A 115,343-nucleotide genomic window follows, 5' to 3' on the forward strand; every position below is an offset into this window, starting at 1 on the left:
AAGGCCAAGCCGCCGACCCTTTGGCGGTGCAGAGCGGCTACGCCGGCCTGGGCACCGCCATGCTGTCGAGTATCGCGGTGGGGATGGAGATTCATGTCGCCAACCTGACGATCCGCAACCCTGGCATCAATACGCTGAGGATGCGGGTGATGGGGGGAGTCGGTGGCGGCATCACCATTGCCTGCGGGGCGGTGGACGCCTATTTTCTGTGGCGACAGGCGGAGAAGCTGGATAGGGAGGGGGATGAGGATGCGGTTGCGGCGACAAAGATGGCGTCCATATTTACAGGAGCATCAGCCTTTTTCTTAGGAGGAGGTGCAATAGCAACAGCTTTTTTGGGGCTTATGGGACTTGGGTTAGTTGTAGTCATTGGTTTAGGTCTGGCCTTTGCTGTCGTTGCATTGATCAAAAGCTTCCAGGCCGCCGAAGCCACCGACACCGATCTGGAAAAATGGCTGGATCGCAGCCGCTTTGGCCTGCGGCTGCGCCCTGACAGCCGTACCTCCTTCCTGAACCTGCAAGAAGAAGTCACCGTCTTCCGTCAGGCCATATATGCGGTGGCCATACAATGCACTCCAACCACTACCGCAGCAACGCTGACGCTGGACTACATAATCACCGTGCCACTGTTCACCCGTCATTCGGCCATGCGGGTGGTGGTGTCCGGCAGCGACCTGCAAGGACTTCCACATGTACTGAAAAGCAGCCTGTTCCGCATCGATGGAACCGAGCAGATCGAAACACTCGACCAGCCAGCCGTGGCCCGTCATCAAGCCAGCGGCCAGATCAAGCAGGGCCAGCTGACCATTCAGGGCAATGTGATGGTGCGGCTACCGCCGGAAAGCGCCTTCCGTGACCCGCAGCGACCGGGCAGGATCTTGATCCGCGTGGGCAGCCAGGCACAGGATGTCAGCCACATCCCGTATTTCGAACGCATCAATGTGAGCATCACCTACCAGCCAGACAAGCAGAGCTGGCCCGAACTGACGATTGAAAGCCAAGCATGAGTCCAACCCAAGACAAAGCTGTCAACCCAGCCAACGCGATGGTGTTCCCCAAGAAACGAGCGAATCCACTCTCTTTATCCGGGAGACGGCAGATCACCCAGACTGCGGATGCCCAGCCGAAGCTCGATCAGGGGCTGATCCTGCGGATGGATTCGGAGGTGATGGTGATGGAGGTGAATGTGCAAGGGGGATTGAGTGCTAGTTTTATTCTTGTTTTTCTATTGCTTGTAGCCATTTTCAGCGCACCTTTTATTCTTCCAGAATGGATAAAACTTATTCTGAATAGCACAAGTATTTTCGATCAAGCTGCTTTAGGTGTTGCATTGGCAGCTCCAGGTTTCATTTTCTTTCTATTCTATAAAACCACCATTTCCCCCGCCCCGAGCCCGATCATTTTCAATCGTAAACAGGGCATGATCTACGGCTCGCACAATGGCCGTCCACAGTGGCTGGAATGGAAGAAAGTCCGCCCATACCTGTCAGAAGCGGCGGTCACTGGCGGTGCCTATGGCGGTACGCACCATAATGCGCAGCTGGTCTTGGTGGAGTGGGATGAGCAACTGGCGGAGCAGGAGATATTCAAGAAAGCCAATGGTCTGCTGGTGTCCAGCTCGATTGTCTACGGCTGGAAAACCTGCTACGAGTTATGGGAATTCATCCGCTGCTATATGGAAGGCCAAGCAGAAGCGCTGCCAGAGGTGGAAGTGAGCCCGACCGATGAGTCACGCCTGACCACCCTGATGCTGGACGATGGCCCGTTCTGGGAATTCACTGAACGACAAGGGCTGATACAGCAGCTGCGCGATCGGCAAGGCAAGCCACGGTTTGGTTTGGGCCTATCTTGCCTGCTTGTTTTCATGGCACCGGGGGTCATCTTCAACCTGCTGCGCAGCCTGTTGCGCCCACGGGTCAAGCTGCCCGCTGAATGGCTACCCCCCGCCGACCCAACCCAGCCCAGCCTTTTCAAAGTACGCCAGCCCGATGCGCAGGACAAGGTGCTACGGGCCAAGGCTGCCCGCTATATTGCATGCTGGCAGCTTGGCTGCGTCGGTCTGGGTATCGCGATCTGGATCAAGGTGATTCACCTGATTGCGTTTTGATGGCTGGTGCAAAACGATGGTTCATCGCTGGCTCAAAGGCAGCAGCAGTCCAACGCTCAGCGCCAGCCTGAAAATCGCAGCCCATACAGGATTCGCACTGCCTACCTCATTGGCTGGCTTTTTTGGTATTTCAAGCCTGAAAATACGAGTGCCGGTTTCTCATCGATAACACGGTTTTCAAATAAAGCATAATGTGTCGCAAACAACACTTTATGTTTAACAGCACATACATGTATAAGTTGGCACAACCATGGTAGGGCAAAAAAGCCTACGATTGGATAACAGGTCTTTAATATGGTGCTGTAGCAGGCATTCGCGTTAATCAGCAGGAAAAATCAGCATGCAACGATTTGAATTGGGGTTTGACCGGCAGGAAGACATTCCACCTCACGCTATCATATTCGCTTTTCATCAGAACAAAATCGTGCTGTCAGCCGACCAGCCGCTGGATGGGGTGCAGTGGGCGGCCAGCCAGTTGATGCATCAAGCGGGTAGTGTGCATTGGATTGGACGGGCTGATGATCGTCGGCCTTGTATTGCGCTACGTGTCGAGGCAGAAACCCTGCCTGAGCACCTGTGCACCATTGGGCTGCGTGCGGCATTGTTGAATTGGTCGCCAGCCATGATTGAAGCGGTCAGCCGTGCTGCGCAGCTATTGGAATGGGATCGCACCCATCGTTTTTGCGGTGTCTGTGGCGCGGCCACTCAGCCCAAAGGCAGCGAGCATGCCAAACAATGCCCTGGCTGTGGGCATGTGGCCTACCCACGGCTGTCCCCCGCCATCATGGTGCTGATCAGACGTGGGCGTGAGGTCCTGCTGGCGCGTTCGCCTGGCTTCACCCCAGGTGCCTATAGTGCGCTGGCCGGGTTTGTCGAGCCGGGGGAAAGCCTCGAAGCGGCGGTTCATCGTGAGGTGAAGGAGGAGGTCGGTGTCTCGGTCACCAATCTACGATATTTCGGTAGCCAGAGCTGGCCATTTCCCCACTCGATGATGATTGCCTTTGTGGCTGACTATGCTGGTGGCGAGTTGGCGCCTGATGGGGTGGAGATTGAAGATGCTGGATTCTACCCGCCGGAGTCTTTGCCAGGGCTGCCATACAAACTCAGCATTGCCCGCCACTTGATCGAGTCGGTGATAGGAGAGTGTTCGGCTTTACCCACATGATGGCCCTGTGCTCGACGAGCAGGTGATCAGACAGGCAAGCCATGGAGGTATGCCGCTGAAGGTCTGTTGGTGACCTGACGTGAGCGGGTGGGGTGTCCCGGCCTGCCCGACTTGGGCTGATGGCAGGCGCATTCCATGTTGGGGGCAGAATAGACCCGCTTTCGTGCGGTCAACAACCCTACCGCATGCTGCCGATTGCTTCAGCTTGCCTGCGGCTTGGTTTTTGACGAACTCATCCATACATAATGATATGACTTGTATTTTCTGCGAAATCGTAGCAAGTCATGCACCTTGTCATCGCATTTGGGACGGCGAAGCGCATTTTTTTGACGATTGATCCGAATACACCGTGCGCTACGGTGGCCATCTCCACATGTCATTTGTCGAGTTATGTCTTTGCGCAAAGTGATGAGGTGCTGAGTCAACTGACGCTGGCCGCCAAGCAGGCCGAGTTGTTGTCGGATAAAGCACTGGCAGGCGTAGCAAGGATTGGAATGGTGTTCGAGGGGGATGAGATCAACCACCTGCATAGTAAGCTGTTGCCGATGCACGGTGCCGATTCAACCTTCAACCAGATTGACCTGATCTATGAGTCCTTCATCACTCGCTACGAGGGGTATTTGTCCACCTATGATTGGGGCTGATCGGATGGTGGCGGATTGGCGGCATTGGCAGCTCATATCTGATCATGCGACCGGTACAGAGGGTGTGACACCTTTCCATCAGCCCCGTCTGTTATGAGACAACACCACGACGTAACGGCATGGCTGGTCATCCTGGTTGCGATAGCAGCAATCGCTGGGTGGGCCCAGGCGTAGGCAATCACCGATGTGGAGTTGATGGGCGATTGGCCCCTCTTCGAACGTCAGCCTCCCCTCCAGCACCCAGATCAGTCGGGCGCTGAAGGTGTAAGCCGATGCGGGGTAGGCTACGCTGGCGCCTGCGGGCAGCGTCACCTCAACCAGCTCTAGCGGGCCTTCATCCGCAGGCCACACTTGCTGCCGCAGATAGCCGGTTTCCGGGTCTTGCCAGACATCCTGCTCGCTTTGCCGCCTGACTTGGTTCAATCCGGCCTCTGCTCTGGCCAATAGCGTAGAGAGGGACAGCCCCAGACCGCCCGAAAGGCGCCCCAGCACAGTAGCTGTGGGGCTTGCCTCACCACGCTCGATCTTGCTGATGGTGGCTTTCGAAACACCTGCCCGCTCTGCCAGATCGCTGAGCGACCAGCCTCTTGCCTCTCGTTCACAGCGAATCCGTTGCGCAATGTGGGGCGCAATGTCGTCAATCATTATTGACAATCGTCTATAAAAATTTATGATACAGCGAGTATAAACGAAGGAATGCTCCATGCAAATCCGCCCCGCAATACCAGAAGATGTCGCGGCCATCCTGGCCATTCACAATGAGGTGGTGCGCAATACCACCGCGATCTACGAGGACGAGCCCTCCACCTTGATCGAGCGTCAAAGTTGGTTTCAGACCCGGACAGCACAAGGCTACCCGGTGATTGTCGCTGTGGAGGCGGGCGAGGTGCTGGGCTACGCAACTTTTGGCGAATGGCGGGCGCGGGTAGGTTATCGGTTTACAGTCGAGCATTCAGTACATGTGCGGGACGACCAACGGGGCAAAGGGGTGGGTGGGCAGTTGCTGTCCGCGCTGCTGCCACTGGCGCGCGCAATGGGTAAACATGTGATGATCGGTGCGGTCGATGCGGACAACACCGGCTCGATCCGCTTTCACGAGCGGCTGGGTTTCAAGGTGACCGGGCGTTGTGAGCAGGTAGGCTATAAATTTGGCCGCTGGCTGGATGTGGTGTGGGTGCAGATCACACTGGATACGCAATGAGCTGATCAGCCGCTTGTGGCCATGGTAGTTGATGGCAGGCCGCCCGGGTCACGGCCCGCAACGGCTCTAGTAGCCGGCCCGGATCAAGATGTCCGGGCCTGGAAAATCAAGGCAATTGGGCTATTGCTCAATTGATCTTGGGCAGTATGATATCTGTTATCTTCCAGCTCAGGCCACTTCGGCTCAGGATGAATTTGAGCTGATCTCCATTGTCCGACTGTTTTACCACTTCAAATTTATCAAGTGATTTGTATGACATGGATGCCTGAGAGAACAGACTCTTGCTTTCCTGCTTTGGCTGATTGCCCTGTTGATTCTCTGATGTGTCTGTACTGACTTTTTGTAAGAATTTCTGGCCAGAAATCAATTTTGAGATGCCAGCAGGGGAGACATAGCTCTCCACCAGTGTATCCACCATCGCACCAGCCAGTGCCATGCCCAGCTCCGAAAACAGATTGTCTTTCAGATTATTTTCTTGAAGTGTATTGGAAATATTCTGATTGATTTGGCTTTTGATACTCTGACGGACGCTCGGGAAGTCGATGTGTGATGAAAGGGCTTCCGCATCTTTCTTGTGGGCCGCATCGCTGATCTGATAGACCGCGATGTAAGGCGTTGCGATGGCATAAGCAACCAGCGATCCGGCGATACCCAAAGCAATAATTTTTTTCATTCTCGTGTCCGTTGTGTTGATTGTTATAAATAAAGCGATTATATCTGCCAACTGCAATGTGATGATACGTGCCTCAGATCATTCCATCGGACATGATTCATATGTCTTTTGGATTTTCTATATGAATACGGATACGTATCGGGCTGATGTTAGTAGGCGACTAATTAACGTAAAGTGAATGATGTGCGAGATACGTTCCAGCGATATGGAACACGCAAATTGAAAGCGCTGGGGGTTTTTGAATAAACGCCCGCTGCATATGAAATGCGGCTGGGTAAGACGTTGATATGTGGGTAACTGAATTCTGTGGTGTGGCCTACCTGCCATGTCCATCTGACGTGAAGAGGCATTTGGAGGTTTACAGAGGCCCTGCATAGAGCAAGGCCTCGTCCACCAATCTTTGCCTCAGACCAGGAACAGTCGGTAGGCGGGGTTGTCGGTTTCCTCGGCCCAGACATAACCGAGTTTGGCCAGGAATTGGTTGAATTCCTGTTCCTCAGCGGGGGGGACCTGAATGCCGACCAGTACCCTGCCATAGTCCGCGCCGTGGTGGCGGTAATGGAACAGGCTGATGTTCCAGTCATGGTTCATGCTGTCCAAAAAACGGGTCAATGCACCGGGCCGCTCTGGGAATTCAAAACTGATCAGCCGCTCGTGCTTGGCATCGGGCGCACGGCCTCCGATCAAGTTGCGGATGTGCACTTTAGCCAGCTCATTCTCCGTCAAGTCCAAAGCGGTCAGGCCATGCTCCCGTAGCTGTTGCACGATGGCCGTGGCCTCGCTGCGGTGGCTGACCTGCAAACCAACGAATACATGAGCCTGATCGGCGCTGGCGTAGCGGTAATTGAATTCAGTGACGAAGCGCCCACCAAGGAATTCGCACATGTGTCGGAAGCTACCAGGTCGCTCGGGCAGATTGACCGCCAGCATGACTTCACGCTGCTCTCCCACCTCTGCTCGTTCAGCCACATGCCGCAGGCTGTCGAAATTCATGTTGGCACCGGATGTGATGGCCACCAGGCGCTGGTTATGGGCATTTTCGCGGGCCACCCAGCGTTTGAGACCTGCCAGGGCCAACGCGCCAGAGGGCTCCAGAATGGAGCGGGTGTCCTCGAACACATCTTTGATGGCCGCACAGATTTCATCCGTATCAACACGGATGATTTCATCGAGATAGCGTTGGCAGAGTTGGAAGGTTTCCGCCCCGACCAGCTTGACCGCAACGCCATCGGCAAACAGACCGACCTGTGGCAAGGTGACCCGCTCGCCAGCTTGCAGTGATTGGTACATGGCATCGGAATCGAAGGGTTCGACGCCGATGACCCGGATATCGGGCCGCAACCGTTTGACATAGGCGCCGACGCCTGCCGCCAAGCCACCGCCGCCAATCGGGACAAAAATGGCGGCAATCGGTTTCGATTCCTGCCGTAAAATCTCCATGGCCACCGTGCCTTGGCCTGCGATCACATCTGGGTCATCAAATGGATGCACCATGGTGGCGCCTTCTTGCTCCACGATGGAAAGCGCGTGGCGATAGGCGTCATCATAGCTGTCACCGTGCAATACGGCGTTGCCGCCACGGGCAGTCACCGCATCGACTTTGATGCGGGGCGTTGTGGCGGGCATGACGATGGTGGCTTTTACTCCCAGCTTTTGCGCAGAAAAAGCGACCCCTTGCGCATGATTCCCTGCCGAGGCTGTGACGACGCCTCTTGCCAGTTCAGCTTCTGACAAGGAGGCCATTTTGTTGTAAGCCCCCCGCAATTTGAATGAGAACACTGGCTGAATGTCCTCACGCTTCAATAACACTGTGTTGCCAATGCGCTTGCTCAGGCTGGGCGCGGCATCCAAGGGGGTTTCAATGGCGGCGTCGTAGACGCGGGCGGTCAGAATGCGTTCAAGGTAATCTTGTTTCATGTCACTGATTTTGCGTGCTGTTGAGCAGACAAGCGTAACAGATGGTTGGCATGGCGACCAGCGAGGGCTGGGTGCAGATGCCTGGTGAAGATGTGGTGGGGGCGGCGGCACTGGGTCAACACAGAATTCCAGATGTGGGTTTTCGCATACCTGAAAATGCTGCTTGATGCCAGACTTGGCCTGCATAACCTTGTTACTTGCCACTGAATCGAACAGATGGGTTATTGTGTAATCGCCTTAGCAGAGGCTATGCTTGGAACTGGATCAACTGGGATGATGGGTATGACGCAAGACGAAATGAAGCGAGCGGTGGCGAAAGCTGCGGTTGAATATGTGTCTGATGATTGCATCGTTGGGGTGGGAACCGGATCGACGGCCAATTTCTTCATTGATGAATTGGCGCTGATCAAACATCGTATCGACGGCGCCGTTGCCAGCTCAGAAGCTAGCGCACAGCGCCTGAAATCGCATGGTATCCGGGTGCTGGATTTGAATGTCGTCGATGAACTGCCGGTCTATGTCGATGGTGCCGATGAAATCAATCGCCAACTACACATGATCAAAGGCGGTGGCGCAGCACTGACTCGTGAAAAGATTGTCGCTGCCGTAGCCAAACAGTTCATCTGTATTGCCGACCAAAGCAAGTTGGTGGATGTGCTGGGTCGGTTTCCTTTGCCGATCGAAGTCATTCCCATGGCGCGCAGCCATGTCGCCCGTGAAATCGTCAAGTTGGGCGGGCACCCTGCCTTGCGTGAGGGGGTGGTGACGGACAACGGCAATGTGATCATCGATGTCCATGGATTGCAGATTGCTCAACCCGTTGAGTTTGAGCGTACTTTGAACCAGATCGTTGGCGTAGTAACCAACGGCTTGTTTGCTGAGCGGCGGGCGGATGTGCTGCTGCTTGGCAAGCCTGATGGTGTGCAGACGATCACCTGAGCAACATAACTGTCACAATCGACTGCTATTGTCGTCCGATTGTGAAGCGCCGCAGGAGAAAGCAGCAATGCCGGAACATATCTCAAAACAATTTGATACCGAATTGGAATCGGTTCGCTCGCGCGTGCTGCAAATGGGTGGGCTGGTAGAGCAGCAGATCGTCACGGCCATGGAAGGCTTGGCAACGGGTGATATGGATCTGATCCACAAAGCGATTTCGGACGATCATCGTGTCAATGCCTATGACGTGGAAATCGACGATGCCTGCCAACATATCATTGCCCGCCGCCAGCCTGCGGCCAGTGATCTGCGCATGGTCATGACCATGATCAAGACCACCACTGATCTGGAACGGATCGGGGACGAGGCTGAGAAGATCGCCCGCATGAGCAAGATGATCTACGAATCGGATCGGGTCAACCTGCCGCGTTTTCATGAGGTGCGGCACATGGCGGATCTGGCGCTGGAGATGTTGCGCAAAGCGCTGGATGCATTTGCAAGGCTCGATCTGACCGCTGCGGCGCAGGTGGTGCGGGCCGATTTGCAGGTGGATGAGGAATATCGCGCCATCATCCGCCAGCTGATCACCTTCATGATGGAAGACCCGCGCACCATCTCGATCTCCCTGGAGATCCTCTCCATTGCCAAGGCGCTGGAACGCATTGGTGATCACGCCAAGAACATGAGCGAATATGTGGTATTCATGGTCAAAGGTAAAGATGTTCGCCACACTTCTGTCGAAGAAGTCGAGCGCGAAGCGTTACAATAATCAAATCATCATTTCATTAACCGCTCGCCTCGTGTGAGCGGTATCTTCCTATCGATGAATTTTCCGACTATTGCCGCTGTCGATTTGGGCTCCAACAGCTTTCGGCTGCAGGTGGCCCGGGTGGTTGATGATCAGATCTATCCACTTGATACCTTGAAAGACCCGGTGCGACTGGGCGCTGGCCTGACCGCCGATGACATGCTGGAAGAGGCAGCCATCGAGCGTGCCGTACAATGCCTACGTCGATTTGGTGAGCGTTTGCGGGGGTTGCCCAAAGAGGCGGTGCGCATTGTGGGCACCAACACGTTGCGGGTGGCGCAGAACTCAGGCGAATTCATGCCGCGATTCGAGCAGGCCTTGGGCGATTTCCCGATCGAGATCATTGCGGGCCGCGAAGAGGCACGCCTGATCTACCTTGGCGCCGCCCATAGCCTGCCGACCACCAAAGAGAAACGTCTGGTCATCGATATCGGTGGTGGCTCGACCGAATTCATCGTCGGCAGTCAGCTCAAGCCTCACAAGACCGAGAGTCTGTATATGGGCTGTGTCAGCTATACCCGACGTTTCTTTCCGGACGGCAAGATCACCAAGCAGGCGATGCGGGCTGCCGAGCTGGCGGCGCGTAACGAGATCGTCCGTATCGTTGGGGAATTCAACTCCAGCTTCTGGCAGCAGGCAGTGGGTACATCCGGCACCGCCCGATCATTGGCCGACATCATGGAGCTGAATGATCTCAGCACCAATGGCATGACCGCAGAAGGTATGGAGCGGGTACGGGAAATGCTGTTGCAGCAAGGCAATATTGCCGACTTGCGAATCAACGGCTTGCGGCCAGACCGGGCCCCGGTCATCGTCGGGGGCTTCTGCATCATGTATGCGGCATTCGCTGAGCTGGGTATCAAGCAGATGATCACCGCCAATGGTGCATTGCGCGAAGGTGTGTTGTGGGATCTGCTGGGCCGGCATCACCACAAGGACATGCGCGATGTGACGGTGGCGCAGTTCAAGCGTCGCTACCATGTCGATATTGGGCAGACCGAGCGGGTGATGAATCTGGCGGTGAAGCTCTACCTGCAGGTGGCGCGACAATTGGATGGTGATCATGAACAGGCGTTACAGCTGATCAGCTGGGCGGCCAAGTTGCACGAAATCGGCCTGTCTGTCTCACACACTGGGTATCACAAGCACTCTGCCTATATCCTCGAAAATGCCGACATGCCTGGATTTGCAAAGCCCGAACAGCTGGCCTTGTCACGCATGGCGCTGGCGCATCGTGGCAATCTGGGCAAGCAGCTCAAGGGCGCATCGTTGCTGGAGTGGTCACGCATCATTGCGATTCGGCTGGGGGCGTTGTTTTTCCGTAGCCGGATGGATGTGAAGCTGCCGGACATCCAATTGACACTGAACAGCAGCAAGGGCTTCACCTTGGCCATCGACACGAAATGGTTGGAGCATAGCCCCTTGACTGACATGGCATTGAAGCAGGAAGCAGAATTCTGGCAAGCCGTCGGGCTGGGGCTGGAGATTCGCCATGGCAAGACCACGTAAGCTCTATAAAGATCGCCTACGCAAGACCGGGCACGCCCCCGGGTCGCTGATGCACATTGGCGAGGTCAAGACCGATGCTCCGGCGATCACCTTGATCGAATACGATAACGAGCGCTTTCGCGAAACACATTTCAAGAATGTGCAGGAGGGCAAGGCCTACCAGCCTGATGGCGGCGTGTACTGGCTGAACGTGCATGGCCTGCATGAGCCGGACATCATGGGGGAGATCGGTCGTCGTTTTGATCTGCACCCACTGACCTTGGAAGACATTCTCAATACAGATCAGCGCCCCAAGCTGGAGGATTACGGCCATTATCTCTACATCGTGGCGCGGTTGTTTGATTGCGATGCCCAGGGCAATCTGATGTCTGATCAGATCAGCCTGGTGGTGGGCCGAAATTGGGTACTGACCTTTCAGGAACGCCCGACCGGCAAGCTCAATGATCTGCGGCAGCGCTTGAAGGCTGGCACCGGTCAGCTACGTAAGTTGGGCGCAGACTATCTGGCCTACTCCATCCTGGATGCGATCGTCGATTACTATTTTGTTGTCTTGGAGCGGGTGAACGATGCGACGGAGCATCTGGAAGACGAGTTGTGGCAAAAGCCCAGCACCAAGCTGTTGCCGCGTATCCACATGTTGAAGTCAGACACCCTGTTGCTGAAAAAGTCCTTGTGGCCATTGCGTGAACTATTCAGCACGTTGGCGCGGGGCGAGCATGACCTGTTCAGCCCGGAAACCCGCCTCTATCTTCGTGACGTGTATGACCACACCGTCCATGTGATCGAGTCAACCGAAGTGATTCGCGACTTGATCTCCGGCATGCAGGATATCTACTTGTCAGCCTTGTCCAATCGCCTGAATGTCGAAATGCGCTTCCTGACGGCAGTTACGACGATTTTCCTGCCATTGACACTGATCACCGGCATCTATGGCATGAATTTCAAATACATGCCCGAGTTGGAGTGGCACTGGGGTTATTTTGCGGTGCTGGGCGCCTTGGTGTTGATCGCCGGGGTGATGGGTTTCAGTTTCTGGCGTCGCCGCTGGTTGTGACGATCCATCGAGCCGACGCAGTAAGCGCCGGCTCGATGAATGGCTTGGCAATCAAGCCAGGGCGGGCCGCTGCATCTTGATCCATTCCTGCACGGATGGCCGTTGCCACTGCTGTTGGGCGTAATAGGCCAACACCTTGGGGATCGGATCGCCATTCAAGGCCAGTCGGTTCAGCATCAGGGCCAGGTCAACGTCTGCCAGGCTCCACTCACCGCAGAGATATTGCCGATCCTGCAGCCAGCCCTCGGCTGCGAATGCCAGTTTTTTGGCTGCCGCCATGGCCTTCTCGGAAAGCGGTGTCTGACTTGGCGCATAGAAGAGAGTGCTCGTCGGGCGCTCCTCGCGGATCGGCATCAGGTCACTGCGGAGCCAGGCTTGCACTTGTCGTGCCCGCGCCCGTTTTTGCGGATCGCGTGGGTAGAGCGCCACCCCTTCAAATGTTTCGTCCAGATATTCTGTGATTGCGGAGGATTCAGACAACGCAAAATTACCGTGCACCAGGGTTGGGACGCGCTGAGTCAACGAGGTATGGGCATAGTCGTCTGCACGGTTGTCGCCAGCGTGCAAATCCACTGTTTTCAGCTCGAAAGGCAGTTGCTTTTCCTTCAGCGCCACGAATACAGACATGGCGTAAGGGCTGGAGAAGTGTGCATCAACGTACAAGGTAAGGCCAAGGTCTGACATGTGTTTCTCCATGATCGCGTTGGGCGGGTAATGACGGAGATTAATCTTGGCAGCGGGGTGTGGCAATTCGTTGTCTGCATGGCAGGCATGCAGGAATGATTGGCTGGGCTGGGTGCCGATCCGCCGTGCCTGCGGTTTGGCGGCACCATGGGCTTAGAGTCAATAGTTGTCAGCGAGATGCTGGCGGCAACCGGCCCTGACCAGGGGCGCGCTGTTGCCAAGAGGGAGTCGCTGCGGCGCCCTGAACACTATGCAGGTACAGGGCGGCAGCGTGTCTGCATGCCGGGATCATTCAACGTGCTGCGCGTTTTCCCGCCCAGATATACAGGCCGATCCCGATCAGGATCATCGGCAGACTCAGCCATTGCCCCATGCTCAGTTGGCCTGCCAGCAAACCCAGGAAACTGTCTGGCTCGCGGGCGAATTCCGCAATGAACCGGAAACCGCCATAACCAACCAGAAAGACCGCTGACACTTGTGCCGTGGGGCGGGGTTTGGCCGAAAAAGCCCACAGAATCAGGAACAGGCAAAGGCCCTCCAGCGCAGCCTGATAAAGCTGGGAAGGGTGGCGTGGCAAACCACCGTATTGTTCGAGCCACACCTGCCATTGAGGATGGGTGGCGGCCATGGTGATGTCCTCCTGCGCGGCTTGTGGAAAGCGCATGGCCCAAGGGGCGTCCGGTGTTGTGACACGGCCCCACAATTCTCCATTGATGAAATTGCCGATACGCCCTGCCAACAGACCAGTCGGTACCAAGGGCGCCACAAAATCCGCGACCTGCCAGAAGGTCTTTTGCGACTTGCGGCCAAACAGCCATAGGGCAACTAATACGCCAAGAAACCCGCCGTGAAAGGACATGCCCCCTTCCCAGATCTTGAAGATGGCAATCGGGTTGGCCAAGTAATCGCCCAGTTTGTAGAACAACACATAGCCCAATCGGCCACCCAGTACGACACCCAATACGCCATAAAACAACAGATCATCCAGCTGCCGGTTGTCCCAGCCCAGATCCGGGCGACGCTTGATGCGATGACGGCCCAGGGCGATGAATAGCATGAAGCCGATCAGATACATCAAGCCATACCAGCGGATGGCGATCGGGCCCAGACTGATCGCCACGGCGTTAAATTGCGGATGGATCATCATGGCGGCGTACTCGTCTTGCAGATGGAAAGGCGCAAATTATACACAGCCAGCACGACACCCGCGCGACGGTGTACTGCAGTAAGGTGAGCGCAACTGAACCTGTTCGCTTCCCTGTCACCCCATCATAATCGACCAGTCTTGTCACCAAGTTGGTACGCCGCTCTGGCCATACCACGACCCTCAATCCTTCTGGACATTCATCACATGCATACCCGATCTCATTGGTTGACGATTGCCACAGCCGCACTGGTGACGGTGCTGGTGGGCTTCACCAGTTCCTACGCGATTGTGGTGCAGGCCGGACAGGCCATGGGCATGGATCGCGACCACATCATTTCGATGACCATCGTACTGTGCATCGGCATGGGTCTGACCACCTTGCTGCCCAGCCTGTGGCTGCGCATGCCGATCGTGACCGCCTGGTCCACCCCAGGCGCTGCCTTGTTGGCAGTGACGGTGCATCAAGGCGGCCTGCCCAGCGCAATCGGGGCGTTTGTCGTCTGCGGCGCATTGCTGACACTGGTTGGCATCACCGGCTGGTTCGAGCGTGGCATGCATCGTATCCCTACCGCACTGGCCAGTGCCCTGTTGGCCGGGGTGCTGGTGAAGTTTGCCTTGGAAACCTTTATGGGCTTGCAATCTGCATTGCCGATCGTTGGCAGCATGGTGGCCACCTATCTGATCGGCAAGCGATTGACACCGCGATTCGTGGTGCCGTGGGTGTTGGTGATCGGGGTTGGTGTGACGGCTGGGTGCGGCAGGTTGATCATGCCTGATGCCGTGACGGTGATGGGTCTGCCGGTATGGACTTCGCCGGACTTCGATCTCACCGCCATCATCAGCATTGCGCTGCCCTTGTTCGTGGTGACCATGGCTTCGCAAAATGTACCGGGCGTGGCTGTGCTCAAGGCATTTCAGTACCCAGCGCCGATTTCGAAGATCGTGACACTGACTGGCTTGGCAACGCTGGTGCTGGCGCCGTTTGGCGCATTTGGACTGAATCTGGCCGCCATCACGGCTGCGCTGTGCATGGGGGCCGAAGTCCACCCGGATGCCAATCGACGTTATCTGGCCGCAGTCGGCGCCGGATCGTTGTATCTGGTGCTGGCTTTATTGGCGCCGATGATCGTAGACGTGTTTAGGGCTTTTCCACGAGAGTTGATCATTTCCATCGCTGGCTTGGCTTTGCTACCGACCATCGGTCGTGGCCTCGCTGCCGCGCTGCACAACGAGCATGACCGTGAGCCAGCCCTGATGGCCTTTCTGGTGACGGCATCCGGGGTGACATTGCTGGGTATTGGTTCGGCCTTCTGGGGGGCGGTCATTGGTTCGTTGGCGCATTGGATCATGAAGCGTGGCAACAAACAGACAACATAAACAGATATGTGCCGTGTGCGATGTCGCATGCTGTGCCGGTATGGACTGACGGTGTATACTGCAGTCGCCCGTAAAGGTTGTCTGGTTTGGGTTCATCGGGGGTATGGCATGCCATACGGTCCGTGGTGACAGCACAAACCCAAGGTCAGCCCTGTGCGGGCCATGCAGCCGATGCTATCTGCCTGCATGAACATCGATGACGCTCGATACATTCAATGAGATCAAAAGGAGTATCACGTGAGTGGCTTCATGCGCGCACTGCACAAGGTTGGGTTGATTGAGCTGGATGATGTTCCGCCTCCTTCACAGGCTACCGAGGCTGAGCCCGCCACCAGCGTGCGTGATGAGCTGCCAGAGCCAGTACCAGAGGCACCTATCGCGACCTTCACTCTGGAGCCCGCCCCGCAAGCAACTGAGCCGGTGGCGCAAGGCGTGACCGAGCAGCGACCGCTGGAGGAGATATACAGCGAGTTCCGTATTCCCCCTTCACCTTTTGCTGCAGAAAAGCTGCTGAAAGTGCTGGATGGGTTGATGGCACTGGATGCCAATACCCGCAAAGCGGCTGTGCTGGCGCTGGACGCTGCAGACGACAGCTGGACCATCGAAGACTCTGTTGCAGATGCAGCCCTCAAGGTACAGGCGTTGGAGCAGGCCAAACAACAGATCATGGCTGCTGTCACCTTGGCCGAGCAAACGGCGCAGCAGACCATTGCGGCGCGTGAGCAGACGCTGCAAGAGAGCATCGCACGTATCCGCCAGCAGATGGCCGATCTGGAAGCCTTGATGGAGCGTGAGCTGGCCAGGGCTGCCACTGACAAGGCCGACTCTGAACATCAGGCGAAAGCGACACGCGAGGCAGCAGAACGCGAAACAACACGACTGCAGACCGAAATCGGCAGGCTGGAGGACATCCAGCGTATTTTCGGTACATCAGCCGCTTGAGCGCTCTATTCCGCAGCCCAGCTTGGTTGCGGCCCGATTTTTCAATTCTCTTCGGATAGCACACAATCACTATGGCAAGACTGACACCATTGGCCAAGGGCCTGATTACGGTAGCGGTGCTAGGCAGTGCGACAGCGGTCGCTTGGCATTTTGGCTTGAAAGACATCGTGCAGCGCGTTCAGCATGCGCAGCCCGCGAGTGGTACCGAGGCGGAGCAGGCGGGCGCCAAATCCACAGCGAACAAGGCGGCCCCAGCTGCGCCAGAGAAGGTATCTGGCGCCTTGGGTAGCGCGGGCAATCCGCTGAAAGTCAGCATCGTCAGCTTTCACGGCTATGCCCCCGCCCTGGTGGCCAATGGCAAATCGTTGATTACCCAGTCCGGCTCGATTTTTGACCAGCAAGGGGTACAGGTGAAGCTGGTCATTCAGGATGACATTCCCACCCTGTCCACCATTTTTGAATCCAAAGCCGCGCATTGCGCATGGCGGACTTCCGACTTCTGGGCTCAGGAGCAACCCAATCTGCGCAATGCGGGGTTGGATGCCCGGGCCGTTATGGTGGTGGATAACACACAGGGTGCGGATGCCATCATCACCCGCGATCCCGCCATCAAGAGTGTGGAGGATCTGGCAGGGCGCAATATCGCCATGTTGCAGTTCACCCCATCCCACGGCATGGTGATCGATGCTTTGGACAATTCCAGCCTCACCGCACGTAAAAAGGCGTCGGTGAAAATGGTCTTCATCAACGCCGAGGAGGGCACCGCAGGGGTGCGTGCAGCCCTGGAGGCCGGTAATGTCGATGCGGCGGCCCTGTGGGACCCGGATCTGTCGCTGGCGCTGAAGAAGATTCCCGGCGCCAAAGTGGTGTATTCCACCAAGACAGCTTCCAATTTGATCTATGACGTCATGGTGTGCGATCAGCGGGTGCTCCAGAACCCGGCCAATCAGGCGGCCATACAGGGCTTTGTCGGCGGCTGGATGGCAGGCATCGAGGCTGCCAAGGCCAAGCCGGATGATGCGGTGGATGCCCTGGTCAATACCGAGGAGTTTTTTGCGCTGCTGGCCAAGGATCAAGGTCGGCCATTCATCAAGCAACTGTTCAACAATCTGGTGTGGACCGGCCTGGAGGACAACGCACGGATACTGGGCTTGGCGGGGGGCACCAATCACTATGAGCGGGTCTACCGCCGATTCGATGCCATCTATCGTGCGGCTGGCGCATTGGCCAACCCGAAATCCCCGGTGATCGAGCCGCAGGACTCGGTGGATATGCGTTACATCAAGGCGCTGCTGGATAAGGACAGAGCTGCCCAGCAGGCCGCCGCCAAACCTGAGTACAGTTTCAGCGAGGCAGGCCGCGAGGCTGCCGCCAATAAAGCTGCCGCCGTCACCAAGCCGGTGCGGGTCGGTTTTGCCAGTGGGTCTGCGGAGCTGACCAAGCGCGCGCAGAAGACCATCGACGAAGAAATGGTGCCTTTCATCGAAAACAATGGATCGGCCTATTTTGAGATTTCCGGCAATACTGATGCGACAGGAGCCCGAGACACCAATCTGCGATTGTCGCAGGCCCGTGCACAGGCTGTGGTGAACTATCTGGTCAGCCAGTGGGAGTTTGATCGTGCCCGGTTCAAGATTGTCGGCAATGGATCAGACAAGCCATTGTGTGACGAACGTCAGGCCGCAGCGGAAGAGCTGACCGTGGAAGAATGCCGTGCCTTGAACCGCACCACCCGGACAGCGGTATTGACCCGTTGAGCGCGTAACCATGTCGGACTCGAAAAGCTTCTGGAACCCCTACGCACAGCTTGAGCCCAGCCAGCGTCGCTGGTTGGGAGTCGGGGCGGTGCTGGCTGTTCTGATCGTGTGGAGTGTGCTGGCGGGCTCTGGCCTGGTTGGTGCTAACAAGTTGCCCGCACCTTGGCAGGTTGCCAAGGCGTTGACCTATCTGATCTGGGATGGTGAGCGCCAGACCAGCCTGTTGCTCACGGCCACCCTGTGGTCAGTGGGGCGTGTCTTGGCTGCGGGGGGCCTGGTGTTGATGATCGGCATTCCCGTGGGGGTGTTGATGGGCGCCTCCCCTCGGGTCAATGCCTTGTTGTCGCCGCTGATCGATCCGTTCAGATCGGCGCCTGTGGTGGCATTGCTACCGATCATGGTGATGTGGTTCGGCATTGGCGAATGGATGAAGATCCTGTTCCTGTTTGTTGGGGCGGTGGTGTACCTGATCCCCATGGTGCGTGATGCGGTGCGCGCTGTGCCGCAAGCTTATTGGATCAGTGCCCGTGACCTGGGCGCCACCCCATGGGAGGCCGTGCGCCATTCGGTATTGCCGTTGTCGATGCCACGTATCGCAGACGCTGTGATCGTGTCGGTATCGGTGATGTGGACGTATATCACTGTCGCTGAGTACGTCAATGCGCAAGAAGGGCTCGGCCAGTTGATCCAAAATGCACGCCGCTTTTCAGCGATGGATCAGGTGTTTGCCGGCATCATCGTCATCATTGCCTTGGCCCTGGCTACCTACCAGGGCATGCAGTTTGCCAAGCGCCGCCTTTACCCATGGGAAACCCAGTTATGAGCACCGCCCCGGCCATCAGCGTCGAGCTGCGCAACATCGTGCAGCAATATCCGGCCCGTGACGGTAGCCGCCAGCCCATTACCGTCATCAACGATGTGTCGTTACGTTTCGATAAACCGGGCATCAATATGCTGCTCGGGCCCTCGGGGTGTGGGAAATCGACCTTGTTGCACATGATGGGTGGCGTGCGTCCCTTTGGTGTGGATACCCCTACCTCCGGCGATGTGCTGATTGATGGACAGCCTTGCAATGCAGCCCATGATGATGTTGTGATGGTGTTCCAGCGCTATGCCAACCGGCCTGACCTGTCTGTATGGGATAACGTCGCGCTACCGTTCCGTTTTGCCAGATGGTACAACAGCGTGCCGCAGAAGGAATGGGCAGCCCGAGTCGATGCCATGCTGGAGGCGGTGGGCCTGGCTGATCGCAGGCGGAATCTGCCTGGGCAATTGTCCGGAGGGCAGAACCAGCGCGTGGCATTGGCGCGGGCGCTAGTGCTGAGACCTCGAATCCTGTTGATGGACGAGCCATTTGGCGCGTTGGATGCCCAGACCCGTACTGAAATGCAACAGCTGTTGGCCAAGCTGCATCAGGATTCGCCTTGCCTGACCATTTTCGTGACCCATGACGTCACCGAGGCGCTGGTGCTGGGTGATCGCGTCATGGTGCTGTCAACCCAGCCTGCCAATATTGCCGATGACTTTGAAATCCATGCGCCACGGCCACGCGGTGAACAATGGCTGCGATCAGCCGAGGCCATCAAGATGGAAGAACGTGTATTGACCATGTTGCACAGCGGAAGCCGGCGTGGCGCGGTGGCTGTGTCGGTCTGACATGCAATGACCTTTGGATGGAACCTAGGTGATCCATGCAAATGGCTTGCGACAACGGCGCAAGCCCTGGTCGGGCCGAGGCAGGCCATGCAATCATGTCAACAGAACCTAGGAGCAGTAGTACCTTGAGCGAGCAAAATGGTTGGACATCCGGCCAAACAGAACAACCGTCATACCTCACAGAAATGCTGCAGAGTCAGACCAATTTCTATGCTTTTCTGGGGACAGTGGCAGCCAGTGCTGTGCTTGCCATACCATTCGGCCTGTCAGGGGCCATTTTGCCCGCCATCGCATTTATTGCCGGCGAGGTGATCGCGGCGACCTTCATCCCGGCTTCGCCCACATTCCGTGCCAAGGTGGATCGGACCTACCGCATCCGACAGCGCGATCAGCGCATGGCACAACTACGATCTGAAATACTGCGCCACTGCAATGACGGGCATCCCAACTGGCGGGTGCTGATAAAGATGCAAGAGCGTATTGGGGCGATTCTGACGGCGGTATCCCATCGTGAAACCCCCATCCCCACGCAGGATATGGCCAGGCTGGAAGATTCTCCGGTCGATTTCATGGGCCTGTGGTTGGCACGCCTGAGTATCGCCTCCCGCCAGGAAAGCGTGGACGAGAATGGCTTGACACGCAGCATCGAGCAGATCGACAGCCAGATAGCAGCGGGTGGCGGGGATCAGCACAGCTTGTTGAAAGCACGGGCTGATCTGGAAGAGCTTCGCCTGCGTCACCAGCGTCTGACCGGGCGCAAAGCGGCTGTGGAAGCTGCCTTGCTATCGTTGCCAGATGCGGTGGAGGAGATCTATCAGGCGGTGATTGCCGTGCCTGCCTTGAATGAGGGCGGCGGCAGGCTGCAAGAGGCCATCGACCGGCTGCGACTGGAAGAAGAATTGTGCATCGGTTACGAAGCTGAACTGCGTGATCCTGCGCGTGCGCTTGCCAGCAGGGCCGCAGTGAATGTCAGCCGGTGATCGGCAACAGAGCTGATCCGATGACCTGCCTGGATGGCACGATGGATACATACGGAGAATCACCCCCTGCGTCGGCGCATGCAGCGTTTGGCGGAGGATCAATGTATTTTCTTTGAGCGGGTCGAACACGGCCCCAGACCACAATATTTGAATCTGCCAGAAAAACAGGAGAGAACATGGCAAACGCAAACTTTTTTACCCGCCTGGGGAATCTGTGGAGTGGTTTTGTCTCGCTTTGGATTGCCGATATCGAGAAAGATCACCCCGAAATCGCCTATGAAAATGCCATCAATGGCATGGTCACCAAATACACTCGGCTGAAATCCGCAACAGCGGCCATCATCCGTCGTCGTGATGAAATCGATGGCCGGGTGAATGTCGAGCGCAAGGCGCTTGAGCAGGTCAGCCGCGAGCTGGAAACCGCATTGGCAACCAACCAGGACGATCTGGCGCTGGTGCTGTTGCAGAAGAAAAGCGCTATCGAGGCTGATTTGAACGGCTTGGTGGATGAGGCAGAGCAGGCCAAGACGGATGCAGATGACGCCAAGAATGCACTGCTGGCGGTACAGGGTGAAATCGGCAAGCTCAAGGGCGAGCGTGACCGGATGCTGGCCAAGATGCAGAGCGCCCAGGCTCGTATCCAGATCCAATCCCAACTGGAAGGACTAAGTGTCGAGGCCGACGTGCAAGCGCTGGATCGTGTTCGGGAACACATCAAAACCACCATTGCTGAAGCCAATCTGGGCAAGGAGCTGCGCGATACCGACTTGGATGTCCGCCTGGACAAACTGCGCCAGCAAACGGGCACCGTGACAGCACGCGCTCAGCTGGATGAGCTGAAGCGTGCCCGTGCACAAGCAGCTGCTGGCAAGCAGATGTAAGCCATGACCACACCACAGTCGCTACCCGCCCGATCACCATTGCCTGATTGGGCCGAAACGGTTCGCCGGAAATATGTGAGTGGCGAAGCGTCGATGTTTCTGCTGCACCACAATGTGTTTGACGAGCAGCTTTACGAGGGGCGCTATTACACGTTGGTTGACTTCCTGACAGATGTCTTGCTGAAGGAAAACAAACAAACCATCATCGTGTATGACCCTTCGGCAGGTGTCCGTTATGTCAAGAATGCAGCCAGGTCATCGACTGCGGCTGCAATACCAGCCGGGGCGTTGCCGGATGAAGTGCTGGCCGGGCTGGAGCCCGAATTGATGGCCCAGGATCGCACTGCGCTGATCATGCCCTATGCCAGCAGTGTCGCGCCGCCTGGCGATGAAAGCATGCAGACCCATGCGGATCGCCTGGCCGCCATTCGGCTTCACCGGTGGACGCTCAGTCCGCAACTGCATCGTAAAGACAATGTGGTGTTCCTGCTGACCGAATCACTGGCCGAGCTGAATGCGAAGATTGTTGCCAATCCACGTGTAGCGGCGGTTGAGATCCCATTGCCTGACCAGCCCCTACGCGAGATGGTGATCCGTCAATGTGACGCGGACATGCCAGCCGAGCAGGTAAGGCGTCTGGCCGAGCACACCGCCGGGCTGCGTGCCATGCAGATCGTACAGATCCTGGCGCCCAGGTCGGATGATCTGAGTGACGACCATCGTCGGGCATTGATTGTGTCGTTATTGCCGACATCTGCCGACATCGATGCGCGCGCCGATAAATTGACCAAGTTGACGCGGGGGATGGATGCCGACGAGATCCGCCACCTGTTGAACCCAGACGTTCAGCTGCAGCATCCTGCCAGTGATCCCTATGCAGATGTCCTCGATCTGGTCTATGCCCGCAAGCGGGAGATCATCGAGAAAGAGTGTGAGGGCTTGATCGAATTCGTCGATTCCCGTCACGATTTGTCAGCCGTGGGCGGGAATGCCGGGCTGAAAACGGAATTACAACAGATTGCCACGGCAATCCATAGCGGCGACAAGACCAGGGTGCCGATGGGGTTGCTGTTTGTCGGCCCGATGGGAACGGGGAAAACCTTTGTTGCCAACTGTTTTGTCAAAAGTGCGGGTTTGAGCGCGGTCACCCTCAAGAATTTCCGATCCAAATGGGTCGGCTCGTCGGAAGCCAATCTGGAAAAAGTGCTGCGCATGGTCAAAGCGCTGGGCCCGATCGTGCTGATCATCGACGAAGGGGATCGCAGCTTTGGTGGCGGCTCGGAAGACACTGATGGTGGAACGTCTTCCCGCATCATCGCCCGGCTCAAGGCGTTCATGAGTGATCCTGAAAACCGGGGCGTGGTGTTGTTCGTGATGATGACCAATCGGCCTGACAAACTGGACATCGACATCAAACGGGCAGGTCGGCTGGATCGTAAGATCCCATTCTTCTACCCGGACTCGGTCGAAGAAGTGTCGGCCATTCTGCAGGCGCTGTTCAGCCGACACCGGCTGACTGTGGGGTTTGACTGGTCGCAGGCTGAGCCGGTATTGAGCGGCCTGACAGGCTATGCCAATGCCGATCTCGAAGCAGTGGCCCTGCTTGCGCATGCACTGGCGGATGGGCAGGCCATTACCTTGGCCATGCTGGAAGCCGCCGCGCAGGACTACATGCCATCACGTGATAGCGCGATGCTCGAATACATGGAGCTGCAAGCGGTGTTTGAAGCGTCCCGCCGCAGTATGTTGCCAGCCCGTTATCGGGATCACACGCAAGAACAGATCCACCAGCGCCTAAGGGAGCTGAAGCATGAGTTGCGGCTGTGAGCTGATGTGCAAGCCGTCGATTCTGAAAGACTTATCAAAATGAGAGGAAGGTCATGATCTCCACCCAGAATATTGAACTGAACATCCACCATGTCCAGCTGTTGGTTCGCGCCCTGCATGAGTTGTCTTTGTCTGATGGCATGCACGACGCGGAGCGGGTCATGCTCAATGGTTTCTATCAAGCCTGTCAGGCTGATAGCCAGGCACTGACTACTTTCCAAGAGCTGGTATCGGTCAAATTGGATCTTTCCGCGCTGGCAGACCATTTCAATACGCCACCGTTGCAGCGCGCATTCCTCCATTCGTGCTTGTTGCTGGCCTACGCCGATGGCAAGTACTCCAATGTCGAGCGTGCGCGCATTGTCGAATACGCCAACGCCCTGGGTGTGACAGAAACCGAGCTGGCTGTGATCGAAGATCAGGTTGCAGATCACCTGTTGCAGCAGATCTCCCGTATCGAAAATGTGGCAGCGCTGGGCGAAGTGGCCGCTGGCATGCATCCCGACAGGGCATGACACTTTTGCCACTTTTATCGTGGCTGGTGTGCACTCGTAGCCTAGTTGTTTTTGTTACAATCATTCAATACACGTAAGACCACAGGATGCTTGCCCTTATCCGGGCAGGCATCGTGATTTCTGGCTACCCTGCCTTACCGTCGCATCACCCATGGCGACGCTTTAGGTTCCATTGACACGGTTCCATCGCCCGCACTGAACTGTGCCAACAGGATCTGATCATTGCTGTGCGCCGCACAGCAGGCCTGACTGTTTCCGATTCGATTGAGGTTGATATGCCTGTTTACCGCTCCCGTACTACCACGCATGGCCGCAACATGGCTGGTGCCCGCGCCTTGTGGCGTGCCACTGGCATGAAGGATGAAGATTTCCAGAAACCGATCATTGCCATTGCCAACTCATTCACCCAGTTTGTGCCGGGTCATGTGCACTTGCACAATCTTGGGCAGCTGGTGGCGCGCGAAATTGAGAAAGCCGGTGGGGTGGCGAAAGAGTTCAACACCATTGCGGTGGATGACGGTATTGCCATGGGGCATGGTGGGATGTTGTATTCCTTGCCCTCCCGCGATCTGATTGCAGATTCAGTCGAATACATGGTCAACGCCCACTGTGCTGATGCATTGGTGTGTATTTCCAACTGCGACAAGATCACCCCCGGCATGCTGATGGCGGCGCTACGGTTGAATATCCCAGTGGTGTTTGTCTCTGGCGGCCCGATGGAGGCTGGCAAGGTAAGCTGGCATGGTGAAACCCGTGCGCTGGACCTGGTCGATGCCATGGTGGAAGCCGCCGACAGTAAGGTGAGCGATGAAGAGGTTGCAGCCATCGAGCGCTCGGCCTGTCCAACCTGCGGCTCATGCTCAGGTATGTTCACCGCCAACTCTATGAATTGTTTGACTGAAGCGCTGGGCTTATCGTTGCCTGGCAACGGCTCGACGGTGGCTACGCACGGGGATCGTAAGGAGCTGTTCCTGAAAGCAGGCCGCCTGATCGTCGAGCTGGCCCGTCGCCATTACGAGCAAGACGATGCCTCGGTGCTGCCACGTTCGATCGCCAGTTTTGGCGCTTTTGAGAACGCCATAGCGTTGGATATCGCAATGGGCGGCTCGACCAATACTGTCCTGCACCTGCTCGCTGCAGCGGCGGAGGCGGGGGTGCCTTTCACCATGAAAGACATAGACCGTATGTCTCGCAGGGTGCCTTGTCTGGCCAAGGTGGCGCCCGCCACCCAGAAGTACCACATGGAGGACGTACACCGCGCCGGTGGTGTGATGGGCATTCTCGGCGAGCTGGATCGCGCCGGCCTGATCAACCGCGACGTGGGCACCGTACACAGCCCGACCATGGCAGCCGCACTCGATCAATACGACATCATGCGTCCAAGCTGCGATGATGAGGTCAAGCAGTTCTTCCGCGCAGCCCCTGGCGGTATCCCCACCACCATCGCCTTCAGCCAGAGCATGCGTTACCCGGCGTTGGATGCCGATCGCGCCAATGGCTGCATTCGGGACAAGGCCCATGCGTACTCGCAGGATGGTGGCTTGGCCGTGCTGTACGGCAACATTGCGGAGCGTGGCTGTATCGTCAAAACAGCAGGGGTCGATGAATCGATTCTTACCTTCAGTGGCCGTGCCCGTATCTTCGAGAGCCAGGATGCGGCAGTTGAGGCCATTCTGGCCGATCAGATCGTTGCGGGTGATGTGGTGCTGATCCGCTATGAAGGCCCCAAGGGTGGCCCCGGCATGCAAGAGATGCTGTACCCGACCAGCTATCTCAAATCAAAAGGCTTGGGCAAAGCGTGTGCATTGCTGACCGATGGCCGCTTCTCGGGTGGTACTTCGGGCTTGAGCATTGGCCATGTCAGCCCAGAGGCGGCAGAGGGCGGCTTGATTGGCTTGGTGGAAGAGGGGGATGTGATCGACATCGACATTCCCAATCGTGGGATCAGCCTGCGTGTGGCGGAGGAGACACTGGCCAGCCGCCGTGCCGCTATGGAAGCCCGTGGCAAGGATGCCTGGAAACCAGTCAACAGGCAGCGCCTGGTGTCGGCTGCGTTACGTGCCTATGCTGCCATGGCCACCTCGGCTGACACCGGTGCTGTGCGTGATGTCAGCCAGGTCGAACGCCAGCGCTGATGCGGTAGATGGGGCAGCGAGAGGGCTGCCCCTTTTTATCAGCAACATCTTTATGAGGCTTTTTTATCAGCCTGTTCTCTCAGAAACTTGGCAATGTCTGCGTCGTGCCCTTCTCGCACCTTGTCCAGTGCCTCGCCATCCATCTTCTTCAGCAACGCCCCTTCCTGATCGAGCACCACCAGCGCTGGAATGCCTTTGGCCTGGGGTTTGCCATAGATTTCAGCGATATCCAGATTCTTATCCCAGCGCCCGATATTGACTTTGACCACATGGTAGGACGCCGCCACGATCTTGGCGGTTTCGCCGTTGATCAACTCATGTGACAGACCACGGCAATCAGGGCACCAGTTGGCGCCAAACACCACCAGCACCTTTTTGCCATCGGCTCGGGCCGCTGCTTGTGCAGTGCGGAGATCAGCCTTGGCATCGGCTTGCTCGTCATAGGGGTAGGGCTTGGTCTTGTCGAGTGGAACCTGTAAAGTGCCGGCGGCGGCCAGGGTGGACGCGGCGATAAACAAGCTGGCGAGTAATTTTTTCATGGCAGTCGGCCTCGGGTGATTGGGGACGTACAGCTGAACAGGGCGGCGGCGGTATCCACACGTCTCATGAATGTGCGGGGTGCCGCGCACCAAATTACGTGAACCTGATGGGATTTGCAATGATGACTGCTCAAGCCAGTTTTCAACGTTTTTACGCAATCATCCGCCATGTGCCGCCAGGCAAAGTGGTGACTTACGGCCAAGTGGCTGAGCTGGCGGGTCTGCCACGGCGCTCCAGGCTGGTGGGGCACGCGCTGAAAATGATGCCTGAGCCATTGAACATTCCCTGGTGGCGGGTGGTGAACAGTCAAGGACGGATCAGCCCCCGTGGCCTGTCGGGCAGCGATGAATATCAGCGCCTTTTGCTGGAAGAGGAGGGGGTGGTGTTCAGCGATGTGGGGAAGATTGATCTGCGCTGTTTTCAATGGCAGCCAGATGCCGAGAGGGCCGTATTGTTGTGCGGTCTGGATGACATGCAAAATGAAAAGGAACGCTGAATGATGGATGCAACGACGCTTTGGTGGCTGTTGGCCGCAGCATTGATCCTGATTGGCCTGGCGGGCAATGTATTGCCCCTGTTGCCCGGCACGCCCATCATGTTGGTCGGGATGGGGATCGGCGCCTGGATTGGCCATTTCGAGCAGGTGGGCTGGGGGACGCTGACCTTTCTCGCTGTATTGATGGTGATATCGCAAGTCATCGATTTCATAGCAGGCAGCATGGGTGCGCAGAAGGCGGGGGCGAGCAAGCAAGCCGTCTGGGGAGCGACCATCGGTGCGGTGGTCGGTATTTTTGGCGGCTTGCCCGGCATTCTGTTGGGGCCGTTTGTCGGCGCACTGATCGGTGAATATTGGGTTCGTCAGGATATGATCCGGGCCGGCAAGGTTGGCCTGGCGGCTTGGCTGGGCGTGGTCTTGGGCATGGCGGCAAAGGTGGCGATTGCCTTCACTATGCTGGGGGTCTTTATACTGGCCTTGGTGTTTTGACCGGTGTAGCCAGCTTTGCCAGCTTGCGAACCCGCCATAGCAAGGCAGTGGCGGCGGCGGTGGCAAACAGATGTTTCAATGTATGCCCGCTGATCCAATGCAGGTGCGTAAAGAGGGTGTGGTCAGCCACTTCACAACCTTTTGCAATCAGATAGCACAACAATGCGCCCCACCAGCCAGCAGCGATGGGCACCCGCTTGGGGCTACGCCACAGCAGCAGTGGGATCATGACCATTGGCATTCCTTGCAGCCACAGATAAGGGCGCAAGTCACCCAGGCCTGCCCAGTCTGTGGCACGCCACCAGACTACGCTGAGTGCTGCCAGCAGCACCAGCCAAGGCAAGGCCATCTGTCCTTGTCGGCCATTGACCAATTCGGCCCAGGCAGCAGAGACGATCCCGGCGCAAGCAATGGCAATCGGTAGCCGATCCCAGACCAGCCGCGCATTGTCTGGCGCAATGTGGTACCAGCCCGAACCGAAGGCTGTCGCAATCATGGCGGTGAAGAAGACCATATAGCCAGCTGCCTGATGGCCTAACGTGTGGCGCTCCACCCAGACAATCGCCATTCCAAGTATGCCTATCAGTGCGAACCCGGCATTCGACCAGACATCCATGGCATGCGGGATGGTGCCCAGCGTGCGTTGGTCGGCGAATACATGATAGTGATCCGGTTGTGGGATCGGGCCGTACAGCAGCATGCCGCAAGCGATGAGCAACATGGCCAGTAATGGAAGCAGGTGGGAACGCTTATGCACTCTTATTCTCCGGAATCAAGTATTGGCGCCACTTTCAGCTATATCCCACTACGGCGTAAAGCTTGCCAGGACCCGGTGCTATCGAGTAGGCTCGGTCGTATCACAATCTGATACTTTGCCATGGCTCAATCCATTCATCTGATCGATACATTGAAACGGCAGCTGCGCATGCATGGACTGACCTATGCCGATGTGGCCTCGAAGATCGGGCTGTCTGAGTCGAGTGTGAAACGTCTGTTATCTCGCAAAGAGATGACATTGGCGCGACTGGAGCAGCTCTGCGGGCTATTGGGGTTGGAGGTGAGTGATCTGGCCAGGCTGGCGACCGAACAGGAGAGCACGGTTCGCCATCTGACGGATGCTCAGGAACGTGAGCTGGTGTCTGACAGCACATTGTTGCTGGTCGCTGTTTGTGTCATCAATCACTGGAGCGCTGCTCGTATCTTAGCCACCTACCGGCTGACGGAGGCGGAGTGTATCCAATATCTGCTGAAGCTGGATAAACTGGGTTTGATCGATCTGATGCCGGGCAATCGTGTCAGATTGCGCGTTGCACGGGACTTTTCCTGGCTGCCGGGCGGCCCAATCGAGCATTTCTTCCAACAGCGGGTGCGTGATGATTTTTTGAACACACGCTTTGATCAGCCCGGTGAGCAGTTACTGTTTGTGCATGGCATGCTGACACCCGATGCCAATGCCAGATTGCAACAGCGCATGCGGAAATTGGCGCAGGAGTTTGCCGAACTGCATCAGGAAAGCACCCACGTCCCTGAAACGAGCCGATTCGGTAGCAGCCTGCTGCTGGCGATACGTAGCTGGGAGCTGAGTGCATTTGAAGCATTGCGCCGAGAGCCAGATCTACGGCATTTCCCCGGCGCATGAAAAAACCGGCGTGGTCGCCGGTTTTTTTACAACTCGGTGCTGCAGGACAGCACCCAGAACGCCACTTGCTCAGTGCTGCAAGATTTTGGACAGGAACTGCTGGGCTCGCTCAGAACGCGGGCTGCCGAAGAACGCCTCTTTGTTGCAATCTTCAATGATCTGGCCACGATCCATAAAGATGACCCGGTGTGCAACGCGCTTGGCAAAGCCCATCTCGTGGGTTACGCACATCATGGTCATGCCTTCCTGAGCCAATTCGGTCATCACATCCAACACTTCGTTGATCATTTCTGGGTCCAGCGCTGAGGTGGGCTCATCAAACAACATGGCAATGGGGTCCATCGCCAGGGCGCGGGCAATGGCAACCCGCTGCTGCTGGCCGCCAGAGAGCTGGCCGGGGAACTTGTGGGCATGGGCTTTCAAGCCAACCCGATCCAAGAGCTTCAGGCCTTTATCACGTGCTTCATCTGGGCTGCGCTTCAGCACTTTCACCTGGGCGATGCTCAGGTTTTCTGTGATCGACAGATGCGGGAACAGCTCGAAGTGTTGGAAGACCATGCCAACGCGGGAGCGGAGCTTGGGCAGATTGGTCTTGGGATCACCAACGGCAATGTTGTCAACGATGATTTCACCCTTTTGAAACGGCTCCAGTGCGTTGACACATTTGATCAGCGTCGATTTGCCGGAGCCGGATGGCCCGCATACCACGACAACTTCGCCTTTTTTGACCTCAGTCGAGCAGTCGGTGAGTACCTGGAACTGGCCGTACCACTTGCTGACGTTCTTGATAGAAATCATTTACCCATCCTCTTTTGAAGCTGTTTGACCGCTTGCGACAGGGCGAAGCTGACAATGAAATACATGGCACCGGCAAAAATCAACATTTCGACGATCCGGCCATCGCGTTCGCCCACGGCATACGCGGTCTTCAAGAAATCCATCACGCCGATGATGTACACCAGCGAGGTGTCCTGAAACAAGACGATGGCCTGGGTCAGCAGCAGTGGCGTCATATTACGGAATGCCTGCGGCAGAATGATCAGGATCATGGCTTGGCTGTTGGTCATGCCCAGGGCTGTTGCAGCACCCATCTGGCCCTTGGGCACGCTTTGGATGCCTGCCCGGAAGATCTCTGCATAGTAGGCGGATTCAAACAGAGCAAAGGCTGTCATGGCGGACACCAAGCCGATGTTCTCAATGTCGCCACCAAACACGGAGCGCAGCAGTTGCGGCACGATCAGGTAAAACCATAGGATGACCATGACCAGCGGGATGGATCGGAAAACATTGGTGTAGGCAGCGGCGAACCAGGACAGCGCCTTGTTTGACGACAGCCGCATCACCGCCAGCAATGCGCCGAACGGGATAGCCACCGCCAATGCAATCAGCAGCACCTCGAAGGTGACCTTGGCGCCATCGATCAGCGCTGGAATGGCGCCAGGAATGGAGCTCCAATCAAAAGCGTAAGACATCATTTTCCTCCCATGTAGCCCGGTACACGGGTGCGGTTCTCCAGCCAGCGCATGGAGTACATGACGATCACATTGATCAGAAAGTAGCCTAGTGTGGCCGCAGTGAACGATTCATAGGCGTGGGCGGTGTATTCCAGCAGTTGCCGTGCTTGGCCGGTCAGCTCCAGCATGCCGATGACCGATACCACGGCGGAGTTCTTGAAAATGTTCATGAACTCTGAGGTCATGGGTGGAATCACAATGCGGAAGGCCATGGGCATCAGCACGTAGCGGTAGGTCTGCGGTAATGTGAACCCCATCGCCAGCCCGGCATTCTTCTGCCCTTTGGGTAGTGATTCGATACCGGATCGGACTTGTTCACAGACACGGGCAGCGGTGAACATGCCCAGCCCAATGAAACCGAACATGAATTGCGATGCAACCGGCGGCATGGCAAACAACTTCTGTTTGACCATCTCAGGCAGCAGCTCGGGCACAACATAGAACCAGATGAACAGCTGAACCAGCAGCGGTACATTCCGGAACAATTCGACATAGGCGGTGGCCAGGCCGGACAGCCAGCGGTTGGGTACAGTACGCAGCACCCCTAGCGTGGTGCCGATGATCAGGGCTACGACCCAGGCAGACAATGAGACGGACAGCGTCCATTTCATCCCGGTCAGCAACCAGCCCAGGTAGGTATCTGTACCATCGGGGGTGGTCTGGAAGAAGACCCCCCAGTTCCATTGGTAAGACATGCAACATCTCCAGTGCGGAACACGGCACATACAGACGCAACTTCCCCATTACCATTGCGATTCATGGTTGGGAAAACGCTATCAGCGTGATACGTGTTGTGTGGCGAACAGCTTTCGTGGATCAGGTGGCATATGGCGCCATCTGGCCATCATTCAGTACAGGCAGTACACCATTTCGTCATGATGGAGGCGAATCCATTGATGCGATCTGCAAATGCAGCCTATGTATCTGATATTAGGCAATGCAGTGTGAACTATTTACCCTTTTGAGGGCGGAGTGCGCGTGGGCAGCTCCATTTGGTGCAAGCCAACGGTGCCAACAGGGTTGGCACCAGCCAGCTCAGCTCACAGCAAGGATTACTCGAATGCCTTGTCGTTCGGGTTTTTGATCAATGCCTGCATGTCGTCGCTCAACGGGAAGTTGAGGTTCAGGCCTTTGGGTGGGACCGGGCTTTGGAACCAACGTTTGTAGATTTCGTTGATCTTGCCGCTCTTCATCATGCCAGCAATGGTGTCATCGACCAGCTTTTTGAACTGCGGGTCATCTTTACGCATCATGCAGCCATATGCTTCGAATGACTGCGGCTTGCCAGTCACAACCCAGTCTTTGGCATTTTTGGCCTTGGCCATTTCACCGTAAAGCAGAGCGTCATCCATCATGAAGGCAACCGCGCGACCACTTTCCAGCATCAGGAAGGATTCCCCGTGGTCTTTGGCGCTGATGATGCTCATGCCCATGTTCTTCTCAGCATTCATCTTACGGATGATACGCTCAGATGTGGTGCCCGCTGTGGTGACGACGTTCTTGCCAGCCAAGTCTGGGAAATCCTTGATGCCGGAGTCCTTCTTGGTCATCAGCCGGGTGCCGATCACGAAAATCGAATTGGAGAACGTCACCTGCTTCTGGCGCTCGGTGTTGTTGGTGGTCGAGCCACATTCCAGATCAACGGTGCCATTTTGAACCAATGGGATGCGGGTCTGCGACGTGACCGAATTCATTTTCACGATCATGCCTGGCATGTTCAGTTGCTTCTTGACCTCGCCTACCACGGCCATCGCAATTTCATGCGAGTAGCCGACTACTTTCTGCTTGTCATCCATATAGGAGAACGGAATGGAAGATTCACGGTGGCCGATGGTCATGGACCCGCTATCCTTGATCTTCTTCAGTGTGCCGGTCAGTTCTGCTGCATGTACCGCGCTTGATGCGGCGATGCTGCCTACCAACATGGCCAGAAAGGTCTTGCTGACGCGCATAGATGTCTCCTTAGAATAATGAAGCTCGGCCTGGGGCCAGGATGTTACGGTCTTTGTATCTGCAAATGCCGATATGGCTTCTTTTTTCCGGATCGTAAACGAGCAGGATTTGAGTACAATTGCTAATTTCCTGTATGGCGCAGTTGTGCTTATATGCCACGCCATGCCATGGTCAGCTCCATTAGTAAGCCTTTTATGCTAATGGGTTGCCTGGTTTGGATGACAGAAGATTCGTCATCCGGACGAAATCTGTCACCGACAGGTTTTCAGGGCGCAGGCCCGGGTCCATATCGAGCTGTTCAAAGTCTGATATATCCAACCATTCTTTCAAGTTGTTGCGTAGTGTCTTGCGGCGTTGCGAGAAGGCTTGCGAGACCACTTTCTCCAGCTGATCGATACATTCACACGCCAGCTCCGGCTTGGGGAGCGGGATCATGCGCACAATCGCTGAGTCCACCTTGGGTGGCGGGTTGAATGCCTGTGGTGGTACGTCGAGCACTTTTTCCATGTAGAACCGATATTGCAGCATGACTGACAGCCGTCCGTAATCAGTTGTGGAGGGCTCAGCCACCATCCGGTCAACGACCTCTTTCTGCAACATGAAGTGCATATCGAGAATGCGGTCATTGTATTCGGCCAGATGGAACAACAGCGGCGATGAAATATTGTAGGGCAGGTTGCCGACGATCCGTAACCGCTCACCCAATTCCCCGAAGTCAAACTTTAGCGCATCGATGCCGTGGATGGTCAACCGATCTGCCGGGTGTTGTTTTTGCAGGCGTGAGATGATGTCCCGATCAATCTCGACGCAATGCAGATGCTTGAGCTGCGCAAGTAAGGGCTGGGTCAGCGCGCCCAGGCCGGGCCCGATTTCAACCATCAGGTCGTCGTGGCGTGGGTTGATGGCGTAGATGATATCTCCGATGATGCCTTGGTCGATCAGGAAGTTCTGACCAAAGCGTTTACGGGGAATGTGTTGACTCATGATTGGGTACCACTGTGCGAATTGAACGGCAAATGGCAGGTCATGGTCTTTGTGCTGTGCTGCTGATGCGCAAGACCTGCCATGTCATGGATGCATTGTAGTTGTAAGTGTGCTGCTTGGCAGTGCAGACGGCTTACTGCGGGCTGGTGCTGGCTTGTCGGTGCTGCTTGGCCAGTGTCCATGCCCATGTGATGGCCGCCTTGAGACTGCCTGCGTCAGCACGGCCCGTACCGGCGAGATCCAGTGCGGTGCCATGGTCGACCGAGGTGCGGATGATTGGCAAGCCCAGTGTGATATTGATGCCTTCCCCAAAGGTGGCGTATTTCAGAACCGGTAAGCCTTGATCATGATACATCGCCAGCACCGCATCACCTTGTGCAAGCACGGGACGATTGAACAATGTGTCGGCAGGCAAAGGGCCGATCAGTTGCATGCCTTGTTCTCGAAGTGCCTGGAGTACCGGTATGATCACCTCCAGCTCTTCTCGCCCCATGTGCCCACCTTCACCAGCATGGGGGTTCAGCCCAGCAACCAGTATGCGAGGGCTGGGTAGGCCGAATTTCACTTGCAGATCGTGATGCAGGATGGTGAGGGTCTCGGTCAGACTGGCAGGGGTGATGGCTTGGGCAACATCTTTGAGGGGCAGGTGCGTGGTGGCCAGCGCTACACGCATGGCCTCACCGGCCAGCATCATGACAACGCGGGGCGTGTGTGTGCGATCGGCCAGCCACTCGGTATGGCCGCTGAATGGAATCCCAGCATCATTGATCACCCCTTTGTGAACAGGGCCCGTGACCATGGCGCTGTATAGCCCGCTTTCGCAGCCAGCCACGGCGGTTTCCAGCAGGGACAACACGTACCGAGCATTGTCGGTGTCCAATGTGCCTGCCACACATGGCGCGGTCAATGGCACATGGTGTAAGGCCATCTCGCCTTGCCCCAGCTGTGGCGGCGCTGTCTGGGGATCTTGGAAGCGTACCGATAAGCCGAGTTGTGCCGCCCGCTGCGCCATCATGGCGCGATCTGCCAAGACGACAACTGGCCACTGCTTGTCGGATTGGGCCAGCATCAGAGCCAGATCAGGGCCGATACCGGCGGGCTCGCCGGTACTCAAGACCATGGGCGGCATGGGCATCAGCGGTCTTCCAGCTTCATTTCGACATAGGCGCGGTCGCGCTGCTGGCGAACCCAATCGACGAAGTTCTCATCTGCTTTGCGTGAGCGGATCGCTTGGCGGATGGAGGTGCGCATGCGATCCGTGCTCACATCCTGGTTGCGACGCTCGATTACTTTGATCAAGTGCCAGCCAAAGGCGGTCCGCACGGGGGCACTGAGTTGGCCGGGTGCCAACTTGTCCATGGCCTCTTCGAACTCGGGAACCGTATCGCCAGGGCTTAGCCAGCCAAGATCACCACCCTTCGGTGCGCTGCCATCTTCCGACTGTTGACGGGCAATTTCTTCAAAACTGCTGCCTGATTTGAGCTTGGCTGCAATGTTGTCGATGATCTGCTTGGCTTCCTGCTCGGACACCGCCTCGTTGGTGCGGATCAGAATGTGGCGGGCATGAGTCTGCTGAATCACGACCTGCTCGTTTTTCGAGCGCTTGTCGATCAGCTTGACGATATGGAAGCCTTTGGCGCTTTTCAGCACCCCGGAAGTCTGTCCATTCTTCATCTTCTCGACCTGTTCGAGAAACAGCCCCGGTAAGCGGCCTGCAGGGCGCCAACCCAGTGAGCCGCCTTGCAGCGCATCTGGTGCGTCTGAATAGCTGGCCGCCACTTGGGCAAAGTTGGTGCCTTTCTGGATTTCGGCAGCAGCTTTGTCTGCCTTGTCTCGCAATTTGTTGATCTGCTCAGGTGAAGCGTTTTCCGGGATGGATAGCAGAATATGGGCCAGTTGGAACTCCACCCCTCCATCACCTTGTGCTTCCTGTTGTTTCATCTGACTGTCGATTTCCGCATCGGTCACGACCACACGGCTATCGACTTCCCGATCGCGCAGACGGCTGATGATGATTTCGTTGCGGATTTCCTCACGGAATTGCTTGAATTCGATGCCGTCTTTGGCCAGCGCTGCGCGGAACGAAGGTAGTGACATGTTGTTCTGTTGGGCGATGCGCTCGACAGTTTTGTCCAGTTGTGTGTCATCCACCCGAATGCCGGTGTCGAAAGCCAATTGCAACAAGACCTGTTCACTCACCATGCGCTCCAGCACCTGGGTTTCCAGCACATCATTTTTCGGGAGCGGGATCTTCTGCGAGTTCATCTGTCGAGTCACCGTCTTGACCCGTTCTTTCAGCTCGTTGTAGGTAATGGCCTGTTTGTTCACCACAGCCACGACACGGTCGACAGCGATGGGTGCGGCTTGGGCGGTGGCCGTGGAAATCAGCGCGGCAATCAGGCCGGCACGAATCAGATGCAAACTCATCGGAATGACTTTCATGATAAACAAAGCTTATTTGTAAGCGTCACTTTGCAAAGGTTGCGGTGAGGCGTTCAATTTGGAATAGCCTGGTATGGTGCGAGCCAGCAATTCCAGAGGGTTGGTGCCGATCCGGGCAACATCCGACAACTCTACCTGCAAGAAGATATTGCTGCTGGTCTGATTGCTGGTGGTTACGAAGCGCTGACCAACCAGGCGCAGCACCCAGCATCCAGCGTTGTATTCAACACCGGCTAGGCTCTCGATATTCTTACGGTCTTTCAAAGAATAAGCGACGCGGGTCACACCAGACCAGCGGCTGCTCATGGGCCATTGGGTGGAAAAATCGATCTGTCGCTGACCGACTATGCCAGGCAGCGCATCCCGGTTCATGCGATAGCCCAGATTCAGTGCTTTGCCGATAGCAGGCTGGTAGCGGATGTTGTAGTCGATCCGCTGGGTCTTGTGGATGCTGGAGTTGTACTGCCAGGTGGCATCGACATCCAGGCTGTTGGTGATCTGCCCGCCGCCGAAGGTGATGATGTCCGACGAGTTACGGGCGCGACCAGTCTCGATGGCCTGTGGGGTCAAGGTGACTTGTTGTGGTGAGCGGTAAAAACGCTGGCCGACCCCTAGGCGCATCCGTTCACGGCCAGAGCCGGCTTCAAGAAAACGCGTGGTGACCGCTGCGGTGACCTGATTGGCATCGTTGATGCGGTCTGCGCCGGAGAACTGGTTTTCGCTGAACATGGAAGCGTAGTTGAAGTCCCGCAAGGCGGTGTCGAAAAGCGGTAGCTGGCTTTGTTCGCGATAGGGTATGCGCACGTAGAACATACGTGGTTCCAGCGTCTGGATGTACTCGTTGCCCAGCCAGGAGCCTTCACGCTCTAGCACGATACCCGCATCGGTGCTGAAGATCGGCAGGGTACGGCGATGGTTGTAGGCTGGGCTGTCGGTAGGCGTAAATCGGTCAATGTTGTATTGAGTGTAATGCAACCCCAGCTTGGGTGTAATGTAGGCGTAAGTGGTATTCAGAGTGGTCGAAATCGATGGATTGATCACCAGTCGCTTACCTGACACCTGGGTAGGGTGGTCGAATTGGGTGTATTCGCCTTTGAAATTGTAATTGGTGCCGAATCCGTCGTATCCCTGCCGGTTCAGCTGCAACTGCGGGACTTGCGCATAAGGGGCGACCAGTCGGTTCTGCTTTTCATCGCGTAAGGTCTGATAGCGCTGAACCCGCGCTTGCGCAATCCATCCGGACTGTGAGTAGGTCAGCGAGCCTTCTCTTGGCAGAATCCCTTGTGATGTCGAGCTGACCTTGCTGCTCAGATCGACGAAGTAGTTATCGTCAGAGGCTTTCTGCAGGTTGATGTTGGCAGTCAGGTTGTCCAGTAGCTTGTGCTGGTGTTGGAAGGATACGAACGAGCGGCGCGTGCTGGTCAGCCGGTCGTTGTTCAACAGCTCTGATTTCAGGGTGCCGGTGAATGATGGCTGCAGATAGCGGAACTCGGTATTCAGTGCAACACCCCGGCGGGCGATGAAGCGCGGTGCAATTTCCGCGTCGTAATTGGGTGCGATGTTCCAATAGAACGGTAGGGTCAGCTCGAAACCACCTGTATTGGAAGAGCCTTGCATCGGCGGCAGAAAGCCGCTTTTCCGCTGTCCGTTCAGTGAGAAATCCATCCATGGCCAATAAAGGACCGGTACACCCAGGAATTGCAGCGTGGTATGGTGTGCCTCACCGACATTGCGATTGTAGTCCAAGTCCAGCTTGTCACTTCGAAACACCCAGTCTTCGTTGCCTGGTGCACAGGTGGTGAAGCTGCCGGTTTCGGCGCTGTATCGTTTCTCGCCTTCCATCAAAAGGCGTCTGGCTGTGCCGCGTGCACCCAGGCCAAGCTGATAGCGTGCGTTGTTGGCGTAGCCGGTGGCATTGTCCTGTCGTAACTGCATCTGGTCACCCCAGATGATGTCACCACGTTGCTCGGCTCGGACATTGCCTTCTGCTTCGATCTGCTCGGGGCTGGCGCGATAGCACATGCTGTCGGCACTGATCAATGCACCGCGTCGGCGGAGCTGGACATGTCCCCAGGCATTCAGTTGGGTTTGTGGGTTTCCTTCCACTTTGTCGGCGGACAGGTGCCAAACACCGGCGGGCTCATCGCGAGGTGGGTTCAAAACCAGATTGGAATCCAGTTTCAAGGGAGTGGCTATACCCTCGGCCTGAGTGGTGGAGGCAAGTAAAAGCAATGCAATCGGGGTCAGGCGGAACGGCCGCATAGTACGGTTACGCACGTGGACGATGTAAAATTGAACATTCTATCTTAAAAGCGCCTTGAGTCTTTAACATGCAACGAAAGCAGCAAATCGAATCGTGGTTGGCAACCTTGTTCCCCGGGCAGTCATTGAGCTTGGTTCCTGCGTCTGAGGATGCCAGCCAGCGCCGTTATTTCCGGATCGATCTGGATGACGGCACAACCCGCATCATCATGGATGCACCGCCTGCGGTCGAAGATTGTCGGCCTTTTATTCATGTCCGTGATGTGTTCGCCCAGGCGGGGGTGCATGTGCCGACCATCCATGCGCAGGATCTGGCGCAGGGATTCCTGTTGCTGGAGGATTTCGGTAGCACCATGTATCAGGAGGCCTTGAATCCAGACAGCATGCGAGGTCTGTATCTCGACGCCATCGACAGCCTGATCAAGATCCAGCTGGCCAGTCGCCCGGGTGTGTTGCCTGAGTACGATGAGGCTTTTCTGGCGCGTGAAATAGACATTTTCCAGGAATGGTATCTGCCGCATGAGGCGCGTTTTGTTTTGAGTGCGGAACAGCAGGGTTGGCTCGATACCACCAAGCAATTCGTGCTCAGCCAAGTGCTGGCCCAGCCCAAGGTATTCGTACACCGTGACTATCATTCACGTAATTTGATGGTGTGTGACCCCAACCCTGGTGTCATCGATTTTCAAGGGGCATTGTATGGCCCCTTGGCTTACGATCTGATGTCTCTGCTCAAAGATGCCTATATCGAATGGGAAGAAGAGCAGGTGCTGGATCTGGTGATCCGGTATTGGGAGCGGGCCCGTCGGGCCAAGCTGCCGGTGCCAGTTGATGTGACCGAGTTCTATAGGCAATTCGAGCTGGTGGGGGTGCAACGGCAATTGAAGGTTGTGGGGATCTTTGCGCGCCTGGCCCATCGCGATGGCAAAATGGGTTACCTGAATGACCTGCCGCGTGTCTGGGGGTATCTGCGTAAGAATGCTGAGCGTTATGTGGGGCTGAAACCCTTGCTGAAGCTGATGGATGCTATAGAAGGGCGCCAACAGCAGGTTGGTTACACCTTTTGAACGGAGGCGTGATGCATTATTCCGCCATGATATTGGCCGCGGGTAGAGGTGAGCGCATGCGCCCGCTGACTGATCATACCCCCAAGCCCTTGCTGCGTGCGGGCTCCAAAGCCTTGATCGAATGGCATGTCGAGCGCCTGGTGGCTGCGGGTGTGGATCGGCTGGTGATCAACCATGCCCATCTTGGCGGGCAGATTGTGCAGGCGCTGGGGAACGGCGCCCGCTTTGGCGCACAGATTGCCTATTCAGCAGAGGAAACGGCGCTTGAAACCGCAGGGGGGATCGCCAAAGCCATGCCTCTGCTGGGAGTACGGCCCTTCATCGTTGTCAGTGCTGATGTATTCTGCCAATACGATTTCACACGACTGATCCCTGTACTGCAAGCATTGGGCGCTGGGCAGCCTGGGCGTGCTCATCTGGTCATGGTGCCCAACGCCCCGCATCATCCACAAGGTGATTTTGGCCTGGCCGATGGCATGCTGAGCGAGGAGGCTGATGTGAAATTGACCTATTCCGGCATCGGGTGTTTTCATCCGGCATTTTTTGCAACGGTGCCGGCAGGCGCAACCATGAAGCTGGTGACTTTGCTGAAACCGGCCATCGCAGCAGGCCTGGTCAGTGGTGAATGCCATAATGGTCTGTGGCTGGATGTCGGAACGCCTGAGCGGCTGGCCCTGGCGGATCAGTATGCAGCCCAAATGGTTGATGGCATCGACGGAATCTACACTTCGTCGTTACGGACGTAATTGACGACATCGTCAACAAAGCGGAGCACGGTCGCCACTTGGCCCAACGATCTCTGCAACAGCTCGCTCTGCTCCTTATCCAGCGTGCTGATCTGGAGTAGGGTGGTGAGGTTGCGGCGTAGCTCCAGCATGGGTTTGCGGACTTGGTTGGCAATGTTGTGCAGAAATTGCCCACGCACCTCGCTGGACATCTCCGCGACCTGTTTGGCACGGGTCAGTGCCTGCTCCTTACGGCGCTCGCCTGCGACACTATGCGCGAACAACAGATGGATGATGGGGCTGTCACTGGCTTGGCGGTGCGCTAAGACCTGAAGCCTGACGGGAACCTCCTGGCCACTACTGGTGAGCAACGCCAATTCACCGCGCCAGACCTTGTCGGCATTGGCGGTTGGAATGGCGGTCTTCATAAGCAGAAAGTGCGACCAGGCTGGCATCAGTAACGTGTAATTCAGTGCAGCCAGCTCAGCCCGGCTGACGCCTAATACATCTTCCGCTTGTTGATTGATGAACAGCAATTGCCCGGTGACATCGGCGGCCAGCACCATCAGATCGACATGATCCAGCATGCCGCTGACGATCATCATCGCCAGTGCTTGCTGAAAGGGTGGGGTGGGTTGTGGTGAAGTGTCGTATGCAAGCACAGTATACTTTCATGCAACAGCTGCGGGTCACGGGGTGGCGAAACCATGTTTGATCATACCAACCCAAGCTGGGTTGTCACCCATCAACATAGCATTTTTCAACAGGTTCCATCTCTTTAATATATGCGAGTTCTCGGAATTGACCCAGGTTTGCGCGTCACGGGTTTTGGTGTCATCGACGTGATCGGGCAGGCTCGCCACTATGTTGCCAGCGGCTGCGTGCGCACGCCGAGCGACGCTACGCTGCCCATCCGTCTGAAATCGATCATCGATGGGCTTTTTGCCATCATCGATGAATACCGGCCCCAACAAGTGGTGGTCGAGCAGGTGTTTGTCAACGTCAATCCACAATCCACCTTGCTGCTTGGGCAGGCGCGGGGAGCGGCGATTTCCGCCGCAGTCATGCGCGATCTGCCGGTAGCAGAATACACTGCGCTGCAAGTCAAGCAGGCGGTGGTTGGCCATGGCAAGGCTGCTAAGGAGCAAGTGCAGGAAATGGTCAAGCGCTTGTTGAGCCTGGAAGGCTACCCACAGTCCGATGCGGCAGATGCCCTGGCCTGCGCGCTGTGCCATGCCAATCATCATGGCTCGCTGGTGCAAGGGCTGGCTGCGAAGGGGTTTCGGATCAAGCGGGGCCGACTGGCCTGAACGGTGGTGTCAACCATGACTGAAAGGGTCATGGCCTGCTTGCTGGTTTGAATTCAATCATTTCTTTGGGAACACAATATGATCGGTCGCCTGAGTGGCATTTTGGTCGAAAAACAACCTCCGCAGGTTGTGGTGGACGTGTCCGGGGTTGGGTATGAAGTAGATGTGCCGATGAGCACCTTCTACGTCTTGCCTCACCTCAACGAAAAGGTGACGCTCTATACCCACCCGGTGGTGCGGGAGGATGCCCACCTGCTCTATGGTTTTGCCACCAAAGGTGAGCGCGAAACCTTCCGGCAAGTGCTGAAGATATCAGGCATCGGCCCTAAGATTGCGCTCGCCATCCTATCTGGCATGAATGCCGATGAGCTGGCGATTGCAATTGCGGGTGAAGACATCGCTCGGCTCTCCAGGATTCCTGGCATCGGTAAAAAGACGGCTGAACGGTTGGTGTTGGAGCTGCGGGGCAAACTGAGCTTTGATGCAGCAGGAGGTACGATTCCCGCTGGAAGCTTGCCATTACCCTCAGCCGCCTCTGAACGGAGCGACATCATCAATGCCTTGCTGGCGTTGGGTTACAACGAACGTGAGGCTGCCGCAGCGATCAAGGGCCTGCCTGGTGACGTGGGGGTGTCGGACGGAATTCGCATGGCGCTGAAGAGCTTGGCCAAGGTGTGATCGCCAGCCTATGACCTGCGGACGATGAGGGCCTGATGGCCCTCGTTTCATTTCATTATCAGGCTGCGAATTGACGAGCCTGTCTATATTGCACGATATCCTCTACAGACAGGATCGGTAGCTGATGTTTAGTTGCATAGGCCCACAGCGCATCGCCACGCATCATGGTGCCATCCGGATTCATCAACTCACATAACACCGCTGCCGGTGACAACCCCGCCAGCATTGCCAGATCAACAGAGCCCTCGGTGTGACCTCGCCTGGTCAATACGCCGCCAGGAGCCGCCTGCAGGGGGAACATGTGTCCAGGGCTGATTAGATCATCGGGTTTTGCATCAGGTGCAATCGCGGCTCGAACAGTGGTCACCCGATCCGCCGCAGAAACGCCGGTCGTGGTGTTGTACCGAGCCTCGATCGAAACTGTGAAAGCCGTGCCATAGCGGCTTTGATTGCGGCTGGCCATGGGTGGCAGGTTTAGGTGTCTGATCCGTTCCTCGGTCAGGCACAGGCAAACAATGCCGCTGCAATCGCGAATCAGCTGAGCCATGCTGGCCTCGGTGATGCGGTCGGCAGCAATGATCAGATCAGCTTCGTTTTCACGATCCAGATCGTCCGTCAACACCACCGGCACACCTGCCTTGATGGCTGCCAATGCCGCGTTGACACGCTGTTCGAAGTGGGTAGGGAGAAAATTCATGATGAAACGTTCCTTGCGAAAATGAGCAATTCACGTTTCAGGGCGCAAATAACCATGCCAACCGGTGGCAGGACGTGGTCAAGCGTTTGGTGAGCATGAGCTTGCCTGACCCCACAGATGATGTCCGTGGCGGCTGCCGCGCTTGAAGCTGCGCCTGGCTCGATCAACAAACGAAACCCAACGCCCTGTCAGCAGGCTGACAGAGTTTCTGCATCTTCTTTCATCCGGACTATACCGTCGGCCCCGGCATTTCACCGGATCTGCTGACCCCGACCCGCAGGCCGGGCGCTCGCGGGCTCGGTTTTGCAACCATACCGCCGGTGGGGAATTGCACCCCGCCCTGAAGACGCACCTAGTTTGAAACCGGCAAACAACCGGCTGGCGGACTATATCCATATTGACGGGCCATTTCAACCTTGTTGGCAACATGGCTGTATTTATCTACATCCGGGTTACAATACTGTCATTGCAAGCATGTCATCCGTACACACCATGATCCAGACTGACAACCTCAAAGCCGCACCTGCAGAAGACAGGATTGTGACCTCACAAAAACTGTCTGCCCAGGAAGAGGCGCTGGAGCGCGCACTACGCCCCAAACTGCTGGATGAATATGTCGGGCAGGAAAAGGCAAGGGGCCAGTTGTCGATTTTCATCGAGGCTGCCAAGAAGCGTGGCGAGGCGCTGGATCACGTGCTGCTGTTCGGGCCCCCGGGCCTGGGCAAAACCACGCTGGCTCATATCGTGGCGCGGGAGCTGGGTGTCAATCTGCGCCAGACCTCTGGGCCCGTGCTGGAGCGGGCGGGCGACCTGGCTGCACTGTTGACCAACCTGGAGCCGCACGATGTATTGTTCATCGATGAGATCCACCGCCTAAGCCCAGTAGTGGAAGAAATACTGTATCCGGCGCTGGAAGACTTTCAGCTAGACATCATGATCGGTGAAGGCCCCGCTGCCCGCTCAGTGAAACTGGATCTGCCGCCCTTCACCCTGGTTGGTGCAACCACCCGCGCAGGCATGCTGACCAATCCGTTACGAGACCGGTTCGGTATTGTCGCCCGCTTGGAGTTCTATACTCCCGAGGAATTGACGAAGATCGTGCGGCGCTCCGCCAGCCTCTTGAATGTGCAGATGTCAGAAGAAGGTGCCTTTGAAATTGCCCGTCGTTCACGCGGCACACCCCGCATTGCGAACCGCTTGTTACGGCGTGTGCGTGATTATGCCGAGGTGAAAGCCGATGGCCATGTCACGCGCGAAGTGGCGGATGCAGCGCTCTCCATGCTGGATGTGGATCATGCAGGCCTGGATCTCATGGATCGCAAATTGCTGTCAGCGATTTTGCATAAATTCGGCGGTGGGCCGGTCGGGCTGGACAACGTGGGGGCTGCGATCGGGGAGAGCACCGACACGATCGAAGATGTACTGGAGCCCTATCTGATCCAGCAGGGGCTGTTACAACGCACCCCGCGTGGTCGCATGGCAACTATGTCAACCTATCAACATTTCGGGCTGCAGCCGCCGCAACTGCAGCCGGTCAATGGCGATCTGTGGGGCGGCAACTGAGATGATGCACCATGGCCGAACCGTTGATCGACACAACTGATGATGCGGTTGACCAAACCGCACCAGACCTCAATGAGCCCGTGGTAGAGGAATCGGCCCCACCTGAGCCGCTGGATCCGGTGCTGGTCTGGCACCTGATCAAGCTGATTGCGGCACTGATCCTGCTGCCGATTCTGTTGTTCAAAGTGCTGTGACCGCCTGATCGGGCCTCCCATCCGGGCCTTGTCAGGCTATTTTCCAGCTTGGTTTGCAGTACTTCTTCTGTAAAACTTCGTTGAATTCGCGAACTTTCCACGTAATACGTTATCATTATCTGCTTTCGTATCATTGTCTGTTGAAAGGAAACTGTGGAAACCAGTCACGATCTCTCGATGCTTGGCTTGATTGCAAACGCCAGTATTGTTGTGCAGTTGGTGATGCTGGGCTTGGCCTTGGCGTCGATGGCATCGTGGGCGATGATTTTCAGCAAATGGTTTGCTGTTCGCCATGCCTCGACCCGTACCGTGGATTTTGAACAGCGCTTCTGGAGCGGTGCGGATCTGAACCGCCTGTACAATGATGTCCAGGGTAAGAGCCTGGCGCTGGAACGTATTTTTGAGGCAGGTTTTACCGAATTCATGAAACAGCGCAAAACGCCCGGCGCTGAGCTGGCCGATGTCATGGACAGCACACGGCGAGCCATGAAGGCCGCTTCGCAACGTGAGCTGGATCAACTGGATGGCCATTTGTCATTCCTGGCGACTGTTGGCTCGGTCAGCCCCTATGTAGGGCTGTTTGGCACAGTGTGGGGCATCATGAATTCGTTCCGCGCTTTGGGCAGCGTCGGGCAGGCGACACTCGCCCACGTTGCGCCCGGCATCGCCGAGGCGCTGATCGCCACGGCAATCGGCTTGTTCGCCGCCATTCCGGCTGTGATTGCTTATAACCGTTTCGCAGCGGACATCGACCGACTTGCCGTGCGCTTCGAGAGCTTCATCGAAGAATTCTCCAACATCCTGCAACGGCAAGGAGCACATCGATGAGCCGACGTCGTCGCCGCGCGATGGCGCAGATGAACGTTGTGCCATACATCGACGTCATGTTGGTGCTGCTGGTCATTTTCATGGTGGCCGCGCCGATGATGCAGTCCGGAACCGTTGATCTGCCAAGCATAGGCAAAGCCGAGACACCGCCCGCCGCACCGCTTGAGGTTCAAATCGATGCCAAGGGTGAATTGACATTGCGGGACACAGAAAGCAAACGTAATTCGCAACACCTTTCACTGGAAGACTTGGTCATTCAAGTAAAGGAGGCGGTTGCGGAAAAAGCAGGTCGTCCAGTTGTGATCTCCGCAGACAAGAATGTGAAGTACGACGCAGTGATGCAAGTGATGGATCGTCTGCAGCGAGAGCAAATCAGCCGGGTAGGGCTGTTGGTGCGACCGGAGCACAAATGACGCGGTCTGAGCATGAAGACAAGCCCGGACTTTCGCTGGTGCTGTCCATCGGTGTCCATGTTATTTTCTTTGGTCTATTGCTATTTGGCCTGCAATGGCAAAACGAACGTAAAGAACCGGTAGCGGTTGAGCTGTGGTCGGCCATGCCCAAGCCATCGCCCCAGCGGCAGGAGGTCGTGCCTCCTCCCAAGGTACAGAAAAGAAACGAGCCTGAGCCCGAGCCGGATGTGCCTGATCAGGTGGCCAAACCTGACATTGCATTGAAAACGCCCAGGAAGGCGCCGGAGAAAAAGCCGGAGCCAGAAAAAGTGGAAAAGAAGCCAGAGCCGAAGGTCGTACCCAAACCCGAGCCGAAACCACAGGAGAAAAAGCCGGAGCCCAAGCCTGCGCCACCTGATGACAAGATGAAGCAAGAGCTGAAAAAGCTGCAGGATGCGCTGGCCAAGGAAACTGCGCAAAACGAGCTGGCCCAGAAAAACGCGGCCAATGCTGCTAATGCGGCCAAGCAAAAAGCTGTTGGTGATTATGTCTCGCAAGTCCAGGCACGCATCAAGCGCTTCGTGTCGGTGCCGCCTGATATGCAGGGCAATCCAGAAGCGGTGTTTGAGATCACCTTGCTGCCTTCGATGGAGGTACTCAATGTCGTCAAGCGTAAATCCAGTGGCAACACGGCATATGATGACTCGATCGAGCGGGCTATCCTGAAATCCAGCCCACTGCCGCCCTTGCCTGAAGGCATGCGGTTTCAGGACTTTCGTGTGTTACGCCTGGTTTTCAGGCCAAATGATTGATTTGAAAAAGTAGTAGGTTCATAACATGATGAGCAAACGAATACTGGCCACGATGGCATTGTGCTGCGGATTGTTGCTGCAACACGTCCAGGCGGCCCTGACAATTGAAATCATCGGCGGTGGCGCCAAGCAGATCCCAGTGGCCATTGTTCCCTTGGTGAAAGAAGAAGCGCTGAAGGAGTCGGTCACCGCGATCGTGCAGGCTGATTTGGCGAGAAGCGGGATGTTCAAGTTGGTGAGCACGGCAGGGTTGAATCCCCTTCCTGCTGAGCCAAACCAGTTGAACTATGCAGACTGGCAGAATAAAGGGGCTGAAGCAATCGCCATTGGTTCGGTTGCGGACAACGGTGATGGCAGCGTCACCATCCGTGTCCGTTTGATGGATGTCCTGCGCAAGCAGCAGTTGGCAGGTGTCAGCCATGTGGCACGACCTAACCAGCTGCGCCTGGCCGCACATAAAATTGCGGACGTCATCTATGAAAAGCTGACCGGTGACAAAGGCGTCTTCGCCACACGTATCGCGTATATCCTGAAGCAAGGCAAGCACTATGAGCTGCAGGTGGCTGATGCTGACGGTTACAACGCCCAGACTGTGCTGTCCTCGTCCGAGCCGATCATTTCACCAGCCTGGTCGGCAGATGGCACCAAACTGGCCTATGTATCTTTCGAGCAGAAAAAGCCTATTGTCTATTCGCATGTGCTGGCCACAGGGCAGCGGCGGGTGGTTTCCGGGGCCAAAGGCAGCAACAGCGCCCCTGCTTGGTCACCTGATGGCAACAAATTGGCCGTCGTATTGACCAAGGATGGCTTATCGCAGATCTACAGCGTCAATGCCGATGGATCTGGTTTGTTGAGGCTGACAAACAGCTCCGGCATCGATACTGAGCCTGACTACTCGCCAGATGGCTCGCGCATTGCCTTCACGTCAGACCGTGGCGGCAGCCCGCAAATCTACACCATGTCGGCAACAGGCGGGGATGTCAAACGCGTGACCTACGATTGCACCTACTGTGTGTCGCCACGTTACAGCCCTGACGGCAAGAGCCTGACTTTCGTCAAGCGAGATGGCGGTGGCTTCCAGGTCGTGGTGATGGATCTGGCTAGTGGGGTGACCACAACCATATCCGATACCGATGCTGATGAATCGCCATCTTTCGCACCAAACGGTAAAATCATCCTATATGCGACTGAAGTTGGGCGTCGCGGTGTACTGGCCGCCGCCTCTAGCGATGGCCGGGTGAAGCAGCGCCTGCGCGTGCAATCTGGTGATATCCGTGAGCCAGCTTGGAGTCCTGTGTTTCAGTAAGATGGCCAAGACAACTTGATCATCTTGGCCCAATGGGTTGCTTGAGGCTGGCTATGCCGGCCTCGTCATATCATGGTAGGAACAAACCGGATACGTGTTTGGCACCAAGATAAGGTAACATAATCAGTTAAGTGCGCATTGTTCAGCCTGTCCCGCCGACGGGTTTGCGTACCCATTATTTTTAGGAGAAAACATGAAAAAAGTCCTGCTCAGCGCCTTGGTTGTCAGCCTCCTGGCTGCTTGCGCCAGCACCCCTGCACCCGAAGCCCCCAAAGCACCGGTCGAGAACAAGACTCAGCCTCAGGTTGAAGCACCCAAGGCCGATACAGCGCCTGCACCTACCGATGGCTTGAGCACTTCCAACCTGCCACCACATCAAGACCCGAACAACAAACTGTCCGAGCGTAGCATTTATTTCGACTATGACAAGTACGTTGTTCGTGATGATCACAAAGCACTGGTTGAAGCACACTCCAAGTACCTGACCGAAAAGCGTGATCTGAAGGTCAAGATCGAAGGCAATGCTGACGAGCGTGGTAGCCGCGAGTACAACCTGGCGCTCGGCCAAAAGCGTGCTGAAGCAGTCAAGAAGATGATGTCCACCCTGGGCGTATCTGACAGCCAGATCGAAACCATCAGCTATGGCGAAGAAAAGCCCAAGGCAACTGGCCACGACGAAGAAGCTTACGCAATCAACCGTCGTGCAGACATCGTTTACGCTGACGACAAGTAATCGATGATGCCGCGTCTGATGAAACGCCTGCTCCCGCTGGCTATACTGGCCCTTTCGGCCAGCAGCCAGGCGGGGCTGTTCGACGATACAGAAGCCCGTAAGATGATTACGGATCTTCGTACCCAGATCGAGCAGCTCCGCCAGGATAACCACGCCCTTAGAGAGCGCTTAAACCAGCTTGAGACACGTGTTGACAATCTGAAAGTGTCCAATTTGGTCTCTCAATTGGATGCACAGGTAGACAACCTGAACAAGCTGAACGGGCAGCTTGAGGTGTTGCAATACAACATCGAGCAAACCCAAAAGCGGCAGAAAGACTTCTATGTCGATCTGGATAGCCGTTTGCGTGCGTTGGAGCCGGGTGGAGGGGATGTCAGTGGATCGACGTCATCGGACAAGCCGTTGGCTGCAGTGGCCAAGGCTGAAGGCGATCAGGCGGCCTATGACGCGGCATTCAATCTATACAAGATGGGCAACTACCAAGGTGCCGTCTCAGGTTTTCGGGATTACCTGAAAGCCTATGCCGACAGTAAACTTGCACCCAATGCGCAATACTGGATCGGCATGTCGCAATCTGCCCTGCGGGACTACAAGGGGGCGATTGCCACGCAACAGAAGCTGATAGTGACTTGGCCAGATGCCAATAAAGTGCCGGATGCCATGTTCAACATTGCAGCAAATCATATTGAATTGGGCGACAAGAAAGCAGCCAAGAAAATGCTGGATGATCTGGTCGCCAAATACCCCGTTTCTACAGCCGCTGACAAAGCCAAGCGGTTGCTCGCCAATAGTCGATAATGTAATCAGCCAGCGCACGGATGCGCTGGCCCTCCAAGACGATGTCCACCAAGCAATCACTCCGTATCACAGAAATCTTTTTTTCCTTGCAAGGAGAAACGAGCCGGGTTGGCTTGCCAACAGTCTTTGTCCGCCTGACCGGTTGCCCGCTACGGTGTGGCTATTGTGATAGTGAATATGCATTCCACGGTGGTGAATCCTGGACAATTGATCGCATCCTGGAAGAAATCCGCCAGCATGGCACACCCTACGTCTGCGTGACCGGTGGCGAGCCGCTGGCGCAGAAAGGGTGCCTGACGTTGCTGACCAGGCTGTGCGATGAAGGATTTGCTGTCTCATTGGAGACCAGTGGTGCCTTACCGATTGACCATGTGGACCCACGCGTCTCCCGGATTGTCGATATCAAGACGCCAGGATCGGGCGAGGTGATGAAAAACCATTGGCAAAATCTGAATGTGCTGACCAGAGCCGACGAATTGAAGTTCGTCATCTGCCACGAAGCCGATTACCAATGGGCCAGACAATTGATCATGGATTACTCGATCCATCATCGTTGCCCGGTGCTGATGTCCCCTGTCCATGGCGGCGTCGAGCCTGACGAGCTGGCAAATTGGATACTGCGGGATAAATTACCTGTGCGATATCAACTGCAGCTGCATAAAGTGTTATGGGGTAATACACCCGGTAAATGACAGGTCGCGGAGGATACAGTCACGACAGGTGTCTGCCGTGGCAGTGAAGGAATGAAAATGAGTAAAAAAGCAGTGATATTGCTCTCTGGCGGGCTGGACTCCGCCACCGTACTGGCGATTGCCAGACAACAAGGCTATGAATGCCACTGCCTGAGCTTTCAATACGGACAGCGGCACTCCGCTGAATTGGCTGCAGCAAAACGTGTCGCGCAGGCACTCGGAGCCACAGCGCATCGCTTGGCAACGATTGATCTGGCGGCTTTCGGCGGCTCGGCATTGACCGACAAATCAATCGACGTGCCGATTGAAGGCGTGCAAGAGGGCGTGATTCCTGTCACCTACGTACCTGCACGCAATACCATCATGCTGTCTTACGCATTGGCCTGGGCTGAGGTATTGAAGGCACAGGACATTTTCGTGGGCGTCAACGCAGTGGATTACTCAGGCTACCCTGATTGTCGTCCAGAATACATCGAGGCATTTGAAAAGATGGCCAACCTGGCCACCAAAGTGGCAGTCGAGGGGCAGCCGTTCAAGATACACACCCCCCTGATCGACCTCACCAAAGCCCAAATCATTCAGGCGGGCGTGGCAAGGGGTGTTGACTATAGCCTCACTGTTTCATGCTATCTGGCAGATGACGAAGGCCAAGCATGTGGCCAGTGTGACTCTTGTAGATTACGCAAGGAAGGCTTTGAATTGGCAGGGGTAATTGATAACACTCGTTATCGCTGAATTGAAAAAATCCGGCCAATCTGTTGACAATTTTCATACGATTGATAAAATGCCGGCCTTCTTGGGTTGTTAGCTCAGTTGGTAGAGCAGCGGACTCTTAATCCGTAGGTCGTAGGTTCGATCCCTACACAACCCACCAAGTTTCCTATCGTGGCAGCTCGCCGCGTGCGGGTTGTTAGCTCAGTCGGTAGAGCAGCGGACTTTTAATCCGTTGGTCGCGCGTTCGAGTCGCGCACAACCCACCAAATTTCAGAAATTGCAATCGCACAGTTTCTGTACCCGTATAACGAAACAATCGGGTTGTTAGCTCAGTCGGTAGAGCAGCGGACTTTTAATCCGTTGGTCGCGCGTTCGAGTCGCGCACAACCCACCAAAATACAAGGCCAGCGTAAGCTGGCCTTTTGTTTTTCCGATCTTGAGTCCTATGCAAATAAATGACCATGCTAAAATGACCTTAAGTGGCTGTCCGGTATGGTGTCAGACTGGGCCATCGGCTACCATCATGGGTATGGTTATTTCGGATATTGAGATCAAGATTTCATAATGTCCTGTTCGCCTGTCGAACTTGCGCAAAAAAACCAGGTTCTGATTCTGACTTGGCAGCGCTATCGCAAAGCACCTAGCTTTGAGAATTTCGTTGAATTCGCCGTTTCATTGAATGCATTTACCGATTATCTGATCGATAAATCCATCACTGGATTGCTCCATGCCAGCAAGGAGCTGGAGCAGATTGCCTTGTCACTGTTCGGTGATGACAGTCAACACCCCGTTTCCGATATGTCCATGCAGGATCTGCACGATCGTGTGCATACGCTCTCCAAGCTGGTAGAGGGCTATGTTCACGCCGCAGATCGCTTGGCTGATCGGTGTACGGACAAAGGCAAGGTGGGCAGTCGAACGACCCGCATTGTCTATTTCGTTGGCCATTCTCCACAGCGTTGGCAGGATTTGTTGGGGCAGCTGTCATACTTCGGTGTCAAGGTCATAGAGTTGGGCTGGGGTGATAACCTGCCGTTGGATGCGTCCCCCAATCCGCTGATCATCATGGATACCGATGGTGTCAGTGTCGAAGGCTGGGCAGCGCGTATCAAGGCATTGCGGGAGTATCACAAGCTTGCGCAAATCATTGGCTTGTCGATTCCCTCGGATTTCCGTTTGTTGCAGCTGGCTTTAAAGAGTGGCGCTGATTGGTGCTTCCCGCTGGGCGCATCTTTACAGGGCGTGGTGGCCCAGATTCTGGAGATGAACGACCCGACTGACCAGGAGCCTTTCAGGGTGCTGGTGGTGGAGGATTCGCTGACCGCAGCCCGAGCGATTCAACGCGCGCTGGAAGAGCACCAGATCGTTACTCAATCCATTCAAGATCCATTGCAAGTGCTGAATGCCTTGAGGCAATTTTTGCCGGATCTGATCTTGATGGATATGTATATGCCAAATTGCACGGGTGTGGAGGCGGCACGTGTCATCCGGCAGCACAATGAATTTTTGTCGATCCCGATTGTCTATCTGTCTGGTGAAACGGATGTCGCTTTACAAGTTGATGCATTGCGACTGGGTGGTGATCACTTCTTGACCAAACCATTCAATCAGGTTTTTCTGAATGCAATTGTCAAGAGCAAGATTGAACGTTATCGGACATTGCGTCGTTCCATGTTCCATGACAGCCTGACAGGGCTGTTGAATCATACCAGTACCAAGACCTCGCTGGATGCGGCCTTGAATCAAGCTCAGAGGGAAAACGGGCGGCTGGCGGTTGCTATGTTGGATATTGATCACTTCAAGAAGGTCAATGATACCTATGGTCACCCTGTTGGTGACCAGATCATCCGGAGCTTGGCGTGGCTTTTGAAACAGCGGCTGCGAAAGAGTGACATCATCGGTCGCTATGGTGGGGAAGAGTTTGCTATCGGCCTGGTGGGTGCTGATGCGGAGCAAGCCCGTCAGGTGCTGGATCGCATTCGTGGTGATTTTGCATTGATTGAGCACCCATATCGGGATGCGCGTTTCAACATTACATTCAGTGCCGGCATCGCTGCCTTTCCTGGGGGCGATACCGTGGCTGATTTGATCAATGCTGCAGACGAAGCCCTGTATACATCAAAGCGGGCGGGTCGCAACCGTATTACCATTGCGGCTGCTATTCAAGGACATGCTTAACCAGAAATGAATGTGATAGTAATACTCAATTGGTCTTGCTAGACCGATATGCTAGACTCGACTGCCAATTTGCCTTTCAAAAAAATCAGCCATGATTCAACAGCGTACGCTCAAACAGCCTGTCAAAGCGAGTGGTGTTGGGCTTCACTCCGGCGACCGCGTGACATTGCATATGCGGCCTGCACCCATCGATAGTGGATTGATCTTTCGTCGCGTCGATTTGCCCGATGCACCTGAATTCCACGTCGCGCCCGATCTGGTCAATGATACCCGATTGTCCTCTACGCTGGTGAAAGAGGGGGTTCGGGTTGCGACCATTGAGCATCTCATGTCTGCTTTTGCTGGGTTGGGTTTGGATAATTTGTACATTGATATCAATGCACAAGAAACGCCAATCATGGATGGCAGTGCGGCAACCTTTGTGTATTTGCTGCAGCAGGCTGGCATTGTTGAACAGAATGCACCCAAGAAATTTGTGCGGGTGTTGAAGACTGTCGAGGTTCGAGAGGGTGACAAGTGGGTCAGACTGGAACCCCATGATGGTTATAAGGTGTCGCTGACCATTGAGTTCCGCCACCCGGCCATCAGTAAATCCAGTCAATCAGTGACAATCGATTTCGCCAATACCAGTTTTGTCACGGAAATCAGCCGAGCCCGTACATTTGGCTTCATGCATGAGGTCGAGATGATGCGTGAAATGGGCTTGGGGCGTGGCGGCAGCTTTGACAACGCAATCGTGCTTGATGAATATCGAGTGCTGAATGGCGACGGCCTGCGTTACGAGGACGAATTTGTGCGCCATAAGGTGTTGGATGCAATTGGGGACTTGTATATTTTAGGTCACCCGCTGATCGGTGCCTTTTCCGGCTTCAAGTCTGGTCACATGATGAACAACAAACTGCTGAGAGCGCTGTTGGCGGATGCATCAGCCTGGGAATGGGTGACATTTGAAAAGCCCGAACAGGTGCCCAATTCCTTCCATCGTCTGCAACCGGCATTTGTATCGATTTAGGCAGGCCGCAAGTAAGCCTTGAGCCGGGTGCTGATCGAAGCCGGTGAATGCTGAAGCGGCAAACAGATCAATCTGTATTTCAAATCATCTGATATCGGGGGGGGGGCGGTGGGCTGGATCAGGCTACTGGTTGTATTGACTGCCGCCATCACGATCGGTTTGGTGCTGCTTGGCATGCTTACCAAGCAACCACGCTATTTTCAGCTGGCCAAACGAACGCTTAAAGTGGCTGGCATCACCTTGTTGTTATTGGCTGCTTACTTTCTGATCCTCAAACGGCTTTGAGCCGACGGGGATCAAGAGGCGGATCGCTGTTTGAGTTGGCGCTGTAACAGCGCATCCAGCTTGTCTCTCACCTCCGGGGCTTTGACGGCGTCCGCCAACTCCGCCAGGCTGGCCAGCGCAGCATCACTCATCTGGGCGTGTTTGGGTTGCATCGGCTTTTCTTCCACTACGCTGACTTTGATGCGGATATCCGTCGCCCCAAACCCTGCCCCTGCCAACTTTTTCAACAGACTGGGGACTTGTTGTCGCACCCGTGTTGCAATGGCAGCATTCTCCGCGAAAATCACCAACACACTGCCATCCCAACGAACGACCTGCAGACCATTGCCTTGGGCGGGCAGGAGCGAAGCAACTCTCCGGTGAATGGCCAACATGCGCTCTGCTTGCTTGAAAACAGACATATCGCTATTCGGGAGCCAATCTTTGATTTTTGGCATAACACTTGAATTTTACAGGGCTACCCACATCTTAGCCGGGGTAGCCTTGTGCCGCCAAGTGTCAATGTTGGTCTGACAAAGCCGTTGACCAGCTTGCGGGTGCGCGGCAATCCTGAGCTATGGTAAGATGCCAAGGTTTTGCATCTTCATGCAAAATGCATTTGGGATATGGATTGTGTTTGCCCAGGAATGCTCGGCAAGGGGAAGGTTATACCTCCCCTTGACTTTTATGAACGATAAGATCAATTGGCTGTTGTTATAAAGCCAGACAAGAAACGCCCATGATTGCCAACGTCCTGAAGAAAATTTTCGGTAGCCGGAATGATCGGCTGATCAAGCAATATCGTCAGACGGTCGTGCGAATCAATGCTCTGGAAGAGGGCATCGCCAAGCTGACCGATGCCGAATTGCAGGCCAAGACCACAGAGTTCAAGGCCAGACATCAAAAGGGCGAATCGCTGGATGATCTGTTGCCAGAAGCCTTTGCTGTTTGCCGAGAGGCATCCAAGCGTGTGTTGAAGATGCGCCATTTTGATGTGCAAATGATTGGCGGCATGGTTCTGCACTATGGAAAAATCTCTGAGATGCGTACTGGTGAAGGCAAGACCTTGGTCGCAACCTTGCCGGCATACCTCAATGCCATCTCTGGAAAAGGCGTGCATGTCATTACCGTCAATGACTATCTGGCCCGCCGCGATGCGGAATGGATGGGGAAATTGTATGGCTTTCTGGGCTTATCGGTCGGTATCAACCTCAGCCAGATGGATCATGATACCAAGCATGCAGCGTATGCTTCGGATATCACCTATGGCACGAACAATGAGTTCGGTTTCGATTACCTGCGCGACAACATGGTTTACTCGCCTACCGAGCGTGTGCAGCGTGGCTTGAATTTTGCGATCGTCGATGAAGTGGACTCCATTTTGATCGATGAAGCGCGTACCCCGCTGATCATTTCCGGCCAAGCGGATGACAACGTTGATCTCTACCAGCGTATGAATCTGATCGCTCCCAAGCTGATTCGGCAGGAATCAGAAGAAGGAGAGGGCGATTACTGGGTGGATGAAAAGGCTCATCAGGTGACCTTGTCAGAGGCTGGCCATGAGCATGCAGAGCAACTGCTGGCAGAAGCGGGCATGATCGCGGAGGGCGATAGCCTCTATTCCGCTGGCAACATCACATTGATGCATCACCTCTATGCGTCTTTGCGTGCTCATAGTCTGTTCCATCGCGACCAGCACTATGTTGTGCAAAATGGTGAAATCATCATCGTGGATGAATTCACAGGTCGCTTGATGCCTGGGCGTCGCTGGTCTGATGGCTTACATCAGGCGGTAGAGGCCAAGGAAGGCGTCACCATCAACAAAGAAAACCAGACGCTTGCCTCCATTACCTTCCAGAATTACTTCCGGATGTATGGCAAGCTCGCAGGGATGACCGGTACGGCAGATACAGAAGCGTATGAATTCCAGCAGATCTATGGCTTGGAAACCGTTGTCATCCCCACCCATCGTGCGATTGCGCGTAAGGACGTACTGGATCAGGTTTACCGTAGTGTCAATGAGAAATTCAAGGCAATCATTCTCGATATCAAGGATTGCCAAAGTCGTGGGCAGCCTGTTCTGGTGGGTACGACGTCGATCGAGGCGTCTGAGCTTCTGTCCAAGATGTTGAATGGTGAGGGCCTCAAGCATCAGGTGCTCAATGCCAAACAGCACGAAAAAGAAGCGCAGATCGTGGCTGAAGCTGGCCGACCAGGTATGATCACCATTGCGACCAATATGGCGGGTCGGGGTACCGATATCGTATTGGGTGGCAATCTCGAAAAGCAGATTGCATTTGTTGAGGCGGATACGACACTGAGCGAAGCTGATCAAGCTACCAAAGTCCAGCAGTTGCAGAATGAATGGCAGACATTGCACGATCAGGTTCTGGCTGCGGGTGGTCTGCACATCATTGGTACAGAGCGTCACGAATCACGCCGTATCGATAATCAGCTACGTGGCCGTTCAGGCCGCCAAGGCGACCCTGGTTCCAGCCGTTTCTATCTGTCGCTGGAAGATCCATTGCTGAGGATTTTTGCGGGCGACCGGGTGGCCATGATCATGGATCGCCTGAAGATGCCAGAGGGTGAGGCGATTGAGCATCCCTGGGTGACGCGCGCCATCGAAAATGCGCAACGCAAGGTTGAAGGCCGTAACTTCGATATCCGTAAGCAGTTGTTGGAATACGATGATGTGGCCAATGACCAGCGGAAAGTCATCTATCAACAGCGTAATGAGCTGTTGGAGGCGGACGATATCACTGAAACCATCTCCGCCATGCGTGAGGGCGTGATTCAAGCGACTTTTGACAACTATGTTCCGCCTCAAAGCATTGAAGAGCAGTGGGATATAACCGGTCTTGAAAAGGCCCTAGCCGGTGAGTTGCTATTGGAAGTACCTGTTCAAGAGTGGTTGAAGGCGGACCAGAGTCTGGACCCGATGGGCATCCTGCAGCGGATCGTCGATGTTGCCCATAAACAGTATGCAGACAAGGTTGAATTGGTCGGGGCAGGCTCCATGCATCAATTCGAGCGTGCGATGATGCTGCAGAACCTGGATCATGCTTGGCGAGAGCACTTGGCGGCATTGGATCATCTGCGACAGGGTATTCACCTGCGTGGTTATGCGCAGAAGAACCCAAAGCAGGAATACAAACGTGAGGCATTTGATCTGTTTGCGGCCATGCTTGACCGTGTGAAGCGTGATGTCACCACGATTCTGATGACCGTACAGATCCGAGGCCAGGAAGATGTGGAGGCTGCGGAAGAATCGTTGCACGAGCCTGACAATATGCAAATGCGGCATGCTGATTTCGGCTCTGCCTACGCAGGTGGCGCAGAGGGGCAGGATGTCACTGCAGGTGCGAGTGGCGGGCCTAACGAGTACGCGCTGGTTGGTCGGAACGACCCATGTCCTTGTGGCTCTGGTAAGAAGTACAAGCAGTGCCACGGTAAGTTGGCGTAATTGAATGCATGGATGAAAAACCCGCAGATTCTGCGGGTTTTTTATTGTCTGCCAGATGCCTGGAAACATGTTGACGAAACCTGATCATGACTTCAAGAGCGCCTCGTGCTGCAGGCCGAACATGAAACCGCCCCAATGCCGCCCCTTGTGATGGATGGGTACAGACACCAAGGCAAATATGTCGCCAATATCACGCACATAAGCTTGAAACAGGAGGTCGCCTTCGTCTTGTCCACATTTGTATAACATGGGGTTGCCATTGTGGAAGCGCTTGTCGCGGCTGTAGGCGGTATTGTGGGCTACATCGCTTGTCTGGGGTTGGCAGTATTTGCTGACATGCGTGGGCGGATACGTATCTTCCTTGGTTACCATGACAGCTAGGTCGCAACCTGGAATGGATGCAGCCGTCTGGTCGAAAAATGGCCTGAAGACCTTTTCGAATGCCATGTCATAGCTAGTGTGGTACTGCTGTGGGTTGGTGCCGGCAATAGCTTTGAATTGCCTGTCAAATAAGTTCTGCCCATCCCTCGACAGCTGATCCAGCATCGCCTCGCACTGCGTCCGGCAGGCATTCAATTGCAAGATGATCCGATCGAATGCGTCGTTACCCAGCTGAAAACAGCCAAGCTCCCGCATGACATGTTCGGCTGCATTGATCAGGTCCTTCGAGGTGGTAAAGCAATTCTGCATTTGTACGGACATGCTGACAGTCAGCTCATTCATCGCGCCAACGTTGTGATGCACATCGTGATTGTTGGCGGATAGTGCGTCGATCGCGCCACGGATGGAGTCAATTTCTGTATTGACACGATGACTGCCATTTGCAAATTCAACCAGCTGTGAAGTTGCCGCGCGTAGCACCTCGCTGGCTCGACCGATATTTTCTGCAATGGTCGTGGCGGATGTCGAGGTTTCTTGCGACTGGATGTGGATGCGCTGGGCCTTGTCGGTGATATTTTCTGCCAGGCTGCGGGTGCGCTCCGCCAGTTTCCGGACCTCGTCGGCGACAACCGCGAACCCTCGGCCTGCCTCGCCAGCCCGCGCGGCCTCGATTGCAGCATTGAGCGCCAGCAGATTGGTCTGGTCTGATATCTCGCGTATTTCACCCACGCTGCTGATGATTGTCTCTGTATCCTCCAGCAGTTTGCCGATGCTGGACGTGAAGCCTTGCATCACATTGGCGGCTTGCAGGGCGTTTTCATTGGCAATGGCCATGTCACCACGGGTGGATTCAGCGCCCGTGGCGAGATCTTGTGTGAAGCCTGCAATCACGGTAATGGAGTGCTTGACGTTATCTACTTCCTGACTTGAGCGTTCTGTCGACGAAAAGATATCCTGAGCTAACGTGCGCTGTTCCTGTGCTTTGTTATTGGCATCTTTGATCTGCTGCCCGATCTGTGCGGCTTCGATCGATAGCTTGATATTGTTGCGCCGGACGCCCATTAGCGTGTGTGCCAAGCCTTGTCGAAAGCTGTTCAAGGCATGTGCGATCATGTTCAGCTCTCCGCCTGGTGGCAGAATGACCTGTGTGAGGTCTTTTGACTTGCGATGGCCTATGTCCTGAATGGACTCAGCAAGCCTGTCAAGCGGCTTGCATACTGCTACGTTCAACCAGAGTGCGCCGCCCACCATGGTCAGCAGACCAAGCAATGAAATGAATACCGCAGTGTTGGTGGCGTCATGGTTGAGCAGCGCAATCACTGCCCCAGACAGAGGGATCAGCTGCATGAGCAATGCGCCGAATACGTACTTCCGCATTATGTTCCTCGCTTTTTGAATAAGCTTTTGATTGTTAATTGATGCTTGATCATGGCCCAAGCATGCCAGTGTGTCGCATTGTTGTGGATCAGTTTGTCTACGCCGTCGGATCTTATTGTCATCGCTTGCGCCAAAGCAGTGCCAACAGGGCCCAGGGCTGAGTAGCATGGGTCACTGGGCAAATCACCATGTAGCTCAGGCAGCGCATTTTCAGGCGCTACCTGGCCGATTGCGCAAATTACTGAATCGTTGCGGTGATGCTGGCTGCTGGTGCAGCCTGGCGCACCCGAGCTGCTGGGGGGAGTAGCTCTGGATGTTGGTCGCAGAACTGGTGGCCAGCCTGATGACCGATTTCGTACAGGTAGCTCAGATTGGAGCTGGACCAATCCATGATTTCAGGCCAATAAGTGGTTGGGATATTACCCATCAAATCGACCTTCAACAATCGCCGCTTTTGGCTGCCATCGCTGTCCACGTTGTGGAGCAGCTCAAACAGCCGGATGTCATCCTTGGCAATTTCCACCAGCGGTGTGATGATTGACTGAACCCACGCATCATATAAATTGCGAGGTGTGCGAATCAGCTTGTCTGCCCCCAAAATATCGAATATCACCAAGGTATCTACATCGCGCTCGCAGCCGGGCCTTCTGTCATCGTCAGAGACCAGCGCCTTGAAATTCAAGGTATCGATTGCAGCCCCCTCGATGTAGTCACAGCCGTTCAAATGATAGGGGGGGTAGATCAGAGGGAAGGAAAATGCGCATCGCAAATGGGCTGGCGTGATCTCCTTTTTACCCCAGATTGTCATTTCTGACTGCGTGACATTGTAGGCATTGATATAGAACTCCGGTTTGATCTTCGCAATGGCATCGAAGTCGATCACTTGCTCGGCAAAGGGAAGGTGAGCACACATTCCAAGGCTTTGGCCGCTGAGGTCGGACGGCGACAGCGTCGCCAATATCAACCGCAACCAGTCACCAACGAACCCTGAAATACCCTCCCCGGACCAGCTTTGGACAATGGGTCGGGTGAACGGATTGTGCGCCAACATATTCCGATACCAATCCGCAGCGATGCCTGGTTTCATGAATACTTTGTAATTCACCGGGAACAGCTCATAAATCGGGTCAGATACCCCAACGGTAGACCAGGCCTTAAGCGCCTGAATTGCATCACCATCCTTGGGGGCTTGATACAGGAGCCCCATCAATGCGCCAGCCCCCGATGTTGAAATCACGTCAAATTCGAGCTTGCGCTCAATGAAGGCGACCAATGCACCAGCCATCAGACTGGAGTTTGGAGCGCCGCCTCCAATTAGGAGAGCGGTACGAGAACTGCGATGTGTTGAGAGTTTCCCTGCCATGATCACTCCTCGGACAATGAATACCCGCCAGGCCGCGCGAGGACAGGTTAAAGACACGCCTCAATGATTTGCCCGTGATCCGGGCAAGCGCCAGCTGGTCAGGTGCACGATATTGATTTTGAGCAAAGGAGTGGAGTGCTGACACCGCTGATACAGGCCACGCCACTGCTCAAGTCAGTGAACTGCAATTGGCATTGTAGACAGTGATTTTAAAATCTGTGGTGCATTGCACCATGCGTATATCACGAGACACATGCATGAAGGCATGGAGCGGGTGAACGGAATCGAACCGTCGTATGCAGCTTGGGAAGCTGCCGTTCTACCATTGAACTACACCCGCTCAGGAAGAGGCGCCATTCTAGTCGCGTTATCCTTCACTGGCAACCCGCTTTTGCTCAAAAAAGTGGTTGTCCATCAGATTGGACGCGGGTTGATATTCGCTGACCAAGGTTTGCAGTGTCTGCCGAACTTCATTTTCATTTGGCCGCCTCGACTGTGTCACCCAGTCGATAGCCAGTTTCAGCCAAGTTTGCTCGGCGGGTCGAGCCTTGGCGATACGCAATTTCGGGTGATGAGTCGGCAAGGTATGCTCGTCATCTGCAAGCAGTTCTTCGTAGAGCTTTTCACCGGGTCGTAAGCCAGTGAATTCAATGGAGATTTGGGATTCGTTGAACCCAGAAAGGCGAATCATCTCTCTCGCCAAGTCCACAATTTTGATCGGCTTTCCCATGTCCAGGACAAAGATCTGGCCTTGTTTACCCATCAGACCTGCTTGCAGTACCAGTCTTGCCGCCTCTGGAATGGACATGAAGTAGCGGGTGATGTCGGGGTGGGTCACTGTAATCGGCCCACCATGCTCGATTTGCTCACGGAACTTGGGGACAACACTACCATTGCTACCCAGCACATTTCCAAAGCGGACGATGACAAATTCCGTATCATGGTGTCCCTGCAGGCTCTGGCAGATCATTTCCGCCATGCGCTTGGTGGCACCCATGACGTTGGTCGGATTGACGGCCTTATCAGTTGAAATCAGCACAAATTTTTTGACTTCATATTCCAGGCTGGCCATGGCAAGGCAGTATGTGCCAAAGACATTATTTCTGACGGCCTCCCAGGCGTTGCAGCTTTCCATGAGCGGGACGTGTTTGTAAGCAGCTGCGTGAAAGACCAATGCCGGGCTGAAGCGTAACATCACATCATCCAGACGGGCTTTATCTCTGACATCTCCAACCAAGTAGTCGATCAATTGTTCTGGGTGTTTTTGTTCAAACTCTTGTTCGATCGTGTATAGGGCAAATTCGCTTTGCTCGAACAACACCAAGCGACGTGGTTTGAATCTGAGAATCTGCCGTGCCAGCTCCGAACCAATTGAACCACCCGCACCACTGACCAGTACAACCTGATCGGTAATCAGGTGTTTGAGCCCGGCGATATCCAGGTTGACGGGGCTTCTGCCAAGTAATTCATCGATTTCCACTTCTTTGACGGCTGAAATGGATACATTGCCTGATAGCAGATCATCCAGCGATGGCACGGTCAGGACTTTTACCGAAGCAGCTTCACACGCTCTAACCATGCGCTCTCGTTCTGCTGGTTCGGCTGAGGGTGCAGCAATGACGCATGTTGTCACCCCCATGCGCCTTGACCAGGTACTCAATTCTTGAGTGGCGCCCAGAACCTTGACACCATGAATCTCACGTTTGTGTTTGGCTGGATTATCATCCAGCAGCCCGACGACACGCCATTTCGGATGCCGGGAGAGATCCCATAGCAGTTTGGAGGCCGCTGCCCCCGCCCCAATGACGAGGATGGGTTCGCGATCGGCAACATATTCGATTCTATCTTTCCATGAGCGGTAGAGGGCTCGACTGCCACCCATGATGCAGATCAGCAACAGGGGATTCAAAATCGCCACGGACCTTGGGATATGGCTGATCTGCAACATATAGATCAACAAAAAAGTCGCCATGGTCCCAACGGAAACAGCAGCCACGATATTTTTCAGGTCTGGCAGACTTGCATATCGCCAGATGCCACGATAGAGGCCGAACTTCCAGAAGAAGATCGTGTAAAGGCTGACAGCTAATGCCATGGAGTACCAGACGGCTTGTGAGAAGGGCATTGGTAGGTTCAGATTGAAGCGCAACCAGAACGATAGATACCATGCCAAGCAGGCGGCAAAAACATCATGGCCGAATGCCAGTAAGGGTAGTAGCCCATATTGGGCGAAATAACTGAATGTGATTTTTTTCATATTTTTTGCCAATGGGCTAGCACACTTGCCCCGGGTGCTTGCGCAGGAACAGGACAATTCCTGCCATTGCATCGATGAAGTTCAAAATGTGTATGGCGCAGATTTTAATATTGCAAAGTAGTAATATTGTTGTGTTCTGGTTTGCCTGTGCTGACCACCGCTGCGGTCATGACAAGTGCTGCAGTAGCTCCACCAGCGTGCCGTGCAGCCCACTGTGTTTCTTTCTCAATGATCCATCACGTATTTTGATAAATCTGCCAAGTGGTATGGGCTGCGGATTTCATTGGTGAATTGGTGGAATGCACTTGATAATGCTAGCCGAAATCTTGGTAAAGCGCTATTTTAACGTTCCCTGATGCAGGTCGCTATAAATTCGTTGATGTTGATATGTAAGCTGGTTTTGGTAGAATTGCGTAAAATGCGCTCGTCATTATTCCGGTTTGCTGATACATGACAGGCCTATTGTAGGTGTGCCTTGCCGACATCATGGATTTTGACATATCGAACAAACCTCGTTCTGCGATGCCACGAATTCATTGAGCTATTTGTCGGCAGTAAATGATCCCCCTTTCTGAAATCAATCGGTCACGATCGATATGCTACGCATTTTCAATCACTATGTTCCATTAGCCACATTGTTGCTGCTATTCATCGAGCTGCTGGCAATTGGGTTGTCGATATATGCTGTGAATTATATGCCTTGGCAGCAGCTGGGGATTGCTGGTATGCACCAGCTCACTCAGCCGGTCTTGCCCAAGGCCGCGTTTGTGTCCCTGCTCATGGTGGCTGTCATGGCAGCCTGCGGCCTGTATCAATCGGCCTTTGTAGGCGGGATGCGTGAAATCGCGGTTCGGTTGTTCGTCGCATTTGGCCTCCCCAGTATTGCCATGGCGGTTTTGATCTATTGGCTGGAGTCGATGCGCTTCGGTGCGCGGGAAATGTTCTGGTCAATTTTGGTGTCATTTTTATCAATCTCATTGACCAGGCTTGTATTTTTCAAGTGGACGAACATCGGTATCTTCAAGCCACGCGTGTTGGTGTTGGGGACGGGGAGCCGCGCTGTCAAGGTGGATGAGGCTGCCCGCCAGCGCTTTGGTGGCAACAATCTCGATATCGTGGGCTACATGCCGCCTACGTCAGCTACACCGCACGCGGTTGCGGCTTCTCGCATTCTGCCGCAAGAGGAGAACCTGCTGGAGGCGGTCGAAAAGCATGGCATCAACGAAATCGTCATTGCGATTCGGGATCGTCGTGGCGGCAATCTGCCCATACATGAGCTGCTGGAATGCCGCATGCGCGGTGTCAAAGTTCTTGAGTTATCTACCTTTTTTGAGCGTGAGTGTGGGCAGGTCAAGCTGGACTCACTGAACCCAAGCTGGATGGTCTTCAACGATGGCTTCAATCAAAGCAACAGTCGTGATGTGGTGAAGCGGATGTTCGACTTGGTGGCCAGCTTCATTCTGCTGCTGGTGGCCTCTCCGTTCATGTTGATCACCGCGTTGGCAATCAAGTTGGAGGATGGCGGGCCCATTCTCTATAGCCAGGAGCGGGTAGGGCAGAATGAGCAGGTATTCACCATTTTCAAATTCCGCAGCATGCGCACCGATTCTGAAAAGGATGGAAAGCCCCGCTGGGCGCAGACCAATGATGATCGCATCACTCGGATAGGCCGGTTGATCCGACTATTGCGGATTGACGAACTGCCGCAGATCATCAACGTATTGAAAGGTGATATGAGCTTTGTAGGCCCGCGTCCGGAGCGTCCTTTCTTTGTGAATAAACTGGAGGCGGAAATTCCTTATTACGCCATGCGGCATTGTATGAAGCCAGGCATTACTGGCTGGGCACAAGTGCGGTATGCATATGGCGCAACAGTCGAGGATTCAAAAGAAAAGCTGCAATATGATCTTTACTATGTAAAAAACCACTCTCTCTTTCTGGACATTCTGATCCTGATCGAAACCGTGCAGGTCGTGTTGTGGGGCAAAGGGGCGCGGTGATCGCGCATGGCCATGGAATTGACTGTTGGCATGATCAGTTATGGTTTGGCTGCTGCAGCATATGCTGGGTTGGCGGTCAGGCTTTATGGGCGGGTTGCGGGGGATGCGCGGAATCTGGCGCTGGTTGCGGCCTGCCTGGGGAGTTTGGCTTGGGCAGTGATATGTGCGACCTCGCTACCATACCTGCCGCGCTGGCCTCTGGAAGCGGTAAGAAATCTGCTGTGGTTCGTGTTTGTGCTCAGTGTATTGCGAGGGAGTCTGGATGAGCGTACCCAGCAATTGGCCAAACGGCTGAATTGGGCGGTCATTGCGGTTTTCGGGGGGGTGATCGCAGCACAGCTAGTTGTGTCGCTGTATCGCCCTGCGCATACATGGCCATTGATCGGCTTGGTTGCGGGCCCGGCTGGTTATGTGATTCAGGTGCTGATCGGTTTGGTCTTGCTGGAGCAGTTATTCCGAAACACCCATGCAGAGCAACGTTGGGGGGTCAAGTTTCTCTGTCTTGGTTTGGCTGGTATTTATGTCACTGATTTCTATATGTATTCAGAGGCATTGCTGTTTCGAGGGTTGGATCGGAGCACCTATGAAGTGCGCGGCTTCGTTGCGGCATCGATGGCGCTGTTGATCGGTATTTCCTGGTCGCGCAATCCAGAGTGGGAACTGACAGTTTCCTTGTCTCGGCGCATGTTGCTGCAATCTGCCACATTGCTGGCCGCAGGGTCATACTTGTTGCTGATGGCAGCTGCAGGGTATTACATCCGCTTCTTTGGTGGTGATTGGGGTGGGGTGCTGCAGGCATTCTTTCTGTTTGCCGCAGTGGTCTCATTATTGGCGGCCCTGTTTTCAGGAACCATCCGTGCCTATGTCAAGGTATTTGTCAGCAAGCATTTCTTCACTTATCGATATGACTATCGGGAGGAATGGCTGCGGTTTACTCGGGCCTTGTCAGAAGGTGAGCCTGGGGTGCATTTGCGCGAACGATCGATCCGGGCGATTGCGGAGTTGGTTGAAAGCCCAGGCGGGAATCTGTGGCTGCGTGACGAGCACGATCAATTTGTACCTTCCGCGCGCTGGAATATGGTCGAGATCTTGGCCAATGAGCCTGCCAGTTCATCATTGTGCCGTTTTCTGGAAGAGCGCCAGTGGGTGGTCGATGTCCAGGAATACAAGCGCTCGCCAGCGCACTATGTGGAGCTGTCAGCCCTCCCAGATTGGCTTGAGGCATTGAATCAGCCACGATTGATCATCCCGTTGATTCTGCATGAACGGATGATCGGATTTGTTGTTCTGGCTGAATTCCGGAGCCAATTGTCCCTGAATTGGGAGGTCAATGACTTGTTGAAAACCGCTGCTCGCCAAGCCGCCGGTTTTCTCGCCCAGCTGGAGGCCGCCCAGGCTTTGCTGGTTTCCAGACAGTTTGAGTCATTCAACCGGATGTCGGCTTTCGTGGTGCATGACCTCAAAAATGTGGTGGCTCAGCTATCACTGATGCTGAAGAATGCCGCAAGACATAAACACAATCCGGCATTCCAAGATGACATGCTGGAAACGGTTGGGCATGCCATCGACAAGATGAATCGCCTATTGATGCAATTGCGTAAAGGTGCGCAATCCATTGATAAACCGGAGCTGACGGAGCTGTCGGACATCATTTTGAAGGTGGTGGCTGATAAATCGGAGGCGGCACCACAACCTGCGGTGTTGATCTGCAAAAAGGGTTTGGTGGTTCACGCTGACAATGAGCGTCTGCAGCGTGTGGTGGGCCACTTGGTACAGAATGCGGTCGAGGCAACACCGCCTACCGGAGAGGTCAGTGTCTGCCTGGATCAACTGGGCAATCATGCGCGTATCGAAGTCAGCGACACCGGTAAAGGCATGAGCTCGCAATTCATCCGCGAGCGGCTTTTCAGGCCATTTGAGACAACCAAGAGCATGGGAATGGGAATCGGCACTTATGAGAGCCGGGAATATATTCGTCAGCTTGGGGGCAATATCGATGTCCGCAGTGAAGAAGGCAAGGGCACTACATTTGTGGTGACTTTGCCACTGGCCCAAGCTGCCATCTAGGTTCTGGCGGCATGATTTCATGGCTCGCATCGGTCTGATTTTGGGCCTGATCCTAACAGCGTGAGAGAGAGAATTGGAAAGTTCAGCTACACAAAGTAAAGGCACCTTACTGGTTGTTGAGGATGATCCTGGCCTGCAAAAGCAGATGAAATGGAGCTTTGATGGCTTTGAGGTGGTGGTCGCCGGCGATCGTGAAACCGCGCTGTCGATGATCCGCCGCTATGAACCGCCGGTTGTGACATTGGATCTCGGTCTCCCTCCCGATGCTGACGGAGCATCGGAAGGTCACGCAACGCTAGAACAGATCCTGGCAATGGCCCCGGATACCAAAGTGATTGTCGTGACCGGCAATCAGGACCGTGAGAATGCGGTGCGTGCGATTGGCAATGGCGCTTACGACTTCTATCTGAAGCCATTTGATCCTGAGATGCTGCAATTGATTGTGGATCGCGCTTTCCGGCTCCATGCCTTGCAGCAGGAAAATCGGCGCCTGCAGATGCGACAAGGTGAATCGCCCATGGCAGGGTTGATCACCCGTGATCCTGCCATGCAAAAAATCTGCCGCAACATTGAGAAAGTCGCACCCAGCAGCGCCACCGTGATGTTGCTGGGTGAATCAGGAACCGGTAAAGAAGTGTTGGCAAGAGGGGTGCACCAGCTCTCGCCGCGTGCAGAGAAAAAATTTGTGGCGATCAATTGCGCGGCGATTCCGGAAAATCTGCTGGAATCCGAGCTGTTCGGCTATGAAAAGGGGGCATTCACTGGTGCCGTGAAGCAGACCAAGGGCAAGATTGAATATGCTGATGGTGGCACCTTGTTTCTGGATGAGATCGGTGACTTGCCCATGCCCCTGCAGGCCAAGTTGTTACGTTTTCTGCAAGAGCGCGTCATCGAGCGTGTTGGCGGCAGGGAGGAGATCCCCGTGGATGTACGGATTGTCTGTGCAACCCACCAGAACCTGCGGAACCTGATTGCTGAGGGACGTTTCCGTGAAGACCTGTTCTACCGCCTCTCGGAAATCGTCATCAATATTCCCCCTTTGCGGGTGCGAGATGGGGATGCGGTATTGCTGGCCCAGGCTTTCATGAACAAATTCCGTCAGCAGGAAGGTCGTGGCAGCCTGTCCTTTTCTCAAGAGGCCTTGGCGGCGATCGAAAAGCATCAATGGCCCGGTAATGTGCGGGAGATGGAAAACTGTATCAAGCGGGCTGTGGTGATGGCCGATGGAGCGCAAATCGTATTGGATGATCTGGGGTTGCCGTTGACCGAGGCCGAGCTGGAGCCACTGAATCTGCGTCAGGTTCGTGAGGAAGCGGAGCGCAAGGCGATCGTCAAAGTCCTCTCACGTGTAGATGGCAATATTGCTCGCGCAGCAGATGTATTGGGGGTCAGCCGACCGACACTGTATGACCTGCTCAATCGTTATGGCTTGAAATAAAGGCAGGAAACCGATTGCAAGCCTGTGCGGGGTGATGTGGGGTATCACGACGCGACAAAATTGGAATAAGATGCCCCCACTTATGTGATTGTCCGATCCAAATTGATTGGCAGGAGACGATTGCAAATTCGCCTGCCTCGAAAATAATAACCATCGGCATTGACCGATCTAATCCGATTGAGGAGTTCATGCGTTCCCGTCGTTGTTTATCTCATGTTTTTCCCGCCCAGCCCTTGGAGCCACAGCCCCATCATGCCAAGGGGCTGACGCGCATTGCCACCATGTTGTCGTTGGCAGTGGCCTTGAGCATGACAGCTTGTAGCAAGCAGGAACCGCCCGAGGCGCTGATGAAACAGGCTCAGCAGCTGGAGTCCAAGGGGGATCGTAAAGCGGCGATCATCCAGCTGAAGAATCTATTGCAACAAAAGCCAGACGATGGAGAGGCCCGGCTGATGCTAGGGCGCCTGTATATCGAGACGAATGAAGCGGATCTGGCTGATATCGAATTACGTAAAGCGGCAACATTGTTGGGCGATAAAAGCACGGTTGCATTGATGATCGCCAAATCGCTACAGGCGAAAGGTGAGCACAAAAGGTCGCTGGATGAGTTGACCAATGAGAAAGTCCCCAATGCGGATTCGAACCCAGAGGTCTTGACCCTGCGTGCAACGGCGTTGGTCGCCTTGAACCGGTTGGATGAAGCCAGAAGCAGCTTTGAGGCAGCCTTGAAAACCAAGGCCGACCACGTGCCGGCCACGATGGGTTTGGTTCGGATGGCCCTGGTGGCGGGTAATAAAGATGAGGCCAACAAGCTGATCGATGAAATCCTACGCAAAGTGCCGAAGGATGCCGATGCGCTGCTGACCAAGGGCGACATGGTTCGGGTGGAGGGTGATAAGGTCGCAGCAGCAGACTATTATCGCCGGGCTCTGGCTGCGGACCCAGGCAAGGCACCTGGCTATCTCACACTGGCCTCCATGGCGATTGATGATGGTAAATTTGATGAAGCGCGTACCCTGCTGAAAGATGTCAGCAAAGTAGCTCCGGGCACGTTGATGGCCAGGTATCTGGAGTCATTGCTGGCCTTCCGTGAGAAGAAATTCGACGATGCCGAACGCGCCATCCAGGAAGTGCTGAAAATTGCGCCTAAACATTTGCAAAGCAACCTGTTGGCCGGGGCGATCGGGTTTGTCAAAGGTAACTATGCCCAGGCAGAGAACGCGTTGAAACTGGTCATTGAACATGACAAGGGTAACAGCTACGCTCGCCGTCTGCTGGGTGCGACATTGCTCAAACAAAAGCAGCCCGAGCGTGCCATTGTATTACTGGAGGAAGGTATCCACATCAAGGCGGATGATTCCGCCATGTTGAATCTGCTGGGTGAGGCGTATCTGCAGGCTGGCAATAACGGCAAAGCGACAGATATGTTCGCCAAAGCCTCCCAGGCTGCACCGGCTGACGCCAACACCAAGGCGCGTCTGGCATTGAGTCGCATTGCAGCGGGTGACGCGCAACGTGGCCTGTCGGACCTGGAAGCTGCATTTTCACCTGATCAGGGTTCGTTCCAGGCGGAGGTCATGTTGGTGATGACCGCACTGAATACACGTGACTTCGCCAAGGCGGCGAAGGGCGTCGAGTCATTGGAGAAGAAGCAACCCGACAACCCATTGACCTATAACCTGAAAGCTGCGCTGGCTTTGGCAAAGGAAGACCATAAGACAGCCAGAACCCATCTTGAAAAAGCCATGCAACTCGCACCGGACTATCTGCCAGCGGCGATCAACCTGGCGCGGCTTGACCTGATCAACAATCAATATGACCAAGGCAAGAAAAGGTTGGAAGGGATTGTTGCTAAATCTCCCAAGAACGCGGAAGCCATGATGGCTTTGGCCGATTATGTCGCCTCGCAACCCAACAGCAATGCTGAGGTGATGGAATGGTTGGAAAAGGCCAGGAAGGCAGATCCCACCCTGCTTCGCCCAATCTTGTCATTGACACAGAATGCGGTCAGGCAAGGTGATATGAAAAAGGCCCTGGCGTATGCGCAGGATGGCGTGGCGTCACAACCGGACAGTGCGGAAGCACTGGACAATCTCGGGCTGACACAGCTCACGGCTGGCGACAAAAACCAGGCATTGGCGACGTTCAACAAACTGGTACAGCTGCGGCCTAAATTACCTTCGACACATTTCCGATTGGCAAGCGCCCAGGCAGCCAATGGCGAGCTGAAAGTGGCCATTACCACTTTGCGTAATGCGTTGGTGCTGAAGCCGGACTTCACGGATGCAAAGGTTGCATTGGTTGAGCTGTATCTGCGGGACAATCAGCCCGATGAAGCGCTGAAGGTTGCTTCAGACACCGATAAGCAAGACCCGAAATCACCTATCGGCGTTGCACTGCAAGGTGATGCCTATCTGGCGCAGAAACGCTACCCCGATGCCATCTCTGCCTACCAGAAGGCGATGGATCGTGGGCCGACCACGACAGTGGCGGTCAAATTGCACAGTGCGCAGCGTCTGGCCGGGAATACCCAACAAGCAGATGCTACGTTGAAGAAATGGCTGGCCGCCCATCCAAAGGAACTGAATGGTTACCTGTATTTGGCTGAAATACAGCTGAATGCTGCCAACCACAAAGAAGCTGCATCTCTCTATGAGTCGGTGCTCAAACAAGCGCCGCAGAACCTATTGGCAATGAACAACCTAGCCTATCTGTATCAAAAGCTGGGTGACAAAAGGGCTGAAGAGGTTGCCCGTGCTGCATTGAAGATTGCGCCGGACAATCCAATGATTCTGGACACGCTGGCAATGATCCAGCTGGAGAAGAATGATGCAGCAGGCGCGATCGATAACTTGAAGAAAGCGCTGGATAAAGCCAAGGACAACCCCGAAATCCGTCTCCACTATGCCCAGGCGCTTGCGAAGAGTGGTAAGGCGGCTGAAGCCAGGCAGGTGGTGGATCAGCTGCTGAAAGACAAAAAAGTATCGGCCAATCTCAACCAGGAGATCATCGACCTGCAGCGCAGCCTGAAATAAGGCTCGGTTCTGTTGGCGGCATTGCATGGCCCGCACTGGCCTGCACCTTGGCTTGCATAGATCACCATGCCACGCGCTTTGTACGGTGGCATCGTCCTGTGCAGGCCACCTTGGGACGCATCGTGTTGGGCAATCTGCCTGACTGCTTGCCGGATAAGGTGTGGCATTGTGGTATTGGGTCTTGCCGTAAGACTTGAAACAGTGCGAGGCATGTGATGCCCTCAACAGCAACTGGACCAGACCACTGCCCGTGGCTTGGCGCTCGATGAGGTCGGGAGGTTGAGGGGCAAGGGGGCCATCTGGATTGGCTCTATTGAACCGTTTTTTGCAATTCAATCATCAAGGTCTGTTATGCAACCCTTCAATATCCCCTTATCCAGTCTGCGAGTGATGGCAATCGCGGTGTCGATGGCATTGGCTGGTCTGATGTCTGGCTGTGAAAGGGAAAAGCCTCCCGCCGCCAGCATGGAGCGAGCCCAGGCTTTCAAGGAGAAAGGTGATCGCGGCAGCGCCATCATCCAGTTGAAAGACATGCTGCAAACCAATCCCAACAACGGCGAGGCGCGCTTATTGCTTGCGAAGCTGTTCATGGAGACAGGCGAGCCTGGTCTGGCGGATATCGAGTTGGAAAAAGCTGCCAGTCAGAATGTCGATAAGGTGCAGCTGGCCTTGCTGAAAGCCCAGAGCCAAATAAACAATGGCAAGTGGGACAAAGTACTGGAGACGTTGACCAAAGGTGACCCCAAGCTGGCAAGCCTGCCCGAGAGCCTGACCTATCAAGGGGCGGCCTATCTGGGGCTGAAAAAGCCAGATTTGGCAGAGCAGCATTTCCAGGCCGCGTTGAAGCAAAAAGCGGATCATATTCCCGCCATTTTGGGCTTGGTGCGTATTGCTATCGAGCAGAAAAATCAGCAGCTGGCATTCGCCCGCATTGATGATGCATTGAAGAAAGCACCCAAGGATGCAGCCGCCCTTGAGCTGAAAGCCGATATGCTCCGGTTCATCGGCAAGCCCAAGGAGGCTTGGGATTTCTATATCAAAGCCAATGAGATCGATCCGGGCCGGGTTGCGCCCTATTTGAATCTGGTGGTGCTCGCGCTGGATGAAAAGAAATTCGACGAAGCGCGCAAGTATCTGGGCCGTTTCCAGAAGGCGGCGCCGGCTGCCTATGTCGGCAAGTATCTCAGCGCGTTCATCGCATACAAGGAAGGCAAGCTGGATCAGGCATACACCGAAGTCACCGAGACCTTGAAGGTTGCCCCGAACCACACACCCGCCATCGTACTGGCTGGCAGCATCGCCTTTGACAAAGGCAATTTCTCACAAGCTGAAAAGTTTTTCACCACGGCATTGGATACCGTCCCTGAGAACATGCAGCTTCGCATGCAGCTTGCCAAGACTTGGCTCCGACAAGGGCAGAGCGACAAAGTGATCGCTGCATTTCTGCCGATCATCAAGGAACATGCGGGCAATGCGGAAATGGCTGCATTGATGGGGCAGGCCTATGTGCTCAACAAGGACTATAGCAACGCCATCCTGGCCTTTACGCATGCGGCAAAACTCACGCCAGATAGCCCCGAAGCCATCACCCGTTTGGGAGTGGCCAAAATCTATGGTGGAGATCTGGCTGGGGGGCTGACAGATCTGCAGGCAGCGGCCAAGGCTGGAAAGGGTGACGGCGAGGCCGCCACGGTGCTTGCCATGACATTCCTGAACCGGAAAGAGTACGACAAAGCTTCGCAGGCATTGGATTTGGTGGAACAACTGCAGAAGCCCAACCCGGTGACCTATAACATTCGCGGCTCCATCGCTTTGGCCAGGCAAGATACAGCGGGTGCGCGCAAGGCATTCGAGTCAGCGTTGAAATTACAACCTGACTTTCTGCAAGCAGCATTCAATCTTGCACGTATGGATCTGCTCGATAAACGCTTTGTCGATGGGCGTAAATACCTTGATACCATCGTCCAGAAGCAACCCTCGAATGCTGCGGCATTGCAGGCGCTGGCGGAGTTCCTGATGCTGGAGCCAGGCCATCAGGATGAAGCCGTCTCGTGGATGGAGAAAGCGAACAAGGTCAACCCTTCGGCTGTAGGCCCGGTGATGTTCCTGACCAATGTGGCATTGGAGGAGCGCAATGTCAAAAAGGCATTGGGTATCGCCAATGGGGGCGTCGCAGCAGCAGGCGACAGCCCAGAGATGCTGGACAACCTGGCCAAGGCCCAGATCATGGCAGGGGAGAAAAATCAGGCCAAGGCGGCGTATGTCAAGATGGTGCAGTTACAACCCAGCTCTGCTACCGCACACTTCAAGCTGGCCGGCATCCAAGGCATTTTGGGTGACGTGTCCGGTGCCATCGAGAGCACAAAAATGGCCATTGCGCTGAACCCACGGATTCTGGAGCCCTATATCGCATTGGCGGAACTGCATCTGCGTAACAAACAACCCAAGGAAACGCTCAATATCGCAGAGCGCTTGAAGCGTGGTGAATCCACCCGATCACTGGGCATCACCCTGGATGGCGATGTGGCGATGTATAACAAGCAATATAGCGAAGCCATAACTGCCTATCAAAAGGCCTTCAGCCTGACAAGCAGCAGCCAGACCTTGGTGAAGTTGCATGCTGCCAAGCGCTTGGCTGGGGATAAAACGGCTGATAGTCTGATCGAAAAGTGGCTGCATGATCACCCCAAGGACATGAACATCCGTTTTTATCAGGCCGAGGTGTTGATGCGGGACAAAAACTATACCGAGGCGGCCCAGCGTTATGAAACCATTCTCAAGATGTCTGCCAACAATCCGTTGGCCACAGCCAACCTTGCTGTTGCCTATCATGAGATGAAAGATCCTCGTGCCAAGGACCTGACCACCCAAGCAGTCAAACTCGCACCAACCGATCCGTTGGTGATGGGCACAGTGGCAAGCATTCAGGTGGAGTCCGGCTTGGTCAAGGAGGCCATCAAGACCTATCAACAAGCCTTGGCATTGGATCGGAGCAAATTAAATTTGCGTTTCGGGTTGGCCCAGGCTTTGGCAAAGGATGGTCAGAAAGAGCCCGCACGTAAGGAATTGCGTGAAATATTGGCCACAGAAGGACAATTCGCTGAACGTGATGATGCGGTTGCCTTGCTGAAAGAGCTTGGCAAGTAATGTATCTGTCAAACCAAGTGAGGCTATTCAGTGCGTAAAATCACGGTATTGCAGATTTTGTGTTTTGTCAGCATGTTGACCATTGCCGTGGTGGCAGGGATTGCCACTGCGTATGGTCTGGCTTGGTGGGCAGGGTTGACCGATTTCAAGGGGGTGGCGGTTGTGGTGGGGGCGGTGGTATTCACTTACCTGTTCGCCATCATTGAACACCGCCTGTTTCTGTGGGTGCGGCCCTTGCCGGTAGGTGAGATTGGTGTAGGGAGCCCAGAAGAGGCTACCTACCATATCTATTTGCTGTTCTATCTGGTGCTGTTTTATTCGCTGACCCGAAGTGCAGTCGTACCGGTGCCCATCATGCGGTTGATCTATCAATTGTTAGGTGCCAGGTTGGGCGACAACAGTTACAGCTCTGGTGTGATTTTTGACCCGTGTTTTGTGACCGTTGGCAGCAATTGCATCCTGGGGCAGGGTAGCCTGATCATCCCGCATGCCATTGAGGGCATCAGCCTGTCGCATCAGCCTGTTCGTATGGGCGACAATGTCACGATCGGTGCCAATGCCGTCATTTTGCAAGGCTGTGTGATCGAAGACGGTGCCACGGTAGGGATCGGTGCTGTGGTGGCCAAAAACAGCCATATCAAAAAGGGTGAGATCTGGCTGGGCATCCCAGCCAAGCCCTATCAACCTAAATCGAATCCGAGCACGCCCGCCTGATTGCCAAGTTTGAGGTCGCGCCAAGTAGGGTGTGACCTCATCACCGGCGGCCCGAGGGATCAAGTTCCTTGCTGTACTTGCCTGATGACGCGCTATTGATGTGGGCTTGTCGGCAAACCGGGTGTCAGCTTTGAGTGATAGTTATAAGCAATCATCGAAAAACAAATAATAAATTTCATATATTACATGAGAATGACTATCATTTGATCATTCAATCACCACCGTAACCGGGAGCGATCATGATCAAGACCATCACATTTGCCATCTGCCATTTCACGGTCGCGTTTTCAGTGGCCTATCTGCTGACCGGCAATATTGGCGTCAGTAGCCTGTTGGCCTTGGTGGAGCCCATGGTCAATACCGTGGCCTATTATTTCCACGAAAAGGTGTGGGACAAGGTCAAGCGCAAGTCGGCAGATCAGCCAACGAGTCATGCGGGTCATGCCTGGTTGCATTGAGCGGCTGATTCGCCCGAACAGGTGAGCTGCCAATGAGGTGGTGCCGGTGCTGGAGATGACTTGCACAATGCTGCTGCGGTAGTGTGCTACACCGGTATGCAACGCGGGAGCCGGACCAACACAGGGTACGCACGGTCAGCAGAGCTGGTAAGCCCAGCAGTTGCGGGTATCACCACCACCGTGGATCGCTAGAGGGGCCTGCTCGCAAATACGAAAAACTCCCGGTTTCCATCTCCCCCTGTGATTGGGCTGTCGAAGTAGGCCAGGATGGTCAGCCCAAGCTGTTGGCAATGTTGGATGATCTTCTCTCTGACCCCGTCATACAGACTGGCATTCTTGACGATGCCGCCTTTTCCGAGGCCCTCTTTGCCGACTTCGAATTGGGGCTTGACCAGTGCCAATACATATCCTCCCTCAGCCAGACAACGCGTTGCGGCGGGCAGCACCAGCGTCAGTGAGATGAATGAAACATCGACGACAATCAGATCAACAGGGCGCTGCTGGGTGTGCGCCAGGACTGCATCTGAGGAAAGATGGCGTGCGTTGATGTTTTCCAGCAGGACAACCCGCTGATCGGCAGCCAGCCGGGGCGCCAATTGGCTATGTCCGACATCGACACCGATCACCCGACTGGCACCGGCTTGCAGCAGGCAATCTGTAAAGCCACCGGTGGAAATGCCAACATCCAATACGACCATGTTGGTGACATCCAGGCCAGCTGCCGTCAGTGCGCCTTGCATTTTCAGGCCACCGCGCGAGACGTAGCGATCAGCCTCGTCAGGGATGATTTCGATGTCGCAGTCGATGAATACTTTTTGGCTGGGTTTGCTGATGGTGCGCCGTTGGTCATGTTCGATGAGAACGACGCGTTGCTGGTCGATCAGATTTTGTGCAGCAGTGCGGGAGGCGGCGATCTGGCGTTCTACCAGAAGTAAGTCGGCGCGGATCAGGTTGCTCATGGTGGTCTTGCGGTCGGGCGGTGGATTCAGGTAAACAACTCAGCTGCCATTATCGCAAAAAAAACCGGCACAGCGTGCCGGTACCCAATGAGGGAGAGCATCGAACAAGGAGACGGATTACGAATTCGGGTGGTGATCGTCCTGTGAGCGGTGTTTGCCTTTATTGGCCCAAACTTGTTTGAGCAGATTGCTGACTTGTTCCTTCTGCGCCGCCGTCAAGCTGGCATAGACATTCAGCCATGCCTTACGGACGCCGTCATGGGCGGTGTCCATGTTGTTGCGCATGGTTTCACCTGCTGCATCCAATTTGGCCAGGTCGATGATGGTTTCCTTGGATTGGGCATCCATCAGTGCACGCATTTTCTGATGCTGCGCTTTCATTTGCTCGCGCAGCTCGCCGCTGGCTTTTTCTGCCGTCTGCCAGAGCGCTTGCTGTTCGGCGCTGAGGTTCAACTTATCCTTGGCTTTGCCCAGCATATGCCACACCATGCCTGCATGGGGGCCGCCATCACGCGGGGCACCTTGATGTGGGCCACCTGGGCTGGCGAAGGCGCTACCGGTCATCGCAGTAATGAGGGAAGTGATCAGTAGACTACGTTTGAGCATGGATGACATGGCTGGCTCCTGTGTTTGGGCTGTCGATGGCGTGACTGTACGCCCGAGTTGCAACGCATTCATGTCGTGAAGGGTTGATTTGTAACAATTTATGCAGAATGCTGGGGCGTGAACGGTGAAATTTACAAATTCACCGATCTGACTGTTACCGCGCTCCGCTGGTTGTTTCTGCTCGATGCTGTTGGCGCGATCTCATAGCAGCATACGGGGCCGGGTATTGATGCATATTGTCATGGCAGAATCTTGCTGCAGCAGGCGATCCGCTGCGGAAAGCAAAATGCGGTCATCAGCACATGCTGGATGAGACATGTCCCCCGCTCTTGTGCCAAGCACGGCAGTGCCTCCTGTCTGCCTCGTGGGGGCGTAGTCATCGAATCTCTTGGGGTGGGCCATGGAGTAAAGCTGTTGTACAAGGTGATCTCACTGATAGGATGGGTGCTCGCTCTGCGAGCAAGACAAGATGGACTTCATGTTGGAACAGACCACACACCTTCAAACCTTTCTGGCTGAACAATCACGGCTGCGACGCTTGGCCTACCGCATGCTTGGAGACATCACGTCGGCGGATGATGCAGTGCAGGATGCCTATCTTCGTTGGCACGGCATGGCGTTGTCCGAGATCGTCAATCCACAAGCCTGGCTGGTGACAACGGTTTCTCGGCTGTGTCTTGACCACCTGCGGGCGAGGCAGCCGGACCGACTCGACTACTATGGCGAGTGGCTGCCAACACCGGTCGATGGTGATGTGGCGCTTGGCGCAGACCCGGCGTATGGCCTGGAGCGGGCGTCCGATATCTCCCTGGCGCTGCTGGTGCTGCTGGAGCAGTTGTCAGCCGAGGAGCGGGTGGCCTTCATCATGCAGGAGGTGTTTGATCACGACTATCGGATGATCGCGCAAGTCATGGACAGATCGGAGGCAGCCTGCCGACAACTGGTGCGGCGTGCCAGGCAGCGCTTGGTTGCCCGGCAGCAGCGCTTCCAGGCAGATCCCGGCCAGCGGCGGGCTGTATTGGCGGGCTTCGTAGCGGCCCTGGCTCAGGGTGATCTGAAAGCGTTGTTGGCAACCTTATCACCGGAAGTCGAGCTTCGGTCAGATGGCGGTGGGGTGGTCAAGGCGGCCAGCAAGCCGGTATTCGGGAGTAGAGCTGTCTCACGCCTGCTATTGGGTATTCGACGGGTGATCCCACCGACGATACGGTTTTCACCGGCATGGATCAATGAAGAGCCTGCCCTGGTCGGACGTTGCGCCGATCATGTCTCACACGTCTTGAGCTTTGCCATTGATGAACGCGGCATCGGCGGGATATACCTGATCAACAATCCAGCCAAACTGGTGGGGGTGCGCTGATCATGGCGCTGTTGACAGAGCCGATAGGCCCACCGGGCCAAGGTCAGGCCACCACCTCAGGTGTCATACAGGGCCGCCTCAGCGGAGGGTGGTGGATTGCCCCATGCGGGCCGTGAATCCGTGCCAAACCCTGTTGGCACGGATTGTCTGTGGTTGATCAGACCGGGTCGGCAGCGGTAGTGCGCAACATCTGGTATAACTCATCCTTCAAACTGAGCCGTTGTCGTTTCAAGCCATCCAGCGTGGCGTCTGACACTGGCACGTCTTCACTTTCCAGGCGGCAGATCTCCTTATCAATGTCCTGATACTCGACAAACCGACGCGCAAAGTGGGCATCCTGCGCCTTCAGCTGATGGATTTCTGCTTTGAATTCGGGAAATTCCTTGGCCAGATCATGGTGTTCAATATGCATGGTGCCTCCAGTGTTATGGGCTTAACAGAGCGTCATCCTTGAGATCATCCTATGTGCCCTGTGGCCGATTGACGTTGATATGCATCAAACACTCTGCCATGGCGCATCCCGGTTGCTATAGTGAAACGGTAGCATGCTTGGTGCTGGTTGCAACGCACCAGGCGTGGCGTGCTGGCCAGCTTTTTATCAACATCTGTTTTGCACCGGCTTGGTCTCTGTTGACTGGCTCCTGCGCCCGTTATACGGTGCTCATGACACGCGGCTTTAACCTCAAAACAGACTGGGCGTGGGCGGGAAGCCATGCCAACAGAACTTGATCGTGCAAAATACATCCTGATCTGGGAGGATCAATGCAGAAAATCGATATGGATCGACATCAAGAGTTGGAGCTGCTGGCTCGTTTTTCGCTGGCATCGCGGTTGCAAGGCATCAAGCTGGGGGCAGAGGCACAGGATAGCTTGGTCAGCGCGGCGCAACGATTGCACCAGAAAGGCCTGATCAGCGAACCCGATGGCGGTTATCTGACAGAGGAAGGGTTCCAGCTTGCTGAATCGTTGCAACGCGTGCTCGCTGTACTGGATACCGCTGCTGTCGGCGCGGTGGCAAGTCATGAGCTGATTGAATAAATGCATCCTGAACTGTCGATGGGCCATGAGGCTGCATCGACAGCGCCTGGGTGGCCGTGTGGTGTGCTTTGGGTGATCAGCTTGGCTGGTATGGGGTGCCCTGCCCGTCATCCTGTGCTTAACTGGTTATATTAGGTAAGGTTGATGGCTGTGTATCATTTGGATCTGAGGGAGAGTCAATGCTGTCACTGATTGGGTTCCAAAGTAAGCGGCGGCGACAATGGAAGGGAATCGGCGCGCTGAGCCTGCTACTGGTGGGGAGCGCCTGTGCGGAAGATCTGCTGGAGCAACCGCTGGAGCAACTGCTGGATACCGAGGTGATCAGTGCGACCCGTTTCGCGCGCCAGATCACCGATGCGGCATCGGCGGTTTCCGTGCTGAATGCCGAGGACATTCGCAATCATGGCTGGCGCACTTTGTCAGAGGTGCTCGATCACATGCGGGGCATGCAGATCAGCCATGGCCTTTTCTACCCGATTGTCGGGGCACGGGGCATCGGTGGGGCGGGGGAGTTCGCAGGCAGGGTATTGATGTTGGTCAATGGCATCCCGGTCAATGACAACATATTCGAACAGGTATTCCTCGGCCATGATGCCGTGCTGGACGTCGCATTGATCGATCGCATTGAATATGCACCGGGTGGGGGCTCTGCGCTATATGGGCACAATGCGTTTCTGGGTGTTGTCAATATTGTCACCAAAGCTGGGCGTGATATCGATGGCGGAGAGGGGGAGGTGCTCGCTGGACAGCATCTGGAAAGGCAAGTACGGTTGAGCCTGGGTGATCGTTCCAAGGATGGTGGGGAATGGCTGGCATCCATCACGGCCCATCAAAATGATGGTATGCCTGTGCGGGAAGTAGGGGCATTGCGGGAAAACTGGCGGGCGGATGCCTACCAGTTCGCTTTTCTCGGCAAATGGAAAGGGTTGAATTGGCAGTGGCTCAGCGCCAGGCGATCTGTGCAGGATAATTCGGAATTTACATCAGGGAATTTTGCAGATGCCAATCATGTGTTGGCATTGGGCTATGATGCCGAGCCGACACCCGACTCCCGTCTTTCTACCAGGCTGTATGGCGGCGCCTATCGATATCGCTTCGCGTTGCGAGACAACTATCTCCACTATGGTGGTAGTTGGTGGACCATCGATACGCAGTTTGCCTACACAGGCTTCAAGGGGCACCGCTTGACAGTTGGCGCACGGTATCGGCTGGACCCTCAAATTGAGTTTAAAACTTATGATGGCAGCGAGACTGATAATACCTTGGCAGCGCATGGCAGCACCAAGCGTGCCTCGTTCGGCGTATCAGTCGAAGATGAAATCACCTTGTTTGATGGCTGGACAACGACACTGGGTTTGCGTGCAGAGCGACGGGTTGGACAAAATCCGGGGTTGATCGTGATACCAGGGTATTATCCAGAGGAATTGGTGAAGTCCCTTCGGCAGCCAACGCCTATGCGTACCCTGTTCAATCCGCGTGTGGCAGTGGTTGGCAACCCACTTCCAGGGTGGACGGTCAAGCTGTCCCGTGGGGTCAGTCTGCGTCTGCCATCGCCGTACTTGGAGGGTGACCGGAACATCGATCCATCTCACCCCGAGCGTTTGCGCTCAGACGAAGGCAATGTGGAATACAAGCGCGGCACTATGCGCTGGCTTGGCTCGGCCTATCATTTCCGCCTGCTCGACCCGTTGAGTAGCGGCGGTACAGGTGCCTCACAGGTGGATGGGAGAGGTTTCGAGCTGGAAGGGGAATACCAGTGGCGCGGCATTCGAATGCGGGCGAGCAAGACTTGGCAACATACACAGGTGAACACCGATGAGGGATTGCTGAATTCTCCTCATTCAGTTGTGAAGGCCATGCTCTCCGTCCCATTGAATGGCGAACATCTGCGGGCGAGCGTGGCGATCCGGCGCACCAGCCCTTATAGGGGGTGGATAAGCAATCGCGAAATAAATACGATCCCGGCTCGTACCACCATTGATTTGACCTTTCTGGCGAAGAAGCTGATTGGGCCGCTCGACTTGACGGTGGCTTGGCGGGATGTGACCGACCGGCGGTACGAAGCGGCGCATCCCTTCAATTTATCGGACGAGGAATCAAAGGGTACTCGCCATCTGTGGGTGGCTATTTCCGGAGCATGGCGATGAAGCGCATGTTGTGGCTATTGCTGGTCGGTTGCTTGGCTACCTCGTTACGGGCGGGAACGGATGAGCATTCTCTCAAGGTGGCCTATCTGTATAATTTCATCCAATTCACGCAGTGGCCAACCATGCCGGCTGATCAAGCCTTCCAGCTGTGCGTGCTTGGCAGTACACCGCTGGATACGGCATTGGATGGCCTGGAAGGCAAGCAGGTACTCAATGGTATGCGTATCAAGGTGCGCCACATTCTGCCGAAGGATGTTGATACCTGCCATGCCCTGTATGTGGATGACAGCCAGCGCAAATTGGCAGAACAGGTATTGACCCGATTATCCAATGCACCCGTGTTGACAGTGACGGATGCAGATGGACTGGCAGATCGGGGAGCAATGATCGAGATACGCAAGCGCGATCTGAAATTGGGCTTCGAAGTCAACCTGGCACAGGCCAAACGCGCTAAACTCAACTTCAGTTCTCGTATGCTTAAACTGGCTCTGTTTGTGTCGGAGTAAAATTGAAGGAACCACCAACGCTGCACCCACCTATCCGTAAGCAGATCATTTCGATTGGTTTGTGGTTGACTGGTTGCACTTTGCTGGCTTTGGCGGCGCTCATGACCGTCTTGCAGCTTTACGAGCTGCGGCAGCGTGTGGTGGCAGAGCTGACGACCCAAGCCAGGATTGTCAGCGCCAACAGCACGGCAGCCATTCTCTTCAGCAATCCGCAAGAAGCCAGCGAAATACTTGGTTCACTCAAGGAAGCCCCGCAGATCGTGCAGGCCAAGATCATCCTGCCGGATGGAACCGAATTGGCCAAGTACCGACGTGCTTCATCCGATACGCCCTGTTATGAGTTGACCCAGGCCAAGGGCGAACGGATGGACTTCAACTTGTGTGGGATTGCCATCTTCCAACCCATTACCTTGCATGGCGAACGGGTCGGCATGCTGGGGATGGAGCAAGAGCTGTCTGATGTCTACCAGAAGCTGGCCATCCAGCTGGGCATTGGCATGGTGCTGGCGGGGCTGGCTTTCGGAGGTGCGGTCAGGATCTGGCGCGCACTATCGACTCGGTTGGCTCAACCCTTGGTTGATCTGGTGCAGGTGACACAACAAGTCAAAGAGACGCAGAATTTCAGCCTGCGGGCCTATGGCAGCGGTAGTGCAGAGGCCCATGCTCTGGCGGACAGTTTCAATGCCATGATGGATCAGCTGGAGCTGCGCGACAGCATGTTGCACCGGGAGCTTGGCCAGCGCAGGCAGGCCGAGCGGCGACTGAATGACCTGGCTTATATCGACAGTGTCACCGGTTTGCACAACCGTCACTTCTTCATGGAGCGCATTGTCTCGGTCGTGGCCGAAGCAGATCGCACCAAACAAAGTTGTGCCTTGCTGTTCATCGACCTGGATGGCTTCAAGCAGATCAATGACACATTGGGTCATGACTGTGGGGACGAATTACTGAGACAGGTCGGGCAGCGGCTGATCCAAGCCCTGCGAAGCGATGACATCATCTGTCGCATGGGGGGGGATGAATTCACCATCATCATCGATGGTGTGCGGAACCCGTCCCAGGCCGAGATGATCGGCACCAAAGTGCTGACTGCGATTGGGGAGCCATACAACTTACATGGCCGGACTGGCCATGTATCAGGCAGTATCGGCGTATGCCTGTATCCTGATCTGGCTGACGATGTGGCGAGCCTGCTGCGCTACGCTGACAGCGCCATGTACGAGGCCAAGAACAGCGGCAAGAACGCCCTGCGGATGTATTCGCCCAAGCAGGATGCCCACCTTGGGCGTCGCGAGCAACTGTCCAGAGATCTGCATCTGGCACTGGAGCCGTTGCCACAGTTCTGGTTGGCGTATCAACCCAAAGTCTATTTATCCAACGGGAACATCGTTGGCTTTGAGGCGCTGTTACGCTGGCGTCACCCCGTGCTGGGTGAGATCAGCCCTGGGGAATTCATCGAGCTGGCGGAATCCAGCCACGTCATTTTACAGATCGGGCAATGGGTGCTGCGCGAAGCGGCCCGCCAGTTGCTGATCTGGCGGGAGCAGTGGCCCCACCTGCAGATGAGCGTGAATATCTCCGCACGGCAGTTGGCGGAGGATCACAGCATCAACCAACTGTGTGAGATTCTGGCTGAAACAGGCCTGCCACCAGGGGTGATTGAGCTTGAATTGACCGAAACGCTGATGGTGGATCGATCAATCGCCATCCTCGACCGTCTGAATCGCTTGCGGGTTGCCGGGTTCAGCCTGTCCATCGACGACTTTGGCACAGGCTATTCCTCACTGGCCTATCTGGACAGCTTCCCGATCACCGGCCTGAAAATCGACCGCGCATTTGTCACGGCCTTGGCCGCACACACCCATGGCATGGCGATTGCCAGCGCCATCATGGCAATCGGGAATGCATTGGATCTGCAAGTGGTGGCCGAAGGCGTGGAAACCCAGGTACAGGCCGATGCATTGGCCGCACTGGGCTGTCTGTATGCGCAAGGATATCTGTATGGAAAACCGTTGCCTGTCGAAGCGGCAACCCTTCGCCTGCAGGAAGTGGAAGTGGGCCAATGATGCCAGGGCGCAGTCAGTGAGCGCGGCTCAAGGGATGTGGGATGGCCATGCTGAATTCAGTTGGAAATCCTCTGTTTATGCATAACTCGATTCTTCTCAATTTTGGAGGCCATATGGGCATCACCCTTTACGCCGGCTCCGGCTCCCCATTTGTCTGGCGTGTCTGGTTGGCGTTGGAATACAAACAATTGCCCTATGCGCTGAAAATGCTGAGCTTTTCCGAGGGCGATACCAAAAAGCCCGAATTCAAGGCGCTGAACCCGCGCGGCAAAGTCCCCACACTGACCGATGGCGAATTTGTGCTGTGGGAATCCACCGCCATCCTCAATTACCTCGATGACGCCTACGGCGGGCCAAAGCTGTTTCCTGGCGATGCCAAGCAGCGGGCCCGCATCCGCAGGCTGCAGGCGGAGGTGGACAATTACTTTGGTTATGCGGTGGATGCCGTCTGGGACGAGTTGATTTGGAAGGAATCTGGCGCGGATCAGGCAAAGGTCGATGAGGGGCTGGGACAGATGAAAGCCGAGCTGGCTTACTTTGAAACGCAGATGTCGAGGGAGTTTCTCGCTGGCGAGTTGAGCGCTGCGGATTTCACGCTGTATTCGATACTGGCCTACGTACTGCGTGTGGAATCAAAACGCCTGCCGCAGCTGGGTATGGCTGCCACCCTGGGCCCGAAGCTGAAAGCCTGGATGGCGCGGATCGAAGCGCTGCCTTTCTTTGATAAAACCTACCCGCCGCATTGGCGTGAAAGCTGAGCATCAGTCGTGACCGCGCTGCACATGCAGGGCGGCATCCAGCATCAACTCTCGGTGGGCTCCACCAGGGCCCACCTCCCATCTGCATGATTGGCGCCGCCAAAGCGTAGTCGGTGCCGCACTTCCAGGCTGTTTTCCCAAGCAGATATGCCATCTTGCGCCCTGATCAAAGGGCATGGTCAGCGCCACTTTGCTTACATGCAAGTTGCTTGTGGGCAGGGGATGCGAAGTATTCCTGTTTGCTAAATATTTTGAGAATTATTATCATCTTTGTTTCGGAAGACTATTGTGCCTTTTCAAGATGAGCCCGCCCATACCCGGCGGAGCGGATTGGGGCACGCTGACAATCAAAAGAGGAAAACCCATGCTGCGACCCCGTCACGCTTTCCCGATGCTGGCTCTCATCGCCACCTTGGCTGCCTCCCCGGCAATGGCAGCAGTTGATACGGCAGCTGTCGTGAACAACTATGCCGATATCGTCCATGCCAATTATGAAGATGCATTGATCAAGGCAAAGGCCTTGCAAACGGCGGTGGAAGGACTGATTGCCCAGCCTTCGAAAGAGAGCCTGGAAGTCGCACGGCAAGCATGGCTGGCTGCTCGTGAGCCCTATGGGCAGACTGAGGCTTTCCGCTTCTATGGCGGCCCGATCGATGACGCAAAAGACGTGGAAGGCCGCCTGAACTCCTGGCCGTTGGATGAAGCCTATATCGATGCTGTCAAAGGCAAGCCCAACAGTGGTTTGATCAACAATGCCAAAGCGCCATTGAACATCGAGCGCTTGATCAAATTGAATGCCAAAGGTGGCGAGGCCAATGTCTCCACCGGCTATCATGCAATCGAGTTTCTGCTCTGGGGACAGGATTTCAACCCCAAGGGAGCGGGTGATCGCAGCTATACTGACTTCGTCGATGGGCAAGGGAAAAATGCAGATCGTCGCCGCCAATATCTGAAATTGGTGACCGACCAAGTGGTTGCCGATCTGGACTACCTGGCTGGTCAATGGAAAGCAGATGCTGACAATTACCGTAGTGCGTTTCTGAAAGACAAGCCAGAAGCCAATCTGCGCAAGATGCTGACTGGTATGGCGATTCTGTCCAGTGCTGAACTGGCCGGCGAGCGCATGCAGGTTGCGCTGGATAATCAAGACCAGGAAGACGAGCACAGCTGCTTTTCGGACAATACCCATCGCGACATCGTCAACAACGCATTGGGTATTCGCAATGTGTTGATGGGTGAATACAAGCGCGTGGATGGCTCTGTGGTCAAAGGCCCATCCATCAAGGATCTGGTGGCCGAGAAAAACAATGCACTGGCCGATAAACTGGCTTTGGATTTCAATGCCAGCGTACAAGCCGCAGAATCGATCCAGGCCCCGTTTGATCAGGAGATCATTGGCAAGAAGGACGCACCAGGCCGCAAGCGGGTATCAGCGACCATTGGCGCACTGAAAAAGCAGACTCAGACATTGGTTGAGGCTGCGCGTGCCTTGGGCATCAAAAAGCTGTCGGTTGATTTGCCTAAATAACAGAGGCAGGGGTGTGCTGAATCATTGCCATCCATGGTGATGAGCAGATAGCCCCGACAAGCCGACATTTCAACACGAGAAACGCCACCTGCCAGTTTGCGGGTGGTGTTTGCATTTTGGAGACAGGCGGCACACGTCTGCTGAGGAGCAAGGTCAAGGCTATGATGTTTCGAATGAATCGAGTGTTCTGGGCGGTGATTTCCGCCACCGCCGTGTTGGGGTTGGTGACGGGGGCCACCCAAATCGACTGGACAAAACCCGAGCCAGATGAGGAGCTGTCGGGTGGGGCAACCACGGTGCATGAAACCAACCGGCGTGCCTTTTCCTTACCTGCAGCCAATATGAATCTGGATCGTCGCGCCGATTTTGCAGTCGGCCATGCTTTTTTCAATATGCCCTGGGTGGAGGCGCCCTCCAGCACGCAAGCCAGAGATGGTCTAGGCCCGCATTTCATCGGCAGATCGTGTACCGCCTGCCACAGTAGCGATGGTCGTGCAGCACCGCCCGAGGCCGGTGAGCAACCGATGGGGCTGTTGTTCCGGTTGTCGATCCCCGGCAAGGGGCCGCATGGCGAGCCTAAACCTGAGCCGACCTATGGTGGGCAATTCAACAACCAAGCCATTGATGGGGTAAAGCCGGAGGGGTTGATCGAGATCAGCTACCAACCTGTACCGGACAAGTTCCCAGATGGTGAGGCATACACCTTGCTCAAGCCGACCTACCAGTTCACTGAGTTGGGTTATGGCCCGATGCATTCCAAGACGCAATTCAGCCCTCGGATTGCCCAGCAGGTGATCGGATTGGGGCTGCTGGAGGCGATTCCTGAAAAAGACATCCTGTCGCGGGCTGACCCGGCTGATCGGGACAACGATGGTGTGTCTGGCCGCGCCAATTATGTATGGAATGCCATCACCCAACGTAAATCCCTTGGGCGCTTCGGCTGGAAGGCCAATACTCCGTCCGTGGCCCACCAGACGGCTGGGGCAGCCAATGGCGATATCGGTATCACTTCACGCCACTTTCCGGCAGAGGAGTGCATGCCGTCACAAAAAGACTGTCACCAGGCCCCACGGGGTGGCAAGCCGGAAATCAATGATAAGAATATGGCTTCGCTAGTGTTCTACACCCAAACGCTGGCGGTGCCCGCCCGGCGCGATGTCGATTCCCCGCAGGTATTGCGCGGCAAGCAATTGTTCCATCAAGCACAATGCGCAGCCTGCCATGTACCACAGCACACCACTGGGTTGGTGAAAGGCTTGCCGGAGCTGTCCAAGCAGACCATCCGCCCCTTTACGGATTTATTGCTGCACGATATGGGTGAGGGGCTGGCCGATAATCGCCCGGATTTCGAGGCGGATGGTCGGGAGTGGCGAACCCCGCCGTTATGGGGCATTGGGCTGTTCCAATCGGTCAATGGCCACACACGCTATCTGCACGATGGCCGGGCGCGTAATGTGAGCGAAGCCATTTTGTGGCATGGCGGCGAGGCCACCAAGGCACAACAGGCGTATTTGAACATGCCCAAGATCGACCGCGAGGCACTGGTGGCCTTCCTCAATTCGCTATAAAAGAGTCATCAACATGCAGCACTTCGCCCCTCACCTTGCTCAAGCCCGTGCGCTCTGCGTGGCGATATGTCTGGCCATGGCGACCGCCCAGGCGGCAGATAGCGAGGCCTCGCCACCAGAGGCCATGCCGAAGTCCGCATGGCTGGCTGAGCTGGCAGACAGGACACTGCCAAGTATGCAGCAGGCCTTGACGGATCAGGCAGGCCAGCTGCTGGCTACCACACAACAGACTTGCTCTGCGCCCAATCAGGCTTCGCTGGGTAAGCTGCGAAAGGCTTGGTTGCAAACGGCGCGTGCCTGGGCTGCGATGGAGGTGTTCCAGATCGGTCCTGTCATCGAGCGGCGCACCGCCCGCCAGATCAACGGTTGGCCAGTACGAATGAAGCTGCTCCAGCCGTTGCTGGAGGGGGGCGAGCTGGGCCCGAACCGTATCGACCGCACCGGGAGTGCTGGCAAAGGGCTCCCTGCCATGGAGTATCTGCTGCACCCGGATAGACAAACCGATGCGGCTGTTATCAGGTCGTTGAAAGGGCGGCATTGCCAAGTGCTGATGGCGCTTGCGGATGGTGTCCTGCGCGAAGCAAAGGGCATTCAGCAGGATTGGCGTGGGCCAGATGGCGGGTTTGCCCGGCAGCTGCGTCAAGCCGGGCAATTGCAGGAGGGCGCCTTTGCCAGTGATACCCAGGCGTTGGGCGATGTCGTCAATCTGCTGATCGCAGGCATTGACTATGTGCGACTACGTAAGCTGGAAAAGCCGCTTGAGAAAAGCAGCGACGAGGTGGCGCTGGATCGGCTCGAAGCGTGGCGAAGTGATGCTTCGCTGGCCTTGATGGAGGCTAATCTGGCTGGATTCGAGCAAGTCTTCTTCGGCGGGCGGGCGGGCCGCGTCGGCCTGGATGACTACTTGCTGGGGATCGAAAAACCGGTGCTGGTCAGGCGCGTGCGCGAGCAGCTCGACACGGCCCGAGCTGCGCTCCGATCGATCGGCATGCCTATGAGCCAAGCCCTGACCGCAGTGCCCGAGCGCGTCAAGGCAGCCCAACAGGCGGTCCGGCAGCTGCAACGATTGCTGGAAAACGACTTGGCTGAAGCCTTGCAAGTGGATTTGAGTTTCAACGCCAATGATGGAGACTGAACCTGTCGCACCGCTCCTCAACCGGCGCGGCTTTCTGCGCTATGCCTTGGCTTTGCTGAGCGGCCCTGCGTGGGCGCAGACGGGTGATCAGGCTGGGCCTCGGTTGTTGGCGCCTGTCAGTTGCAAGGGAAAACACTATCTGGCAGTGTCGGATGACCCGACCGCTGCACCTAGGCTGATTCCAACACCGATGCGGGGGCACGCGTTGTTGCTGGATGCGCGCCACCCTGATGAAGTCCTGATGATTGCCCGCCGGCCCGGCACCCTGGCGGTGCGGGTCAGCCTGCAGGCTGGAAGCGTCATCCAGACCTGGGATGCTGGCGAGGATCGACATTTCTTCGGCCATGCTTGTCTGTCGGCAGATGGTCGATACATTTTCGTGGCAGAGAACAACATCGAGACTGGGCAAGGCGTGATCAGTGTCCGCGATGGCCGCAGCTTTGCCGTGTTGCAGGAGTACCCTTCTCATGGCATCGGCCCGCATGAATTGCTGCTGCTGCCTGATGGCCACACCCTGGCTGTAGCCAATGGCGGTGTCTCGACGCTCCCTGAAACGGGTCGTGTCAAACTCAACCGTGGTCGATTTGACTCGAATCTTGCCTATGTGGACAGTCGAAATGGCCGCTTGATCGATAGGCAGCCTGTCATGATGCCCCAATTGAGCCTGAGGCACCTGGCTTTGGCCGCAGATGGCACTGTGGCCGCCGCTTTGCAATACGAAGGTGATCGCCAACAAGCAGGAGTGCCGTTGGTGGCGATTCATCGGCCCGGCAAATCTATGATGCTTGCCCATGCCCCGCAAGCAGCATGGGATGCCATGCACCACTATGCCGCATCGATTGCTTATGATGCACATGACCGGCTGTTCGTGATCAGCTGCCCGCTTGGCAATCAATTGGCGTATTGGAGTGTGAATGGCGACTTTGTCGGCATGATGGAGATACCCAAAGTGTCTGGCATTGCGTTCACGAAAAAAGGCGGCTATGCCAGCAATGAGCACGGTGCCCTGCTGGCGCTGGATCTGTCACAGCCTGCGGCGCAGGCGGTACAGCAGCAGGTAGGGTGGATGTGGGACAACCATTTGTACCCGGGGACAGCTGACCCCGGTGCATGACCGTTGCTGGATGAGGTGCGCACAGATCCGCCATTGCCACTCCCCAGCGGTACATCCGGCGTGCAGTCTTTTGCTGCCATATGGCGCAGACATGAGCCCGAGCAGCCTTGAGCAATACGTGGGGGCAATGTGTGGGGGGATAGGGAAGCCCGGCCCGGGTATAATCTCCACAGGCCCGCAGTGGATGAGGTGATCGCAGCATCCTGCCGGGCAAGGAATCTGCATGAATCAAGCACAAATCATCCAAGAAACCCGCGAGTGGCTGGAAAAGGCCGTCATTGGCCTGAATCTGTGTCCTTTTGCCAAATCGGTCTATGTCAAGAATCAGGTGCGCATTGTCGTCAGCCAGGCCAGGCATCTGGATGCATTTTTAGAGGAATTGGACCGGGAGCTCCTGCTGTTGGCTGAGGCAGACCCCGCTGAGATCGATACGACCTTATTGATCCACCCGACGTTATGGCCGGATTTCGAGACATTCAACGACTGCCTCGACTTGGCAGATCAGGCACTGGCCGATCATGCATTGGAAGGCATCCTGCAGATTGCGAGTTTCCACCCGCATTTCCAGTTTGCGGATACCGAGCCTGACGATATCACCAACTACACCAATCGCTCGCCCTATCCGACGTTGCATTTGCTGCGGGAAGAGAGTATCGCGCGTGCGGTTGAGGCCTTTCCCGATGCCGCCATGATCTACGAGCGGAATATGGAAACCCTGACTAAGCTGGGCTTGGCCGGCTGGCTGGCATTGGGTCTGAGTGACCCGGCGAAGAAATAGTAAAGCCGGGCATGACCCGGCCATCTATTGCACGATAGATCTGGTTTAGCTGTTGGTGGCCTTACGGCAGGTGTTCGATTTCGATGGGCATCTGCACCCATGGGGGCATCCGCTCTTCATAAATAGATACCGATGGTGCCGGAAAAGCGGGGTCGGCAAATGCGCCGACAGGAATGCCGATTATGCCTTCATGCCCGGCCATGGTGTAGAAGACGGTCGCACCACATTCCGGGCAAAACCGGAATGTGATGTGTGTGCCTTCGTTGCCAATACGTACCCACTCTTGAAAACGGCCATCGATTTCCACCGCACTCCGTTCGAAGCGTGCCTGCACGCCAAACACGCTCCCTGTCCGACGCTGGCAGGTCAGACAGTGGCAGACCGTAACACGTATTGGTTCACCTTGAACATGGGCTTGCAGCTGACCACAGCTGCAAGTGGCGTGCCGGTAGGTCATCTTTGCACCTTCCCGTGATCAGGCTGACTCGGCGGCGGCCAGCAATACGCACAGCGCCACACCCTCCGCAGCCTGGCTGATTTCCTCCAGATCGGGGAAGCTTGGGGCAATACGGATATTGCGGTCTTCAGGGTCCTTGTTATAAGGGAAGGTAGCACCGGCAGGGGTCAGTACGATGCCGGCCTCCTTGGCAAGTTGCACAACACGCTTGGCGAGGCCAGCCGGTACATCCAGGCTGATGAAATAACCACCTTGCGGCAGAGTCCAATGGGCAATCCCCCATTCGCCTAGTTCTCGTTGGAAAATCTCAATGACCTTATCGAATTTGGGTTTCAGAATCGCCGCATGTCTGTCCATCAACGCTGCCAGCCCAGCTTCATCTTTCAGGAAACGGACATGGCGCAACTGGTTGATCTTATCCGAGCCAATGGTGCGTTGATTCATGCGGGCTAACAGCCATTTGACGTTGGCGGGCGAGCTGCCGAATACGGCCAGACCTGCACCCGCCAACGTGATCTTGGAGGTTGAGGAAAACACATACGCCCGATTGGGGTGACCATGCTGCGCGCAACGCTCGATGATATTGGCGATCTCGGCAGCTTTGCCATCCAGGTGGTGAACCGCATAGGCATTGTCCCAAAACAGACGGAAGTCAGGTGCTGCTGTCTTCATGGCCGCCAGGCGCTCAATCACTTGGTCGGAATAGACAGTGCCGGTCGGGTTGCTGTACTTGGGCACGCACCACATACCTTTGATGGTCGGATCGCTGGCAACCAGCTTTTCCACCACATCCATGTCCGGGCCATCTTCCTTCAATGGCACATTGATCATTTTGATGCCGAATTCTTCACAAATCGCAAAGTGGCGGTCATAACCCGGCACGGGGCACAAAAAGGTTGTCTGGCTGGCAACCCAAGGCCCCTGGCTGTCACATGTGCCTTTGAGCAGACCAAAGGCAACACAGTCATGCATCAACGCCAAACTTGAGTTGTCACCAATAATGATCTGATCCGCCGGGACACCGAGTACGCCGGTAAACAATTGGCGCGCCTCCGCCAGCCCTTGCAAACCACCGTAATTACGACAATCCGTACCATCTTTTGCTGTGAAATCCGCCCCGCCCGGCAGGCTCATCAACTCGGCAGGCAGATCCAGCTGGTCAGAGGCCGGCTTGCCACGAGCCATATTCAACGTGAGTCCTGCTGCTTTCAACGCGGCATAACGAGTCTGTAATTGATCACGCATGGCATGGAGTTCCGACAGGCGAGGGGTGGGCGTAGCGGCCATTTGTATTACCTTTCTAGGATGGAGCAAGGGATTGGGCTGTCATATCGAATGACAGAGCCATCTCAACAAAATCGTCAGGGTGTAATGATAAGCAGGCGAAGCATGGTTCTCAAGCAACAGAAACCCTGTGATCTGCGCCATGCTGTTGGCTTGCTTGTTGAGCTTTGCAAATGCGCCCATTGATCTGGTCTGGAATGATTCCAAAACCAGATGATCTGGATCGGGTCTCGGAGCCATCCAGCACCAAACTTCACCTGATGGGATTGGTGGCAATCCCCCGCCACCTGATTGCAGGACGGGATCGTCATGCAACAGTCTGGACTTGGCTGACATCAATCAGGGCAACGCAGTGTGGTGACGGCGCGTCTAACGTATCGAATGCCTGCGCCGTAAACAAAAAAGAAACCCCACATCGTGGGGTTTCTTTTCGTAGGCTATATGCTGCCGATATCGGTCAGCACGAAACCTTACTTGGTCTTACGGCGACGAGCACCTAAACCCAACGCACCCAGGCCCAGTCCAAGCAACGCAAGCGAAGCAGGTTCAGGAACTGCTGCCACGTTGAATGTATTGTTGCCATCGGCCAAGGTGTGGAAGTCACATACCTTGTTAGGGTCAGTAGTGCCGCAGAATGCACCATTCATCGTGCCATTCCCACCATATACCGGTGTCTGGCCAACAACAGAGTCAGATGGGTTGATCGAGTTGAACGGGGAGCGCAGATTGGAGTTGAACTCCATCCCGATCTTCAGCGACTTGATATCTGACAGGAAGAAGCTGGGGTCAGTGAAATCCACTTTTACTGACAGTTCCGAGCTACCAGTTGTTTGGTGGGAATTCACACCGCCGTCATCATCGCCATCATCCAGCTTTTGATCCAGACCTTGTGCCGGGAAATCCGAAGGCCTACGGATGGTGTTGTTGGTTATGTTGGCTGTTTGACTAACAACAGTACCTTCCAGAATCTTGGTGCCATCGCCGTAGTTCAGGCCAGTTTTGTCATTGGCATTTTTGTCGCCAAAGAAAATACGGAGCCAGCTGGGCTTGGTTTTATCAAGATCAAACACCGCCGTCGCGCTACCTACACCTGCACCACTCTGCCAGAAAGATGCCTGGATGGTGAATTCTTTGCCTGGAGGGGCAAAGAATGTATTGCCGCCAAACTTCAGTACAGCCAGGGAAGCCTGGTATACCAGTTGGCTTGATGTGCCATCAGGCAAGGGTGCAAAGTTACCAACCGAACCGATTGACAGGGCATTGCCAGGCAACCAGTCGAATGTGTCGATCAGCTGAGGAGCAAAAGCACCGCCAGCTCCGTCCATGTCAAACATAATGGCATTGGCTGCAAACGCACCGCTGGAGAGCGTCATGCCAGCAACAATACCCAGTGCCAGTTTCTTGAGTTTCATCATCAACTCCTTGGAGTAGTTTAAGTGTTCTTCAGAGGAATTAGCATTCTCTTGCCATTGTATTAAGCAAGCAGTATGCCAATGCCTTTTGTTGTGCGTAAGTTATTGAAAATGAATAAATTAAAAAATATGCGTAGCTGTGTGTGATAGCGGTTGTAAAAAATGCCGACAAACGGATATATAAAATCTATTGGAATGCTCCACCTCTTTGCTTTGATTTATTTGTCATTTCTCGGTGGTGGGTAAGTGCTGACGCGGATGAGGTGGAAGGATAGGCGTGAGCTTGCCGCAGAGGGTGTAAAGCTGCGTGACAAGTGGCATCGGATGCAGGGCTGAAGTGCGCTTTATAGTGATTCGATCAGGTCGATCAGAGCTTGGGCTGGATTGGATTGGGCAATGTGCTGTTGCAATGCGGTTGCTTTTGCCGCGAAGCTGGGGCTTTGCAGGATATGCTGCGCAGTGGCGGCGATTTCACGGGTGGTGTGTTTACCACTGCGGATCAATGTCCCGACCCCGGCGGCTTGTACCAGAGACATGTTGAGGTATTGATCCAGATTGATCGGCAGGCCAATGATGGGCCGCCCGGCAGCCAGGGCTTGGTAGCATGTTGGGCTGCCACCATTACAGATGACCAGGGATGCTAGTTTGACGGCTTGATCACCCGGCAGGAAGTCAGCGACAAACTCGTTGCTGGCCAAATGTTTTAGCTCAACGCGCCCAGCCGTTGCCGCGATGACGGTGACCGGCATGCCATCCAATGTATCGAGCACCTCTGGCAACAGTCTGCCATGGCCTGAGCTGCCCAGATTGACATAGACGATGGGTTTGTCGATGGGGATGTCATCCCACCAACGCGGTGTCGGTACGTTTGGTGCCCATTGCACGGGGCCGATGAAGCGGTGATGGTTGGGGAGATTGTGGGTGGATACCAGCTGTGGCAGATCGGAGTACAGGGTGTAGTCGGCCAGGGTATAGGCCATGCGGAGATCCCGTTGGGATTGAGGCAGGCCAAAGTGTGCCAGCATGCGGTTGATTGGCTTGGCATGTTGGGCAAAGGCAATGGGGCGAAAGCAGTCAAAACAGATTTGAGCCAGCGGCACGCCCAGCATGCGAGTCAGCGGTATGTCGGGTACCAAGTAGCGGATATTGGCGTAGGGGCTCCAGTAGGCGTTGGTCACAGAAAGGTAGGGGATATTTTCCAGCCGCGCGCTGGCAGCCAATGACAACCGGAAATCGCCGACCACCACGTCAGGTTTGTATGCCTGTAACAGCTTCCTGTCTTCTTCCACATATTGAATCAGGTCTTGTGCCTGATAGATGGGCTGCCCTTTATCTAGTGCGTTGAAGAACTGTTGGCTGGGGATGGTGTGAATGTCTTGGAGGGCGACAGAGGTCGTGCCGATGGCTTTTGCATAGCGAGGGTCGCAAGCCACCTGTGTTTCATAGCGCTCGGTTGGCAGGGCTTGTGCGAGTGAAAGCATCCTGCCCACATGAGCAAGCGTGACTGCTTCTGCAATGAACAGTACCTTTTTACGACGGTTTGGCATGCTGAACGGTGGCTATGATGACTTTGGTGGCTGATAAATCAGTTTAGCCAATGGGAGCCGTGTTGATCGGGCAATTGCAACCGGGCCTGCGCCTATGCGCCCAACGAAAACAGCTTGTCGCAAGGTCTGTTCGCTGATCAGCGTGATGAATCGTTGCCTGAGTCGTTGTGCTTGAGACCACAGGCTGGCCTCGGTGGAGAATCGTTTGTCCTGTTGCACGTACCAGCTGAAGATCAGCGGGGTCATCTCTGGCTGGAGCTGCAGGCCCAATTGCGTGGCCGTCAGCCAGAAGCGCTGTAGGGCTCGCCCTGCTTCGATATAGTCATCCACTGTTTTCGGCTCCTGTTGGGCCGTCAGCACGAAGTGGGCACCACAGGCCAAGCCAGGAATCAGATCCAGCTGGATGCGAGGCAGCCAGGTTCCGGCAAGGTAGGTGTTGAGGAATTTGACACGAGACCAGCTCTGCATGGCCCAGCGCATCAGTTTCAGACCGACCGGGTCCAGCCCGACGGCTTGATCAGGCAGGCGGTCTTCACTGAATTGGGCATCCCATTCGATGATGGCCTTGTGGACATGATAGGCCTCTGGCATGGTCAGGCGTATTTTTGCATTCTGAAACAGTAGCTTGGCCATTTCCCAGCGAGTGCTGCGGCCTTCCAGCCAGGTGATGTTGAATTGGTCGCCTACCGCCTGTTTGAGCAGTTGTTTTTCCTGCGCTGTCAGTGGGCGGGTCTGGAGCGGCCTGCGCTGCACTGTGCGAAGCTGGATGAAATCATACAGCTTGTTTGGCTTGATATTGGTGTCGGGCGTGAAACGAACATCGAAGGTGGGCTCGGTCTCGTTGCTGGCATGGCCTCTGCGCTGATAGGAGACACCCAGGCCAAAATGAGCAGCCGCGATGTGGATGTTTTCGATCAGCGCACCGATTGAAATCTGGCTAGGGCGCCCGTCCACATCGTAGACTACATGGTCCCGCGTGTCGGCGCCGTGGATGACAACATGCTGATCATCCACGATCTCGAAGCGCCATACCTGTGTGTTGTCGCCACTGGGTGCCCAGCGGGCCAAATCCAATATCTTCTCGATGACGCGTAATGGTTGTTCTGTTTGTGTGGCCTTGGTGATCTGTGTCAGTTGCTTGCCGAGCATCTTCCGCCCGATGGCGAGCTTGAGCCGTTGCATGGGGTTGTTGTTGCCCCATGGGATATAAGTGCGGACCAAGGTGTTGGCATAGGCATCGAAATGCAGACCATAAGGTGCGGTGACTACTTCACCCCGGTTGAGCAGGATCTTCAGTGCCTGGGTGGCGGCGACACCAGAGCATAGCTGGCAGGCCATGATGGTGGACGGGCCTTTTTTCAGATCCAGCCGAATCCGGCTTGGGTCAACCAGATAGCGCATGTGCAATCGGGCGGGGGCCAGCCCCATCAGGAAACGCAATCCCTGCTCGAAATCGTCATGACCTTCCATGCGGAAATATTCTTCAAAGGTCATGCTGCCCGGCAAAAAGGCCAGAAAGGCCGTCCCCATGCCAAGCGGCGCCGCAGTGATGGCCGGGATGCCTTTGGCAGCGCAGGCTTTGAACATTTTCTTGCGTGCTTCAAATGCAAAGAAATCCAGGCTATCGATATAGAGATCCACGCCTTCCAAAAAGCTGTCCAGATTGTGATCGTCGATCCCTTCTGGGAACAGGCGGATATCAAGTTGTGGATTGATATCACAAGCCATGTCACGCAAGACCTCCACCTTGGGTTTCCCCAGCGTGGACATCATGGCGCCAGCTTGGCGGTTGAAATTGGCAACGTCGAAGCGGTCGAAGTCCGACAGGTTGAACGCACCAATACCCAGCCGTGACATGGTCAGCAGGTGTACTCCACCGACCCCGCCCATGCCAGCGATGGCAACTCTCTTGCTCCTTAGCAGGGCTTGCTCGGACTGGGTGACCCAGCCGATGTTGCGTGAAAAAGCTTCATCGTAATCAAATAAGGACATATCAGCCTTGGGAGTCCATCATGATCAGACGGTTGGTGATCCCTTCTTCCTCTGCGGGTGAGAAGAAGTATGGATAGAAAGATTTCTCGGTGCTGGCCAGCTCGGGCTTGCCGCCAAAGTGGCGCACCAAGGAATGCAGATGGTCGAGGTCGATCCCCATCAGGACCGCAGGTGCATTGACACGGTGGTTCAAGCGCTCCTCGCCGATCTGGGTGAAATCCAGCATTCGCTCATAGAACTTTACATGGCGCGGGTTGACCTCAATCATGATGTCCGTTGCTTTGCGGATGTTACGGGCGAAGATGGTGGCAATATGGAACAGCGATGCCAGAACCCGCTTTGACTTGACCTCGCCATCGACGGCCAGTTTGATGAATTCGCAGACCCGGCGCTCCTTGGCGCGCATTTTGTCCAATTCATCTTTATAAAGCTGATCAACCAGCAGGCCGATCTCTGAGTCGAAATTGATGCTGATGGTGCCAATGGTATGTTCACCATCACCTGCAACCAGCGTGATGCGATTGGGATCGGCAGACAGTGCCGATGTTGAATATCCACGCCAGGAATACATCTTATTGATCAGCATGCTGGCTGAGCTGCGCTGGCCAGCATCGTCAGCCAAGCGAATTTTGAATTCTTTTTTCTTCATTGCTAATTCTTGCGTGTCGGCGGTTTCCGGCAGTTCATCGCACAACGCACGTACATTGTGCCCATATTCAAATGGAACACCGATGATGGTATTGGGTGAATCAAACTGATTGGTGGCGACCATGACTGCAATCCTAGAGCACGTCGTTCGGAGCATGAAAATAGGTTATATATGCCTGATTTTCGAACTATAGACGGTAAATCTGCACCACGCCGATGTGGCATTAGACTACAGATGTTAGCTCCAAAGATAGCTTATTACATAATTCATATTCAATGGAGAACTAATGATGGGTGATGATTTCGGCATATTTTTAATCAGCTGGAAACAGATACACCATTGACCAATAAGGTATAACACTCAGATGCCGAGATTGGAGGGCTGAAGTAATGGCCTTGCAATTTTTTGACGCCCAGACCCTGCAGAAAACTGGCCGTGGTGGATTTTTCTACGCCTTCAACAACGATTTCGAGGCATAACGCTTGTGCCATTTGTACGATGGCCAATACGATCCTACGCCCTTCTTCGGTATGTAGCCGGGAGGTGAAGGAATTATCGATTTTGAGGATGTCCACTGGCATTTCATGCAGCTGGGAGAGGGACGAATATCCTGTACCAAAATCATCGATGGCGATTTTGAAGCCTGCCTGCGACAATGCCTTCAAATGCACCATTTGCTGCGAATAGTCTGTCAGTGCGACGCTTTCGGTGATTTCAATCTCGATATCTTGTGGTTTGAGCCCATGGCTGATCAACAAGGTCTGGAGCCGTGAAGAAAATTCAGGTGAAAACAGCTGCGCACGTGAAACGTTGATCGCCATCCGTTGGTGTAGGCCAAGACGTCGCCATTGCTGTAAGACACCAAAGGCCTGCTTCATGACTTGTTCGCCCAGCTCACGGATCAGCCCAAGCCGTTCTGCGATCGGGATGAATACTTGGGGATTGATCCAGCCGGTCTGCCCATCGTGCCACCGGGTCAGCGCCTCGACTTCGGTGACTTGGCCGGTTTGCGCATTGATGATCGGCTGAAAATAGACTTCCAGTTTGTCGTGTTCGATCGCGTTGGACAGCCGCGCCTGCAGTGCAACCTGCTCTCGGGATGCCGCACGTAGATGGACTACGTCGGAATAGAACTGCACATTGTTGCGGCCAATCGACTTGGCATAGAACATGGTGCTGTCTGCGGCGGACATCAGTGACTCTTCGTCTTCCGCGTCATCTGGGAAAACGGCAAAGCCGATGCTGATGGTTGATTTGGTTTCCAGCCCATCAATGAAAACACCGGCACGGGCGATCTCACGAAGTCGTTCAGCAATATTGCGCAACGGTACGAGGTTGGGTAGATCCGGAATCAGCGCTACGAATTCATCGCCCCCCCAGCGGGCCAGGGTATCGATATCACGCAAAACCGAGCGCAGTTGGCGGCCCAGATTGACCAGAACGCTGTCTCCTGCTGAGTGTCCGAAGGTATCGTTGATCTGTTTGAAATGGTCGAGGTCGATGAATCCAAGCGCAACTTTCAGATTGTTGCGGCGGGCCCGGATCAGCGCCTGATGCAGGTGATCGTCAAGCAGAATACGATTGGGCAATTGGGTCAGCGCGTCATACAGCGCAAGCTGTGTGATGTGGCGCTCATGCTGATACGCCGTCGTGATGTCCCGCAAGACACCCCGTACCCCGATGATTTCTCCTTCCGGGCTGCGGTGTGCAAGCAATTTGGCTTCGATCCAGGTGCCTTCATTGCCTGGCCTGGGCATGCGGAATCGGACGGATTGCGTCGTGAGATCACCGTCGGCCAGCATGTCGATGGCAGCTTGCAATTTGTCACGATCTTCTTGTGGGACAAAATGAGTCAGCGCATATCCATAGTCTGCCTCAATGGCATCCGCCTCAATGGCTCTGAATTTGGCCCAGGGCAGTGTGGTTTTCAGCAGCGCCCCTGCGGGTGACAGATCAATGATCGCTTCTTCGAGCAGGCTCAAGGTTTCCAGCAAGGTCTTTTGCGCGGCTTCCTCTTGCATCAAGTGGGTGACATCCCGCACCTGAGCCACAATGTTGTGAGAGCCGCCATCCGCTGCGGGAACCACGTAGAGTCGGGCGATGAAGTAGGTATAACCAGCCAGCAATGGCACAGAGAAGCGGACTGTCTCGCTGTTGCCATTTTTGAACAGTTTTGATGCCGTGCGCAGGCAGGAGCTGGCCATTTCTGCGGGCAATGCTTCTTGCAGGGTTTTTCCGGTCAGCTCGTGGCTGGGGATCGCAGGATGGCTTGACCAAGTGTTGACGATCACGTTACGTGCGTCGAACTCGAACACCATGTCATCGGATACCCCTACCAGTGCTTCCAGTCTACGCTGGTTGGCAATCGAGGCGCGCTGTGCTTTACGCTGGGTCAGCGCCATGGCCAGATCATTCGCCACGGCGGACAGCACGCGCAATTCAACGCTATGCCATGCCTGTCTTTCGCGCTTACCGGAAAAAAGCAGAAAGCCTTCCAGCTCGCCTGATACCAACAACGGAACGGCCACCAAGCCTGCCAGGTGGTGGGTCTTCAGCAAGAGATGGATGGAGGGAGGCAGGTCTTCACCATTGCGGACGAAAATCATGCCTACCTGCAAGGCGTCATTCATCTCAGGCACTTCGAGTAGGGAAAATGCTTTCAGATGATCGAATGCCTTGTCGAGTGCAGGTGTTGCACACCAACCACAGAGCAGCTGGGCATTGCACAGCAAGGAAGGGTCGCGGTGGTACAGATAGATCTGGCAAGCGTCGCTACGGGTGGCGAGCGCCAATTGACGGACAATGTCCGTAAAGCTGTCGTCATCCGTGCTGTCGAGCAATTGTGAGGTAACGGCATCCAACGCACTGAGGTAAGACTCGTACAAGCCGAGCAATGCACCTTGTGCGATGTCGGAAACGGCACCTTTTCTCGTTCCCATGCCCATCCATACCCTCTGTTGAGCCAGGCGATGACAAATACACGACTCGCGCCGGCTATCTGACAATTAATTGATTGCGCATCGACATATTTTCTGGTGTGTGCTCAACCCGTATCAAGTTACCTCGATACGGGGGGCCACATCAATGTCGCACGTCATGAGCAAGGCTTTGCTCGACCTCAGCTGCCCTCAGGTGGGGCGATCTGTTCGGCAAAGCCGCACTCCTTCTGAGGGCATACTTTCTCAGTGCCACGGCGCTTGGTCGTTTTCAGTGTCAACACCGGCCAGCCACATTTTGGGCAGGACTCATTGACCGGTGGGTTCCAGACTGCATATTTGCAGGTTGGGTACGTATTGCAAGAATAGAACATCTTGCCATATCGGCTCTTGCGTTCTATCAAGGTACCGGCCTTGCATTCTGGGCATGTGACGCCGGTGTCCTTTGGTTTTTCCAAGGGCTCGATGTGCTTGCATTTCGGGTAATTGGCACATCCGATGAATTTCCCATAACGCCCGGTTTTGATAATCAACTGCCCGCCATCGCTTGGGCAAACCCGCCCCTCGATCACGGTCGGTGCTTCTTCAACCTCCGCCTGATCTTCATTCAGGTTGCGGGTGTAATCACATTCCGGATAGCCAGTACAGCCGATGAATTTACCGCGCTTGCCAAGGCGGATGGCCAGCGGCTTGCTGCATTTCGGGCATGCTTCATCAATGGCTTCCTGGGTGATCTCCTGCCGGGAAATGTTCTGCTTTTCTTTGACTTGATTGTCAAAGCCTTGCCAGAACTCATCCAGTACGGGAATCCATTCGCGTTCGCCATTGGACACCTCATCCAGCTTATCTTCCAGCTTGGCGGTGAAGTTGTAATCGACGTAGGTTGCAAAATGCTCGGTCAGGAATTTGTTGACCACTTCGCCTACATCAGTGGGCACAAAGCGTTTCTTGTCGAGAATGACGTATTCGCGATCCTTCAAAGTCGAGATGATGCTGGCATAGGTGGATGGCCGGCCAATGCCGAATTCTTCCAATGCCTTGACCAGACTTGCCTCCGAGTATCGAGGGGGCGGCTGGGTGAAATGCTGCTCGCCATATAGCTTATCAACCGGCACGACATCACCCATTTCCAGTGGTGGCAGGCGGCCCTCATCATCTTCTTCCACATCATCTGCGTCTTCCTGATAGACCGCGATGAACCCTGGGAAGGTAAGAATCTGGCCGCTGGCGCGGAACAAAGTGGTGTCATCGTTGCCCACCGCCAGATCCAGGCTGGTGGTATCGAATTTGGCGGGGGCCATCTGGCACGACAAGGTTCGTTTCCAGATCATTTCATACAGCTTGAATTGCTCCGGCGACAAGAACGGCTTGACCAGCTCGGGTGTGCGCAGGATTGACGTGGGCCGGATGGCTTCGTGTGCTTCCTGTGCGTTTTTCGCTTTGCTCTTGTATGTGACTGGGTTGGCGGGCAGGTATGCCTTGTCGAATTGGCTGCCGATATAGTCACGGATCTCAGCTATGGCCTCATTTGCCAAGTTGACCGAGTCAGTGCGCATATAGGTGATCAAACCGACGATCCCGCTCCCGACATCAATCCCCTCATACAACTGCTGGGCGGTACGCATGGTGCGATCCGTTGTCATCCCAAGTTTGCGTACCGCTTCCTGTTGCATAGTCGAGGTGGTGAAAGGCGCTGCTGGACTACGAGTCTTTTTGCGCTTCTCGACTTTGACAATACGTGCTTCGTTGCCGTTGGCCTGAATCGCCGACAACACCTCATGTTGGCGCGCTTCGTTGGGAATGCTGAATTGCTCCAGCTTTTCGCCCTTGAACTGGAACAGTTTGGCACCAAACTTCTGACGACCTTTGTGGCTGTCCAGATGAATCGTCCAGTATTCCTCCTGCTTGAATGCGCGGATCTCCAGCTCACGCTCGCAGATCAACCGTAATGCTGGGCTTTGTACCCGGCCCGCAGACAAACCACGCCGGATCTTTTTCCAGAGCAGAGGCGAGAGGTTGAAACCCACCAGGTAATCCAATGCCCGGCGGGCTTGCTGGGCGTTGACCAGATCCATCGAGATGGCACGCGGGTTGGCGACGGCGTCTTTGACGGCGGTCTGCGTGATCTCGTGGAATACAACCCGCTGAATGTTCTTGTCTTTCAGCAGGCGTTTGTTTTTGAGAATCTCCAGGATATGCCAGGAGATCGCTTCGCCTTCGCGATCCGGGTCAGTCGCCAGATAGATGTTTTCGGCCTCTTTGACCGCTGTGGCGATGGCATCTACGTGTTTCTGGTTACGGTCGATCAATTCGTATTTCATGGCGAATTGATTGGCTGTATCCACTGCCCCCTGTTTGGGGATCAGGTCTCGTACATGGCCGTAAGAGGCAAGGATCTCGAAATCCTTGCCCAGGTATTTTTTCAGTGTCTTGGCCTTGGAAGGCGATTCGACAATCAGCAGGTTTGTGGGCATCGTATCAATAAAAAATGCGCGTAAAGCGCATTAATCGGGGCCAGAAAAGCATGCAATCAATGCATCTGATCTGGCGCGTGATTAAGCAACTCTTCAACCAAGAGCGCGTCCATGGGCTCGCGTTGATTCCATAACACCATCAGCGTGGTGACCTTGGTATGCTCGATGCTGGCGCCTCTGTCCTTCAGGGCCAGTAACCGATCAATGACCAATTCCCGCTGTACTGGCGTGATGGCATTGGCTTGCTCAAGGAAGTATAGGAAACCTCTGCTTTCCGCATCCAGTGCCATCAATTCTTCTTCAGCATAGACTCGTAAACCACCACTGTTGACCGAAGCAGAGTATGCCTCGGACTTTGCATCCAGATCGGCCAGCCAGTCCAGCGCCTCATCGATGTCTTGGTGGTCGAAGCCTGCGACCGACAGTTTACGCGATAGCGTGTCCCAATCGGGACGGAAATCCGCGCCGTAATACTGCTCAAACAGGAAAACCAGTACATCGAACATATTAAAGTGTCTCACGAATCCTGAGGGAACTGACTTGCCGCTATTCCTGCATCGTAACGAGGAATCATGCCAATCGCTGATAGCGATTGCCCGGCAAGCTGGCCACCTGGCCGTCCAACTCCAGTTTTAACAGGATGGCGCATACCTTATCCGGCGTCAAGCGACTACGATCGCACAGGCTATCAACATTGACTGGATCGTAGCCCATGTATTCCAACATCCGAGCGGCCTCTGGATCATCCTCTGATTGGCTGGAAGGCGTGTTCCGGCTGACTGTTGGTGCGCTGCACCAACCCAGCTCATCCAAGATGTCCTGAGCTGTCTCCACCAATTTCGCACCTTGTTTGATCAGCGCATGACAGCCCTTGGCTACGGGGGAGTGGATGGAGCCTGGGATGGCGAAGACCTCTCGCCCTTGTTCCGCAGATAGGCGGGCGGTGATCAACGACCCACTCTGTAACGCGGCCTCGACTACTAGGCAGCCGAGGCTCATACCACTGATCAGGCGGTTACGTCTGGGAAAGTTGGCTGCCAAGGCTGGGATGCCCAGAGGGTATTCTGACAGGATCGCGCCATGCAGTGCCAGCTGATGTGCCAAGTCACGATTGCTGGCCGGATAGACGCGATCAAGCCCTGTCCCGACCACTGCAATGCTGCTACCTCGACCTGCCAGACCACCTTCATGTGCGGCACGGTCGATGCCCAATGCCATACCGCTGACAATGGTCAAGCCAGCTTGACTGAGTGCTTCTGAAAAGGCGCGTGCGTTTTGTTCGCCTTGTGGGGTGGCATGACGGCTGCCTACCACGGCCAGCATGTTTTCACATAGTAGTGCGCGTCGCCCTTTCAGATAGAACATGGCGGGCGGGTCGCTTGTTTCCAATAGCCCCTTGGGGTAATCGGCGTCAGCCAGCGTGATCAGATGATTGTTGGGTTCCGCAAGCCATGTCAGTGTCTGGGACAGCAATGTCTCGTTCGGACCAGCCAGAAAGGCATCCAGCTGCTTGGGTTTAAGATGGGGAGCCAGCTGAGTACGAGAGGCCCCACAAACAGCATCCGGACTGCCGAATGCCTTCAGAAGGCTGAGTTGGGCGGGGGCAGAAAGGCCGGGGATCAGCCCCAGCCTGAGCCAGGGCTGATATTCACCCAAACCGGTCAAGGCTGACGAACCTCGTCGTTCAACTCGATGGGGCGATCTGCGTTGGTAACCAGGGCGTAAGAGACACGATCGAAAACGCGGAACACGAATGCTAGGCCATTGCGCTCGGAAGGCGTATAGATGGTCTCATCGCGCGGATTTTCCTTCACGATCGGGCGCCCTTGCTTGTAGAGCGCGACGACATGTCCGATTTCCAGGCCGTCTTGCAAGCCCTTGTTGATGATCATGATCGAGTATTGTCCGCCAATCGATACGCCGCCATAGTTGGCAATCACGCGTCCCTTCAGATCAAAATCCGGCGCGTGGGGCACGTAGTTGAATACGTCCTGGCGTGTCGCCGGGACCAAGCGGTCATTGATCAATACTTCCTGCTTGGTGCTGGTGATGCGCAAGGTGGTGACCTTGTCGTCTTTCTTCAGTGCGCGGGCATCGCCAAGATAAATTGCTTCATAACCCAGCAGCTCCTTGCCATCTTTGCTATCCGGGTTGTACAGCGGTCGACCCTTACGGAAGATCTGCCAGTGGCCGGTGCTTTCTTCGTCTTTGATCCCTACTGCGTATGCATTTTCACCTTCAGCCACAATCACGCGGCCATCTTCAGTCTGGGCAATGCGCGGGGCGGCTTGCAGCTGGCTCTCGCTGACCACCAGGGGCTGACTGAGATAGGGCTCGATCACGGATGGAGCAATGGTGGGCACGGCAAATTGGTACAATTCCTCCACGCGGACCTGTGGCTTGAGCTTCAGCATGCCATTACCGATGTTTTCACCTTTGCGCTTGAGGCGAAGGCGTGGCGAGCCGTCAGAGAGATCCAGCATGATCACGTCACCTGGGTAGATCCAGTGCGGGTTCTTGATCTCGTCTTTGTTCAAGCGCCAAATCTCGGGCCAGCGCCAAGGCTGTTTCAGGAAGCGACCGGAGATGTCCCATAGGGTATCCCCTTTGACGACCACATATTGATCAGGTACGTTCTCGCGTAGCTTGAGCTCATCGGCTCTTGCATGCGCGGCAAACACGCTACCCAGCAAAACTAACGATATAATACTTTTACGCATTGAAGAGCCTCGCTCACGACCTTGCTTAAGTTATTGTTGTCTGGAGGAGATGGGGTGCTGGTTAAGCCCGGCGTGATTATCCAGACTGCATGATTCTTTAGAATCTTATTAGATTCTGCATCCGAATTATTCAAGTGGCAAGTAATAATGGCGATATTGAACATTCTGCATTACCCAGATGAGCGCTTGCATACAGTGGCTCAACCAGTTACGGACTTTGGGCCGGATTTGCAAAAACTGATCGATGACATGGCAGAAACCATGTATGCCGCTCCCGGCGTCGGGCTGGCGGCAACGCAGGTGGATGCGCATATCCAACTGTTTGTCGCTGATGTCAGCGAGGAGCAGAACACACTGATGGTATTCATCAATCCGCGTATAACCAAGCTGGATGGTGACTGCGAGCTGGAAGAGGGTTGCCTTTCCGTTCCTGGGATTTATGACAAAGTCCAGAGTCGTGCAAAATCCGTGACTGTGGAGGCCATGGACCGTCACGGTAAACCATTCACGCTGGATGCGGATGGATTGCTTTCCCTGTGTATTCAGCATGAACTAGATCACCTGAAAGGCAAGGTATTTGTTGAATACCTTTCCCGCCTGAAACAGGATCGCATCATGACCAAACTTAAAAAGAACCGTCGCAAGTCGATGTGAGTGTTCTCGGACGGAATCGAAGACCGCATGAAACTGATTTTTGCAGGTACGCCCGCATTCGCGGCGGCGTCGCTTGATGCCTTGATCAAGGCAGGGCATGACATCCCCTTGGTGTTGACGCAACCAGATCGCCCGGCGGGGCGGGGTATGAAGCTCATGCCCAGTGCGGTCAAGCAACTGGCATTGGAGCACGGGCTGACGGTAGCGCAGCCGCTGACGCTCAAGGATGTTGCGGTTCAGCAGCAGCTGGCCGATATCCAGGCTGATGTGATGGTGGTGGCGGCCTATGGCCTGTTGTTGCCGCAAGCGGTGCTGGATATTCCTAGGCATGGCTGCTTGAATGTGCATGGCTCTCTCTTGCCAAGATGGCGCGGCGCGGCGCCGATCCATCGTGCCATTCAGGCGGGTGATGGCGAAACAGGCATCACCATCATGCAGATGGAGGCCGGTCTGGATACTGGCCCAATGCTACTGAAGAAGTCGTTGCCGATCACGGACACCGATACGACGGCTGATTTGCACGACAAATTGGCGGCGATGGGGGCGGAGTCGATTGTCGAAGCGCTGGCGCTGCTCAAGGATGGGGCATTGCCAGGTGAGCGTCAGGATGATGCACTGGCCAATTATGCAGCCAAGCTGACCAAGGCGGAGTCAGTCATGGATTGGAAGCTGCCTGCAGCGCAGGTTGCCCGTACTATCCGTGCATTCAACCCGTTTCCCGGTGTGGTGGCCGATTGGCAGGGGGAGCCATTGAAATTGTGGATGGCACAGGCTGTGGTGGGTGAAGGTGAGCCAGGCAGGGTACTGAAAGCGGATGGTGAAGGTATCGTTGTGGCGTGTGGCAGCGGCGCTGTATGTCTGACCGAATTACAGCGGGCAGGTGGGAAGCGTCTGAGTGCCGCCGCATTGTTGGCTGGCCTGCCGATCAAAGCTGGCGAGCGATTCACCTGTCAGTAATGGCTTGTGGTAGCTGTTGTCATCAATCATCTTGCCTTGATTTTCAGTGATTTAATACCATTTCCAGTATGTCCTCTGCCGGTTGAGCGGCAGGGGCATCATCACGATTGATCAATTTGTCAGACTGAGGGCATATGCGTGCCAGCGGGGTGCTGACTGACTTTTTTACAGAGTAAGGATCATGTTCGGCAATTGGATGAAGACCGCCATCCTGATGGCGGCAATCGTGGCTTTGTTTGGTCTGCTGGGCGCGGTGATCGGTGGCAAGACCGGCATGATGCTGGCCTTGCTGTTTGGTATCGGTATGAATGCTTTCGCCTACTGGAACTCCGATCAGTTGGTATTGCGTATGTACAATGCCCAGGAGGTGGATGCTCATTCCGCGCCCGAGCTTTACCAGATGGTGCAGGAGCTGGCCCAGCATGCCGGCCTGCCGATGCCTCGGGTGTATGTCATCGATGAGCATCAGCCGAATGCTTTCGCCACTGGGCGTGATCCCGAACATGCTGCCGTGGCAGCGACCACTGGCATCATGCAGATGCTCACCTATCGTGAGCTGCGTGGTGTCATGGCGCATGAGCTGGCGCATGTGAAAAACCGCGATACGTTGATTTCAACGATTTCCGCTTCGGTGGCTGGTGCTATCTCGGTGCTGGCCAATTTTGCCATGCTGTTCACCGGTGGGCAGGATAGAGAGCGGAGCGTGAACCCGATTGTGGCGCTGCTGGTGATGATTTTTGCACCGATGGCAGCCACTTTGATTCAAATGGCCATCTCCCGCGCCCGAGAATTCGAGGCAGACTGGGGAGGGGCTGTGATTTCCCAGGATCCGCAAGCGTTGGCGATGGCGCTGCAGAAGATCGATGCCTATGCGAGAGGAATCCCGCTCAACACCGCCGAAGCTCACCCGGAGACCGCACAAATGATGATTATCAACCCCTTGTCTGGCGCTGGCCTGGCAGGGCTGTTCCGTACCCACCCCGCTACCGAAGAGCGCGTAGCCCGATTGATGCAGATTGCCAGGGGTGAAGTCTGATGCTGGCGATACAACGTGGTGCCATGCAAGTGGTCAGTGAAGTGCTGGCTGGTCGCAACCTGAATGACGCGCTGTCCCAGCACTTTCGCCAGTATTTCCGGCTGGAGCCCGCAGAGCGGGCTGCCATTCAAGACATCAGCTATGGCACTCTGCGCCACTTGGGCTGGTTGCGGGCTGTGTTGTCCAAGCTGTTGCTGAAGCCCCTGACTGATCCGCAGCTGGAGCCCCTGCTGCTGATCGCCATCTATCAGCTGGAGTATACGCGCGCGGCGCCATATGCCATCGTTGATCATGCGGTGACTGTGACAACCAAGATCGGCGCTGGTGGGGCCAAGGGGCTGGTCAATGCCATCTTGCGCAATTTTCAACGCCAGCGTGAAACCTTGTTGAAATTAGGTGAGCGAAACGAGGTGGCCTGCTATTCCCACCCGCAGTGGTGGATCAATCTGCTCAAGAAGCATTACCCGACAGAATGGCAAGCCATGCTGGCCACAGCCAACAGCCATCCACCCATGACCTTGCGGATCAATGCCCGCAAGACGGATGCACCTGCTTACCTCAAGTTGCTGGCGGAAGCGGGTATCGCTGCCAAATGGCTGGATGATGCAGCGATACAGCTGCTGGAAGCCGTACCGGTTACCCGGCTACCTCAGTTCGCAGAGGGATGGGTGTCGGTACAGGATGAAGGCGCACAACTGGCCGCCAAGCTGTTGGATCTGCAGGAGGGGCAATCTGTATTGGATGCCTGCGCCGCGCCTGGCGGCAAAACCTGTCATATGCTGGAAATGGCAAAAGTGGACGTGATCGCCATTGATCATGATGAAGCCCGCCTAAGCCGGGTGCATGAGAACTTGAGCCGTTTGCAGCTGTCTGCCACGGTGAAATGCGGGGATGCCGCCAAGCCGACGGAGTGGTGGGATGGCAAGCCGTTTGACCGGATTCTTGCCGATGTGCCTTGCAGTGCATCAGGGGTGGTGCGTCGTCATCCGGACATCAAGTGGTTACGTCGGGAAACCGATATTGCGCAATTTGCAACACAACAGGCAGAAATTCTCGATGCCCTTTGGCCCTTGCTGGCAGAGGGTGGTAAATTGCTTTACGCTACTTGCTCCATTTTCCCGCAGGAAAACGGCGAGCAGATCAACGCATTTTTGGCCCGACATGAGGATGCCGTGTTGCTGCCGCTGGCGGGAGAGATACAACAACAATTAACGCCAAACGCGAGACATGACGGTTTTTATTACGCACTGCTGGCGAAAGGAGCGCCCCCCGCTCGCTGATACGCCAACGACACATGCCGCTCAGCGCGCAGTGCGTGGCTTGGCGTTGGCCGCTGGTGGCTGGCTGCATTTGGCGGTGCGGTGGGTGGCCTGTCTGCTGGCTGCTTTGCTGTTGATTGCCAACCCAGCTGATGCTGAGGGCATTGTGGTTCAGAATGCATCTTTGCAGTTGCAGGATGATCATTATGTGGTGGATGCCACCTTCAACGTCACATTGAACCCGACGTTGGATGAGGTGTTACATAAAGGCGTCCCCCTGTATTTCCTGACTGAGTTCGAAATCGTCAAACCGCGCTGGTATTGGGCATATCGCCAGCTGGCCTCGTGGTTTGACAACACCGCCCGCCTGGAAGCCCGCTTGACTTACAACGCGCTGACCCGCAAGTATCGGGTTGGCTATGGCTCGCTGTATCAAAGTTTCTCATCCTTATCCCAAGCGCTTTCGGCCTTGGGCGCTGTGCGAAACTGGTCGGTGACGGATGCCGGCAATCTCACCAAGGGGCGTCAGTACGAGGGCAGGGTGAGAATGCGGCTGGATGTCTCACAGCTTCCCAAGCCTTTCCAGATCAACGCAATTGGTACGCAAGAGTGGGACATCGCGTCTGAATGGCGCAATGTGGCCGTCTCCAGCGAGTAACCCCGCCATGCGTTATCTCGTCATCATCGGTGCAGTTTTAGGCACCATCCTGCTGTTCCTGCTCGCAACAGCCAGTAGCAACACCTCCGGCTTGGCTGTGCACTATTGGGAGCTGTTTGCGCTCAATGGATTGATGCTGCTGGTGCTGTTGGTCATTTTGGTCCGGCAGCTGTTGCGTTTGCGATGGCGGTTGAAGGAGCAGGTGTTTGGTTCCAAGCTGACCTTGCGGCTGGTGCTGATGTTTGCCGCATTGACCATCTTGCCGGGTGCCATGGTCTACACCGTGTCGGTGCAGTTCCTGACGCGATCCATCGAGGGCTGGTTCAATGTCAATGTAGAAAAGGCACTGGATCGTGGTTTGGTCTTGGGTCAGACAGCGTTACACCACCAGCTGGACAACCTGGTTTCGACCACCTCAATTGTCTCTGCGCGGCTACGCGACGACAACGGCATCATCAACCCTGGTCGGTTGGGCGTCATGCGTGCACAGTATCAGGTGCAGGAGTTGGCCTTGTTCAACACCAATGGCCGACTGATCGCCATGGCCAGCGCGGGGGGGAAGGACGCGCCAGTGTTCTATCCAGATGGCGCCATGCTCAAAGAGGCGTTCGAGTCCAATTATCGGGGGGTCGAAAACGATATCAATGGTGGGCTGTTACTACGCTCGGTGCAGCGTGTGGAGGATATCAAAGGCGCACCCATGCTGCTGCAAGCCATACAACCGGTCCCTCAGGGGTTGTCCGATGATGCGGAGCTGGTAGAGCGTGTCCGGGCTGATTACAAACAATTGTCATTGTCCCGTGCCGGGCTGAAGGTCATCTACAGCCTGACGCTGACATTGACCATGCTGTTGGCGGTGCTGCTGGCGCTGGCGCTGGCATTTGTCCTGAGCGACCGCTTGTCGGCTCCCTTACGGGCATTGGCTGCAGGGACGCGTGCCGTGGCCCAAGGGGACTTCTCACAACGGCAACCGGTTACCAGCCGTGACGAGCTGGGCATCCTCACACAATCATTCAACCTGATGACCCGCCAGCTGGCAGAGGCCAGTGAAACGGTCGATCGCAATCAGTCGCAGCTGGAAGCCGCAAGAGGCTATCTGGAAGGGGTATTGGTGACCTTGACCAGCGGCGTGTTGACGTTTGATGAACGATTCCGCTTGCGCGCAGTCAATCCCAGCGCAAGTTATATCCTGGGGTTGGATCTGGAGCGTTTCCGAGGTGTGAAATTGAACGCATGGGCGGAAGATCTGCCAGATCTGCATGGGTTCTGCGATACCATTCAACAGGGTTTCGCCAATCAAGAGCCCAAGCAGTGGCAGCACCAGCTGGATTGGATGAGCAAGGCAGGGCGGCGTGTGTTGTTGCTACGCGGTGCGCGATTACAGCGTGGTGCGGACAATGGCGTAGTGGTGGTGTTCGATGACATCACCGAGCTGATGCAGGCCCAGCGTGATGCTGCCTGGGGTGAGGTGGCCAAGCGCCTGGCGCATGAGATCAAAAACCCGCTGACCCCGATCCAGCTCTCGGCTGAGCGCATCCAGCATCGGCTGAACGATAAGTTGGAGCAGGCCGATGCTGATATGTTGGATCGCGCCACCAAGACCATCGTCAAACAGGTGAACGAGTTGAAGAAGATGGTGGATGCATTCAAGGACTATGCACGTCAACCTGCCACCAAGCTGAAATTACTGGATCTTAATCAGCTGTTGGGTGAAGTGCTGGTACTATATGAAGCAACGCCATTCCTGCGGTTGCAGCTTTCCAATACACCGTTATGGGTAATGGGGGACGCGACATTATTGCGACAAGTGATGCATAATTTGTTGCAGAATGCGCAAGATGCGGTGGTAGAACAACCGACACCGCAATTGTCGGTCGAGGCTGCAGTGATCCACCATAAGGTGCTGGTGATGGTGGCCGACAATGGGTGCGGTATTCCGCCCGATATGCTGAGCAGGGTGTTCGAGCCCTATGTCACCACCAAGCAAAAAGGAACTGGCTTGGGTTTGGCGATCGTCAAGAAAATCATTGACGAGCACAGTGGTGTGATCCATATCACCAACATTGAGCCGCACGGCGTGCGGGTCACGATTGAATTCCCTTTGGCCGAGGCGCCAGCCACGGCCTAGGCCGTAAACAGAATGAAGTGGGCACATGCCAGGTAAGCACATCCTGATCGTCGATGACGAAATCGGTATTCGTGAGTTGCTGTCGGAAATCCTTCAAGACGAAGGCTATGACATCAAACTCGCTGAAAATGCCGAACAAGCCAGACAATGGCGTAACCAAACCCGGCCCGATCTGGTATTGCTGGATATCTGGATGCCTGATTGTGATGGGGTCAGCCTGTTGAAGGAATGGGCCAACAATGGTCAGCTGACCATGCCCGTGGTGATGATGTCTGGCCATGGCACCATCGAGACAGCGGTGGAAGCCACCCGCATTGGTGCCATTGACTATCTGGAAAAGCCGATCGGCCTGCAGAAGCTGCTCTCCACCGTCAGCCGGGCAATCAAGACTGGTGTTGGACATGGTGGCAGTGACCTGTCGCTGGCGAATCTGGGCAAAGGCAATGCGATCCAAGAGCTGAAGCGCCAGCTGGATCTGGTTCAGCCCTTGAAAACACCGATCCTGTTGTTGGGTGAGCCCGGCGTCGGTTTCGAGAGCTGCGCCCGTTTCCTGCAACATGCCAACACGCCATTTGTTGCGCCCGAGCAGATCGAGCGGGCGTTGGATGCCCCTGCAGACTTATTGCAGCAGACGACCAATGGCGTCTTGTTTCTGCGGGAGATCGGGCGGCTTGGCACCCGTGCGCAACAGGGGCTGTTGCAGGTGGTCGCCAAGCTGGACAAATTCAATATCCGCTTGGTGTGTGCCACCTGTCGGCCATTGGTCGAATTGACACAGGATCGCAACTTCGATGCGGGTCTGTTCGCGACGATCAGCGTGTTGCAGATCCCCGTGCCACCGCTCAAGGCGCATCGGGAAGATGTACCTGAATTGGCGCATCAGATATTGGACAGGTTGGTCGAAGAAAAGAAAGTCCCTCCACGCCGGTTCAGCGTTGCAGCCCTAAATGCACTACGCAATCATGATTGGCCGGGCAACCTGGAGCAACTACGTAATCTGGTCGCCACCTTGGCCATGACCTCCACCAGTGACGAGATCGGGGTGAACGAGGTCAATCGCCTGCTGGCGCCATACGCAATGCAGCAGACTCTGGGCTGTGGCGAGGCGCTGGATCTGCCCTTGCGGGAGGCGCGTGATATCTTCGAGCGCCATTACTTCGAGCACCATATCAAGCTGGAAAACGGCAATATGAGCCGTGTAGCCGAGAAAGTCGGTCTGGAGCGCACGCACCTGTATCGCAAGCTCAAGCAACTCGGCATTCGTTTTTCGAAGCGTACCACAGAGGAAAGCTGAGGGTAGCCGGACAGGTAATCGACCGCGCGTCCGGCTCGGTCAATGTCCCATTTCCTTCCGGGGGTATTTCCCATGCGGCGAGGCCATCAGGTGATGCGTCGGCATGCCCCCCGCTCACAGCGCCAACCAGGGCTGTCCTGAATTTGCATCTATAACAAATTAACTTGCTTGGGTTGAGGTCAGCTTGAAAATACTGATCGTGGGCGGAGGTCGTGTAGGCGCCTCTGCTGCTGAGTATCTGGTTCGTGAAGACAATGACATCACGGTCATCGACCATGATGAAGCCTGCTTGAAATACTTGCAAAGTCGCTTTGATCTGCGTGTGGTGGTCGGGAGTGCGGCCAATCCGGCGGTGTTGGAACAGGCTGGCGCAGCTGATGCAGATCTGTTGCTGGCGTTGACTCCCAGTGATGAGATGAATCTGGT

Annotated in this window: 100 protein-coding genes, 4 tRNA genes and 1 riboswitch (1 of these 105 running past the window's edge); of the genes, 68 read left to right on the forward strand and 36 right to left on the reverse strand. The window is 55.3% G+C overall.

The window, feature by feature from the left end; translation table 11 throughout:
* The 4 genes from HNQ59_RS02545 to HNQ59_RS02560 form a co-directional block, all read left to right on the forward strand.
* Nucleotides 1-1,007 (forward strand): hypothetical protein (locus HNQ59_RS02545; RefSeq protein WP_184034810.1); only part of this gene is annotated, 1,007 nt, incomplete at its 5' end.
* Complete coding sequence (locus HNQ59_RS02550) at nucleotides 1,004-2,107, forward strand: DUF6708 domain-containing protein (protein ID WP_184034813.1); 1,104 nt, start codon at nucleotides 1,004-1,006, stop codon at nucleotides 2,105-2,107. The genes HNQ59_RS02545 and HNQ59_RS02550, both read left to right, overlap by 4 nt.
* A 340-nt stretch (nucleotides 2,108-2,447) precedes the next feature.
* Nucleotides 2,448-3,272, forward strand: coding sequence for an NAD(+) diphosphatase (gene nudC / locus HNQ59_RS02555; protein WP_184034816.1), 825 nt, complete (start codon nucleotides 2,448-2,450; stop codon nucleotides 3,270-3,272).
* A 284-nt stretch (nucleotides 3,273-3,556) separates the two neighbouring features.
* On the forward strand, nucleotides 3,557-3,916 hold the full coding sequence (locus HNQ59_RS02560; protein ID WP_343074190.1) for an HIT family protein: 360 nt from the start codon (nucleotides 3,557-3,559) through the stop codon (nucleotides 3,914-3,916).
* 78 nt (nucleotides 3,917-3,994) lie between these two features.
* Here the strand turns inward: HNQ59_RS02560 and HNQ59_RS02565 are convergent, their stop codons facing one another.
* Nucleotides 3,995-4,561, reverse strand: a complete 567-nt coding sequence (locus HNQ59_RS02565) for a helix-turn-helix domain-containing protein (protein WP_425491320.1) — start codon at nucleotides 4,559-4,561, stop codon at nucleotides 3,995-3,997.
* A 58-nt stretch (nucleotides 4,562-4,619) separates the two neighbouring features.
* On the opposite strand from HNQ59_RS02565, the gene HNQ59_RS02570 reads away from it, so the two are divergent.
* Nucleotides 4,620-5,117, forward strand: coding sequence for a GNAT family N-acetyltransferase (locus tag HNQ59_RS02570; protein WP_184034822.1), 498 nt, complete (start codon nucleotides 4,620-4,622; stop codon nucleotides 5,115-5,117).
* A gap of 127 nt (nucleotides 5,118-5,244) precedes the next feature.
* Here the strand turns inward: HNQ59_RS02570 and HNQ59_RS02575 are convergent, their stop codons facing one another.
* Together HNQ59_RS02575 and ilvA are read right to left on the reverse strand one after the other, a co-directional pair.
* Nucleotides 5,245-5,790, reverse strand: a complete 546-nt coding sequence (locus HNQ59_RS02575) for a DUF2939 domain-containing protein (RefSeq protein WP_184034825.1) — start codon at nucleotides 5,788-5,790, stop codon at nucleotides 5,245-5,247.
* A gap of 405 nt (nucleotides 5,791-6,195) precedes the next feature.
* A complete protein-coding gene (gene ilvA / locus HNQ59_RS02580) occupies nucleotides 6,196-7,893 on the reverse strand; it encodes a threonine ammonia-lyase, biosynthetic (RefSeq protein ID WP_184034828.1) in 1,698 nt (565 codons plus the stop codon).
* 96 nt (nucleotides 7,894-7,989) lie between these two features.
* Here ilvA and rpiA point away from each other — a divergent pair, with 96 nt between their 5' ends.
* From rpiA to corA, 4 genes are all read left to right on the forward strand, one after another.
* Nucleotides 7,990-8,646: a ribose-5-phosphate isomerase RpiA gene (rpiA, locus tag HNQ59_RS02585; RefSeq protein WP_184034831.1), complete on the forward strand. Its 657-nt coding sequence runs from the start codon at nucleotides 7,990-7,992 to the stop codon at nucleotides 8,644-8,646.
* A 67-nt stretch (nucleotides 8,647-8,713) separates the two neighbouring features.
* Nucleotides 8,714-9,415 carry a phosphate signaling complex protein PhoU gene (gene phoU / locus HNQ59_RS02590; RefSeq protein ID WP_184034834.1) on the forward strand — a complete coding sequence of 234 codons (702 nt, stop codon included), beginning with the start codon at nucleotides 8,714-8,716 and terminating at the stop codon, nucleotides 9,413-9,415.
* Between the two features lie 54 nt (nucleotides 9,416-9,469).
* Complete coding sequence (gene ppx, locus HNQ59_RS02595; protein ID WP_184034837.1) at nucleotides 9,470-10,963, forward strand: exopolyphosphatase; 1,494 nt, start codon at nucleotides 9,470-9,472, stop codon at nucleotides 10,961-10,963.
* The gene (gene corA, locus HNQ59_RS02600) at nucleotides 10,947-12,017 is read left to right on the forward strand and encodes a magnesium/cobalt transporter CorA (protein WP_184034840.1); all 1,071 of its coding nucleotides are present in this window, start codon (nucleotides 10,947-10,949) and stop codon (nucleotides 12,015-12,017) included. The genes ppx and corA overlap by 17 nt, the downstream gene beginning before the upstream one ends.
* A 51-nt stretch (nucleotides 12,018-12,068) precedes the next feature.
* Here the strand turns inward: corA and yfcF are convergent, their stop codons facing one another.
* Nucleotides 12,069-12,701 (reverse strand): glutathione transferase, encoded by a 633-nt coding sequence (gene yfcF, locus HNQ59_RS02605; RefSeq protein WP_184034843.1) that lies wholly within the window; start codon nucleotides 12,699-12,701, stop codon nucleotides 12,069-12,071.
* 292 nt (nucleotides 12,702-12,993) lie between these two features.
* Nucleotides 12,994-13,848, reverse strand: a complete 855-nt coding sequence (gene lgt, locus HNQ59_RS02610) for a prolipoprotein diacylglyceryl transferase (protein WP_184034846.1) — start codon at nucleotides 13,846-13,848, stop codon at nucleotides 12,994-12,996.
* A gap of 204 nt (nucleotides 13,849-14,052) precedes the next feature.
* On the opposite strand from lgt, the gene HNQ59_RS02615 reads away from it, so the two are divergent.
* From HNQ59_RS02615 to ilvD, 10 genes are all read left to right on the forward strand, one after another.
* Entirely contained in the window at nucleotides 14,053-15,225 is a 1,173-nt protein-coding gene (locus HNQ59_RS02615) for a benzoate/H(+) symporter BenE family transporter (protein ID WP_184034849.1), read from the forward strand.
* 237 nt (nucleotides 15,226-15,462) lie between these two features.
* Nucleotides 15,463-16,167 (forward strand): hypothetical protein, encoded by a 705-nt coding sequence (locus HNQ59_RS02620; RefSeq protein ID WP_184034852.1) that lies wholly within the window; start codon nucleotides 15,463-15,465, stop codon nucleotides 16,165-16,167.
* 71 nt (nucleotides 16,168-16,238) lie between these two features.
* Entirely contained in the window at nucleotides 16,239-17,924 is a 1,686-nt protein-coding gene (locus HNQ59_RS02625; protein ID WP_184034855.1) for a phosphate ABC transporter substrate-binding/OmpA family protein, read from the forward strand.
* A 10-nt stretch (nucleotides 17,925-17,934) separates the two neighbouring features.
* Nucleotides 17,935-18,747, forward strand: a complete 813-nt coding sequence (locus tag HNQ59_RS02630) for an ABC transporter permease (RefSeq protein ID WP_184034858.1) — start codon at nucleotides 17,935-17,937, stop codon at nucleotides 18,745-18,747.
* Complete coding sequence (locus HNQ59_RS02635; protein WP_184034861.1) at nucleotides 18,744-19,580, forward strand: ABC transporter ATP-binding protein; 837 nt, start codon at nucleotides 18,744-18,746, stop codon at nucleotides 19,578-19,580. The genes HNQ59_RS02630 and HNQ59_RS02635 overlap by 4 nt, the downstream gene beginning before the upstream one ends.
* A 125-nt stretch (nucleotides 19,581-19,705) precedes the next feature.
* Nucleotides 19,706-20,560, forward strand: coding sequence for a hypothetical protein (locus HNQ59_RS02640; RefSeq protein ID WP_184034864.1), 855 nt, complete (start codon nucleotides 19,706-19,708; stop codon nucleotides 20,558-20,560).
* A gap of 176 nt (nucleotides 20,561-20,736) precedes the next feature.
* Nucleotides 20,737-21,441 (forward strand): PspA/IM30 family protein, encoded by a 705-nt coding sequence (locus tag HNQ59_RS02645; protein ID WP_184034866.1) that lies wholly within the window; start codon nucleotides 20,737-20,739, stop codon nucleotides 21,439-21,441.
* A gap of 3 nt (nucleotides 21,442-21,444) precedes the next feature.
* Entirely contained in the window at nucleotides 21,445-23,268 is a 1,824-nt protein-coding gene (locus HNQ59_RS02650) for an ATP-binding protein (RefSeq protein WP_184034869.1), read from the forward strand.
* Nucleotides 23,269-23,321: 53 nt separating this feature from the next.
* Nucleotides 23,322-23,783, forward strand: a complete 462-nt coding sequence (locus tag HNQ59_RS02655) for a TerB family tellurite resistance protein (protein WP_184034871.1) — start codon at nucleotides 23,322-23,324, stop codon at nucleotides 23,781-23,783.
* Nucleotides 23,784-24,058: 275 nt separating this feature from the next.
* On the forward strand, nucleotides 24,059-25,918 hold the full coding sequence (gene ilvD / locus HNQ59_RS02660; protein WP_184034873.1) for a dihydroxy-acid dehydratase: 1,860 nt from the start codon (nucleotides 24,059-24,061) through the stop codon (nucleotides 25,916-25,918).
* Nucleotides 25,919-25,968: 50 nt separating this feature from the next.
* Here ilvD and HNQ59_RS02665 read toward each other — a convergent pair whose 3' ends face one another.
* Nucleotides 25,969-26,457 carry a thioredoxin family protein gene (locus tag HNQ59_RS02665; RefSeq protein ID WP_184034876.1) on the reverse strand — a complete coding sequence of 163 codons (489 nt, stop codon included), beginning with the start codon at nucleotides 26,455-26,457 and terminating at the stop codon, nucleotides 25,969-25,971.
* A 119-nt stretch (nucleotides 26,458-26,576) separates the two neighbouring features.
* Here HNQ59_RS02665 and HNQ59_RS02670 point away from each other — a divergent pair, with 119 nt between their 5' ends.
* Both HNQ59_RS02670 and HNQ59_RS02675 read left to right on the forward strand, forming a co-directional pair.
* A complete protein-coding gene (locus HNQ59_RS02670; protein WP_281397164.1) occupies nucleotides 26,577-26,954 on the forward strand; it encodes an MGMT family protein in 378 nt (125 codons plus the stop codon).
* The gene (locus tag HNQ59_RS02675) at nucleotides 26,955-27,443 is read left to right on the forward strand and encodes a DUF456 domain-containing protein (protein ID WP_246490820.1); all 489 of its coding nucleotides are present in this window, start codon (nucleotides 26,955-26,957) and stop codon (nucleotides 27,441-27,443) included.
* On the opposite strand, the gene HNQ59_RS02680 is transcribed toward HNQ59_RS02675, so the two are convergent.
* Nucleotides 27,421-28,200 (reverse strand): alkaline phytoceramidase, encoded by a 780-nt coding sequence (locus HNQ59_RS02680; protein WP_184034879.1) that lies wholly within the window; start codon nucleotides 28,198-28,200, stop codon nucleotides 27,421-27,423. The genes HNQ59_RS02675 and HNQ59_RS02680 overlap by 23 nt on opposite strands.
* Nucleotides 28,201-28,320: 120 nt before the next feature.
* On the opposite strand from HNQ59_RS02680, the gene HNQ59_RS02685 reads away from it, so the two are divergent.
* Nucleotides 28,321-29,082 carry a helix-turn-helix domain-containing protein gene (locus HNQ59_RS02685; protein ID WP_184034882.1) on the forward strand — a complete coding sequence of 254 codons (762 nt, stop codon included), beginning with the start codon at nucleotides 28,321-28,323 and terminating at the stop codon, nucleotides 29,080-29,082.
* 69 nt (nucleotides 29,083-29,151) lie between these two features.
* On the opposite strand, the gene HNQ59_RS02690 is transcribed toward HNQ59_RS02685, so the two are convergent.
* The 8 genes from HNQ59_RS02690 to HNQ59_RS02725 all read right to left on the reverse strand — a co-directional run bounded on the left by HNQ59_RS02690 (nucleotide 29,152) and on the right by HNQ59_RS02725 (nucleotide 38,237).
* Entirely contained in the window at nucleotides 29,152-29,880 is a 729-nt protein-coding gene (locus HNQ59_RS02690; protein ID WP_184034884.1) for an amino acid ABC transporter ATP-binding protein, read from the reverse strand.
* Nucleotides 29,877-30,554 (reverse strand): ABC transporter permease subunit, encoded by a 678-nt coding sequence (locus HNQ59_RS02695; RefSeq protein WP_184034886.1) that lies wholly within the window; start codon nucleotides 30,552-30,554, stop codon nucleotides 29,877-29,879. Before HNQ59_RS02695 ends, HNQ59_RS02690 begins: the two co-directional genes overlap by 4 nt.
* On the reverse strand, nucleotides 30,554-31,291 hold the full coding sequence (locus HNQ59_RS02700) for an amino acid ABC transporter permease (protein WP_184034888.1): 738 nt from the start codon (nucleotides 31,289-31,291) through the stop codon (nucleotides 30,554-30,556). The genes HNQ59_RS02695 and HNQ59_RS02700 overlap by 1 nt, the downstream gene beginning before the upstream one ends.
* A gap of 357 nt (nucleotides 31,292-31,648) precedes the next feature.
* Entirely contained in the window at nucleotides 31,649-32,548 is a 900-nt protein-coding gene (locus HNQ59_RS02705) for a glutamate/aspartate ABC transporter substrate-binding protein (protein ID WP_184034890.1), read from the reverse strand.
* A 193-nt stretch (nucleotides 32,549-32,741) separates the two neighbouring features.
* On the reverse strand, nucleotides 32,742-33,533 hold the full coding sequence (gene rsmA, locus HNQ59_RS02710) for a 16S rRNA (adenine(1518)-N(6)/adenine(1519)-N(6))-dimethyltransferase RsmA (protein ID WP_184034892.1): 792 nt from the start codon (nucleotides 33,531-33,533) through the stop codon (nucleotides 32,742-32,744).
* A 133-nt stretch (nucleotides 33,534-33,666) separates the two neighbouring features.
* Entirely contained in the window at nucleotides 33,667-34,668 is a 1,002-nt protein-coding gene (pdxA, locus tag HNQ59_RS02715) for a 4-hydroxythreonine-4-phosphate dehydrogenase PdxA (protein WP_184034895.1), read from the reverse strand.
* Nucleotides 34,668-35,960 carry a peptidylprolyl isomerase gene (locus HNQ59_RS02720; protein WP_184034897.1) on the reverse strand — a complete coding sequence of 431 codons (1,293 nt, stop codon included), beginning with the start codon at nucleotides 35,958-35,960 and terminating at the stop codon, nucleotides 34,668-34,670. Before HNQ59_RS02720 ends, pdxA begins: the two co-directional genes overlap by 1 nt.
* 27 nt (nucleotides 35,961-35,987) lie before the next feature.
* Complete coding sequence (locus HNQ59_RS02725; RefSeq protein ID WP_184034899.1) at nucleotides 35,988-38,237, reverse strand: LPS-assembly protein LptD; 2,250 nt, start codon at nucleotides 38,235-38,237, stop codon at nucleotides 35,988-35,990.
* A gap of 68 nt (nucleotides 38,238-38,305) precedes the next feature.
* Between HNQ59_RS02725 and HNQ59_RS02730 the strand changes: the two genes are divergently transcribed.
* Both HNQ59_RS02730 and murU read left to right on the forward strand, forming a co-directional pair.
* Nucleotides 38,306-39,301 carry an aminoglycoside phosphotransferase family protein gene (locus HNQ59_RS02730; protein ID WP_184034901.1) on the forward strand — a complete coding sequence of 332 codons (996 nt, stop codon included), beginning with the start codon at nucleotides 38,306-38,308 and terminating at the stop codon, nucleotides 39,299-39,301.
* A 26-nt stretch (nucleotides 39,302-39,327) separates the two neighbouring features.
* Entirely contained in the window at nucleotides 39,328-40,047 is a 720-nt protein-coding gene (gene murU / locus HNQ59_RS02735) for an N-acetylmuramate alpha-1-phosphate uridylyltransferase MurU (protein WP_184035367.1), read from the forward strand.
* On the opposite strand, the gene HNQ59_RS02740 is transcribed toward murU, so the two are convergent.
* Nucleotides 40,023-40,688 carry a PAS domain-containing protein gene (locus HNQ59_RS02740; RefSeq protein ID WP_184034903.1) on the reverse strand — a complete coding sequence of 222 codons (666 nt, stop codon included), beginning with the start codon at nucleotides 40,686-40,688 and terminating at the stop codon, nucleotides 40,023-40,025. The genes murU and HNQ59_RS02740 overlap by 25 nt on opposite strands.
* Before the next feature lie 123 nt (nucleotides 40,689-40,811).
* Here HNQ59_RS02740 and ruvC point away from each other — a divergent pair, with 123 nt between their 5' ends.
* Complete coding sequence (ruvC, locus tag HNQ59_RS02745; RefSeq protein WP_184034905.1) at nucleotides 40,812-41,336, forward strand: crossover junction endodeoxyribonuclease RuvC; 525 nt, start codon at nucleotides 40,812-40,814, stop codon at nucleotides 41,334-41,336.
* A gap of 78 nt (nucleotides 41,337-41,414) precedes the next feature.
* Nucleotides 41,415-42,014 carry a Holliday junction branch migration protein RuvA gene (gene ruvA, locus HNQ59_RS02750; RefSeq protein ID WP_184034906.1) on the forward strand — a complete coding sequence of 200 codons (600 nt, stop codon included), beginning with the start codon at nucleotides 41,415-41,417 and terminating at the stop codon, nucleotides 42,012-42,014.
* 58 nt (nucleotides 42,015-42,072) lie between these two features.
* On the opposite strand, the gene ribB is transcribed toward ruvA, so the two are convergent.
* Nucleotides 42,073-42,711 (reverse strand): 3,4-dihydroxy-2-butanone-4-phosphate synthase, encoded by a 639-nt coding sequence (gene ribB / locus HNQ59_RS02755; RefSeq protein ID WP_184034908.1) that lies wholly within the window; start codon nucleotides 42,709-42,711, stop codon nucleotides 42,073-42,075.
* 208 nt (nucleotides 42,712-42,919) lie between these two features.
* Nucleotides 42,920-43,063, reverse strand: a riboswitch (FMN riboswitch).
* A gap of 140 nt (nucleotides 43,064-43,203) precedes the next feature.
* Here ribB and ruvB point away from each other — a divergent pair.
* The 15 genes from ruvB (at nucleotide 43,204) to lpxC (ending at nucleotide 53,933) form a co-directional block, all read left to right on the forward strand.
* A complete protein-coding gene (ruvB, locus tag HNQ59_RS02760) occupies nucleotides 43,204-44,274 on the forward strand; it encodes a Holliday junction branch migration DNA helicase RuvB (RefSeq protein ID WP_184035370.1) in 1,071 nt (356 codons plus the stop codon).
* An 11-nt stretch (nucleotides 44,275-44,285) separates the two neighbouring features.
* Nucleotides 44,286-44,468, forward strand: coding sequence for a hypothetical protein (locus HNQ59_RS02765; RefSeq protein ID WP_184034910.1), 183 nt, complete (start codon nucleotides 44,286-44,288; stop codon nucleotides 44,466-44,468).
* 153 nt (nucleotides 44,469-44,621) lie between these two features.
* A complete protein-coding gene (gene tolQ, locus HNQ59_RS02770; protein WP_343074191.1) occupies nucleotides 44,622-45,296 on the forward strand; it encodes a protein TolQ in 675 nt (224 codons plus the stop codon).
* Nucleotides 45,293-45,709 carry a protein TolR gene (gene tolR, locus HNQ59_RS02775; protein ID WP_184034912.1) on the forward strand — a complete coding sequence of 139 codons (417 nt, stop codon included), beginning with the start codon at nucleotides 45,293-45,295 and terminating at the stop codon, nucleotides 45,707-45,709. The genes tolQ and tolR overlap by 4 nt, the downstream gene beginning before the upstream one ends.
* Nucleotides 45,706-46,500 carry a cell envelope integrity protein TolA gene (gene tolA / locus HNQ59_RS02780; protein WP_184034914.1) on the forward strand — a complete coding sequence of 265 codons (795 nt, stop codon included), beginning with the start codon at nucleotides 45,706-45,708 and terminating at the stop codon, nucleotides 46,498-46,500. The genes tolR and tolA overlap by 4 nt, the downstream gene beginning before the upstream one ends.
* A 28-nt stretch (nucleotides 46,501-46,528) precedes the next feature.
* On the forward strand, nucleotides 46,529-47,806 hold the full coding sequence (gene tolB / locus HNQ59_RS02785; RefSeq protein ID WP_246490835.1) for a Tol-Pal system beta propeller repeat protein TolB: 1,278 nt from the start codon (nucleotides 46,529-46,531) through the stop codon (nucleotides 47,804-47,806).
* Nucleotides 47,807-47,999: 193 nt separating this feature from the next.
* Nucleotides 48,000-48,539: a peptidoglycan-associated lipoprotein Pal gene (gene pal / locus HNQ59_RS02790; protein WP_184034918.1), complete on the forward strand. Its 540-nt coding sequence runs from the start codon at nucleotides 48,000-48,002 to the stop codon at nucleotides 48,537-48,539.
* Nucleotides 48,540-48,557: 18 nt separating this feature from the next.
* Nucleotides 48,558-49,337, forward strand: a complete 780-nt coding sequence (gene ybgF, locus HNQ59_RS02795; protein ID WP_246490822.1) for a tol-pal system protein YbgF — start codon at nucleotides 48,558-48,560, stop codon at nucleotides 49,335-49,337.
* A gap of 41 nt (nucleotides 49,338-49,378) precedes the next feature.
* Nucleotides 49,379-50,029, forward strand: coding sequence for a 7-carboxy-7-deazaguanine synthase QueE (queE, locus tag HNQ59_RS02800; RefSeq protein WP_184034922.1), 651 nt, complete (start codon nucleotides 49,379-49,381; stop codon nucleotides 50,027-50,029).
* 57 nt (nucleotides 50,030-50,086) lie between these two features.
* Nucleotides 50,087-50,764 (forward strand): 7-cyano-7-deazaguanine synthase QueC, encoded by a 678-nt coding sequence (queC, locus tag HNQ59_RS02805; RefSeq protein ID WP_184034925.1) that lies wholly within the window; start codon nucleotides 50,087-50,089, stop codon nucleotides 50,762-50,764.
* A 63-nt stretch (nucleotides 50,765-50,827) separates the two neighbouring features.
* Nucleotides 50,828-50,903 (forward strand) — tRNA-Lys (locus HNQ59_RS02810).
* A gap of 30 nt (nucleotides 50,904-50,933) precedes the next feature.
* Nucleotides 50,934-51,009, forward strand: a tRNA-Lys gene (locus HNQ59_RS02815).
* Nucleotides 51,010-51,061: 52 nt separating this feature from the next.
* Nucleotides 51,062-51,137, forward strand: a tRNA-Lys gene (locus tag HNQ59_RS02820).
* Nucleotides 51,138-51,307: 170 nt separating this feature from the next.
* On the forward strand, nucleotides 51,308-52,921 hold the full coding sequence (locus tag HNQ59_RS02825; protein WP_184034928.1) for a GGDEF domain-containing response regulator: 1,614 nt from the start codon (nucleotides 51,308-51,310) through the stop codon (nucleotides 52,919-52,921).
* Between the two features lie 91 nt (nucleotides 52,922-53,012).
* Nucleotides 53,013-53,933 carry a UDP-3-O-acyl-N-acetylglucosamine deacetylase gene (gene lpxC / locus HNQ59_RS02830; protein WP_184034932.1) on the forward strand — a complete coding sequence of 307 codons (921 nt, stop codon included), beginning with the start codon at nucleotides 53,013-53,015 and terminating at the stop codon, nucleotides 53,931-53,933.
* Nucleotides 53,934-54,229: 296 nt separating this feature from the next.
* Here the strand turns inward: lpxC and HNQ59_RS02835 are convergent, their stop codons facing one another.
* Nucleotides 54,230-54,655 carry a DciA family protein gene (locus HNQ59_RS02835; RefSeq protein ID WP_281397165.1) on the reverse strand — a complete coding sequence of 142 codons (426 nt, stop codon included), beginning with the start codon at nucleotides 54,653-54,655 and terminating at the stop codon, nucleotides 54,230-54,232.
* 281 nt (nucleotides 54,656-54,936) lie between these two features.
* Here HNQ59_RS02835 and secA point away from each other — a divergent pair, with 281 nt between their 5' ends.
* The gene (gene secA, locus HNQ59_RS02840) at nucleotides 54,937-57,663 is read left to right on the forward strand and encodes a preprotein translocase subunit SecA (protein WP_184034938.1); all 2,727 of its coding nucleotides are present in this window, start codon (nucleotides 54,937-54,939) and stop codon (nucleotides 57,661-57,663) included.
* 84 nt (nucleotides 57,664-57,747) lie between these two features.
* Here the strand turns inward: secA and HNQ59_RS02845 are convergent, their stop codons facing one another.
* The 4 genes from HNQ59_RS02845 to HNQ59_RS02860 all read right to left on the reverse strand — a co-directional run bounded on the left by HNQ59_RS02845 (nucleotide 57,748) and on the right by HNQ59_RS02860 (nucleotide 63,041).
* Nucleotides 57,748-59,391 (reverse strand): methyl-accepting chemotaxis protein, encoded by a 1,644-nt coding sequence (locus HNQ59_RS02845; protein WP_281397166.1) that lies wholly within the window; start codon nucleotides 59,389-59,391, stop codon nucleotides 57,748-57,750.
* A 268-nt stretch (nucleotides 59,392-59,659) separates the two neighbouring features.
* Entirely contained in the window at nucleotides 59,660-60,784 is a 1,125-nt protein-coding gene (locus HNQ59_RS02850; protein ID WP_184034944.1) for a patatin-like phospholipase family protein, read from the reverse strand.
* Between the two features lie 266 nt (nucleotides 60,785-61,050).
* Nucleotides 61,051-61,124 (reverse strand) — tRNA-Gly (locus tag HNQ59_RS02855).
* A gap of 27 nt (nucleotides 61,125-61,151) precedes the next feature.
* Nucleotides 61,152-63,041, reverse strand: a complete 1,890-nt coding sequence (locus tag HNQ59_RS02860) for a polysaccharide biosynthesis protein (RefSeq protein ID WP_184034947.1) — start codon at nucleotides 63,039-63,041, stop codon at nucleotides 61,152-61,154.
* 596 nt (nucleotides 63,042-63,637) lie between these two features.
* On the opposite strand from HNQ59_RS02860, the gene HNQ59_RS02865 reads away from it, so the two are divergent.
* The 7 genes from HNQ59_RS02865 (at nucleotide 63,638) to HNQ59_RS02895 (ending at nucleotide 75,900) form a co-directional block, all read left to right on the forward strand.
* Nucleotides 63,638-65,041: a TIGR03013 family XrtA/PEP-CTERM system glycosyltransferase gene (locus HNQ59_RS02865; protein WP_184034950.1), complete on the forward strand. Its 1,404-nt coding sequence runs from the start codon at nucleotides 63,638-63,640 to the stop codon at nucleotides 65,039-65,041.
* A gap of 6 nt (nucleotides 65,042-65,047) precedes the next feature.
* Complete coding sequence (gene prsK / locus HNQ59_RS02870; protein WP_246490824.1) at nucleotides 65,048-67,108, forward strand: XrtA/PEP-CTERM system histidine kinase PrsK; 2,061 nt, start codon at nucleotides 65,048-65,050, stop codon at nucleotides 67,106-67,108.
* A 73-nt stretch (nucleotides 67,109-67,181) separates the two neighbouring features.
* Nucleotides 67,182-68,546 carry a PEP-CTERM-box response regulator transcription factor gene (prsR, locus tag HNQ59_RS02875; protein ID WP_281397167.1) on the forward strand — a complete coding sequence of 455 codons (1,365 nt, stop codon included), beginning with the start codon at nucleotides 67,182-67,184 and terminating at the stop codon, nucleotides 68,544-68,546.
* A 188-nt stretch (nucleotides 68,547-68,734) separates the two neighbouring features.
* Complete coding sequence (gene prsT, locus HNQ59_RS02880; protein WP_184034953.1) at nucleotides 68,735-71,581, forward strand: XrtA/PEP-CTERM system TPR-repeat protein PrsT; 2,847 nt, start codon at nucleotides 68,735-68,737, stop codon at nucleotides 71,579-71,581.
* A gap of 351 nt (nucleotides 71,582-71,932) precedes the next feature.
* Complete coding sequence (gene prsT, locus HNQ59_RS02885; protein ID WP_184034956.1) at nucleotides 71,933-74,728, forward strand: XrtA/PEP-CTERM system TPR-repeat protein PrsT; 2,796 nt, start codon at nucleotides 71,933-71,935, stop codon at nucleotides 74,726-74,728.
* A gap of 30 nt (nucleotides 74,729-74,758) precedes the next feature.
* Entirely contained in the window at nucleotides 74,759-75,442 is a 684-nt protein-coding gene (locus HNQ59_RS02890; protein WP_184034958.1) for a DapH/DapD/GlmU-related protein, read from the forward strand.
* 239 nt (nucleotides 75,443-75,681) lie between these two features.
* A complete protein-coding gene (locus HNQ59_RS02895) occupies nucleotides 75,682-75,900 on the forward strand; it encodes a DUF2061 domain-containing protein (RefSeq protein ID WP_184034960.1) in 219 nt (72 codons plus the stop codon).
* 188 nt (nucleotides 75,901-76,088) lie between these two features.
* On the opposite strand, the gene HNQ59_RS02900 is transcribed toward HNQ59_RS02895, so the two are convergent.
* Nucleotides 76,089-76,859, reverse strand: a complete 771-nt coding sequence (locus HNQ59_RS02900; RefSeq protein ID WP_343074192.1) for a TlyA family RNA methyltransferase — start codon at nucleotides 76,857-76,859, stop codon at nucleotides 76,089-76,091.
* A 117-nt stretch (nucleotides 76,860-76,976) separates the two neighbouring features.
* On the reverse strand, nucleotides 76,977-77,474 hold the full coding sequence (locus HNQ59_RS02905) for a Spy/CpxP family protein refolding chaperone (protein ID WP_184034962.1): 498 nt from the start codon (nucleotides 77,472-77,474) through the stop codon (nucleotides 76,977-76,979).
* Nucleotides 77,475-77,934: 460 nt separating this feature from the next.
* On the opposite strand from HNQ59_RS02905, the gene sigJ reads away from it, so the two are divergent.
* Nucleotides 77,935-78,822, forward strand: a complete 888-nt coding sequence (sigJ, locus tag HNQ59_RS02910; protein ID WP_184034964.1) for an RNA polymerase sigma factor SigJ — start codon at nucleotides 77,935-77,937, stop codon at nucleotides 78,820-78,822.
* A gap of 157 nt (nucleotides 78,823-78,979) precedes the next feature.
* Here the strand turns inward: sigJ and HNQ59_RS02915 are convergent, their stop codons facing one another.
* On the reverse strand, nucleotides 78,980-79,234 hold the full coding sequence (locus tag HNQ59_RS02915) for an HP1242/YdcH family protein (RefSeq protein ID WP_184034967.1): 255 nt from the start codon (nucleotides 79,232-79,234) through the stop codon (nucleotides 78,980-78,982).
* 350 nt (nucleotides 79,235-79,584) lie between these two features.
* On the opposite strand from HNQ59_RS02915, the gene HNQ59_RS02920 reads away from it, so the two are divergent.
* The 10 genes from HNQ59_RS02920 to HNQ59_RS02965 all read left to right on the forward strand — a co-directional run bounded on the left by HNQ59_RS02920 (nucleotide 79,585) and on the right by HNQ59_RS02965 (nucleotide 91,460).
* Nucleotides 79,585-79,860, forward strand: a complete 276-nt coding sequence (locus HNQ59_RS02920) for a TIGR02647 family protein (RefSeq protein ID WP_343074193.1) — start codon at nucleotides 79,585-79,587, stop codon at nucleotides 79,858-79,860.
* A 179-nt stretch (nucleotides 79,861-80,039) separates the two neighbouring features.
* Nucleotides 80,040-82,007, forward strand: a complete 1,968-nt coding sequence (locus HNQ59_RS02925; protein WP_184034969.1) for a TonB-dependent receptor plug domain-containing protein — start codon at nucleotides 80,040-80,042, stop codon at nucleotides 82,005-82,007.
* Nucleotides 82,004-82,513 carry a YfiR family protein gene (locus HNQ59_RS02930; RefSeq protein ID WP_184034971.1) on the forward strand — a complete coding sequence of 170 codons (510 nt, stop codon included), beginning with the start codon at nucleotides 82,004-82,006 and terminating at the stop codon, nucleotides 82,511-82,513. The genes HNQ59_RS02925 and HNQ59_RS02930 overlap by 4 nt, the downstream gene beginning before the upstream one ends.
* A gap of 2 nt (nucleotides 82,514-82,515) precedes the next feature.
* Complete coding sequence (locus HNQ59_RS02935) at nucleotides 82,516-84,579, forward strand: bifunctional diguanylate cyclase/phosphodiesterase (protein ID WP_184034973.1); 2,064 nt, start codon at nucleotides 82,516-82,518, stop codon at nucleotides 84,577-84,579.
* Nucleotides 84,580-84,692: 113 nt separating this feature from the next.
* Nucleotides 84,693-85,337, forward strand: a complete 645-nt coding sequence (locus HNQ59_RS02940; protein WP_184034975.1) for a glutathione S-transferase family protein — start codon at nucleotides 84,693-84,695, stop codon at nucleotides 85,335-85,337.
* A gap of 364 nt (nucleotides 85,338-85,701) precedes the next feature.
* On the forward strand, nucleotides 85,702-86,865 hold the full coding sequence (locus HNQ59_RS02945; RefSeq protein ID WP_184034977.1) for an imelysin family protein: 1,164 nt from the start codon (nucleotides 85,702-85,704) through the stop codon (nucleotides 86,863-86,865).
* Between the two features lie 173 nt (nucleotides 86,866-87,038).
* Complete coding sequence (locus HNQ59_RS02950; protein ID WP_246490825.1) at nucleotides 87,039-88,433, forward strand: di-heme oxidoreductase family protein; 1,395 nt, start codon at nucleotides 87,039-87,041, stop codon at nucleotides 88,431-88,433.
* 13 nt (nucleotides 88,434-88,446) lie between these two features.
* Nucleotides 88,447-89,568, forward strand: coding sequence for an imelysin family protein (locus HNQ59_RS02955; RefSeq protein ID WP_184034980.1), 1,122 nt, complete (start codon nucleotides 88,447-88,449; stop codon nucleotides 89,566-89,568).
* On the forward strand, nucleotides 89,555-90,682 hold the full coding sequence (locus HNQ59_RS02960; RefSeq protein ID WP_184034982.1) for a DUF1513 domain-containing protein: 1,128 nt from the start codon (nucleotides 89,555-89,557) through the stop codon (nucleotides 90,680-90,682). Before HNQ59_RS02955 ends, HNQ59_RS02960 begins: the two co-directional genes overlap by 14 nt.
* A gap of 223 nt (nucleotides 90,683-90,905) precedes the next feature.
* Entirely contained in the window at nucleotides 90,906-91,460 is a 555-nt protein-coding gene (locus HNQ59_RS02965; RefSeq protein WP_184034984.1) for a DUF1415 domain-containing protein, read from the forward strand.
* Nucleotides 91,461-91,521: 61 nt separating this feature from the next.
* On the opposite strand, the gene HNQ59_RS02970 is transcribed toward HNQ59_RS02965, so the two are convergent.
* From HNQ59_RS02970 to HNQ59_RS03020, 11 genes are all read right to left on the reverse strand, one after another.
* Nucleotides 91,522-91,917: a GFA family protein gene (locus tag HNQ59_RS02970; RefSeq protein WP_184034986.1), complete on the reverse strand. Its 396-nt coding sequence runs from the start codon at nucleotides 91,915-91,917 to the stop codon at nucleotides 91,522-91,524.
* Nucleotides 91,918-91,935: 18 nt separating this feature from the next.
* A complete protein-coding gene (locus HNQ59_RS02975) occupies nucleotides 91,936-93,204 on the reverse strand; it encodes an aspartate aminotransferase type Ic (RefSeq protein ID WP_184034989.1) in 1,269 nt (422 codons plus the stop codon).
* A gap of 467 nt (nucleotides 93,205-93,671) precedes the next feature.
* Entirely contained in the window at nucleotides 93,672-94,613 is a 942-nt protein-coding gene (locus HNQ59_RS19560) for a PEP-CTERM sorting domain-containing protein (RefSeq protein ID WP_246490826.1), read from the reverse strand.
* Nucleotides 94,614-94,957: 344 nt separating this feature from the next.
* A complete protein-coding gene (locus tag HNQ59_RS02985) occupies nucleotides 94,958-96,160 on the reverse strand; it encodes a glycosyltransferase (RefSeq protein WP_184034992.1) in 1,203 nt (400 codons plus the stop codon).
* 12 nt (nucleotides 96,161-96,172) lie between these two features.
* Nucleotides 96,173-98,152, reverse strand: coding sequence for a ThiF family adenylyltransferase (locus HNQ59_RS02990; RefSeq protein ID WP_184034995.1), 1,980 nt, complete (start codon nucleotides 98,150-98,152; stop codon nucleotides 96,173-96,175).
* 1 nt (nucleotide 98,153) lies between these two features.
* Nucleotides 98,154-98,924: an N-acyl amino acid synthase FeeM domain-containing protein gene (locus HNQ59_RS02995; RefSeq protein WP_246490827.1), complete on the reverse strand. Its 771-nt coding sequence runs from the start codon at nucleotides 98,922-98,924 to the stop codon at nucleotides 98,154-98,156.
* 194 nt (nucleotides 98,925-99,118) lie between these two features.
* Nucleotides 99,119-101,740, reverse strand: a complete 2,622-nt coding sequence (locus HNQ59_RS03000; protein WP_184034998.1) for a sensor domain-containing phosphodiesterase — start codon at nucleotides 101,738-101,740, stop codon at nucleotides 99,119-99,121.
* 179 nt (nucleotides 101,741-101,919) lie between these two features.
* Nucleotides 101,920-104,211: a type I DNA topoisomerase gene (gene topA / locus HNQ59_RS03005; RefSeq protein WP_184035001.1), complete on the reverse strand. Its 2,292-nt coding sequence runs from the start codon at nucleotides 104,209-104,211 to the stop codon at nucleotides 101,920-101,922.
* Nucleotides 104,212-104,267: 56 nt separating this feature from the next.
* On the reverse strand, nucleotides 104,268-104,717 hold the full coding sequence (locus HNQ59_RS03010; protein WP_184035004.1) for a Smg family protein: 450 nt from the start codon (nucleotides 104,715-104,717) through the stop codon (nucleotides 104,268-104,270).
* Nucleotides 104,718-104,781: 64 nt separating this feature from the next.
* Nucleotides 104,782-105,876: a DNA-processing protein DprA gene (dprA, locus tag HNQ59_RS03015; protein ID WP_184035007.1), complete on the reverse strand. Its 1,095-nt coding sequence runs from the start codon at nucleotides 105,874-105,876 to the stop codon at nucleotides 104,782-104,784.
* Complete coding sequence (locus HNQ59_RS03020) at nucleotides 105,873-106,931, reverse strand: LysM peptidoglycan-binding domain-containing protein (protein WP_184035010.1); 1,059 nt, start codon at nucleotides 106,929-106,931, stop codon at nucleotides 105,873-105,875. Before HNQ59_RS03020 ends, dprA begins: the two co-directional genes overlap by 4 nt.
* Nucleotides 106,932-107,078: 147 nt before the next feature.
* Here HNQ59_RS03020 and def point away from each other — a divergent pair, with 147 nt between their 5' ends.
* The 8 genes from def to trkA all read left to right on the forward strand — a co-directional run.
* Nucleotides 107,079-107,585, forward strand: coding sequence for a peptide deformylase (def, locus tag HNQ59_RS03025; protein ID WP_184035013.1), 507 nt, complete (start codon nucleotides 107,079-107,081; stop codon nucleotides 107,583-107,585).
* A 27-nt stretch (nucleotides 107,586-107,612) separates the two neighbouring features.
* On the forward strand, nucleotides 107,613-108,542 hold the full coding sequence (gene fmt / locus HNQ59_RS03030; RefSeq protein WP_184035015.1) for a methionyl-tRNA formyltransferase: 930 nt from the start codon (nucleotides 107,613-107,615) through the stop codon (nucleotides 108,540-108,542).
* Nucleotides 108,543-108,723: 181 nt separating this feature from the next.
* Nucleotides 108,724-109,578, forward strand: a complete 855-nt coding sequence (gene htpX / locus HNQ59_RS03035; RefSeq protein WP_184035019.1) for a zinc metalloprotease HtpX — start codon at nucleotides 108,724-108,726, stop codon at nucleotides 109,576-109,578.
* Complete coding sequence (gene rsmB, locus HNQ59_RS03040) at nucleotides 109,578-110,858, forward strand: 16S rRNA (cytosine(967)-C(5))-methyltransferase RsmB (protein ID WP_184035022.1); 1,281 nt, start codon at nucleotides 109,578-109,580, stop codon at nucleotides 110,856-110,858. The genes htpX and rsmB overlap by 1 nt, the downstream gene beginning before the upstream one ends.
* Entirely contained in the window at nucleotides 110,806-111,495 is a 690-nt protein-coding gene (locus HNQ59_RS03045) for a DUF4390 domain-containing protein (protein WP_184035025.1), read from the forward strand. Before rsmB ends, HNQ59_RS03045 begins: the two co-directional genes overlap by 53 nt.
* Before the next feature lie 7 nt (nucleotides 111,496-111,502).
* On the forward strand, nucleotides 111,503-113,623 hold the full coding sequence (locus HNQ59_RS03050) for a sensor histidine kinase (protein ID WP_184035029.1): 2,121 nt from the start codon (nucleotides 111,503-111,505) through the stop codon (nucleotides 113,621-113,623).
* Between the two features lie 25 nt (nucleotides 113,624-113,648).
* Nucleotides 113,649-114,917, forward strand: a complete 1,269-nt coding sequence (locus HNQ59_RS03055; RefSeq protein ID WP_184035031.1) for a sigma-54-dependent transcriptional regulator — start codon at nucleotides 113,649-113,651, stop codon at nucleotides 114,915-114,917.
* A 184-nt stretch (nucleotides 114,918-115,101) separates the two neighbouring features.
* Nucleotides 115,102-115,343 carry the 5' end (the start) of a Trk system potassium transporter TrkA gene (gene trkA, locus HNQ59_RS03060; protein WP_184035034.1) on the forward strand. The gene runs 1,132 nt beyond the window's last position, so 242 of the gene's 1,374 nt are visible here — the first part of the coding sequence; the start codon lies at nucleotides 115,102-115,104; its stop codon lies off the right edge, out of view.

Source organism: Chitinivorax tropicus (genome assembly GCF_014202905.1).
GTDB lineage: Bacteria > Pseudomonadota > Gammaproteobacteria > Burkholderiales > SCOH01 > Chitinivorax > Chitinivorax tropicus.

What these genes read in the sequence shown, in the direction of transcription:
- topA (WP_184035001.1), bottom strand. Translation starts at nt 104,211, where the DNA reads ATGCCCACAAACCTGCTGATTGTCGAATCGCCTTCCAAGGCCAAGACA.
- HNQ59_RS03055 (WP_184035031.1), top strand. Translation starts at nt 113,649, where the DNA reads ATGCCAGGTAAGCACATCCTGATCGTCGATGACGAAATCGGTATTCGT.
- murU (WP_184035367.1), top strand. Translation starts at nt 39,328, where the DNA reads ATGATATTGGCCGCGGGTAGAGGTGAGCGCATGCGCCCGCTGACTGAT.
- ybgF (WP_246490822.1), top strand. Translation starts at nt 48,558, where the DNA reads ATGAAACGCCTGCTCCCGCTGGCTATACTGGCCCTTTCGGCCAGCAGC.
- HNQ59_RS02655 (WP_184034871.1), top strand. Translation starts at nt 23,322, where the DNA reads ATGATCTCCACCCAGAATATTGAACTGAACATCCACCATGTCCAGCTG.
- HNQ59_RS02635 (WP_184034861.1), top strand. Translation starts at nt 18,744, where the DNA reads ATGAGCACCGCCCCGGCCATCAGCGTCGAGCTGCGCAACATCGTGCAG.
- HNQ59_RS02670 (WP_281397164.1), top strand. Translation starts at nt 26,577, where the DNA reads ATGATGACTGCTCAAGCCAGTTTTCAACGTTTTTACGCAATCATCCGC.
- HNQ59_RS02900 (WP_343074192.1), bottom strand. Translation starts at nt 76,859, where the DNA reads ATGAGCAACCTGATCCGCGCCGACTTACTTCTGGTAGAACGCCAGATC.
- HNQ59_RS02845 (WP_281397166.1), bottom strand. Translation starts at nt 59,391, where the DNA reads ATGCAGCTGATCCCTCTGTCTGGGGCAGTGATTGCGCTGCTCAACCAT.
- rsmA (WP_184034892.1), bottom strand. Translation starts at nt 33,533, where the DNA reads ATGAGTCAACACATTCCCCGTAAACGCTTTGGTCAGAACTTCCTGATC.
- HNQ59_RS02850 (WP_184034944.1), bottom strand. Translation starts at nt 60,784, where the DNA reads ATGGCAGGGAAACTCTCAACACATCGCAGTTCTCGTACCGCTCTCCTA.
- pdxA (WP_184034895.1), bottom strand. Translation starts at nt 34,668, where the DNA reads ATGCCCATGCCGCCCATGGTCTTGAGTACCGGCGAGCCCGCCGGTATC.
- HNQ59_RS02925 (WP_184034969.1), top strand. Translation starts at nt 80,040, where the DNA reads ATGCTGTCACTGATTGGGTTCCAAAGTAAGCGGCGGCGACAATGGAAG.
- HNQ59_RS03010 (WP_184035004.1), bottom strand. Translation starts at nt 104,717, where the DNA reads ATGTTCGATGTACTGGTTTTCCTGTTTGAGCAGTATTACGGCGCGGAT.
- HNQ59_RS02565 (WP_425491320.1), bottom strand. Translation starts at nt 4,561, where the DNA reads ATGATTGACGACATTGCGCCCCACATTGCGCAACGGATTCGCTGTGAA.
- HNQ59_RS02720 (WP_184034897.1), bottom strand. Translation starts at nt 35,960, where the DNA reads ATGAGTTTGCATCTGATTCGTGCCGGCCTGATTGCCGCGCTGATTTCC.
- ruvC (WP_184034905.1), top strand. Translation starts at nt 40,812, where the DNA reads ATGCGAGTTCTCGGAATTGACCCAGGTTTGCGCGTCACGGGTTTTGGT.
- yfcF (WP_184034843.1), bottom strand. Translation starts at nt 12,701, where the DNA reads ATGTCAGACCTTGGCCTTACCTTGTACGTTGATGCACACTTCTCCAGC.
- HNQ59_RS02690 (WP_184034884.1), bottom strand. Translation starts at nt 29,880, where the DNA reads ATGATTTCTATCAAGAACGTCAGCAAGTGGTACGGCCAGTTCCAGGTA.
- HNQ59_RS02705 (WP_184034890.1), bottom strand. Translation starts at nt 32,548, where the DNA reads ATGCGCGTCAGCAAGACCTTTCTGGCCATGTTGGTAGGCAGCATCGCC.
- HNQ59_RS19560 (WP_246490826.1), bottom strand. Translation starts at nt 94,613, where the DNA reads ATGAAACTCAAGAAACTGGCACTGGGTATTGTTGCTGGCATGACGCTC.
- prsT (WP_184034956.1), top strand. Translation starts at nt 71,933, where the DNA reads ATGCAACCCTTCAATATCCCCTTATCCAGTCTGCGAGTGATGGCAATC.
- HNQ59_RS02835 (WP_281397165.1), bottom strand. Translation starts at nt 54,655, where the DNA reads ATGCCAAAAATCAAAGATTGGCTCCCGAATAGCGATATGTCTGTTTTC.
- HNQ59_RS02930 (WP_184034971.1), top strand. Translation starts at nt 82,004, where the DNA reads ATGAAGCGCATGTTGTGGCTATTGCTGGTCGGTTGCTTGGCTACCTCG.
- HNQ59_RS02950 (WP_246490825.1), top strand. Translation starts at nt 87,039, where the DNA reads ATGAATCGAGTGTTCTGGGCGGTGATTTCCGCCACCGCCGTGTTGGGG.
- HNQ59_RS02645 (WP_184034866.1), top strand. Translation starts at nt 20,737, where the DNA reads ATGGCAAACGCAAACTTTTTTACCCGCCTGGGGAATCTGTGGAGTGGT.
- phoU (WP_184034834.1), top strand. Translation starts at nt 8,714, where the DNA reads ATGCCGGAACATATCTCAAAACAATTTGATACCGAATTGGAATCGGTT.
- HNQ59_RS02700 (WP_184034888.1), bottom strand. Translation starts at nt 31,291, where the DNA reads ATGTCTTACCAATGGAACTGGGGGGTCTTCTTCCAGACCACCCCCGAT.
- tolR (WP_184034912.1), top strand. Translation starts at nt 45,293, where the DNA reads ATGAGCCGACGTCGTCGCCGCGCGATGGCGCAGATGAACGTTGTGCCA.
- HNQ59_RS02825 (WP_184034928.1), top strand. Translation starts at nt 51,308, where the DNA reads ATGTCCTGTTCGCCTGTCGAACTTGCGCAAAAAAACCAGGTTCTGATT.
- def (WP_184035013.1), top strand. Translation starts at nt 107,079, where the DNA reads ATGGCGATATTGAACATTCTGCATTACCCAGATGAGCGCTTGCATACA.
- prsT (WP_184034953.1), top strand. Translation starts at nt 68,735, where the DNA reads ATGCGTTCCCGTCGTTGTTTATCTCATGTTTTTCCCGCCCAGCCCTTG.
- lgt (WP_184034846.1), bottom strand. Translation starts at nt 13,848, where the DNA reads ATGATGATCCATCCGCAATTTAACGCCGTGGCGATCAGTCTGGGCCCG.
- HNQ59_RS02560 (WP_343074190.1), top strand. Translation starts at nt 3,557, where the DNA reads ATGCACCTTGTCATCGCATTTGGGACGGCGAAGCGCATTTTTTTGACG.
- HNQ59_RS02615 (WP_184034849.1), top strand. Translation starts at nt 14,053, where the DNA reads ATGCATACCCGATCTCATTGGTTGACGATTGCCACAGCCGCACTGGTG.
- HNQ59_RS02985 (WP_184034992.1), bottom strand. Translation starts at nt 96,160, where the DNA reads ATGCCAAACCGTCGTAAAAAGGTACTGTTCATTGCAGAAGCAGTCACG.
- queE (WP_184034922.1), top strand. Translation starts at nt 49,379, where the DNA reads ATGTCCACCAAGCAATCACTCCGTATCACAGAAATCTTTTTTTCCTTG.
- HNQ59_RS02865 (WP_184034950.1), top strand. Translation starts at nt 63,638, where the DNA reads ATGCTACGCATTTTCAATCACTATGTTCCATTAGCCACATTGTTGCTG.
- sigJ (WP_184034964.1), top strand. Translation starts at nt 77,935, where the DNA reads ATGGACTTCATGTTGGAACAGACCACACACCTTCAAACCTTTCTGGCT.
- HNQ59_RS02630 (WP_184034858.1), top strand. Translation starts at nt 17,935, where the DNA reads ATGTCGGACTCGAAAAGCTTCTGGAACCCCTACGCACAGCTTGAGCCC.
- queC (WP_184034925.1), top strand. Translation starts at nt 50,087, where the DNA reads ATGAGTAAAAAAGCAGTGATATTGCTCTCTGGCGGGCTGGACTCCGCC.
- HNQ59_RS03050 (WP_184035029.1), top strand. Translation starts at nt 111,503, where the DNA reads ATGCGTTATCTCGTCATCATCGGTGCAGTTTTAGGCACCATCCTGCTG.
- HNQ59_RS02940 (WP_184034975.1), top strand. Translation starts at nt 84,693, where the DNA reads ATGGGCATCACCCTTTACGCCGGCTCCGGCTCCCCATTTGTCTGGCGT.
- HNQ59_RS02860 (WP_184034947.1), bottom strand. Translation starts at nt 63,041, where the DNA reads ATGAAAAAAATCACATTCAGTTATTTCGCCCAATATGGGCTACTACCC.
- ilvA (WP_184034828.1), bottom strand. Translation starts at nt 7,893, where the DNA reads ATGCAGGCCAAGTCTGGCATCAAGCAGCATTTTCAGGTATGCGAAAAC.
- secA (WP_184034938.1), top strand. Translation starts at nt 54,937, where the DNA reads ATGATTGCCAACGTCCTGAAGAAAATTTTCGGTAGCCGGAATGATCGG.
- ilvD (WP_184034873.1), top strand. Translation starts at nt 24,059, where the DNA reads ATGCCTGTTTACCGCTCCCGTACTACCACGCATGGCCGCAACATGGCT.
- HNQ59_RS02730 (WP_184034901.1), top strand. Translation starts at nt 38,306, where the DNA reads ATGCAACGAAAGCAGCAAATCGAATCGTGGTTGGCAACCTTGTTCCCC.
- HNQ59_RS02685 (WP_184034882.1), top strand. Translation starts at nt 28,321, where the DNA reads ATGGCTCAATCCATTCATCTGATCGATACATTGAAACGGCAGCTGCGC.
- HNQ59_RS02905 (WP_184034962.1), bottom strand. Translation starts at nt 77,474, where the DNA reads ATGTCATCCATGCTCAAACGTAGTCTACTGATCACTTCCCTCATTACT.
- HNQ59_RS02990 (WP_184034995.1), bottom strand. Translation starts at nt 98,152, where the DNA reads ATGTCCTTATTTGATTACGATGAAGCTTTTTCACGCAACATCGGCTGG.
- HNQ59_RS02955 (WP_184034980.1), top strand. Translation starts at nt 88,447, where the DNA reads ATGCAGCACTTCGCCCCTCACCTTGCTCAAGCCCGTGCGCTCTGCGTG.
- tolA (WP_184034914.1), top strand. Translation starts at nt 45,706, where the DNA reads ATGACGCGGTCTGAGCATGAAGACAAGCCCGGACTTTCGCTGGTGCTG.
- HNQ59_RS02665 (WP_184034876.1), bottom strand. Translation starts at nt 26,457, where the DNA reads ATGAAAAAATTACTCGCCAGCTTGTTTATCGCCGCGTCCACCCTGGCC.
- htpX (WP_184035019.1), top strand. Translation starts at nt 108,724, where the DNA reads ATGTTCGGCAATTGGATGAAGACCGCCATCCTGATGGCGGCAATCGTG.
- HNQ59_RS02965 (WP_184034984.1), top strand. Translation starts at nt 90,906, where the DNA reads ATGAATCAAGCACAAATCATCCAAGAAACCCGCGAGTGGCTGGAAAAG.
- HNQ59_RS02945 (WP_184034977.1), top strand. Translation starts at nt 85,702, where the DNA reads ATGCTGCGACCCCGTCACGCTTTCCCGATGCTGGCTCTCATCGCCACC.
- ruvA (WP_184034906.1), top strand. Translation starts at nt 41,415, where the DNA reads ATGATCGGTCGCCTGAGTGGCATTTTGGTCGAAAAACAACCTCCGCAG.
- HNQ59_RS03000 (WP_184034998.1), bottom strand. Translation starts at nt 101,740, where the DNA reads ATGGGAACGAGAAAAGGTGCCGTTTCCGACATCGCACAAGGTGCATTG.
- HNQ59_RS02995 (WP_246490827.1), bottom strand. Translation starts at nt 98,924, where the DNA reads ATGGTCGCCACCAATCAGTTTGATTCACCCAATACCATCATCGGTGTT.
- HNQ59_RS02915 (WP_184034967.1), bottom strand. Translation starts at nt 79,234, where the DNA reads ATGCATATTGAACACCATGATCTGGCCAAGGAATTTCCCGAATTCAAA.
- HNQ59_RS02675 (WP_246490820.1), top strand. Translation starts at nt 26,955, where the DNA reads ATGATGGATGCAACGACGCTTTGGTGGCTGTTGGCCGCAGCATTGATC.
- ruvB (WP_184035370.1), top strand. Translation starts at nt 43,204, where the DNA reads ATGATCCAGACTGACAACCTCAAAGCCGCACCTGCAGAAGACAGGATT.
- HNQ59_RS03045 (WP_184035025.1), top strand. Translation starts at nt 110,806, where the DNA reads ATGACGGTTTTTATTACGCACTGCTGGCGAAAGGAGCGCCCCCCGCTC.
- ppx (WP_184034837.1), top strand. Translation starts at nt 9,470, where the DNA reads ATGAATTTTCCGACTATTGCCGCTGTCGATTTGGGCTCCAACAGCTTT.
- lpxC (WP_184034932.1), top strand. Translation starts at nt 53,013, where the DNA reads ATGATTCAACAGCGTACGCTCAAACAGCCTGTCAAAGCGAGTGGTGTT.
- HNQ59_RS02625 (WP_184034855.1), top strand. Translation starts at nt 16,239, where the DNA reads ATGGCAAGACTGACACCATTGGCCAAGGGCCTGATTACGGTAGCGGTG.
- HNQ59_RS02575 (WP_184034825.1), bottom strand. Translation starts at nt 5,790, where the DNA reads ATGAAAAAAATTATTGCTTTGGGTATCGCCGGATCGCTGGTTGCTTAT.
- corA (WP_184034840.1), top strand. Translation starts at nt 10,947, where the DNA reads ATGGCAAGACCACGTAAGCTCTATAAAGATCGCCTACGCAAGACCGGG.
- ribB (WP_184034908.1), bottom strand. Translation starts at nt 42,711, where the DNA reads ATGAATTTTCTCCCTACCCACTTCGAACAGCGTGTCAACGCGGCATTG.
- tolB (WP_246490835.1), top strand. Translation starts at nt 46,529, where the DNA reads ATGAGCAAACGAATACTGGCCACGATGGCATTGTGCTGCGGATTGTTG.
- HNQ59_RS02960 (WP_184034982.1), top strand. Translation starts at nt 89,555, where the DNA reads ATGATGGAGACTGAACCTGTCGCACCGCTCCTCAACCGGCGCGGCTTT.
- HNQ59_RS02975 (WP_184034989.1), bottom strand. Translation starts at nt 93,204, where the DNA reads ATGGCCGCTACGCCCACCCCTCGCCTGTCGGAACTCCATGCCATGCGT.
- nudC (WP_184034816.1), top strand. Translation starts at nt 2,448, where the DNA reads ATGCAACGATTTGAATTGGGGTTTGACCGGCAGGAAGACATTCCACCT.
- HNQ59_RS02695 (WP_184034886.1), bottom strand. Translation starts at nt 30,554, where the DNA reads ATGTCTTACGCTTTTGATTGGAGCTCCATTCCTGGCGCCATTCCAGCG.
- HNQ59_RS02570 (WP_184034822.1), top strand. Translation starts at nt 4,620, where the DNA reads ATGCAAATCCGCCCCGCAATACCAGAAGATGTCGCGGCCATCCTGGCC.
- pal (WP_184034918.1), top strand. Translation starts at nt 48,000, where the DNA reads ATGAAAAAAGTCCTGCTCAGCGCCTTGGTTGTCAGCCTCCTGGCTGCT.
- HNQ59_RS02920 (WP_343074193.1), top strand. Translation starts at nt 79,585, where the DNA reads ATGCAGAAAATCGATATGGATCGACATCAAGAGTTGGAGCTGCTGGCT.
- fmt (WP_184035015.1), top strand. Translation starts at nt 107,613, where the DNA reads ATGAAACTGATTTTTGCAGGTACGCCCGCATTCGCGGCGGCGTCGCTT.
- HNQ59_RS02725 (WP_184034899.1), bottom strand. Translation starts at nt 38,237, where the DNA reads ATGCGGCCGTTCCGCCTGACCCCGATTGCATTGCTTTTACTTGCCTCC.
- prsK (WP_246490824.1), top strand. Translation starts at nt 65,048, where the DNA reads ATGGCCATGGAATTGACTGTTGGCATGATCAGTTATGGTTTGGCTGCT.
- HNQ59_RS02650 (WP_184034869.1), top strand. Translation starts at nt 21,445, where the DNA reads ATGACCACACCACAGTCGCTACCCGCCCGATCACCATTGCCTGATTGG.
- rsmB (WP_184035022.1), top strand. Translation starts at nt 109,578, where the DNA reads ATGCTGGCGATACAACGTGGTGCCATGCAAGTGGTCAGTGAAGTGCTG.
- HNQ59_RS02765 (WP_184034910.1), top strand. Translation starts at nt 44,286, where the DNA reads ATGGCCGAACCGTTGATCGACACAACTGATGATGCGGTTGACCAAACC.
- HNQ59_RS03020 (WP_184035010.1), bottom strand. Translation starts at nt 106,931, where the DNA reads ATGCGTAAAAGTATTATATCGTTAGTTTTGCTGGGTAGCGTGTTTGCC.
- HNQ59_RS02550 (WP_184034813.1), top strand. Translation starts at nt 1,004, where the DNA reads ATGAGTCCAACCCAAGACAAAGCTGTCAACCCAGCCAACGCGATGGTG.
- rpiA (WP_184034831.1), top strand. Translation starts at nt 7,990, where the DNA reads ATGACGCAAGACGAAATGAAGCGAGCGGTGGCGAAAGCTGCGGTTGAA.
- HNQ59_RS02895 (WP_184034960.1), top strand. Translation starts at nt 75,682, where the DNA reads ATGATCAAGACCATCACATTTGCCATCTGCCATTTCACGGTCGCGTTT.
- HNQ59_RS02970 (WP_184034986.1), bottom strand. Translation starts at nt 91,917, where the DNA reads ATGACCTACCGGCACGCCACTTGCAGCTGTGGTCAGCTGCAAGCCCAT.